68 protein-coding genes and 1 tRNA gene are annotated in these 89,305 nt (G+C 45.4%); 33 read left to right on the top strand and 36 right to left on the bottom strand.

The window, feature by feature from the left end; translation table 11 throughout:
• Positions 1 to 702: 702 nt before the first annotated feature.
• Together MD588_RS21145 and MD588_RS21140 are read left to right on the top strand one after the other, a co-directional pair.
• Positions 703 to 1,176, top strand: a complete 474-nt coding sequence (locus MD588_RS21145; RefSeq protein ID WP_265699689.1) for a cell division inhibitor SulA — start codon at positions 703 to 705, stop codon at positions 1,174 to 1,176.
• A gap of 206 nt (positions 1,177 to 1,382) precedes the next feature.
• Complete coding sequence (locus tag MD588_RS21140; RefSeq protein ID WP_265699688.1) at positions 1,383 to 2,789, top strand: basic amino acid/polyamine antiporter; 1,407 nt, start codon at positions 1,383 to 1,385, stop codon at positions 2,787 to 2,789.
• A gap of 60 nt (positions 2,790 to 2,849) precedes the next feature.
• Here MD588_RS21140 and MD588_RS21135 read toward each other — a convergent pair whose 3' ends face one another.
• The 5 genes from MD588_RS21135 to phnW form a co-directional block, all read right to left on the bottom strand.
• Positions 2,850 to 3,254 (bottom strand): hypothetical protein, encoded by a 405-nt coding sequence (locus MD588_RS21135; RefSeq protein ID WP_265699687.1) that lies wholly within the window; start codon positions 3,252 to 3,254, stop codon positions 2,850 to 2,852.
• Between the two features lie 398 nt (positions 3,255 to 3,652).
• Positions 3,653 to 4,900 (bottom strand): glucose-1-phosphate adenylyltransferase, encoded by a 1,248-nt coding sequence (gene glgC / locus MD588_RS21130; protein ID WP_265699686.1) that lies wholly within the window; start codon positions 4,898 to 4,900, stop codon positions 3,653 to 3,655.
• A 302-nt stretch (positions 4,901 to 5,202) separates the two neighbouring features.
• Positions 5,203 to 6,012 (bottom strand): phosphonoacetaldehyde hydrolase, encoded by an 810-nt coding sequence (gene phnX, locus MD588_RS21125; RefSeq protein WP_265699685.1) that lies wholly within the window; start codon positions 6,010 to 6,012, stop codon positions 5,203 to 5,205.
• A 72-nt stretch (positions 6,013 to 6,084) separates the two neighbouring features.
• The gene (locus MD588_RS21120) at positions 6,085 to 7,470 is read right to left on the bottom strand and encodes an aspartate aminotransferase family protein (protein ID WP_265699684.1); all 1,386 of its coding nucleotides are present in this window, start codon (positions 7,468 to 7,470) and stop codon (positions 6,085 to 6,087) included.
• On the bottom strand, positions 7,467 to 8,621 hold the full coding sequence (phnW, locus tag MD588_RS21115; RefSeq protein ID WP_265699683.1) for a 2-aminoethylphosphonate--pyruvate transaminase: 1,155 nt from the start codon (positions 8,619 to 8,621) through the stop codon (positions 7,467 to 7,469). Before phnW ends, MD588_RS21120 begins: the two co-directional genes overlap by 4 nt.
• A gap of 276 nt (positions 8,622 to 8,897) precedes the next feature.
• Here phnW and MD588_RS21110 point away from each other — a divergent pair, with 276 nt between their 5' ends.
• On the top strand, positions 8,898 to 9,911 hold the full coding sequence (locus MD588_RS21110) for a putative 2-aminoethylphosphonate ABC transporter substrate-binding protein (protein ID WP_265699682.1): 1,014 nt from the start codon (positions 8,898 to 8,900) through the stop codon (positions 9,909 to 9,911).
• A gap of 121 nt (positions 9,912 to 10,032) precedes the next feature.
• Here the strand turns inward: MD588_RS21110 and MD588_RS21105 are convergent, their stop codons facing one another.
• The gene (locus tag MD588_RS21105; protein ID WP_265699681.1) at positions 10,033 to 10,191 is read right to left on the bottom strand and encodes a hypothetical protein; all 159 of its coding nucleotides are present in this window, start codon (positions 10,189 to 10,191) and stop codon (positions 10,033 to 10,035) included.
• Between the two features lie 243 nt (positions 10,192 to 10,434).
• On the opposite strand from MD588_RS21105, the gene MD588_RS21100 reads away from it, so the two are divergent.
• The 3 genes from MD588_RS21100 (at position 10,435) to phnR (ending at position 14,157) form a co-directional block, all read left to right on the top strand.
• Positions 10,435 to 11,511 carry a putative 2-aminoethylphosphonate ABC transporter ATP-binding protein gene (locus MD588_RS21100; protein WP_265699680.1) on the top strand — a complete coding sequence of 359 codons (1,077 nt, stop codon included), beginning with the start codon at positions 10,435 to 10,437 and terminating at the stop codon, positions 11,509 to 11,511.
• A gap of 38 nt (positions 11,512 to 11,549) precedes the next feature.
• Positions 11,550 to 13,262 (top strand): putative 2-aminoethylphosphonate ABC transporter permease subunit, encoded by a 1,713-nt coding sequence (locus MD588_RS21095; protein WP_407676604.1) that lies wholly within the window; start codon positions 11,550 to 11,552, stop codon positions 13,260 to 13,262.
• A 190-nt stretch (positions 13,263 to 13,452) separates the two neighbouring features.
• On the top strand, positions 13,453 to 14,157 hold the full coding sequence (gene phnR, locus MD588_RS21090; protein WP_265699679.1) for a phosphonate utilization transcriptional regulator PhnR: 705 nt from the start codon (positions 13,453 to 13,455) through the stop codon (positions 14,155 to 14,157).
• Positions 14,158 to 14,212: 55 nt separating this feature from the next.
• Here phnR and MD588_RS21085 read toward each other — a convergent pair whose 3' ends face one another.
• Together MD588_RS21085 and MD588_RS21080 are read right to left on the bottom strand one after the other, a co-directional pair.
• A complete protein-coding gene (locus MD588_RS21085; protein ID WP_265699678.1) occupies positions 14,213 to 14,800 on the bottom strand; it encodes a hypothetical protein in 588 nt (195 codons plus the stop codon).
• A 330-nt stretch (positions 14,801 to 15,130) separates the two neighbouring features.
• Complete coding sequence (locus MD588_RS21080) at positions 15,131 to 16,543, bottom strand: FAD-dependent oxidoreductase (protein ID WP_265699676.1); 1,413 nt, start codon at positions 16,541 to 16,543, stop codon at positions 15,131 to 15,133.
• A 412-nt stretch (positions 16,544 to 16,955) separates the two neighbouring features.
• On the opposite strand from MD588_RS21080, the gene MD588_RS21075 reads away from it, so the two are divergent.
• Complete coding sequence (locus MD588_RS21075; protein ID WP_265699675.1) at positions 16,956 to 17,903, top strand: TerC family protein; 948 nt, start codon at positions 16,956 to 16,958, stop codon at positions 17,901 to 17,903.
• Positions 17,904 to 17,984: 81 nt separating this feature from the next.
• Here the strand turns inward: MD588_RS21075 and MD588_RS21070 are convergent, their stop codons facing one another.
• Positions 17,985 to 19,637 (bottom strand): L,D-transpeptidase family protein, encoded by a 1,653-nt coding sequence (locus MD588_RS21070; protein ID WP_265699674.1) that lies wholly within the window; start codon positions 19,635 to 19,637, stop codon positions 17,985 to 17,987.
• A 525-nt stretch (positions 19,638 to 20,162) separates the two neighbouring features.
• Between MD588_RS21070 and MD588_RS21065 the strand changes: the two genes are divergently transcribed.
• Complete coding sequence (locus tag MD588_RS21065; RefSeq protein WP_265699673.1) at positions 20,163 to 21,698, top strand: YjjI family glycine radical enzyme; 1,536 nt, start codon at positions 20,163 to 20,165, stop codon at positions 21,696 to 21,698.
• Positions 21,664 to 22,557, top strand: coding sequence for a YjjW family glycine radical enzyme activase (locus MD588_RS21060; RefSeq protein ID WP_265699672.1), 894 nt, complete (start codon positions 21,664 to 21,666; stop codon positions 22,555 to 22,557). Before MD588_RS21065 ends, MD588_RS21060 begins: the two co-directional genes overlap by 35 nt.
• Here MD588_RS21060 and MD588_RS21055 read toward each other — a convergent pair.
• Positions 22,554 to 23,489 carry a LysR family transcriptional regulator gene (locus MD588_RS21055; protein ID WP_265699671.1) on the bottom strand — a complete coding sequence of 312 codons (936 nt, stop codon included), beginning with the start codon at positions 23,487 to 23,489 and terminating at the stop codon, positions 22,554 to 22,556. The two genes, MD588_RS21060 and MD588_RS21055, sit on opposite strands and share 4 nt — an antisense overlap.
• Before the next feature lie 84 nt (positions 23,490 to 23,573).
• Positions 23,574 to 24,227, bottom strand: coding sequence for a GTP cyclohydrolase I FolE (folE, locus tag MD588_RS21050; RefSeq protein WP_265699670.1), 654 nt, complete (start codon positions 24,225 to 24,227; stop codon positions 23,574 to 23,576).
• Between the two features lie 201 nt (positions 24,228 to 24,428).
• Here folE and moeA point away from each other — a divergent pair, with 201 nt between their 5' ends.
• On the top strand, positions 24,429 to 25,661 hold the full coding sequence (moeA, locus tag MD588_RS21045) for a molybdopterin molybdotransferase MoeA (protein WP_265699669.1): 1,233 nt from the start codon (positions 24,429 to 24,431) through the stop codon (positions 25,659 to 25,661).
• A gap of 105 nt (positions 25,662 to 25,766) precedes the next feature.
• Positions 25,767 to 26,516, top strand: coding sequence for a molybdopterin-synthase adenylyltransferase MoeB (gene moeB / locus MD588_RS21040; RefSeq protein ID WP_265699668.1), 750 nt, complete (start codon positions 25,767 to 25,769; stop codon positions 26,514 to 26,516).
• Positions 26,517 to 26,625: 109 nt separating this feature from the next.
• On the opposite strand, the gene MD588_RS21035 is transcribed toward moeB, so the two are convergent.
• The 3 genes from MD588_RS21035 to MD588_RS21025 form a co-directional block, all read right to left on the bottom strand.
• Positions 26,626 to 27,834, bottom strand: coding sequence for a NupC/NupG family nucleoside CNT transporter (locus MD588_RS21035; protein WP_265699667.1), 1,209 nt, complete (start codon positions 27,832 to 27,834; stop codon positions 26,626 to 26,628).
• Positions 27,835 to 28,190: 356 nt separating this feature from the next.
• A complete protein-coding gene (locus MD588_RS21030; protein WP_265699666.1) occupies positions 28,191 to 29,807 on the bottom strand; it encodes a peptide ABC transporter substrate-binding protein in 1,617 nt (538 codons plus the stop codon).
• Between the two features lie 134 nt (positions 29,808 to 29,941).
• Positions 29,942 to 30,781: a CvfB family protein gene (locus MD588_RS21025; protein WP_265699665.1), complete on the bottom strand. Its 840-nt coding sequence runs from the start codon at positions 30,779 to 30,781 to the stop codon at positions 29,942 to 29,944.
• Positions 30,782 to 31,105: 324 nt separating this feature from the next.
• Between MD588_RS21025 and MD588_RS21020 the strand changes: the two genes are divergently transcribed.
• The 4 genes from MD588_RS21020 (at position 31,106) to MD588_RS21005 (ending at position 36,451) form a co-directional block, all read left to right on the top strand.
• Positions 31,106 to 32,449, top strand: a complete 1,344-nt coding sequence (locus MD588_RS21020; protein ID WP_265699664.1) for a hypothetical protein — start codon at positions 31,106 to 31,108, stop codon at positions 32,447 to 32,449.
• Positions 32,450 to 32,579: 130 nt separating this feature from the next.
• Entirely contained in the window at positions 32,580 to 33,566 is a 987-nt protein-coding gene (cra, locus tag MD588_RS21015) for a catabolite repressor/activator (protein ID WP_265699662.1), read from the top strand.
• Between the two features lie 130 nt (positions 33,567 to 33,696).
• Positions 33,697 to 35,172: a protein adenylyltransferase SelO gene (locus tag MD588_RS21010; RefSeq protein WP_265699661.1), complete on the top strand. Its 1,476-nt coding sequence runs from the start codon at positions 33,697 to 33,699 to the stop codon at positions 35,170 to 35,172.
• A 256-nt stretch (positions 35,173 to 35,428) separates the two neighbouring features.
• Entirely contained in the window at positions 35,429 to 36,451 is a 1,023-nt protein-coding gene (locus MD588_RS21005) for an acyltransferase (RefSeq protein ID WP_265699659.1), read from the top strand.
• An 86-nt stretch (positions 36,452 to 36,537) separates the two neighbouring features.
• On the opposite strand, the gene MD588_RS21000 is transcribed toward MD588_RS21005, so the two are convergent.
• A complete protein-coding gene (locus tag MD588_RS21000; protein ID WP_265699657.1) occupies positions 36,538 to 37,428 on the bottom strand; it encodes a putative PEP-binding protein in 891 nt (296 codons plus the stop codon).
• Positions 37,429 to 37,937: 509 nt separating this feature from the next.
• Between MD588_RS21000 and MD588_RS20995 the strand changes: the two genes are divergently transcribed.
• A complete protein-coding gene (locus MD588_RS20995) occupies positions 37,938 to 38,993 on the top strand; it encodes a 3-deoxy-7-phosphoheptulonate synthase (protein WP_265699656.1) in 1,056 nt (351 codons plus the stop codon).
• 103 nt (positions 38,994 to 39,096) lie between these two features.
• Positions 39,097 to 39,579, top strand: a complete 483-nt coding sequence (locus MD588_RS20990) for a YajQ family cyclic di-GMP-binding protein (protein WP_265699655.1) — start codon at positions 39,097 to 39,099, stop codon at positions 39,577 to 39,579.
• Between the two features lie 161 nt (positions 39,580 to 39,740).
• On the opposite strand, the gene pulA is transcribed toward MD588_RS20990, so the two are convergent.
• Positions 39,741 to 46,646 (bottom strand): pullulanase-type alpha-1,6-glucosidase, encoded by a 6,906-nt coding sequence (gene pulA, locus MD588_RS20985; RefSeq protein ID WP_265699654.1) that lies wholly within the window; start codon positions 46,644 to 46,646, stop codon positions 39,741 to 39,743.
• 1,258 nt (positions 46,647 to 47,904) lie between these two features.
• On the opposite strand from pulA, the gene MD588_RS20980 reads away from it, so the two are divergent.
• From MD588_RS20980 to MD588_RS20970, 3 genes are all read left to right on the top strand, one after another.
• On the top strand, positions 47,905 to 49,197 hold the full coding sequence (locus MD588_RS20980) for an HAAAP family serine/threonine permease (protein WP_322784265.1): 1,293 nt from the start codon (positions 47,905 to 47,907) through the stop codon (positions 49,195 to 49,197).
• 217 nt (positions 49,198 to 49,414) lie between these two features.
• A complete protein-coding gene (locus MD588_RS20975) occupies positions 49,415 to 50,026 on the top strand; it encodes a DNA-J related domain-containing protein (protein ID WP_265699652.1) in 612 nt (203 codons plus the stop codon).
• 130 nt (positions 50,027 to 50,156) lie between these two features.
• Positions 50,157 to 50,999 (top strand): pirin family protein, encoded by an 843-nt coding sequence (locus MD588_RS20970; RefSeq protein ID WP_265699650.1) that lies wholly within the window; start codon positions 50,157 to 50,159, stop codon positions 50,997 to 50,999.
• Between the two features lie 98 nt (positions 51,000 to 51,097).
• Here MD588_RS20970 and lpxL read toward each other — a convergent pair whose 3' ends face one another.
• From lpxL to MD588_RS20935, 7 genes are all read right to left on the bottom strand, one after another.
• Positions 51,098 to 52,024, bottom strand: a complete 927-nt coding sequence (lpxL, locus tag MD588_RS20965) for an LpxL/LpxP family Kdo(2)-lipid IV(A) lauroyl/palmitoleoyl acyltransferase (RefSeq protein WP_265699649.1) — start codon at positions 52,022 to 52,024, stop codon at positions 51,098 to 51,100.
• Between the two features lie 481 nt (positions 52,025 to 52,505).
• Positions 52,506 to 53,468, bottom strand: coding sequence for an LpxL/LpxP family Kdo(2)-lipid IV(A) lauroyl/palmitoleoyl acyltransferase (locus MD588_RS20960; RefSeq protein ID WP_265699648.1), 963 nt, complete (start codon positions 53,466 to 53,468; stop codon positions 52,506 to 52,508).
• Between the two features lie 328 nt (positions 53,469 to 53,796).
• Positions 53,797 to 54,378, bottom strand: coding sequence for a NapC/NirT family cytochrome c (locus MD588_RS20955; RefSeq protein WP_265699647.1), 582 nt, complete (start codon positions 54,376 to 54,378; stop codon positions 53,797 to 53,799).
• Positions 54,379 to 54,391: 13 nt separating this feature from the next.
• Positions 54,392 to 54,862 (bottom strand): nitrate reductase cytochrome c-type subunit, encoded by a 471-nt coding sequence (locus tag MD588_RS20950; protein WP_265699646.1) that lies wholly within the window; start codon positions 54,860 to 54,862, stop codon positions 54,392 to 54,394.
• A gap of 11 nt (positions 54,863 to 54,873) precedes the next feature.
• Positions 54,874 to 57,366 (bottom strand): nitrate reductase catalytic subunit NapA, encoded by a 2,493-nt coding sequence (napA, locus tag MD588_RS20945; protein ID WP_265699644.1) that lies wholly within the window; start codon positions 57,364 to 57,366, stop codon positions 54,874 to 54,876.
• A gap of 63 nt (positions 57,367 to 57,429) precedes the next feature.
• The gene (locus MD588_RS20940; protein ID WP_265699642.1) at positions 57,430 to 57,567 is read right to left on the bottom strand and encodes a periplasmic nitrate reductase, NapE protein; all 138 of its coding nucleotides are present in this window, start codon (positions 57,565 to 57,567) and stop codon (positions 57,430 to 57,432) included.
• A 276-nt stretch (positions 57,568 to 57,843) separates the two neighbouring features.
• Complete coding sequence (locus MD588_RS20935) at positions 57,844 to 58,398, bottom strand: hypothetical protein (RefSeq protein WP_265699641.1); 555 nt, start codon at positions 58,396 to 58,398, stop codon at positions 57,844 to 57,846.
• 313 nt (positions 58,399 to 58,711) lie between these two features.
• On the opposite strand from MD588_RS20935, the gene MD588_RS20930 reads away from it, so the two are divergent.
• Both MD588_RS20930 and MD588_RS20925 read left to right on the top strand, forming a co-directional pair.
• Positions 58,712 to 59,005, top strand: a complete 294-nt coding sequence (locus tag MD588_RS20930) for a winged helix-turn-helix domain-containing protein (protein WP_265699640.1) — start codon at positions 58,712 to 58,714, stop codon at positions 59,003 to 59,005.
• 54 nt (positions 59,006 to 59,059) lie between these two features.
• Positions 59,060 to 60,142 (top strand): site-2 protease family protein, encoded by a 1,083-nt coding sequence (locus tag MD588_RS20925; protein ID WP_265699639.1) that lies wholly within the window; start codon positions 59,060 to 59,062, stop codon positions 60,140 to 60,142.
• A 127-nt stretch (positions 60,143 to 60,269) separates the two neighbouring features.
• Here the strand turns inward: MD588_RS20925 and MD588_RS20920 are convergent, their stop codons facing one another.
• Positions 60,270 to 60,623 carry a YajD family HNH nuclease gene (locus MD588_RS20920; protein WP_265699638.1) on the bottom strand — a complete coding sequence of 118 codons (354 nt, stop codon included), beginning with the start codon at positions 60,621 to 60,623 and terminating at the stop codon, positions 60,270 to 60,272.
• Positions 60,624 to 61,117: 494 nt separating this feature from the next.
• On the opposite strand from MD588_RS20920, the gene MD588_RS20915 reads away from it, so the two are divergent.
• From MD588_RS20915 to MD588_RS20900, 4 genes are all read left to right on the top strand, one after another.
• The gene (locus MD588_RS20915; protein WP_265699690.1) at positions 61,118 to 61,744 is read left to right on the top strand and encodes a DUF2760 domain-containing protein; all 627 of its coding nucleotides are present in this window, start codon (positions 61,118 to 61,120) and stop codon (positions 61,742 to 61,744) included.
• Entirely contained in the window at positions 61,744 to 63,579 is a 1,836-nt protein-coding gene (locus tag MD588_RS20910) for an Hsp70 family protein (protein WP_265699637.1), read from the top strand. Before MD588_RS20915 ends, MD588_RS20910 begins: the two co-directional genes overlap by 1 nt.
• A gap of 123 nt (positions 63,580 to 63,702) precedes the next feature.
• Positions 63,703 to 66,552 carry an Hsp70 family protein gene (locus MD588_RS20905; protein ID WP_265699636.1) on the top strand — a complete coding sequence of 950 codons (2,850 nt, stop codon included), beginning with the start codon at positions 63,703 to 63,705 and terminating at the stop codon, positions 66,550 to 66,552.
• 105 nt (positions 66,553 to 66,657) lie between these two features.
• Positions 66,658 to 66,861 carry a helix-turn-helix domain-containing protein gene (locus tag MD588_RS20900; protein WP_265699635.1) on the top strand — a complete coding sequence of 68 codons (204 nt, stop codon included), beginning with the start codon at positions 66,658 to 66,660 and terminating at the stop codon, positions 66,859 to 66,861.
• A gap of 78 nt (positions 66,862 to 66,939) precedes the next feature.
• Here MD588_RS20900 and MD588_RS20895 read toward each other — a convergent pair whose 3' ends face one another.
• The 3 genes from MD588_RS20895 to MD588_RS20885 form a co-directional block, all read right to left on the bottom strand.
• A complete protein-coding gene (locus MD588_RS20895; RefSeq protein ID WP_265699633.1) occupies positions 66,940 to 67,776 on the bottom strand; it encodes an ABC transporter in 837 nt (278 codons plus the stop codon).
• Complete coding sequence (locus MD588_RS20890) at positions 67,773 to 68,630, bottom strand: ABC transporter ATP-binding protein (RefSeq protein WP_265699632.1); 858 nt, start codon at positions 68,628 to 68,630, stop codon at positions 67,773 to 67,775. Before MD588_RS20890 ends, MD588_RS20895 begins: the two co-directional genes overlap by 4 nt.
• 555 nt (positions 68,631 to 69,185) lie before the next feature.
• Entirely contained in the window at positions 69,186 to 69,491 is a 306-nt protein-coding gene (locus MD588_RS20885) for a hypothetical protein (RefSeq protein ID WP_265699631.1), read from the bottom strand.
• A gap of 946 nt (positions 69,492 to 70,437) precedes the next feature.
• Here MD588_RS20885 and MD588_RS20880 point away from each other — a divergent pair.
• From MD588_RS20880 to MD588_RS20870, 3 genes are all read left to right on the top strand, one after another.
• A tRNA-Pro gene (locus MD588_RS20880) sits at positions 70,438 to 70,514 on the top strand.
• A gap of 253 nt (positions 70,515 to 70,767) precedes the next feature.
• The gene (locus tag MD588_RS20875) at positions 70,768 to 70,944 is read left to right on the top strand and encodes a hypothetical protein (protein WP_265699630.1); all 177 of its coding nucleotides are present in this window, start codon (positions 70,768 to 70,770) and stop codon (positions 70,942 to 70,944) included.
• 640 nt (positions 70,945 to 71,584) lie between these two features.
• Positions 71,585 to 73,075, top strand: coding sequence for an alanine/glycine:cation symporter family protein (locus MD588_RS20870; protein ID WP_265699629.1), 1,491 nt, complete (start codon positions 71,585 to 71,587; stop codon positions 73,073 to 73,075).
• Between the two features lie 93 nt (positions 73,076 to 73,168).
• Here the strand turns inward: MD588_RS20870 and MD588_RS20865 are convergent, their stop codons facing one another.
• From MD588_RS20865 to MD588_RS20850, 4 genes are all read right to left on the bottom strand, one after another.
• Positions 73,169 to 75,817, bottom strand: coding sequence for a glycoside hydrolase family 31 protein (locus tag MD588_RS20865; protein WP_265699628.1), 2,649 nt, complete (start codon positions 75,815 to 75,817; stop codon positions 73,169 to 73,171).
• 381 nt (positions 75,818 to 76,198) lie between these two features.
• Positions 76,199 to 77,440: a peptidase T gene (gene pepT / locus MD588_RS20860; RefSeq protein WP_265699627.1), complete on the bottom strand. Its 1,242-nt coding sequence runs from the start codon at positions 77,438 to 77,440 to the stop codon at positions 76,199 to 76,201.
• A gap of 100 nt (positions 77,441 to 77,540) precedes the next feature.
• The gene (dcuC, locus tag MD588_RS20855) at positions 77,541 to 78,902 is read right to left on the bottom strand and encodes a C4-dicarboxylate transporter DcuC (protein WP_265699626.1); all 1,362 of its coding nucleotides are present in this window, start codon (positions 78,900 to 78,902) and stop codon (positions 77,541 to 77,543) included.
• A 168-nt stretch (positions 78,903 to 79,070) separates the two neighbouring features.
• Positions 79,071 to 79,934, bottom strand: coding sequence for a MurR/RpiR family transcriptional regulator (locus MD588_RS20850; RefSeq protein ID WP_265699625.1), 864 nt, complete (start codon positions 79,932 to 79,934; stop codon positions 79,071 to 79,073).
• Positions 79,935 to 80,799: 865 nt separating this feature from the next.
• Here MD588_RS20850 and MD588_RS20845 point away from each other — a divergent pair.
• Positions 80,800 to 82,785, top strand: a complete 1,986-nt coding sequence (locus tag MD588_RS20845) for a bifunctional metallophosphatase/5'-nucleotidase (protein ID WP_265699624.1) — start codon at positions 80,800 to 80,802, stop codon at positions 82,783 to 82,785.
• A gap of 119 nt (positions 82,786 to 82,904) precedes the next feature.
• On the opposite strand, the gene MD588_RS20840 is transcribed toward MD588_RS20845, so the two are convergent.
• Positions 82,905 to 83,204: a hypothetical protein gene (locus MD588_RS20840; protein ID WP_265699623.1), complete on the bottom strand. Its 300-nt coding sequence runs from the start codon at positions 83,202 to 83,204 to the stop codon at positions 82,905 to 82,907.
• 238 nt (positions 83,205 to 83,442) lie between these two features.
• Positions 83,443 to 84,063 carry a hypothetical protein gene (locus MD588_RS20835; protein ID WP_265699622.1) on the bottom strand — a complete coding sequence of 207 codons (621 nt, stop codon included), beginning with the start codon at positions 84,061 to 84,063 and terminating at the stop codon, positions 83,443 to 83,445.
• Between the two features lie 424 nt (positions 84,064 to 84,487).
• Here MD588_RS20835 and MD588_RS20830 point away from each other — a divergent pair, with 424 nt between their 5' ends.
• A complete protein-coding gene (locus tag MD588_RS20830; RefSeq protein ID WP_265699621.1) occupies positions 84,488 to 84,853 on the top strand; it encodes a hypothetical protein in 366 nt (121 codons plus the stop codon).
• 99 nt (positions 84,854 to 84,952) lie between these two features.
• Here the strand turns inward: MD588_RS20830 and MD588_RS20825 are convergent, their stop codons facing one another.
• Complete coding sequence (locus MD588_RS20825) at positions 84,953 to 86,266, bottom strand: ferredoxin reductase family protein (RefSeq protein ID WP_265699620.1); 1,314 nt, start codon at positions 86,264 to 86,266, stop codon at positions 84,953 to 84,955.
• A 240-nt stretch (positions 86,267 to 86,506) separates the two neighbouring features.
• Positions 86,507 to 87,409, bottom strand: coding sequence for a S1/P1 nuclease (locus MD588_RS20820; protein WP_265699619.1), 903 nt, complete (start codon positions 87,407 to 87,409; stop codon positions 86,507 to 86,509).
• A 307-nt stretch (positions 87,410 to 87,716) separates the two neighbouring features.
• Between MD588_RS20820 and MD588_RS20815 the strand changes: the two genes are divergently transcribed.
• Positions 87,717 to 88,115, top strand: coding sequence for a VF530 family DNA-binding protein (locus MD588_RS20815; RefSeq protein ID WP_265699618.1), 399 nt, complete (start codon positions 87,717 to 87,719; stop codon positions 88,113 to 88,115).
• 312 nt (positions 88,116 to 88,427) lie between these two features.
• Positions 88,428 to 88,619 (top strand): hypothetical protein, encoded by a 192-nt coding sequence (locus MD588_RS20810; protein ID WP_265699617.1) that lies wholly within the window; start codon positions 88,428 to 88,430, stop codon positions 88,617 to 88,619.
• 140 nt (positions 88,620 to 88,759) lie between these two features.
• Here MD588_RS20810 and MD588_RS20805 read toward each other — a convergent pair whose 3' ends face one another.
• On the bottom strand, positions 88,760 to 89,152 hold the full coding sequence (locus tag MD588_RS20805) for a hypothetical protein (RefSeq protein WP_265699616.1): 393 nt from the start codon (positions 89,150 to 89,152) through the stop codon (positions 88,760 to 88,762).
• Positions 89,153 to 89,305 lie beyond the last annotated feature (153 nt).

The following is an 89,305-nucleotide window of genomic DNA, read 5'->3' as shown; positions in this document are numbered from 1 at the left end:
GAACCAAGCCAGGAAGTGGAACCTTCTACAAAGTGGAACCTTCTACCTCCGGCTAGATACAGTTTTTGTCCATTCGGTATCAGACATCCTCTATACAACTGGGCAATGTAGCCACGTCGAGACCATACAAACAAAGCCAGCCATTCAGCCTTCTCACGTAAAATAGTTCAAACTTCAAGGCTCTCATTTTCTGGTTGTATGAAGCGGAAAGTTGGACAACTCATTTCATCCAGAAACTCTCAAACTAAAAAATTCACTTAATCATCAGGCAGATAAGCCAATAACAAGAATCCCATTTAGCCGGACAAAATCCCAAATGGGACTGGAACTGACATCCCAAATGAGACTGGAACTGACAACTGTATAAACCACTGTATAAACCACTGTATAAACCACTGTATAAACCACTGTATAAACCACTGTATAAACCACTGTATAAACCACTGTATACAGTGTGACAACTGTCATAGTTCTATTACAAGAGCAATAGCTAACCTTTTAGATAAAAGGTTATACTCATTTCAAGTAGATCGTAAAACCCATTAAAAACAATAACATAAAGCATTACTTCGCCATTTTTGAATCACTGAACCCGACTTGATGTGAAAATTGTCGATAAAAAATGCTTGCAAGCCTGCCTAAATAAAACTACTGTATAGACATACAGCATGTATATATAACCACTGGTAAGGATGACGAACAATGACAGCACTATTTGACAACCTACAATCGGTATCTGCATCTCACGCATATAAAACAACTTTTGCAGCCAACGCCAGTTCGCCATCTTTCAACCAGTCGGTAAAATGCCCGATTGAAGTGTGCTTTTCAGATGAGAAACAGACCCAACTAGCCTACTTCCTACGTATTCTTAAACAAGCAAGTCAGCAAAGCCGCTGGATTATGTTCATTGGCGATGAAGCAATGATCGACAAAAAACTACTGCAAAGTGCGGGGATTGATTTACACAAAGTGCTGCTATTAAAAAACAAGAAAGGCCTATCCGACTATAGCTTGATGGAAAAAGCACTGAGCACTGGAAACTGCAGCGCTGTTATTGCAACCGGTGACATCGAACAGTTTGAGACAGAGGAAATTCGCCAAGCAGCTTACAATGGCTCTTCTTATGCTTTTGTTATTAATCGCGCAACAAAAAGTAAATTGACTATCCACTGAGACGAACATCATCTAAACCATTCATTAACATGATATTTTGCCACCAAAGTGCAATTTTTGGTGGCTTTTTTGATCCAGTACAATAAATAGCACTATTAGCTATTTCGACTTCAAAATACATCACATAATTTGTGCAAGTTAGCTGCAAACCATCATAAAATACCCCCGCCTTATAAAATAACAGTCATTTAGACCGGATAATTGAAATGGAAAAGAAACTGGGATTAGGTGCGTTGACTGCACTTGTTATCGGTTCAATGATAGGAGCAGGAGTCTTCAGCCTTCCTCAAAATATGGCAGCGGTGGCCAGCCCTGCAGCCGTGATGATTGGATGGACTATCACGGGTATTGGTATGATCTTTCTCGCGCTGGCCTTCCAGCACCTTTCACAGCTGCGGCCTGATATAGAAAGTGGGGTTTTTGGTTATGCTCAGGCTGGTTTTGGTGACTTCATCGGCTTTTGTTCCGCCTGGGGTTACTGGTTAAGTGCCATGCTTGCCAACGTCTCCTACCTTGTCATCGTATTTAGTACCCTCGGGATGTTTTTCGATACACCTGATATGGTGATATTCGGTGCAGGTAACACCTGGTTTGCAGTGGCCGGCTCATCGATACTGCTCTGGCTTGTCCATGCACTGGTATTACGCGGTGTGCAAACTGCAGCTGTGATCAACATGATCACCACCATCGCCAAACTAATCCCTCTTTTCCTGTTTATCTTCTGCTCAATGATTGCCTTCCAGTGGGATACTTTCGTCTTCGACTTCACCGGGCTCCACTTTGGTGAGCAGCACGATTTACTGTCCCAGGTAAAAAGTACCATGCTGATTACGGTATGGGTTTTCATTGGTATTGAAGGTGCCGTGGTTGTATCTAGCCGCGCGAAGAATCGTAAAGATATCGGACGTGCTACTATCCTCGGCCTACTCACTGCACTTTCGATATATGTATTTGTTACCCTACTATCTATGGGGGTCATCAGTACACAAGAACTTGCAACCTATCAGAACCCGTCTATGGCGAGAGTACTGACTGAAATTCTCGGCCCTTGGGGAGCCATTATCATTGGATGTGGTTTGCTAATTTCCGTATGCGGCGCTTTTCTTAGCTGGACAGTTCTTGCCTCTGAAGCACCTTACCTTGGCGCTAAAGACAATATGTTCCCAAAACGATTCGCTGCCCAAAATGATGCCGGAAGTCCAGTGAAAGCCCTTTTCCTGACAAACAGCTGTGTGCAGGTATCTCTGATTTTCGTTGTATTCGCTGGCAGTACCTATGACACATTACTGGCAATCGCTTCTGAAATGATCCTGGTTCCATACTTCCTTGTCGGAGCCTATACACTCAAGCTTGCAATTGAGCGCAAGAATCGCGGTTCACTCTTTATTGTCGGCCTTTGCGCCAGCATTTATGGCCTCTGGTTACTTTATGCTTCAGGGTTAAACTACCTGCTGCTATCGGCTCTATTGTACTTACCGGGCTTGTACTTTTATGTTCAGGCCAAACGGGAGCAAAACGAGAAGGCATTTGTCGGTACTGAAAAAGCCGCAGCCAGCCTACTGACGGTTGCTGCTTGTATGGCAGTAGGAATGCTGTGGAAGGGAATGCTCTAACCGTTACGCAAGAAAAAAGCCAGCTTTTAGCTGGCTTTTTATTTTCTTGTGTTTCATCCGTCAGGATTCAACCATATGCACTCTTAGCTCTTCACCATTGTCGGTCGCTATTGTGATCCTGCATCCAGCTTTGTTTTCAATTTGATCAAGCTGATCACTATCCAATGCATACGGCAAAGAAATCACTAGCTCTTCTATATGCTCAGCACGTGCTAAGCGTAGCAGGCGGATCAAATTGTTCGAATCACTTATGCTGGTCGACAGCACTTTAAGTGCTTGCATCTGTAATTTTTCTGACTCTGTTAACCCGTTCGGCATAGAGGAGGTCCATGATATCTCGAATGCCGGAATTAACGCCTGTAACGCATCAATAAAGGTCAGTCTATGATTACAAGATGCTGATAAGAACGATGTGTAGTCGAACACGACGTTACTATTGTTTGAGATTCCAACTGATGTTTCCATACTCATCCTTAAAAGAAACATAACAACTGTTGTATAAAACTCAATGCACCGATTGGCATATACGTTTAACCGTAATTAACTATACGTCTAACTTGCTAGTGAGGAATTCTTTATTGTAGAAAGTTTGCACTCGATCTTGCTTTTCAAGCCTAAAAACCAAATAAAAAATACATAAAACACAATTGATTAACATCAACAAAACCTTAAAAATACAATGGTTACCTTATTGAAATAATGATACAAATCACCACTCGCTGACAATTAGAAACACAATGAAAACAGATTTGCAAAATAACACCACAAGCCGCAACATGCTCAACCTTGAAGCATTCCTCAATTTAAATAAGGTGAAATTATCGCCAGTCAAACATACCTTTTAGGGATTTCATTAACCCCCTTTAACCAAACTTATAAGACGACGGAATTACAACGACTCCATTTTTAGAAACATCAAACCGCTCCGCGTCTTTTTTCTTGTCTACACCAATTATCGTTCCAGCAGGGATCTGTACATTCTTATCAACAATACAGTTTTCTAGATGCGCATCTTCACCAACCTCCACCCCCTCGAACAAAATACTGTTAATCACTACGGCAGCATTCTCGATAGAGACTTTGGGAAACAACACAGAGTTTTGCGCCGAGCCACCAGCAATAACCACACCATTAGAAATAATCGAGTTGATAAAAATCCCCTCATTGCCCGTAGCCGATGAAACCGTTCGCGCAGGTGGTAACTGCGGTTCATAGGTACGAATTGGCCAGTCTTGCTGATAGATATCCAAAGGTGGCTGCACTTTTAATAAGTCCATGTTGGACTGGTAAAAGGCATCAATCGTACCAACATCTCGCCAGTAGGCATCTTGACTAACCCGCCCTTCCTCACCACCAAACCGGTAAGCATAAACTCCACGTCCATCTATTAGCTTCGGTATAATATCTTTGCCAAAGTCATGGCTAGATAGCGGGTTTTCTGCGTCCAGCTGTAACACCTCAACGAGCTTATCAATCGAAAAAATATAGATACCCATTGATGCCAAACTAGAATCAGGGTTATTCGGCAGTGACGCCGGATTACCTGGCTTTTCAGTAAATGCCTGCACCTGATGCTGGTTATTGACTTCCATTACACCAAAAGCCTTTGCCTCCTCCCTAGGTACTTCCATACAAGCCACTGTCAGATCGGCCTTGGTCTCTTTATGGTGCTTAAGCATAGGGGCATAATCCATGCGGTAGATATGATCACCTGAAAGGACGACTACATATTTTGCATCACTGCGCGAGAGCAAATAGAGGTTTTGGTAAATCGCGTCAGCCGTCCCCTGATACCAGTTGTCGCCGGTTCGCATCTGCGGCGGAACAGCAGTAACATACTCTCCCAATTCGGGATTAAAAATAGACCAGCCATCACGTAGGTGCTTCTGTAAGGAGTGCGATTTATACTGTGTCAAAACCAGAATTTTTCTTAACCCTGAGTGCAAGCAGTTAGCCAGCGTAAAATCGATAATTCGATATTTGCCACCAAACGGCACTGCCGGTTTTGCTCGATTGTCCGTTAACGGCGATAGACGCTTTCCTTCCCCACCCGCTAAGATTACTGTTATGGTTTCTTCTTTCATTGAGCATCCCTCGGCTTGTTGTTCCATTAATGGCGATACGCTTCCTAAGCATCAATACCCAAAGGCAATTACCAAGCCAATTTGACAATAATCAACTCAGGAGCCAGTATTTCTACCTCCCTCTCACTTGTCCAAGGGCTATCACAACCCTTTATCCTATGCCCGAGATACAGAGCCACCATTTGCTCCTCACTAAAACAGGGCAAACAAAACTATCAATGCACCACCAAAGAGCAACTTGATGCACAGCTCGTTAAAACAAAAAAAGCCTTTGGATCATGACGTTGCTTAGGTCGAGATCCAAAGGCTCAAATATCTGCGTGACTCGCTTAAGGGCGATCTCCCTTTGACAGGCGCAGCTCAATATCCGCAAGCACATCAGGGAGATCTGCAATAGTATCAACCTGGTAGTGTGCGCCGGAATGGGCAAAGACGTCTTGTGCTTTAATGCGAGCTGCGGCCAGTGTTGCTTCATCAGCAGCCTCAAACTCTTGCAAGGTTAAACCGGCTTCGTTACCAGACAACAGAAGTGCAACCGTCCACATACCAGCATTCAACCCCTCGGTAATACCTGGCAGAGAGTCATCCACTTTTACACATGCTTTCACATCATCGACTGCCAGCTCTATCATATTTTGCAGCAACATATACGGCGCAGGACGTCCACCAGCCTTCAGATCATCAGTCGCCACTGCGCAGTCCGGGCTATATCCATTGGCTTTGGCTGCTGGCAGCAGGGCATCCAGCACAATTCGCGGATAACCCGTACATGAGCCAATTTTAATATTGTGCTGACGCAAGCCATCAATCACCTCTTTGGCGCCGGGGATGAGATCTGCGTGTTCGGCTACTTTTTTCACCTGTAGTGGCATGAAGGTCTGATAAATCTTATCAATATCTTCTTTTTGCATCGGTTGGCCAAACTTTGCCTGCCAGCGCGCATCAACTTCAGGCAACTCACCAACGGCTTTAATGTGGTCCCATTTTCCCAGTCCCATGGGAACGCGGGCCTCTTCCAATGAAATATCAAAATCATATTCGCGTTTGAAAGCTTCAACAAAGATTGTCGTCGGTGCGAAAGAACCAAAATCAACCACCGTACCTGCCCAGTCAAACATTACCGCCTGAAGGTTCGTCATTCTTTTTGTCCTCGTTATATTCTGTTTGTTCAAATACATGCTTTTACCTAACTTAAGGCATACCTGATTTGCCTAAAACGGTGTGTTGCCAGTGTTGGATGCTTCCTGGATGGCCTGCTCTATCCTGTCCAGTGCCAATGCAAGTTCATTCCGCGAGATGATCAATGGTGGGCTCAATTGCAAAACGTTACCCTGTGACACTTTAAAGCTCACTCCTAGTTCCAGACAGCGATACATCACCTGCTCAGCTTCCTGCAACGCTCTCTGCTTGCTGCTGCGGTCAGTCACAAGCTCAACTCCCCAAAGCAAACCAATACCACGAACATCACCAATTAACGGGAAACGCTGTTTCATGTTCTCTAGCCGATCACGCATATAGGCCTCATCAGCTTTTGTTTTTGCCAGCAGACCTTGTTGCTCAATCACCTCGATGGTTGCCAGCGCGGCAGCACACCCAACCGGGCTTTTCTCATGAGTATAATGACCAAGGGATACATGGGCTGCGGTGTTATATTTGTCTTTGGTGATCATGGCTGCCATCGGCACCACTCCACCACCAAGCCCCTTACCGATACACACAATATCAGGCTCAATACCGAACTCCTGATAGGTAAACCAATTTCCACTGCGCCCCATACCATTTGGAATATCATCAACGATCAGCAAGACATTATGGCGATCGCAGATCTCACGAATTCGCTGCCAATACGCTTTGCTGGGAACCTGCACATCGGTATTGCGTACACCTTCCGCAATAAACGCACCTATCCCGCCCTCTTTCTCGATCACATATTCAAGGTAGTCGGCATAGTGCACATCGCTGCCACTTTCATTTGGAAAATCACCGCGATAGCTCACAGCAGGGGGAATACGTTCTACTCCGGCCATCAGAGGCCCCATTCCTTCACGAAAGCACGCTTCTCCGCCTACCGAGATAGCATCCAATGAAGCGCCATGAAAAGAATCCCAAAGAGAGACAACCTTGTAGTTGTCGGTAATATGACGGGCTAGCTTCAACGCCATGCCGATGACAGATGTTCCGCCCGGTGCAAACAGCACCCGATTCAAATCACCACCAGCGATCTCTGTTAGCTTCCTGGCACAATCAATTGCCGTCTGGTTGGTAAAGCGACGTGGTGAAAATGGCAGTTCGGCGAGCTGCTGCTGCACACGGTTCACCACATGAGGATGGCCGTATCCGAGCTGATGGACGTTATTACCGTGAAAATCCATATACCGCTTTCCAGCAGCATCCTCAATATAAATACCTTCGGCGCCCACCAGGGCATCAAGACAAGGTGTCGACATCGACTGGTGCAGAAAATAACGACTGTCTTGGTCCAGCATTTCTTTGATTTTCATGTCTGAAATCGAACGCGTCCAGCTTTCACGCGCCGGGGTAATGTTGGTATCCCCTTCACTGCGCAACGACTGCTGGGTTAATGCCGATTGACTCATAGGCCAGACTCCTGTTGCAAAGTCGCAGGCTGCTTTTCGTCATCATTAAGCCAGTACATTGAATCTTCAATAGCCTTTATCAGGCGGTACATGTCAGCATTGTGGACATCGCCAATATTACCGATACGAAAACAATCTGCGTTGGAAACCTTGCCAGGATAGATCACGAAACCTTTATCTTTAAGCAAGTTATAGAATTGCTTGAATTCATAATCTGGATGAGTCGGCGAATAGAAAGAGGTAATTATTGGCGAATGAAGGCTCTTGTCCAGCAAGCACTTAAAGCCCAATCGCTCCATCCCTGCAACCAAAATCCTCTGGTTAGTACTGTAGCGTTCGAACCGTTTGGCAACGCCCCCTTCTTCGAGCAATTCCCGTATTGCCTGATGAAAAGCGCGTACAGTGTGGGTTGGTGAAGTGAAGCGCCACTTCCCGTGGTTCTTCTCCATACACCGCCATTGATCATACAGATCCAAGGACAATGAACGGGCTCGACCTGAGCATTTATCTAACTCAGCTTGCTTTGCCAAGATAAAACCAAAACCCGGTACCCCCTGAATGCATTTGTTGGCAGAGCTGATCATAAAGTCGATATCCAACTCGGCCATATCGAGAGGAATACCACCGAAGCTAGACATCGCATCCAAAATCATAACCTTATTATGTAACTTGGCGAGCTTACAAACGGACTCAATAGGATTAAGCATGCCTGTTGTCGTTTCGCAATGCACCATTGCTACATGGGTTATGGTTGTATCCTGCGCCAAGATTGCTGCTAACGCATCAACATCAGGCTGTTCGACCTCGCCTAAATCAACAATGTGGTGCGAAATATTCAAATAATGTGCAATCTGCCCAATACGCTCACCATATGTCCCATTATTGATCACCAGCAATTTACCATCGCGTGGTATAACCGAACCAATAGTCGCCTCAACAGAAGCCGTACCGCTGCCTTGCATCAGCACACAGGTATACCCGTCGGCCTCAGTTGCCAGCTCGACAAGCTGCTTACGAATGACTTCGACAATCCCTTTGTTGTACTCATCATCCCAAGTACACCAGTCTTTCAGCATCGCTTCACGCACTGTTCGACTTGTTGATAGAGGGCCTGGGGTCAATAACAAATATTGGTTACCATCGTTTTCCATCTTTTTATCCCAATTGGACTATACCAGTTAAAATAAACTATAACGATCAGCTTCCTTGGCTGTAAATCCCCGATACGCAGTGTTAATAAAACTTTCATACTTCGCCACTTAATTACACTTTTGACAATTATCTCGGCAAATTTACTGAAATAGTCCTCTCATAAAACTGTTAGCAAACTGCAATATGACAATCATTGAACTGTCATATTGGCTGCCTAGCATCATTCATGTCGAAACATTCTGGTACATACCAAGTTGATTCATGGAGAACAAAAGATGAAAAACCGTTGGATTATTACTTCTTTAACTGCAATTGCAGCCCTGACCGCAACTTCTGCTTTTGCAGCCGAAGAACTAACGGTCTACACCGCGTATGAAACAGACATGCTGGCCAAATTCAAGACTGGCTTTGAACAAGCTAACCCGGATATCAAAATAAGATGGGTTCGTGACTCAACCGGAATCATGACCGCCAAACTATTAGCTGAAAAAAGCAATCCTCGTGCAGATGTCGTCTGGGGACTGGCCGGTTCTTCCATGGCGCTATTAAAAGATGAAGGAATTCTTAAACCTTATAACCCGGCCGGAATTGACCAGATCCGCCCTAACTTAATTGACCCGGAAGAAAACAAAGCCTGGTTTGGTAATGACGCTTTCTTTAACGCGGTATGCTTCAACGAGATGGTGGCAAAAGCACAGGGATTACCAAAACCAGAAAGCTGGGATGATTTACTGAAACCGGTATACAAAGGCCACATTGCCATGCCTAACCCAGCCTCCTCCGGGACAGGTTACATGCAGGTTTCGGCGTGGATACAGTCGATGGGCGATGATGCGGCCTGGGCATATATGAAAAAGCTGGATAGCAATATAGCCCATTACACTCACTCAGGCTCCAAGCCATGTGTTCAGGCAGGAATAGGAGAAGTCGCTATCGGTATATCTATGGCCATACGTGGTGCAAAACTGAAAACACAAGGCGCTCCGATTGACATTATCATGCCAGAAGGTGGTGTCGGCTGGGAGTCTGAGGCTGTTGGACTGGTCAACACGCAGTCAGATGCAGCCAAACGTCTTGTTGACTGGTCACTTTCAAAAGACGCCAACACACTGTACAACGAATTCTACCCTGTTGTTGGCCACAAAGACGTAAATACCCCAGTAAAGAACTACCCCAATGTTGAGGAAGCGATGGTAAAGATGGATTTCTCAAAAATGGCAGTGAGCCGAAAGGACGTACTGAAAACATGGTCTGATAAGTTTGATGCTAAATCAGAGCCGCGCTCGTAATTACACGCTGGTTCTGTATATAGCTAGATTTTACAACAAACTTTAGTGGTTCTAAAAACTATAAAGAGTGATGGCAATAGCCATCACTATTTTTCCAACCAATAACTTTCCAACAAACAACTTAATGACTCTTGCTCATCATAATTTCATCTTCAATACGACGATGATCGTTTTTCTCCTGCTGTTCCCATCTTGCGTCGAGTGTCGCCAGCTCTTTTTTCATTTCGGATAGCTCACGCTCCATATAAGAAATATTTCGTATCAGCATTTTTCTTTCCATAATCTATTCCCTATAGAATTAAACTCATTATGACAATATCAATTTGAATGGATTAAAACACGGCTATCAATTCAAGAAACTTTTTTTGAGGTGATTAAAAATTAAACATTCAGCAACTATTAAGTATTGTTCGCTGGTAAAATTTTGCCAAATTAAAATGTCATTTTTTCGTCAAGCTTCTGTCATTGGAATGTAACTCTACACCACTAGATTTGGTATATACCAAAATAAGTGAGTAGAAACATGGAAACCTATCTGAAGATTGAAAATGTCAGTAAGCAGTATGGACAGTTCACTGCGCTGAAAGATATCTCTCTTGACATTCATAAGGGCGAATTTATCTGCTTTCTCGGGCCATCTGGCTGCGGAAAAACTACATTACTGCGTGCCATTGCCGGTCTTGATCTTGCCTCTTCAGGAAAAATCACTCAAAACGGCATCGATACCACTTTCCTCGCTCCTGAGAAACGCGACTTTGGCATTGTATTCCAGTCCTATGCGCTTTTCCCTAATCTAACGGTGGCTGAAAACATCAGCTTGGGTCTGAGAAACCAGGGCAAAAGCTTGAAAGAGGTTGATGATATCGTCATCAAGTGGCTCGATATTATCGGTCTGCCCGACTCAGGTATAAAGTATCCAAACCAACTCTCCGGAGGCCAGCAACAACGTATAGCACTTGCCCGCGCACTATCATTATCACCAGGGTTATTACTACTTGATGAACCTTTGTCTGCGCTTGATGCAAAAGTCCGCTCTCATCTGCGTGATGAAATTCGCCGGTTGCAGCGTACACTGGGGATCACAACCATTATGGTTACCCATGATCAAGATGAAGCCCTGGCAATGGCTGACCGCATTGTTGTCATGAATCACGGCTGTATTGAGCAAGTCGGGACACCACAAGAAATTTATCAACGACCAGCCTCGCGCTTTGTCGCCGACTTCGTTGGTAATATGAACTTTATCCCAGCTTCCGTTGTAAGTGACAGCCATATCCGCATTGGCGAAACCTTGCTACCCAAGCCAGATAAGGCACTTCTGCGCGGAGACTACTTTGAGCTAGGTCTTCGCCCCGAAGACCTACATTTTAGTGAAACCGCACAGCCGAACAATTCAAGCTTCCCTGTCCAAATTGAGGCGCTTGAGTTTCAGGGCACCTTTGTTCGCGCAGAATGCAGACTGCAAGGCGAACACAAGGCCGATACCATCAAAGTTGATGTGCCGATTCGTGAACTGCGCCGTTTAGCCTTAGAACGCGGTCACTTCCACCACGTCAATATTGCCAAGCAACATACCCATATCTTCCAGGCTGAGCACTAAGTATGGAAACTGAAATGAATTCACTGACCAATGGCCGCATGATGAATACACAGCAGTCCACGACCAAACCGCGTGTAAACATGCTTCGAGACAATTTCAGCCGCGACAATATTATGCTGGTGGTAATACTTGCCATCATTGCGCTGGTTATGAGTCTGTTTGTACTGGCCCCGCTGGTGACGATGTTGCAAAAAAGCGTTCTCGACAGTCAAGGTAAGTATGTTGGCCTTGCCAATTTCGCAGAATATTTTTCGTCGCCAGCACTATGGCTTTCATTACAAAATACCGCATTTATCGGCATGATCGTGACTCTGTGCGTTGGACTGCTTGCTTTTGGTTATGCCTACGCCCTTACACGCAGCTGTATGCCGCTGAAAGGACTGTTCACCGTACTCGGTTCTGCTCCAATTCTTGCACCGTCCTTGCTGCCGGCTATCAGTTTGATCTACCTGTTCGGTAATCAAGGTGTCGGCAAAGAGCTCTTAATGGGGCACTCCATCTATGGGCCAATCGGTATCGCTATCGGTCTTATCTTCTGGACGTTTCCGCATGCCGTGATGATTTTGACAACCTCGTTGAAAACATCAGATGCCCGGCTCTATGAATCTGCCAGAGCGCTCAACACCTCGCCGATCAAAACTTTCTTTATCGTGACATTACCAGCGGCAAAGTACGGCTTGCTCAGTGCCCTTATTGTGGTCTTCACCCTCGTGGTTTGTGACTTTGGAGTACCGAAGGTCATTGGCGGACAATACAATGTGCTGGCAACCGACATCTTTAAGCAGGTGGTCGGGCAGCAAAACTTCTCGATGGGGGCTGTTACCAGTGTCATTCTTTTACTACCTGCACTCCTCGCGTTTGTAGCTGACCGCTGGGTTCAGAAAAAACAGCAAGGGCTGTTTGACTCTCGCTCGGTTGCCTATGTTCCAGAGGCAAGCAAGCTCCGTGATGGTATATGTTTCGCTTTCTGCTCCCTTGTCTCTCTCGCCATTGTCGTCGTGATAGGTATGGCTATTTACGGCTCGCTGGTTACCTTCTGGCCATGGAACCTGACCTTAAGCCTGAACAACTACAACTTTGCCGAATTCAGTGCCTATGGCTGGGCACCTTACTTTAATTCACTACAACTTGCTTCGCTGGTCGCAGTAATTGGTACCGTGGTGATTTTTATCGGTGCATACAGTATCAACAAAGGACGCAGTTTGGGCCCGCTAAGAAGCCTGTTACAAATGCTGGCTATTGTTCCTATGGCGGTACCGGGTATGGTACTTGGTCTTGGTTATATCTTTTTCTTTAACCACCATGCCAACCCGCTCTCTGTGCTGTACGGAACAATGGCGATCTTGGTGATCAATACCATTATTCACTACTATACCGTCGGCCACATGACAGCGTTGACGGCACTGAAACAACTTCCTGCTGAGGTAGAGGCTATCTCAGCATCCATCAAAATACCTCAGTACAAAGTTTTCCTGAAAGTCACCGTCCCGGTCTGTATGCCTGCTATTTTGGAAATCGCGGTATACCTTTTTGTCAATGCGATGACAACCACCTCGGCAATCGTCTTTCTCTACGCAACCGAGACGATGCCCGCTTCGGTTTCTGTCCTAAATATGGATGACGCCGGGCAGACCGGTCCAGCTGCTGCAATGGCGGTAATGATCCTTATAACAGCAGCAGGAGTAAAACTGGCGCATGTCGGTGCCGGCCAGCTTATTGACCGCCATACCCAAGCATGGCGTAGGAGATAGTATTTAACCTGAAACTTATTATTTCATTCGATAGTAATAGAATTCTATACCCAAGTGACTTCAAGGTGCCTGGGTATATTAGCAATGATCTTAGAATCGCTCGTTCACAATAAAATGAAACTGTTATAATGCCAACTTCGATTGATTTCCTGCGATATCATTCGAATTCGTATTCCTTGTAGGGTAAATCGTGCAATATTTAAAAATCATGGAAGCCATCAACGAGCAGATTGATGCAGGCCTACTTGCTGCAGGCAACAAGCTACCGGCTGAGCGTAAACTGGCGGAGTCTTTCAACACCACCCGGGTCACCCTGCGTGAATCTCTTGCGTTGCTGGAAGCAGAAGGAAAACTGTACCGAGAAGATCGCCGGGGCTGGTTTGTCTCGCCTGAACCGCTACGTTACGATCCCACCTTCACCACTGACTTTCCAGCGATGGCTTGCGCCCAGAACAGACAGGCACGCTCTGAATTGCTTTCTGCCAATCTTGTTCCTGCCAGCCGTCGTGCAGCGTCATTATTGCAGGTACCTCCCCTATCGGAGGTCTATCGAATTGATCGTTTACGCTATTTGGACGAGCGCCCTGTGGTGGTGGTCACCAACTTCATTCTGCCGGAATACTTCCCGAACCTACTCGACCATGATGTGACAACATCGCTAACGGCTACCTATCGAAAGCAGTTTGATGTTATTTATACTAGAACTCGCTATCGTGTCAGTACAACATCATTGCTAGGCGATACGGCTCACGCCCTGCGTGCAACCTCAGGTAGTCCGGCAATGCTGGTCGAACGACTTAACTATGACCAGCATAATAACTTGATCGACTGTGATCTCGAATACTGGCGACATGATGCTATCTGTATTGAGTCCATGGCGACTCTGGAAAAATAACACACATCAAAATAAAGCATAAGAGCGTACCAGCAAGGCACGCTCTTCATTTCACTTATAGATCAGGCTTCTGATTATTGGCTAACTTGAAAAGGTTCAAAGCGATTTTCTGATGCATCTGCTTAGGAAACTCATTGAGGAAGTCGCTTCGGGTATAGTCTTCGTAAATTGTCACAAAGCCATTTCTGTCAACCGTCTTTGTTTTGTCCGGAATATTGATCCCAATTTCATATCCACCAATATCATCTATCCCTATGATAGAGGCATAATTCGGCGTACGATCGCCCGAGATCGAACCCAGTGAACCAGTGGCCATGTCCTCTTCAGATAAATAGCCATACACATATGTCACGTTGTTAGCTAGCTCAAAATACCCGGCCACTTTATCGAGTGAGTCCGACATAACAAACGAGAATACGTTCGTTCCTTCTGGGCTACATTTGTTCTCAGGCTCATAGACATAGACGGCAAAACCCGGCATATCCGTATTCACGACTTCCGAATGCTGTTCGGCACAATCTTTAGAAATACCAGAGAGATCGTAAACGGGAGCAAACTTACCAGGGTTATCACCACTATCACTTCCGCCGCCACAGGCTGAAAGAAGTGCAGCCAATGCAATTACAACTATTTGTTTTTTCATTTTAACCTTCACCTACTGCGTTGTTCTTATTAATTCAGGCTTCGTCATAAACATAAACGAAGTTTTTCAAGCACAGAGTAAAAACTCCAACATGCAGAAAATTGCTAGCAGTGTAATCGGCAAAAACATATTGACTGAAAGGTATTTATTGCAGAACTAGAATCACTTCATAAAAGTAATTAAATCTGGATACATTTTGGGTAAGGTTAGCAACGAAACCGGAATTGGAGTTGAAAAGGTATGAAATCTACCAGCAACGACAGCCGGAAAAAAACCGCCACTTATTGGAAAACTGACGGTTTTATTTGTTTTCAATGAAGCTGGTGCCTCTTACGCTTTATCAGCCTTTCCTGCAGCATTGGCAAACTTTGCTAACTGCTTGTCGAACCAGGTAGGCTTTTCGCCTGCATCCTCGGCCGCTTCTTTACGCCGAATAGCATTTCGAACCATCATCGCCCCTGTCCAGCGGAAAGGCTCTGGCGGGAAATAGCCCTTCGGCCCGGAAACGAGCCCACAACGACTCCATTCATTGTCCTGTGCAAGTACCAATGACGATAATATTTTTCCGCCAATCCATGTCTGCCCAACCCCGTTGCCCGAATAGCCTAGCCCATAGAAAATATTGTTACTGTGCTTCAAACTGCCAAAAAATGGCAACCCCGTAACCGAGCGGTCTGAAGCTCCCGTCCAAGTTGTCGCGAATTTCTGATCTTGAAGCTCAGGAAAAAATCGATTGAAGGAATAACGCAAAAGAGATTGATAACGGCTTGGCTGATCAAACGTTTCACCGATACGGTTGGCATAGGCAAAATGATTACCACCTTTACCCAGCATCAGGCGGCCATCTGGCGTTGTACGGTAGTAGTGAACAAAAATACGCGAATCCACTACCGTCTTGCCATCTTTCAGGCCCATCGGCTCAAGTTTATCCGGAATTGGTTCTGTAATCGCCATGTCAGATGACACCAATACAACGCTACGTTTGAACTCCGGAAACTTTTCGACCATCCATGCATTGAGAGCCAGAACAACTTTTCCGGCAAAAATCTCTGCCTGAGGAGTAGTAATCGTTATGGGAATATCGGTATTGATGTCCTCCATTGGTGTATTTTCATACACTTTTACACCTAACTTTTCCGCCACCGACTTTAAGCCTCGCACCAGCATCGCAGGTTGGACACTGGCTGCCGCTGGCGAATAAAAGCCTTCTTGGTGAAGCTCAGATCCAGCCCCCTGCCGAACCTGCTTCTTCTGCCACTGCTGCCAACTATTTATCTCGTGCCGATCAAGGGCGTTCAGAATAGGCTCCATCGTCCCTCGCTGGGCATAGTTTGTCGCCGTATACAGAGTGCCATGCAGACGAAGTTGGGCATCAATTCGATACTCTTTACAAAAAGCATCGATCTCATAAATGGCTTGCTCAGACGCTTTTACCAGCCTTACAGCCTCTTCCTCACCATAGAGCTTTTTCATCGACAAATATTTGGTCGACCATGTCAGCATACAACCGCCATTGCGGCCTGATGCACCGCTGCCACATAAACCTTTATCGATCACAACCACATCCAAATCCGGTTGCTGTTGCTTGAGATTAATCGCCGTCCATAGGCCGGTATATCCACCACCGACAATACAGACATCCGTTTGAATATCGTTTATTAGCACTCTTGGCTGTGACGGAACTTCCATCACCATCGCCTGTGCAAACCAGAACGGCTGAAACCTTTGACTATCCTTATACATATCCTACCATTTGGTGTAGACCAACTAATGTTCAGCAATTTAGGCTCGAACGATGAAAGCTTAATGACAGCACTGGCCGGTACATAAAAAATTCATCATCAACAGATAATTGATAACAGAAAAAAAGTAGCTTTAAACAAAGAACCACCATAAAATGCCGGTGTTTGGGGAGTAGTCACCAATTGTTCGCCTGTCGTCATCTCGAAGTCTCACACTTCCGGCAGCCGAGAATGGATTTGCTGTGCGTTGCAAAACGTTGATTGGCACCATTCTGACGAGACCAACGCCATTATTTATGCACGCTTGTGTAGTTTTTGTAATGTGCGGAAGGTCATGACTAACCTCAATATTCCTGTCCCTTCCGTGCAATACCAAGCTTTTCTGCTTGGTATAAATGTCGAAGGAGAAAACCATGAGCCTTTTTAGTTACGAAGGGTTCGCTGTTCTGACAGTTTTTATGCTGGCGCTGGACTTGTATCAAACCCGTGGCGGAAATGTCACCATCAAAAAAGCAGCCATCTGGAGCCTGTTCTGGGTTGCTCTTGCTCTGGTGTTTAATTTTGTTATTTATCTTTACTGGCCGCAGATGGCACCAGAAAGCAGTTATACCAATAGTGAAGCTGCCACTGCATTTCTAACGGGTTACCTGTTAGAGAAATCACTCAGTGTCGATAATCTTTTTGTCTTTGCACTGATATTTGGCCAGTTTGCGGTTCCGGAAGCATTGCGTCCACGGGTGTTGATGCTCGGTGTTGTCGGCGCATTAATCCTTCGCGGGATCATGATTGCCATCGGTGCAGAATTGCTGACTCAGTTCCATTGGGTGCTGTATATATTTGCTGCATTTCTGCTTTATACCGGTTACAAACTGTGGCGTGAAGATGAAGAGGACCAGGAAGACTTCTCAACCTCCCTCCCGGTTAGACTGGTGAAAAAATGTTTCCGGGTTACTGGCACCTACCAAGGAAACAAGGTATTGGTCAAAGATAGCAAAGGCTGGCTAGCAACGCCGCTGATGATTGTCATTGCAGTGATTGCATTAACCGATGTGATGTTTGCGCTTGATTCTATCCCGGCAATCTTTGCGGTAACAAAAGAGCCGTTTCTGGTCTTCACAGCCAATGTTTTTGCATTGCTCGGACTGCGGTCGCTTTATTTTGTTCTAGAAGGGATGCTAACGCGTTTCTGTTACCTGCGACCAGCACTAGCTTTTATCCTCAGCTTCATCGGTATTAAAATGCTTCTGATGGAAACAGAATGGGCAATACCGACACCGGTTTCTCTGTGTGTCATCGTACTGACCATATCAGCCGCTATTGTTGGCTCCCTATGGAAAACCCGCGCTGCACCAGCCGCTTGATGACTGAATGGTAACGCACTAAATATACAACCTGACTTTAGCGATGAATGTTGCTGAAGTCAGGTGTTGTTTTTAAGCGTGCTAGTAACTGAAATCTTTCAACGAGATAAACTTTGACTCAATACGGTGATTACCAGGTCGGTCATAACCATAAATATCTTCACGTAACTGGAGTCGATTGTTCTCATCAACCCAGGCAGTCATATACATCACATCTACATTCACCCTTCTTCCCAGGCTGACCGTATCTGATTCCATATCACTGACCATTTTCTGGTACGGTGCAATTCCCGAACGACGTTGGTAACCAAGGATAAACTCGGCCAGTTCATCCGCCTTTTCAACCCTTACACAGCCAGAACTCAGGTTACGCTTGCTCTTGCGGAACAAACTACGTGACGGTGTATCATGCAAGTATATGGAGTAATCATTGGGCATCAGAAACTTCACTTTGCCCAAAGCATTACTGGGCCCAGGTCCCTGCTGGAATTCATACGGGAATGTCTTTGGATTCACGTTGCTCCACTCAATTTGCTCGGGCAGAATAATGCTGCGATCCCGCCAGCTTTTTACAATCTTTAAGTTTTTCTCCGCTAAATAATCAAGTGAATTTTTCACATTCGGGATCACATCTTCCTGCTTGATCGTTGTCGGCACATTCCAGCTCGGATTGACTACCATGGTATTGAGCGAGGATGAAAACAAATTAGTTGGCCTGCTTGTCCTACCCACAATCACCTTTGACTCAAAAAGCAACTGATCACGCCGGGTGATCCGCAACATATAATCAGGAATATTTACCCGAATCAGCGGTCTATCAGAAATATCAGACCCAAAGCGACTTCGTTGCAGATTCAACGCAATAACACGCGAGATTTCTGAGTAAGGCAAAGATAACTGTTTGGCGGTTGCCGGGCCTATGATGCCATCGACATCAAGCCCATTGCGATGCTGGAATGCCCTGATAGAGCGATTGACTTTCCCTGAATTGATAACAACAATCTGCTGTTTTAGCTGCATATAATCGGTTCGGCTGAGATCACCGTAGCCATACAAAACATCAAGCAACGCATTACCATTCGGTATGGGTTGATCTTCCCGGATCAATACCTTTCGGTTAACTAACATTAATCGGTGCGGCGGACGCTGGCGAAACTTCTCGGCCACAGCAACCGAGTTCTCTAAACGCTTCCCCCTGGGGCGAAGCTTCTGCAACTCTTCCATCAACGTCAAAGGAGATAGCTGGATATTAATCAGCTCAAGGGGGGATTGTTGAGGAAGTTGCAGGTTATGGTGCTTATACAAGCGGCTAGGCTGTGCTTCAAGTAGATTAACCACGGCTTTATAAATCAGAAATGAATCTGTGGCAATAAGATCAAAACCCCGCTGATCCGGCGCGTGTGACAATTGCTCAAGCTCAAAAAGTCGCTGCTCCAGCCCCGGAACCAGCTCCGCGTAAACCAGAGATTTGAACTGGAGGAAAAACTCTTGCCGAGTTGCTTCATCAGCCCAAAGCGGGACGTAGTCGTTAGCAGCATAGATACTTTCCAGCTTGGTAGGAAAGCACGTTTTATTGGTCGATTGTGAACATAGCAGTGTCTGACTGACCGGCTCATACCCCTGCAAGGCCTGCCAACCTAACTGGGTTTGCGCAACCGAAACGGCCGGAATAAATGCTAATACGGACAATAATCGGCGACAGTGTTTACCTACAACCTGATTAGAATTAAACATTGTAAAACTATCCTGAACTAAGGAAGAATTATATTTATTGCTCTCAATCCATGATTGTTCTTCTGACAGATACAACGCAGCCTAATTACTTAATCCTCAATATTTAAGCTGTACTTAATATGTAGTCAATAAAATGACACTTTGACAAATTAATACAGCAAATAATCAGCCGCATTTTGTTAACAGGCTAATTATTAACAACTTTAATTTCGGTTCTTTTTTTGACCACAAAACATGCAAATTATCAGTAATCCGTCATTATGGATCCGACTCCAGCGAAGCTGGAAGGTTACCAACAATAAGCAACTACGGACATATTTTATTGAGATTAAAAAGTGAAGCCCGACCAGAATTTGATGAAATACCCATGTCGGTTGCCAGTTTCACGGATTGTGGCCCAAACATCAGTGTGATCCCCCATACCGGATTTCCATTTCGCAAAATATATGTTGTAAGACTTTCACTTCCGGAAAGTGCGCTTGCCCGATAAGGTTAAAACCACAAAATATTAATGGGTAATAAGCCATGACCTTGCAGGCAAAGTTTCATCAAATCATCACCGACCCAACACTTTCTCCGAAACAAAAATCCAATTATCTCGCCCTAGAGGCCGATGCCAGTCTGCCCTACGTTAATATTTCTGAGCAGGTGAAAGCAGCGATGAGCGCAGGTATCCTCTGCGACATGTTTGAGGGCAACGCACCATTTAAGCCGCGCTATGTGTTACCTGATTACAGCAAATTTGTTCAGCAAGGCTCTGAATACCTCGAACTGTCAGCACCGCAAGACCTTGATGAAGCACTCAATGCCCTTACAATTCTTTATCACCATGTGCCTTCCGTTACTAATATTCCCGTTTATCTTGGTCAACTGGATGAAGTGCTATTACCTTTTGCTGAAGGGTTAGATGAAGAATCCATTTACCGCAAAATAAAACTATTCTGGATCATGCTTGATCGCACGCTTCCAGATGCCTTTATGCATGTCAATATCGGCCCGACCGACAACGTTATCTGCCGTACAATTTTACGAGTTGACGCCGAGTTAAAACAGGTCGCGCCGAACCTAACCTTCATGTACGATCCAGCGGTCACGCCGGATGATCTCCTGAGAGTTGCTGCGCAAAACATCTGTGAATGCAGCAAACCCCATATTGCGAACTACCCGCTGCATGCCAATGCCTATGACGACAAAGGATTTGGGATCGTAAGCTGCTACAACTCACTACCGCTAGCTGGTGGCGCCAATACCCTGGTTCGGATGAACTTGAAGCAAGTAGCTCTCGAAGCACGAAATCGAGAAGACTTCTTCTCAGATGTGCTTCCCCACTTCTGCTCGCTCATGTATGAGCTTATCGAAGCTCGCTCCGCGTTCCTGCATCAAGAGTCAAACTTCTTCGATAGCTTTTTGGTAAAAGAAAACTTAATCGAAGAATCACGCTTTGCTCCAATGTTCGGTATTTACGGGATGGCGGAAGCCGTTGCTATTTTGCTGGAAAAAGACGGTATTGCAGGCAAGTATGGTCATGACGAGGCAGCCAACCAGCTTGGTCATCAGATCTCTGCGGCATTGGATAAGATCGTAACCTCAACCCCAGTAACCTATGGCTATAATGAACGAGCCCTATTACACGCTCAGGGCGGGATCAGTCTGGATATCGATGTCACCCCAGGAGTTCGTATTCCCTACGGGACTGAACCTGATCCGGTCAGCCATATCCAGGCTCTAGCCGAGCATCACCAATACTATACCTCTGGGATCAGTGACATCTTAACAATTGATGAAACGGTTAAGAGTAACCCAGAAGCCATGTACCAGCTTTGCAAAGGGGCTTTGAGCCTAGGACTGCGCGAGTTTACGGCCAATGTTAGCTCTAATGATCTGGTGCGTGTGACTGGCTATATGATCAAGCTGTCAGATATTGCCAAGTTCAAGGATAACGGCTCACGCACCAATACCACTGGCCTGGGCGCGGAAGCTGCGAACAATACCGGCATTCTTAATCGCAAACCAAGAGTAGCTGCGCATGAGCAATCGCCTTGCTATAGCAACGGTCAGTAAAGTTCTCAACTTCTCTTGCGTCGACGGGCCTGGCAACAGGCTCGTTATCTTTCTGCAAGGCTGTAACTTTCAATGCAAAAACTGCCATAACCCTCATACCATCGGAATATGTGACAATTGCGGTGACTGCGTTAAACACTGCCCAACAGGCGCACTAAGCATGGCCGAAGACGGCAAAGGTAAAGCACAAGTGAGGTGGAACGCTGAAGCCTGCACACATTGTGATACCTGCCTTGCCGTCTGCCCTCGCCAGTCAAACCCGAAGACACGGCAATACTCCATTGACGAAATGCTGGCCATGGTGCGTAAAAATAGCTTGTTTATCAGTGGCGTCACCGTTACCGGCGGTGAAGCCACCTTGCAGCTCAACTTTATTATTCAGTTATTCACGGCAATTAAGTCCGCTGCAGATTTAAAACACTTAAGCTGCATGATTGACAGTAATGGCAGCCTCAGTGAAACAGGCTGGCAAAAAGTATTACCCGTTCTTGACGGCGCGATGATCGATTTGAAAGCCTGGCAGCAGGAAACCCATTTATGGCTGACCGGCCGTGAGCACCATCGGGTTTTCCAATCAATTAGGTTACTTAGACAACATCAGAAACTGCACGAAGTACGCTTGCTGTATATTCCAACTGTTACGGACTTCCAAACTGAAGTGGACGATGTGAGCCGGTACCTTAGCGCCCTGCCAGAGGAAACCCGTATCCGACTCAATGCTTTTCAGCACCATGGGGTTACCGGTGAAGCACTTGATTGGCCTACCTGCAGAAGAGAAGAGCTAGAAGCATTCGCAGCGCAGTTGGAACAACGAGGAGTCAGACATATTGTATTGCCGACGGTGGTAGTGGGAAACTAGGAATTCGCTCCGGCTTCCCTACAACATTCCACTATCTGCTCGTACAACCACCGGTGCGCCGGATCATTCATACTCGGCTGGTGCCATACCAGGCTATACGACACCTCACCGTAGTTAAACGGTAATGGTTTGGTGATCAGCCCCTTGGCCTGCAACGCAACATCAACCCATTGGCGAGAACAGGTAAACAGTAAGTCACTGTGATGACACATCAGCGCCGCGCCGCCAAAATCAGGCACTGTGACTGCAATTCGGCGCTTTTGATGCTGCTGGGCCAACTGCATTTCAAAAAATGGGACATTGAGATCACTGTCCATGATCCCTATATGGCCATAGCTCAGGTAGTCATCAATACTCAACGGCTTGTCAGCCAAGGGATGTGTGGGACTCATCAAACACACCATCTCATCATCCAGCAAGGTTTCCCAAACCAAATTGCTCTGGGTACTTGGTGGCTGACTTTTGTCATGGGGGAGCACAATAAAGTCCAACTGCCCTTTAGACAAACTGTCAAAACCCATACTATCGCGAGACCAAATTTCCAACCGCATGCCTGGAGATTGCTCCAATACCCGGGCGGTCAGTTTTGCAGCCAATAATTCAAACGTACTTTCCCGCATAGCCAGAGAGAAACGCCCTTGATAAGAGGACGGATCAAAGGCTTCCTGCGTCAGCATCTGGTTCATCTCATTGATCATCTGATGAACCGTTGGTCCCAGGCGTCGAGCCAAAGGTGTTGCAACTAACTGGTTACCATGGCGGTAAAACAGCTCATCATTCAGGTTTTCTCGGAGCTGAGTCAGCGTTTTGCTCACCGATGACGGACTCAGGCACAAACGCTCTGCACTGCCGGTCACGCTCAGGGTATCGAGCATCACATGCAAAGTGACCAGGTGCTTCATGCTGACTCGGGAGAGTTTTATCAAATCCATAGTTCTACAAGACTCAGAGACAAAAATGCCAGCCGATAAAATCCAGCTGGCATTTGAAATTTAAACAGCGCTCATCAACAACGACTAGCGCAAACCGTGTAGGAATTCAGCACGCGTCGCAGGATTGCGTTTGAAGATCCCTCCCAACGCAGTCGTGGTTGTTGCACTGGTAGCATCCAGCACACCACGAGCCTTGACGCAGTAATGGGTGGCATCAATTCGAACCGCAACGTCCTCACTCTCAAGCAATGTCTGCAGAGCGAGTAAAATCTGATGGGTCATACGCTCCTGCACCTGCGGGCGCTGGGCAAAGAAGCGAACAATGCGGTTGATCTTCGACAGGCCGATGATCTTGCCACGTGGAATATAGGCAACTGTCGCCATTCCATCGATGGTCACCAAATGGTGTTCACAGGTACTGGTCAGTGTAATGTCTTTAACTCGAACCATCTCATCACAATTCATCTTATTTTCAATGACTGTGATCTTGGGGAAATTGGCATAATCAAGACCAGAAAAAACCTCATCCACATACATCTTTGCAATACGATGCGGAGTTTCCATCAGGCTATCATCAGATAGATCCAACGAAAGAAGCTCTAAGATCTCACGCATGTGATACTCAATCTTCTCTTTCTTCTCTTCGCGGCCTACCACCCTGTCAGTCATAGGTGTTTCAAGTCCACGATCTTCCAGTGCCTGGCGCACCTTCAATGCAGATTCGCTTAATGCTGTCATTCTTTCCCTCCAACCGGCTTGGGCGTAATGCGATAAGTGCCCTATACATACTGCCAGCGATAATTCAGCCAGCAGGATACCTGTAATCGGGAAAAAATACACTACGTATTTACTAAGGTATTAGTGATGAACTGTTTTTTTTGTCATAATAATTCCCTATGCAAATCATAATAAGCTAATGACTTATAACGGATACCGATTATGGGATGTTGTGACGCTCCAGGCCTGATGCCTGTTGAAACGGCTCTGACCAAGATTTTGGCAGAAATTAAGCCTCTTGAAGCAGTTCAAACTGTTTCTTTATCTGATGCGATGGGACAGGTTATCGCTGAAGACATTTTATCTCCAATTAACGTACCTCCTTTTGCTAACTCTGCGATGGACGGCTATGCCATGCGCAGTGCTGACCTTCAAAAGACAGATACGTTAGTCTTGGCCGGCAAATCTTTTGCTGGTATCCCATTTGAGGGAACATGTACTGAAGGCCAGTGTATCCGCATAATGACGGGTGCTCAGATGCCAGAAGGTGCTGATACTGTCATCATGCAGGAAGAGACTGAAGTCGATGGTGACAACGTCCGCTTCTTGATCAAGCCACCAGCCAATGACAACGTCCGCCCTATTGGTGACGATGTTCGCCTGGGTGATGTGGTTGTCGCCAAAGGGTGCCGCATTACAGCACGTGAGATGCCATTACTGGCTTCACTCGGTATTGCTACTGTTAATGTTCACCGCCGCCCAAGCGTTGCCTTCTTCTCAACAGGTGACGAATTGCGCTCTGTCGGCGAGTCGCTGGAAGCCGGTCAGATTTACGACAGTAACCGTTATGGTATTCGCGCCCTGCTAGAAAAGTTCGGCTGTGATGTCGTTGACCTGGGTATTATCCCTGATTGCCCAGAAAAACTGCGAGAAGCTTTCGATGAAGCAACCAAAGCAGATGTCCTAGTAACATCCGGTGGCGTGAGCGTCGGTGAAGCCGACTACACAAAAGACATTCTCGATGAACAAGGTGAAATTGGCTTCTGGAAAATCGCCATGAAACCGGGTAAACCTTTTGCCTTCGGCACCATTAAAAACACATGGTTCTGCGGCCTTCCGGGTAACCCAGTATCTGCCATGCTGACTCTGTACCAACTGGTTCAGCCGATGATTGCAAAACTAGCCGGCCACACTCAATATCAGCCACCACAACGCCTGAAAGCGAAAGCATCTACCGTATTCAAGAAGCGTCCAGGCCGTACCGACTTCCAACGCGGTATCTATCAGATCAATGCTGAAGGACAGGTTGAAGTGGCAACGACGGGGAATCAAGGCTCCGGTGCCTTTAGCTCAATGCATCAGGCTAACTGCTTTGTTGTTCTCGAGCAAGAGCGTGGCCGTGTCATGCCGGGCGAAGATGTAACAATCGAGCTATTCAATCATACGATGTATTGATTTTCGAAAAGGGCTGGCTCTCAGCGTCTTGCAACTTACTGAGCTGTGCCCGTTTTCCCCCTAGTTTAGAAGCTTTATGATCTACAAAGTAAACAGGAACACACCGTGGTAGAACTTACTGATGCAGAAATGCTGCGTTATAACCGCCAAATCATTCTAAGACAGTTTGATTTTGAAGGTCAGGAAGCGTTAAAAGCCTCCTCGATGTTAATACTCGGTGCTGGCGGTTTAGGCTGTGCATCAACACAATATCTCGCTGCAGCTGGAGTAGGAAAACTCACGCTAATCGATGATGATAATGTTGAAGTGTCAAACCTTCAGCGCCAAGTCCTGCATAATGATACAACTGTGGGGATGTTAAAGGTTGAGTCTGCCAAGCAGGCACTGATCACCATCAACCCCAATACACAGATTGAAACAGTTGCCAGGCGCCTCAATGATGAGGAGTTAATCTCGCTTATCGAGCAACATACTATCGTGCTCGACTGCAGTGATAACGTTGATACCCGTAACCAACTCAACCGCTTGTGTCATCAGACCAAAACACCACTGATCTCCGGTGCAGCCATCCGTATGGAAGGCCAAATCAGCGTTTACACCTACCAAAGTGACGAGCCATGTTACCAGTGTTTAAGCGCCCTCTTCGGCCAGCAAACATTAAGTTGTGTTGAAGCCGGGATCATGTCGCCAGTCGTCGGTATCGTCGGAGCAGTACAAGCAATGGAAGCAATTAAAGTGGTAGCTCATATGGGCCAACCACTAAGCGGTAAGATTTTGATGCTAGATGCGATGAGCATGAACTGGCGTGAAATGAAACTGAACAAGCAACCAGGCTGCCCTGTTTGTGGTAAATAGTTTGCGGTAAGTCAATGATACAAAAACAGTTTCGATAAGGTTACAGTTCCAAAAAGGCCGAGATTTTATCTCGGCCTTTTCATTATGGATTGCAGGTTAGTGCTTTCTGCTACAGCAACAAGATAATACTCACGATTGCTGCGCTCATCAGGTTTGCCAGTACACCGGCCATTACAGCACGCAAGCCGAACTTCGCAATGAAAGGACGACGTTCAGGGATCAGGCTCCCCATTCCGCCAATCAGGATAGCGAGTGTTGTTACGTTCGCAAAACCACACAGCGCGAAAGTAACTACCGCAACACTGTGCGCCGACATCGTGTCTTGTACCCGCATCAAATCGATGAAGGCTACAAACTCATTCATCACGACCTTCTGGCCGATTAGCGAGCCCGCAGTAATTGCATCGGCCCAAGGCACGCCGATAAGCAGTGCAACGGGTGCAAACAGATAACCGATAATCAACTCAAAGCTTAAGTTTTCGATACCCACAAAATTGCCAGCATCATTGAGTAGACCGTTCAATAAGGCAATAACGCTAATAAAGGCCAGTAGTGTCGCTCCTATCGTCACCGCCATGCGCAGCCCAGACATCGCACCGTCAGCCAGGGCCTCAACCACGTTGGTCGCCCGGGGGATTTCTACCGAAGTAATTTCATCGGCTTGGGGCTTATCATTTGATGGCGGAACAATCATCTTGGCCATCAACAAACCAGCCGGTGCCGACATAAATGAAGCGGCAATCAAGTAGCTTAGATCCACACCAACCGCGGCATAGCCAACCATAGTGCTACCCGCAACAGAAGCCAGTCCGCACACCATGACAGCAAATAGCTGGGAGTCATCCATTCTCTTCAGGTACGGCTTAATCACAAGCGGCACTTCTGACATACCGACAAAGATATTTGCAGTCGCCGACAATGACTCAGCACGCCCAGTGCCAAGCACACGCTGTAGTGCACCACCGAAAATGTTAACCACTTTCTGCATCACACCAATGTGGTAAAGCATAGAAATTAGTGCCGAGAAGAAAATGATAATGCCAAGCACGTTAACGGCAAAAACAAAACCAATACTCCCCGTTGCCAATCCTCCGAATAAGAAAGAAAGGCCTTCTTTACCGTAGTCAGTGACGTAAGTAACCCCATTGGAAATGGCTTCTAGCGCCGCCTTGCCAGCAGGTACATAAAGAACCAGCAGGGCAAATAGCACCTGCAGCAAAAATGCAGTGGCGACCATTTTGACAGGAATACGTTTTTTATCGACCGAAAGCAGCCACGCAAGAACAAGAAGAGCGAAAATACCCAGTACAGCAATCATGTGAATTTTAAATCTGATTCAAAAGGGACGCGCATTGTATAAATCAGGCTAACGTGATCAAGGTCACTTTGATAATAAGTTGTTAACACAGAAAGGAAAAATGGAAATTCGTTGCTTTCTGTCTATTAGAAAACAGTGAGTTACAAAAACAACCAGACAAAACCTTTTCTATATAGAAAAGATCATTTATTCCGAGGAAATAAGGTGCAGTCAGAATTGGGCAAACGTCAAACACTTAAGTGACTAAGAATGAATCAGTTTATCGGGATTCAGAGGCACAACAATAAAAAAGCCGAGCATACATAATGCTCAGCTTTTTGTTTCAATAAGATTATTTCAAGTAAAGTCGCTTAACCTTACTGCATAATATACAAGTCACGGGTGTAACGACTTTGCGAGGCATTCACCTTCGAATAACCCCCAACCTTGGTACTCTTCAATACCGAACGGGTATAGTGGTATAGCGGAATGGCAGGCATTTCTTCAGAGAAAATCTTCTCGGCCTGCTGATAGTATTGATTACGCTTGGCATCGGTCGGCGACTGAATTGCCTTCGCCATTGCCTCGTCATAACCTTTATTAGACCAGCGGGCATAGTTCATACCGCTACTTTCAAAGTAGGATAAGAATGTTGACGCCTCGTTGTAGTCACCATTCCACGCATAGCGCGCAACCGTAAAGTCTTTCTGGCTTAGTTTCTGTAGGAACGTTTTCCATTCTTGGTTTGCCAGCTCAACCTCGGCCCCTAGGGTTTTCTTCCACATAGAAGACATAACGATGGCAAGCTTTTTATGCGACTCCAGAGTGTTATAGACCAATTCAAACTTCAGAGGATTTGATTTGTCATAACCAGCACTGGACAACAACTCCTGCGCCTTTTTATTACGCTCTTTCTGCGAGAGTTCTCCCCACGCTAATTCTGGTGGTGTGAAGCCATCGACCGATGGTGGCGTGACGCCATAAGCCGGTAACTGCCCCTGCCCTAAAATAACTTTGGTCACAACATCTCGGTCAATCGCATATGCCAGGGCTTTACGAACTCGAGGATCATCAAACGGTGCTTTATCAATATTAAACAGATAATAGTAGGTGCCTAACGATGGCATGGTTAGCAACTCATCAGGCCGCTGTTTTTTAATCGCATTATATTGTTCGAGCGGGAATGATGAGGTGATTTGTACTTCACCAGTACGGAAGCGGTTATACTCCGATGTCATATCAGAAATTGGCAAGTAGGTAACTTGATTGATAACCGTTTTACTGTCATTCCAGTAAACGGGGTTACGCTCTAGCACAATACGTTCGTTAAGCACCCACTTCGATAGCTTATAAGCACTACTGGTAACAATATTCTCTGGCTTAGTCCACGCATCACCATGGGCATCTATCGCAGGTTTATAGACAGGGAAAGTTGATTCATGAACCAGCATTTTCACAAAATAAGGAACGGGTTTATCAAGCGTGATCTGAACTGTTTTTGCATCTAATGCCTTAACACCCAGCTCGCCTGCAGATAATGCCCCATCACTGATCTTATCGGCATTTAAGATATGTGCTGTAGAGTAATACCACGCATAAGGAGCACCAGTTTTAGGATCGATGACCCGTTTGAAGCTGTATTCAAAGTCACTGGCAGTTATCGGTTGTCCGTTAGACCACTTGATATTGCCGCGGAGGTGGAACGTATAAACTTGACCGTTATCAGATACTTCCCAGTGCGTTGCCAAAGCAGGAATAATTTCACCGTCCGGGCTCTGGCTTACCAGCCCCTCGAACATATCTTGAATGACTTGTGAGCTAGAAGTATCGGAGGAAAACGAGGGATCTAACGTTGGGACTTCATCGCCGTTACCACGAACAATGACCTGATCGTTAGCCAACGTCACATTTGCTGGAACATCAGCTGCCATCACAGGAGCCGCTACCATTAATGCGATCAAAGCCGCTAGCTTTGATATTTTACTTCCTTGCATATTATGTCCTTGTTTATAGGGAGAAATCATACCCAGTTGGATACAAACTCTGTAAACATACACTTATATGCGTTAGTACGATATGCTAGCGGTCACAAAAAAGCCGGTGAAAATCACCGGCTTATTATTTCTTCTTAGTTATCGTTGAGCCTGATACCTTCTCGCTCAATAACAATCAAACCTTTTTTATACAGTCCGCCGATTGTCTTCTTGAATGTTGCTTTACTGGTACGGAATTCTTTAAAAATTGCTTCCGGTGAAGACTTGTCGCTTAACGGAACGAAACCGCCTTTGCGCTCTAGCGTGGTCAGGATTTTATCAGCCAAATCATCAACCTTGCCACGACCCGCTTTTTGTAGCGACAGGTTGATCTTACCATCAGGGCGGATCTCTTTGATGTAAGCCTTCAGCTTCTTACCCGGGAACAGCTTACCGAATGATTCTGTTTTGAAAATCAGGCCCCAATGCTCTTCTTCAATCACCGCCTTGTAGCCAAGATCGGTCACTTCAGCAATCATCACCTGCACTTCCTGGCCAACTTTATAGTTCGCCGGGGTTTTATCCAGAAAGCGGTTAAATTTCGTTGAACCCACGATACGGCCAGAGGCTTTATCTGTATATACGCGTACCATGATGTCTTGACCAACTTCCAGGCGACGGCGTTGCTCGCTAAACGGTACCAGCAGGTCTTTACTTAGCCCCCAGTCAACGAATGCACCAATGCCACAGATGCCCACAACACGCAGCAAAGCAAAATCGCCCACTTGCGCGAGTGGCTGTTCTGTTGTCGCAATCACATCATCTTCTGAATCGAAGTAAATGAAGACTTTAATTTTATCTCCCAGTTCAGTGCCTGCCGGAACAGAGGATTTCGGCAACAGGATATTGCCAAAGTCTTCACCACCATCAAGGAAAACGCCAAAATCTACCTGCTTGACGACCTCTAATGTGTTGTATTGTCCTACTTTAATCATTTATTCGACACTCTCTGGGTAAATAAAAACGATCATTACGCCGCTTGCCTGCTGTCACAACAACAGAAAACGCGGTAACCGCTATCATCTTATACTTTAGGTCGCGCATTATACGTGATGTTGATGCAACTCGCCTGACCTATCTTGATTAATTTGGCTGCTTTTTCGCCTATCAAAGCAATTATTCTCGATTAACGCTGCTAATAAATTGTTAATTCATCTAAAATTAGTTCTAACATCAGCATTTTTCTCATAAGAGCTTGATAAGCACCGCGAGCATATCGGTTATCTTCAGACTATTTAGGCCAGAGGTATAGAAACATAGTGATCACTGTTGACAAAAAAGACGGACATAAAGTCAAAATTTCTCATGTCATTCAAGAAACAACCAATCGACAGCTTGATCTCTACATTTTTGTCCCCGGTGAATTAGGGCTCAATGCCAATATCATCTCTGAAGACGATTTTTACCATAACGCTATTTTAGGTAAGCGAACCTATTACAGTGACGTTAACCACCTTCCTCTTGTCCATAGTCGCCTGGCCAGCCGAGGCAAGCTCTCTATCGAACAATACCGTCTAAGTCTAAGTTTATATGCTTATCAATATTCCCTGGCGTTGGAGAAAACAACCCAGCAGTTACTTGAAGACAAACAAGAACGGACACTGGAAGAGGTTGAGGAAGTTGCCCAACTTGCAGTACGTATTTTAAAAAGGTTACGACGTAACGTTCCGAGTGATAAAAAACTACATAAATACTACGAGAATATTGATAACTATCTTTCGTGGTTTACCGAGCAACGCTGCCTTTCTCTGATTGCTCACCTGCCCCGCGGAAATGATTACAGTGAGATTAAGGCACTGCTGCTCACAATTTGTGAAAAAGAGTCTCAGCACCGGTTAGAGAATAAGTACAACTCCCCCAAAGCAACACAGGATCAAACCCGCATGTCCAATAAGATGCGACTGTTGCGGCGCTTGATCGAATACCCGGTCACAATGAAAGAAAAAACTATCGAGCTTGGTAAAAATACTCGCAAAATAGTGACTGGCTTTGCAGCAGGCTTTGTGATGATCTTTGTAACATTAATGCTCATCAAGGCCCGTGGTGTCCTGGGGGATATTACCGCCTCCTTTATTCTAGTGCTGTCATTCATCTATGCTGCCCGTGAAGTGTTCAAAGATGATCTTAAAACGATGCTTTGGCGCTGGGTGCGTAAAGGCAAGCCGAAATGGCGCAAACAATTTTCTGATGCCAACTCTAACCGCCTCATTGGCCGCCAACTCGAGTGGTTAGAGTATGTTAGCTACAGCAAGCTGGACGATGAGATTAAGCAGGTAAGAAAACACAAAGTCTCACAGCGTGAAGAGACGATTCTGCATTATAAAAGCACCACTCGAATGTCGACCACCAAGTTTTTGACGGGCTATGAGCAAACCCGCGAATCTATCATGCTTGACCTGCGTATGATCACCAAGTTGATGGAAAAAGGCTCGCAAAAAATCTACCAGTTGAAAGACGGACAGGTATCGAAAGAATCGGTCGAAAAACGCCATCTGATTAACCTGATCACCCGAGAAACGGACGAAGATAAAACAGTGCGCATCCGCCGCTGGAAGATCATTATGAACCGCTCCAAAATCGTTGATATCGAACCGATCACCTGAGTGTTTTCATCGTCCCCTTACGTAATGCTTGAGGTTTACCAAACACCTTCGAGCTGACAAGCTGAAAGGTTTCAGCTAGAATGGCAATGACTCCTAGCGAGATCTTCTGTGATGAGGTAAAAATACTGACATGAAGTTAGATGAAGTAGCAAAACTTGCCGGCGTATCCCGAACCACTGCCAGCTATGTTATCAACGGCAAAGCAAGCAAATACCGAATCAGCGAGAAAACGCAGCAAAAAGTCATGGCTGTGGTGAACGAGTACAATTTTCGTCCAGACCATGCCGCTACTTCACTACGCGCAGGCAGCAGCCGCTCATTTGGCTTAATTATTCCCGATCTTGAAAATACCAGTTACGCCAAGCTGGCAAAACTACTTGAGCGAGATGCTCGCAAAGCCGGCTATCAGCTCATCATTTCCTGTTCGGATGATGATATCGAAACAGAAATGAAAGTCGCGGATAACCTTCTCAGCCGCCGCATCGATGCTTTATTGGTTGCCAGCGCCCTAACCGCTGACAATGATTTCTATAAAAAAATTCAAAACAGTGGCGTCCCTGTTATCGCTATTGACCGAGCTTTGGACGATGAAACATTCGCTTGTGTGATCAGTGAAAATCTCGAGGGTGCTTATGAGTTAACCAAGGCACTCTTTACCAAGCATATAAACAGCATTGGATTGATCGGTGCGGTCCCCGAGCTTGGCGTCTCCAAAGAGCGTGAGCAGGGCTTCCGCTCTGCGATTAAAAACGAAGGTAAGGATATAGAAGTACTAACCAGCTATGGTGACCACTTTAGCCAGCAGCAAGGCCAACAACTGATGCAGCAATGGATCGACGAAGACAATATTCCCGATGCGATTATTGCCACCTCATACACCTTATTTGAGGGGATCCTAGACTGCCTGCTCGCCCATCCTGAGCTGATGTCCAAGATAAACCTTGCCACTTTTGGTGATAACCGACTACTCGACTTCCTACCAATAAAAATTCAGTCTCTGCCGCAGCAATTTGAGCTTATCGCAGAGAATGCACTGGAATTGGCGTTAAATGCCGCAGCGGGGCGCTACCGTACGGGAGTTGAAGTGATTCCACGCCAACTTCATCAAAGAGGGTAAGGCGGACTATTCTTAATATATAGCCAAGTGACTCCACTCACTTGGCTATAACCCTACTTTCTGTGTCTTGTTACTGACTGATAACTTGTTACCCTGACAGTATTATTCAGCGTGTATAACAGGCTAACTCATGCGTACTCTCTCGGAACTGATTTTCAATAATACCTATAGTGAACTCCCTGCCACTTTCGGTACCCGGGTGACCCCGCAGCCCCTTGCCGATCCCTTTCTTGTGAGCGTCAATCCACAGATCTGCGACCTGCTTGAGCTAAACCCAATCGAAGCATGTTCTGAATATTTTATTAACCTGTTTACAGGAAACGAAGAGTTAGTCGGCTTCTCTCCAATTGCCATGAAATACACCGGCCATCAGTTCGGACAATACAATCCAGATCTCGGTGACGGACGTGGCTTACTAATGGGTGAAGTGCTGACATCAGAAGGCAAAAAGTGGGATATTCACTTGAAAGGTTCTGGGTTAACCCCCTACTCTCGCCAAGGCGACGGACGTGCCGTGCTCCGATCCAGTATTCGCGAATACCTTGCCAGTGCGGCGATGCACGGTCTTGGGATTAAAACGACCCACGCCCTTGCCGTGCTAAGCAGTTCAACGCCAGTTTACCGCGAACGCATTGAGCGCGGTGCTACCCTTATTCGCGTCGCTGAAAGCCACCTAAGGTTTGGTAATTTTGAATATTTATTTTATACCAACCAGCACAGTGAACTAAAACTGCTGGCCGATTATCTGATCAAGCACCATTTCCCGGATCTTCTGAGCACTCCAGAATCAAACCGCTATGGTGCAATGCTTTCTCGTATCGTTAGCCTTACCGCAACAATGATTGCCGACTGGCAAGCCATCGGTTTTGCCCATGGGGTAATGAATACTGATAATATGTCTGTACTCGGACTGACATTCGATTATGGCCCCTACGGTTTTATTGATGACTACAACCCTGGGTTTATTTGTAACCATTCCGATTATTCCGGTCGGTATGCGTTCAATCAACAACCATCAATCGGGTTATGGAACCTCTATGCACTGGCTTATGCCTTATCCCCGTTAATTAATAAACCACAAATTGATGAGGCACTAAACAGCTACCAACCTTTGCTACAACAGCAGTACAGCATCAACATGCGCAATAAGCTTGGCTTAGCCGAAAAGCTCGAACAAGACTCGCAACTGTTTACAGACATGTTTGAACTGCTGAAGAGTCAGGCTGTCGATTACACCCTTTTCTTCCGGACGCTCTCTTCCGTTCCCAAAGAGCAATTAGCGACCAGCACCGATCAGTTTAAGCCGTTATTTAGCTGCACTAAGGGGCTAACCTTGTGGCTACAAGGCTATGCCAAGCGACTCGATGCGGAAAAGGTTGCTGATGAGGAACGACTCGAGCTAATGAAGAAGTCTAACCCGAAATACATCCTTAGGAACTATCTTGCCCAACAAGCCATAGAATCAGCGGAACAGGGGGATTTCATTGTCGTTGATCAACTGCTATGCGTACTGGCAACCCCTTATGACGAACATCCTGAATATGAACATTTCGCCGACTTACCTCCACAATGGGGCAAAGAGCTCGAAGTCAGTTGCTCTTCGTAAGCGCTAGCGAAACAGTTACACAGCTTTATGCATCGAGCACTACTAACTAGCAAATACATCCTCCACGCCTCATAAGCGGCAAAAATATCCTGTTCTTTTGTGCTTTCAAACGAATGGGATATTGTTCACGCTTCAAAAAATATCAATTTTCATTGGCCTATTTCTTGATTCAAACCAGTTAATAAAACCAACTCTACTGATAGATTCTGACTCAGTCAGACGTAGTGTCTCTTTCCTCAGGCTGAAATTTAACTATATGAACAACAACCGTATTGCCAGTTTTGAATGGGGTCGCCTGCTAGCCCTGTTCGCCGTTATCATCATTCATGCCAAACCTTTTGCCAACACTCCCCTCTTCGATGAACAACCCTGGCTGGGGATGTTGCTAAATCAACTCGGCCGCTTTGGCGTACCGCTGTTTTTTATACTCGCAGGCTACTTCATTATGCCGCGCCTAACTTCAGCAACTAATGACACCATCACACGCTATAGCCTGCCGTTAATCAAAGTCTGGGCCGCCTGGAGCGTAGTGTACTTACTGGTGCCATTTAACCTCCGTATTGTGATGGAAAAAGGCTACCTTGCTGAACGCACAGGCTATTGGGATTTCCTGCTAACGAACCCACTCAACACTCTCTTTGAAGGTGGCCTCGTTCACCTTTGGTACATCCCGGGTTTGTTGTGCGGAATAGTAGTGATTGGTCTGCTTTGTGCCTTAAAACAACAGAAGCTGATTGTTCCAGTCGCTGTCGCTTTGTATCTCTATGGTTTAATGGCGGGTAGCTATCAGCCAATATTTGGTTTGGAATCACCGATTTTCACCCGAAACGGTCCGTTCTTCAGCACACTAATGATTGCAATTGGTTTTGAAGCGCGCAGACGCAACCTACAAGTAGCGACGAACAAAGCCACAGCCGTCATGCTATTCGGAATGGTACTTCACTTATTTGAAGCTAAGAGCCTAATGGCCTCTGATGTTCCGTTTATGAATCATGACTTCCTAATCGGTACACCATTTTGGGCCGCAGGCCTGTTCTTCCTTCTTGCAGCAAAACCAGAGTTTGGCAATCGACCACTAACGTTCATGTGGAGCCAAAAGATACTTGGCCTCTATCTTTGCCATCTACTTGTCATCATATACCTTATGAACCTTGCAGGTATGTTCGGCTTTGAAGGCGTATTAAAAGATCTGACAATGGTGCCACTGAGTTTCTTTATCTCACTCGGCTTGGTATCTCTCATCGAAAGAACACCACTGAAAAGCGTGTTATTACGCTAAGGATAATCTTAGTCGCCAGATAATGTGCAAAAAAAACCGGCAACGATAGCGCCGGTTTTTTATTGCAGTTCCACTACAGATAAGTCTTATTGGCTGATCACTGTTTTAACGTCATGCTCAAGCAACCATTTTTGCAACTTAGGTGCCTGCTGAATATAGTGGCTGACGATCTCGCAAATCTTGCCTGTGCTTTCAGCAGCTTTAAGAGCTTGTCGCACGAGAAGTAAAACCGATTCATTCTGATCATCATGCAGATAGTTGAGAGACGGATGCTCTTGATCCAAACCCAATGCAAACTGGCCTAGCTGATCGACATCGACCACCAGCCCATCAAAGTACGGTAGGAATTTTTCTGCCATCAATGCATTCGCTGGCAGCTCACACATTAAATGCACTTTTAGCCCTTGCGCGCCTCGACAAAGCCCTTGCTCAGCTAACAAGTCAATCACTGTCGCCGCTTCGCTAAATGTCCTTACAAACGGTATAACCAGTTCAATGTTGGTCATACCTTCAGCATTACGCGCCCGCTTGATGATCTCGCACTCCAGATCGAAACTTTTGCGATGCGCTTTATCCGCAAAGCGAGAAACGCCGCGAAGCCCAATCAACGGATTCACTTCTGCCGCTTCCAATTCACTACCCAGCAAATCATTTCGGCGATGTGAATCCCCCCCAGAAAGCCTCACTCGCAGTGGCTTACCTTGAGCTTTCTGCGCTGCACTGACTAAGATCTTCGTCAGTGTCGTTACATACCATTCTGCAGGAATTTCATTATCGCCCACACGAGCAAGAACAGCTTGTTGCTGCGACTCTGTTAGCTTGTCCGGCTCTGCAACCGCATACGGGTGAACTCCAACGGCAGTCCTAACCAAATCATCCATAGAAACCAAGCCGATAGCCAACTCCTGCTTTTCAAGTAATGAGGGATCTTTCAAAATTTCTGAGAACTGTAAACCAGATTGAGATTTGTCTGTCATAAGGCACCACTACAACAAAATTACGGTAAAAAACGGGAAGTTATCACGACCAACGGCAAGTCACCGACTCAAACACCAAATATTGAATGAAAATACACACAAATAACTAACGCACCATTCAAATCGGCAATAAAAACTCAGCAGACAACCAGACCTAAGTGGTTGTTACCAAACTCCCGGCATTGATAATGACATTACTGACTCATTGTTATAGAGGCAAGAGAAAAAATCGCAGAATGAAAAATTACTTAAAATTAATGCATACAATCGACAAATCATCACATTCATTATGATACCAAGCTGAATCCCGCTCGATGAGTCAGCCATTACGCTATTTTGCAATCAACAACGTATAACGATTGTTTATCTTTGCATCATCTATGCTTAACAAAGCGTAGGAATCTTAAGAAAAACCCAAGACATATCACAAGTTTGGTTTATTCCTGCGGTCTTTTGGGCTATCTTTACGCGTCGTTATTTTTTGATATACCGAGATAGGCAAACGTATTATGCCAATGAAAACAGATGAACTCCGCACCGTTAGCCTTGGGTTAATGCCAACCCCCGCAGACGTTGAAGCCGCTTACCCGCTCACCGACGAAATCGCTGAGCATGTTGCGAACTCTCGCCGTCAGGTTGAAGCGATATTAACGGGAGAAGATTCCCGACTTCTTGTTATTGTTGGCCCTTGCTCGGTACACGATCCTGAAGCAGCTCTTGACTATGCCCAGCGCCTAGTCAGCATCAAAGACAAATACAAAGACGAACTTTGTATTGTTATGCGTACCTACTTTGAAAAACCTCGTACTGTTGTTGGCTGGAAAGGGCTCGTCTCTGATCCTCACCTCGATGGTAGCCTTGATCTGGTAACAGGCCTTCACACCGCGCGCAAGCTGCTGGTTGATATCAATAAGCTGGGTATGCCAACTGCCACTGAGTTTCTTGACATGATCACGGGCCAGTATTTGGCTGATCTTATTTCTTGGGGTGCTATCGGCGCACGTACCACAGAATCACAGATCCACCGTGAAATGGCTTCTGCCCTTTCCTGCCCTGTCGGTTTCAAAAATGGTACTGATGGCAACATAAAGATTGCTGTCGATGCAATCCGAGCCACGCGTGAGTCCCATGTATTCTGCTCGCCGGCGAAAACAGGCGAAATGACTATCTACCGTACTTCCGGTAACCCATATGGCCACGTCATTTTACGCGGCGGAAAAATGCCGAACTACCATCAGGAAGATATTTCAGCATCTTGTGAAACACTCGCCTCTTTCGACCTGCCGCCACGCCTCGTTGTCGACTTCAGCCATGGTAACTGCCAGAAAGAACACAAACGCCAACTTGATGTTGCTGCTGATATTTGCGACCAGATTAAAGGTGGCAGCACCCATATTGCTGGTATTATGGCCGAGAGCTTTATTGAAGAAGGCAACCAATCCGTAATTCCAGGAAAAGAGAATGAACTCGTTTACGGTCAGTCCATTACTGATCCTTGTGTGAACTGGGATGACACAGTAACAATGCTTGATATGCTGGCCGAAGCGATTAAAAATCGTAAATAACACCGTTATCAATAGATACAGCGTAGGAAACGCTGTATCTAATATTTTTGCTACTATGTATGCAAACAGCTAAACCAATAGATTAATAACTAAGGTCGATGACATGCCATCTTTTGATATTATTTCTGAAGTTGATTTCGTTGAAGTAAGAAACGCCGTAGATAACGCTTCACGTGAACTTGAGACTCGTTTTGATTTCCGTGGCGTTGAAGCAAGCTTTAAGCTTGAAAAAGAAATAGTAAAAGTAACCACTGAATCTGATTTTCAGCTAGCACAGCTTATTACAATCCTACGTAGTAACCTTGCCAAGCGTTTTGTTGATGCAGATTCAATGGAACAAAAAGAAATCACTCGCTCAGGAAAGCTATTTGCTTGTAACGTTGAGTTTAAGCAAGGTATTGAACAAGCAATGGCGAAGAAAATCGTTAAGCTAGTTAAAGACTCAAAGCTTAAAGTTCAGGTTGCGATTCAGGGCGATAAAGTACGCGTTACAGGTAAGAAACGTGACGATCTACAAGCTACCATGGCGCTAGTACGCGGCGCAGAGCTTGGCCAGCCATTCCAGTTTGAAAACTTCCGCGACTAATTATCACCTCGCCGAGAAGTACGCATTATTAGATAAAAAGAAGGCTCCTGTAATGAGCCTTCTTTTTTGTTTCAGCAATATATAGCCAAACTATTTCAAGATACTTCGCTATATAAAAAAGGGCGCGAATATCGCGCCCTTTTAATTGGTGATTGTTGATATTATTTAACCAACAGGAAGCGCCCTGTCAGTGCGGGAACATCAATACTGAAAGTATCGCCGCCGTTTGCAATCACTTCCCCTGTCATCAAATCGACAAGCTGGTTAGCAGTTTCCAGGCGATTAGCATCCAGAGCGTAGTGTTTGCCCTCTTCTGAAACATTCAGCAGGTAAACAATTTGCTCATCGGCTGTTTGTTTAAGATCGACATACAGTTCACTGGTCATTGCCAAGTTAGTGCGTTTGCCGCTGTACAATGCCGGGTGTGTTTCACGGACATCAAACAGTTTAGTCACCCAGTCTTTAAGATCAGCCTGCTCCGTCGACAATGAATCAACGCTCACACCCAGAACCTTACCACTTGAGCGCGCAACGTGATCTTCACACAAGCCCTGATCAACACAGTTGTCCTCATAGCTTACTTTCGCTGCAAAGCCCTCCACCTGATCGCCAATCTCATCACCGTAATACAGGGTAATAGGACCAGACCAGGCACCAAGGAAGCTGATAGCGGCTTTATGGCGCTGCCAGTAGTTGCCCTTGTTACCACGTTCAATCAAATCACCGAAACGAACCAAGTCATGGTTACCCAGCATCAGGTTCGGCATCGCATGATAAGGATAGTTGGCAAGGCTGTTCCAGAACGCGTCTAACTGGGTTGCATCAGCCGAGTATCCGCTTTCTTCAACCGCTAGCGCCTGTACAATTCCGTAGCGACGGTTAAAGTCAAAGGCTGACAATAGTGCTGGGTTATCGTCGGTACCATATGCATACTTCGCGATATCTTCCGCACTTCTCCACACTTCGCCGACCATATAGCCCAGTGTGCCCCATTCTTCACCGTTAGCCTGACGAGCCGCCGACTCACTTTCTACTGCCGCACGCAGTTCACGCCATGCATCCAGCGGTACCTGATAGGCTTGATCAAGACGCCAGCCGTCTATCCCGTACTCACGCACCCAGTAGGTAGCGACTTCTTTGAAGAACGCTAAGCTATCTGCATCAGGATATACCACCAGCTGCCCCGGATAATTCGCATCACCGGCTTTCAGCGTTGGCAACTTACCCGTTGGCGATGCCTTCACACCCGTTTTGTTAACATGGCCAAATACACCGTCCAGGAAGACGTATAAGCCCTTGCTATGGGCAGTATCAATAAGCTCCTTCAGCTTTTCGTTGCTTCCGAAATTAGGATCAACATTAAAGAAGTCACAGGCAAAATAACCCGTCGCATCCAATCTGTCGTCACCAGATGCACCGACACATGAATCAAACACTGGCGTCAGCCAAATCGCATTAACATTCAAGCCTTTGATGTAGTCCAGGCTATCAATGACACCCTGTAGATCACCACGGTGATGTGATGAACCATAACCGACACCGTAGTCGTGGCTGCTGTCACCGTCGACGAAAGACTCGACCATGATTTGGTACATACGCACATCACAAGCTGCATCGTCGCTGTTGTTACAGGCGTAAAGCGGCTGTGGCTTCGGCTTGGTAACTACCAGTTTAGGGTTATCCTTATCGCTGGCATCAATCACGAACGTCCAGTCACCCAGCTCAGAAACAGTGAGATGAAGGTTGTTATCGGCTCCAGCATCTTGCCATTCAACCGAATCGCCTCCGGCAACCAAGTCACTAAAGCCAAGGTTAATGGTGTTCCAATCTTCACTGGCCAGCTTGAAGTTATAGTCACCCGGCTGAAGGTAAATGCTTACCTGATACATGCCGTCACCAAGATAGGTCAACGCTGTCCCGCTATTCCAGCCATTGAAATCGCCGCGTAATAGAAGTTCCGTCTCGCCGTATGGTGCAGGCTCCGAATCACATTTTTCAAACAGCAAGGAGCCTTGGTCATAGTCATTGCCATCCAACGTCAGTTTCACGCTATAGGTGGCCGCACTCAAGTCGATGCTATTGTTCGATGAACCTGCATCATGCTTGACCGCTGTGTAGTCCATCCCGTCAAGTAACTTAATATAGCTACCGTCCTGGTTCACCGAATACTGAACACCCCAGTTGTCGGTATCATCGGCAATCTTGAACTGAGTTTGCACGGCAGTATCAAGCGTAAAGTACGCCTGATAGACATTGTCACCCTTATAGGTCAGCTGATACATCGGATCAGCGGCCCAACCGGACAGTGCCCCACGCACAAACAACTTAGTTTCAGCCAGCGGTGCCGGCTCGCTGCTATCAGCCAATTGACTACAGCTACTGTCACTAATCGCTTTTAATAACGTTACCGCGACGGTTGGTTGTCCAGCATTATCAGACGCATCCAGCACAAAACGGTAGACGCCCTTGGTTGCAGCATCAAGCTGGATATTGCCGCCAGCGTCTGTCAGCGCCAGTGAACCTTCAGCAACTGTGATCTGACCCATACCGAAGTTGGTACCATCCGACCAATCAGCATCTGCAATCTTAAACTCCTGGGTACCTGCATCCAGCACAACCTCAAGGGTGTAAACCCCATTGGCAAACGCCATTGCATTAACATTGCCCCAGCCATTCATCGAGCCTTTAAGGTAAAGCTCTTTGCTGCCATAGGTAGGTACATTTGAAGTATCCTTTTCAGAAACCGGAAGCCCTTCCCCCTGGGCTCCATCTTGCTTTTTAACGAAGACGGCGGTTGTCAGAGCCGGTACTGTGAACTCGCCATGAGCAAACGAGGCTGACTTCACAACACCATCGGCAGACTGCTGCTGGACATCATGTAAAACAAACCCTTCAGAACCATCCACTTGCATGGTTTTTGGTCCTACTGTTGAGTTCACGACAATTACAGCGGCATCAAGGTTAGCATCCAGATCATCAAGCCCAGTGCCATCGTCGATTGACATTACGATTACACCCGGGATCTGATCTGTACCTGTATTATGAAAATCAACCCGTGCACTCACCTGCTCTGTCGTATCCAGATGGAACAACTTACTGCTGGTACGGATCTTAAGTAGCTCTTTGAACTGCTCATCGGCCAGCAAAATTTGCTCACGACTAGGCTGGGTCTGACTGTTGGCAATAACCTCTTTGATGATCGGATAATTAGCACCGTCTTTATCTTTGCGTGGCAGGCCGACATTCCAGTTATTGCTCAATTCAGGGTTATCCAGATTGAAATCAACCTTGTTATACCAATCGCCGGAGTTGTAACTATCACGCTGCATCGATTTAGAGCGCAGCAATGAAACGCCTAGCTGGAAGAAAGGAACCCCCTGACTTAGCACAACGGTACTGTTGGCAACATTCTGCATCCGTACACGTTCGTCTGAACTGGCAGTTTCATCGATCTTGTACTGATTAATGTCCCACAACGTCTGGTTATCATGCTTGGAGATATAGTTGATGGTCTCTTGAGGACTTTCTGCATAACCAGCATGCTGGCCACCGTATTCAAAATCCTGACCGCGCTTGGTAATGCCGTTTTGATCCTGGAGCAGATAACTTTTCAGGTTACCGGCCATGCCTAAGCGTACAAGGTCAGTTTGGCGATTTAGCTCAGTTTGCTGGCTAGGATAATCGAACTCGACACCGGCATTACCAAAACCTTTACGGGTTCTCATGGTATCGCCACTGTCACTATATACAGTACCACGCACAGCATCGCGCAAACGATCACTGAATGTTCCGTAGCCTGTTCCCCCCATATTCCACTGTGAACCATTCACACCACGACGGTTATTAACCGTTTCACCGTAGTCCCAGCCTTCCATGTAGAAATAGGTTCCCTTGTTGCTTTCACGAACCTTCTCTCGCGCCTTGATCAGGTTGGATTTCATGTGGAAGCCGGCAAGATCAAAACGGTAGGAATCAATCTTGTAGTCTTTGGTCCACATATCCAGTGAATCAATCATGACTTTTTCCATCATGACCTGTTCGGTGGCAGTGTTATCACAGCAAGTCGAGCGTTCTACAGCACCGGTGATTTCATTAAGACGGTGATAGTATCCCGGCACGAGCTTATCAAGTACCGACTGCTCACCTAAACCGGATGCATTGGTATGGTTGTAGACCATATCCATAACCACTTTAAAGCCCATGTCATGCAGAGCCTGCACCATTTCACGAAACTCTTTAATCCGAGTTGTGCCTTCGGCATTGGTCGATGTGCTGCCCTCTGGTGCATTGTAATGGTAAGGGTCATAACCCCAGTTGAAGCTGTCTAAGTCGCGAATATCATTCATTAGCGACTGGGCATCTTCAGATTTAGGATCATAGCCTTCCAGCAACGATTTCAACGTCTGACTCGGATCGGCACTCTTACACAAGCCTGCACTTGCATTAAGCTCGCACAGCTCAGCAACCGTATTATTTAAATCAATACGCTTAGCTGGATCTTCGTTCACTGTCCCGATATCAAAGGTCGGCATCAGGTGAACATAACTCACGCCTGCTTCCTGCATCGATTTTAGGTGTTTGACGCTGTCACGGCTCTCTTCGGTAAATGCCATGTATTTACCGTCATAGGCCGGGTTTCGATTATCTGCCGTATCATTGACACTGAAATCACGAATATGGAGCTCATACAGTACTGCATCCATCGGTTTCGCGTCTTGGTCAAACTCATAGGTATCCCAGCCAGCCGGCTTAAGCGCCGCATCCGTCATATCGACGACCTGGGAGAAGCGACTGTTAGTCGAAAAGCTCTGACCATAAGGGTCTGTGGTCTCAAACAGCTCAATTTTGTTGCTCAGCGGGTGGTAAACCTTAACTCGGTAACGGTAATAGTCGCCAACGGCCACACCATCTGGTGTCAGCTTATAGACGCCATCGCCGTCATCATCGGTCATCACGTAGGTATTTTTGAGCTTGGTATCATCAGACTCGCTGTACACCAGCAGTTCAACACTTTGCGCAGTCGGCGCCCAGACTCCAAAGGTTACGCTGCTGCCTTCGAGAACTGCACCTAACTTTTCCTTGTCCGCATTGCGATCTTCTTCATCACCACCGGTATAAAGCGTATCCAATACGCCAGGGATCTGAACCTTGGTGGCCTGAATAATATTGTTGTCAGCATCACGGGCAACCGCAATTAGCTGGCTTTTCAAAATGTCGCGTTTTAAGTCTGTATCACCATCGATGGTAAATGCAGCCCAATCACTCAAGTGTGGGAACCTGGCCTTAACCGACTCGCTGGCTGCACCACCACTTAGTGCAATTACTTCACCGCCAGTGATCGTCTGGCTGACAGCATCATAAATAATGCCAGCCGTTTTAGAGTGATACAGTTCAACTTTGGCTGCACCATCAGCTTTGCTCCAAAGCAACGTACTGTCATCAACCCAATGAGCAGACGCGCCGGCCAACTCAACCGGTAGCACATCATCTTCATTATCAAGAATTGCTGAATTATCGGCTGGTACAAAACCCTGACGGTCTTTGATTGTGGCAAATTCCAGCTTCATGTCTGATGACTGTCCGTCAGCCGTGCGGACGATAAAGTTGACGCAATCCGTCTCTTTCTGACTCTTGAGCGGCAATACCCAGTAAGTCCCGATCTCATCTTGGCCCGTTGGTTTTACGCCCCCGGCTCCCCAGTCATTAAAGTCTGTAATATTGTCGGCATCATAAGCACCGCAAGTCTCATTATTCCAGACATGCAAGGTTTTCTCTGCTTGAGCATCAGCACCGTTCATCGAATAAATGACCACTTCCAGATCATTCGCTTTTACCGCTTTGGACTGATCGGCAGGTACATTTGGCTCTGGATCATCTTCATTTGCGATGCCGTCACCATCTTTATCCGGGTCTTCATCATCGGTGATAAAGTCACCATCTAGATCGGCGGGTTTCTTCGTGTTGTTCAGCGGGTCAGTACCTAAACGCACTTCATCAAGGTCTAGCCATCCGTCACCGTCATCATCGGTGTCGGCTCGGTCGCCTATTCCATCTAGGTCAAAGTCAGCACTTTCATCTGGATTGGACGGGAACAAGTCATCATCATTATTGACCCCATCACCGTCTTTGTCGGTATCGGCATTGTCGCCAATACCGTCTAAATCCAAATCGGAACTTTCTTTCGCATCAGACGGGAAAGCATCTTTTGTATTCTCGACCCCGTCACCATCTTTATCGGTATCGGCATTATCACCGATGCCGTCACCGTCTAAATCACGACTCTCTGTCTTATCATCAGGGAAAGCGTCGATACTATCGGCAACACCGTCACCATCACCATCATCAGCAACCTTAAGCTGGCCTTTTTCATCAACAACTAAGGTTTTTTTGCTCAGATCAGGTTCTTGACCGTTATTGAGCTGCTCAGTAATTTCTTCGCCCAACAAACCAGCTGCGGCTTCCAGCTCAGACAATTGCGTCGATTGCTCACTATTACCAAGTTGCTGAGGAAGGATTTGAACTAGAGCTTTGGCACTGCTGGCCACGAGCTCTTTCTCGGCAGCGATATAGTCGATGGCCGGATCCAGATCAGGCTGAGACAGTACTTGCTGAACCTCTGCAATCGCCTGTTCCTCACTCTTTCCATCGGCCATCTTCAGGGCAACTAAAGTTGTCACCGGCGTTACCCTGGTGTACCCCTTAGGTGCAGCCATCATATAGCTCTTAGCTACCTTGATTGTTGGGTTATCTTCATCAATGGATACCCCCTCAATCACTTGCGTCACCAATGGATACAGAGCCGGGTCATCACTGAACTTGCTTAAATCGAGTACAGCTTTACCCTCTTTTGCCGTTGTAGCAAAAGGCTCATTGGGATCAAGTTTGTAGTTTTTGTTCACATCGAGCCAGATCTTGGCATTTCTAAGATAGCCATCAATCGCCTGAACATTTATGTTCGTTGGTCTCTGAGCGTGAGAGTCTGCTATTGCCGTACTATCATCATTACAACCATACAACAAGGATATTGACATTGTTGCCAATGCCAGTTTGGTGAGTTTGGTCTTCATTCTCGTTCCTGTTTTTGTCAATCACCTGCTTACCTGCAGGTTTAGCGAGTTGTCAGCACGGACAACTTGCTATCCTTGCTGACTAATTTTTTGACACTTACGGAATGAGCCATTTAAGAAGGGACGTCGCATGATAATATTACGTAGCCACAACGTATTTTTACCAACGAATAAAGCTCATTCCATTAAGCGCCTTAGAACGGTTTATTTTTATTCAGTACGATTATATTTTGACGACGAAATGTTAAATCAGCCTGATATGTCACTCAGGGGGGAGGAGGAAGTAGGATGAGAAATTTTCAGCGTTGATGTAAATCACAGTTATGAGGATGAGCATTGAAAGATAGCAACATATGTATATTGCAGAATACAGCTTTGATCACTCATCGTAAGAGCAGGCGAAAAAAAAGCGTAAATTAATAACGAATAAACTACAAAGCTATCAATATACCAAATACAAATTAAATTCAGCAAACCAATATGGCGAGTACTAATAATAAATAGTCACAAGGTTATTAGCCTGGTATCCAACACCCTATTCAATGGTTTATTTCACTCCCCCCATTGCGACTAAGCCACACAAGTCGCTTAAGCTTTGTCTTTCAAAGCGTATCTCACTAATTTTCTTCGCAAACCACGTTCAAGTAAGATGCTTTTCATCAATAACACAGGTAAATCGGGTCTTAAGTAATATATTGATTTATTAACATAATTACTCCAACACTATGTCTGGCTCCAACCTTTCAAGCTGAGCTTTAACATTTTTTAATCTTTGCTCGTAACCTTTCATAACTATCCTTTTGAGGTATTTATACAAGTGGATGTTATTTGTCCAAACAACCCTGTAAAAGTCCGAAATCAATAGTTGTAATACGAATAATCCCCTATACTCTCGCCCGTCGTCTAGGGTTCCATTAGTATTTATAAGGTTTTATTTAATTTAGCGATATACAGCAGACATTGACATCAGCAGCTTGATGCCCGCATGGATAAGCGTTTTTGACCGAGGAACCGTCACTTGAATAACCAGAGCTAACAATTTAAGCCTGCTGTTATTCAACCTACCATTCAGCTTCTTTTCTTTTGTTCATAGGAACACAAATACGTAACTTAATTTGAAAACTCATTTCGAGCGCTCAAATTAAGAACTCGTATAGAGATCTGCTTATATTCCTTTGCCAACTGGTAAAGCATGGAAGATATGCGACTAGAACCCTTTGAAGGCTATAACAATATACCTATAAAGGAGATGTCCATAATGGGCACTGTGAAAAACAATACTGTTAATTCTTCATCAAACAGCGCAACCAAAATGGGTTGGAGCAAAAGTGATACCGTTTGGGTTCTAGGCCTATACGGTACTGCTGTAGGTGCTGGCACCTTGTTCCTACCTATTAATGCCGGTGTGGGTGGTCTTATTCCCCTATTGGTAATGGCAATTCTTGCTCTACCAATGACATTCTTCGCTCACCGCGGTATGACACGTTTTGTACTATCAAGCTCAAATCCGGGTGCTGATATTACCGAAGTAGTAGAAGAGCACTTCGGTGCCGGTATGGGTAAAGTAATCACCCTACTTTACTTCTTTGCTATCTACCCAATCCTACTGGTTTACAGTGTGGCTCTGACTAACACTGTAGAAAGCTTCATGCAGCACCAGCTAGGTATTGAACCACCAGCACGTGCAATCTTGGCACTAGTTCTGATCATTGCTCTAATGGCTATCGTTCGTCTTGGCGAACAACTGATCATTAAAGCAATGAGTGTTCTGGTATTCCCATTTGTTGCGGTACTTCTGATGTTGGCTATGTACCTTGTTCCTTACTGGAACGGTGCGATTTTCGATCAAGTAATGCCAACAGAAGGTGGCGCAACAGCTATTATGATGGCGGTATGGCTGATCCTGCCAGTTATGGTTTTCTCTTTTAACCATTCTCCGGTTATCTCATCGTTCGCGGTTGCTAAACAGAAAGAGTACGGCGCAGCCGCTGAAAAACAATGTTCTCGCATTCTTGCTCGTAGCCACATTATGATGGTTGCGACCGTAATGTTCTTTGTATTCAGCTGTGTATTGAGCTTATCTCCAGCAAACTTGGCTGAAGCTAAAGCCCAAAACGTATCGATTCTGACTTACCTGGCAAACCACTTTGATACACCGACTATCGCATATGCAGCACCTGTTGTTGCGATTATCGCAATCACTAAGTCTTTCCTTGGCCACTACCTAGGTGCCAGTGAAGGTCTGAACGGTCTGGTTGTTAAAATGGCCCGTAGCCGTGGTAAAGAGATCGGCCCTAAGGCACTGAACACTTTCACTGCTCTTTTCATGCTAGTAACAACTTGGGCGGTTGCTACTATCAACCCAAGTATCCTGGGTATGATCGAGAGCCTAGGCGGCCCAATCATCGCGATGTTACTGTTCATTATGCCAATGTACGCAATTAAGAAAGTACCATCAATGCGTCAGTACTCTGGTGCCCTAAGCAACGTATTTGTTGTGGTTATCGGTCTGATTTCTATTTCTGCGATCTTCTACTCGCTAGCGCAGTAACACCGCATCAATCTTTACTAAGGCCATCATTTGATGGCCTTTTTTATATCTGCAACTTTCTATTTTTGTTTGATGGGACAGCAGAACTTGCCTCAAGGAGAAGGTTCGCATCAGAATGGGGGCGTACAATGCTAGGTTTACGACCAATATGTTAACTTCAGCCTTTCACGCTTTTCTGCTAGGCTGTCGTTAATCCACAACAAAAATCTAAGGGCTTATGGATCTAGACACGTACTCAGAGCACGATAATCCGCTTATCTGGCCCATCATTTCGATTCTACAAAAGAAGCCTTCAGGCTGGATGATCCACACCTTAGCGCAAGAATTAAGACAGCAAGAGATTATTTCGGCCTTAGATGACGATCCAGAAAAAGACCTGTTTAAACGTAATTTTCTCTTGATGAATGCACTTTATCAACTTCAGGAGATGTTGTTGCCCCAACAGTGGCTACAAGCCCAGGCAATGGATATTCGCCTGTGCCACAACCAACCATCAGCACATCATCAAATTGATGTGGATGATCCGCTAAGAAGCTACTACCTGGACTGGCACAACTACCATACCGATACAGATGTCATTAAAGCTTTGCTATCTTCCTTTTGGCGACGCTATCAAAGCCATATTGGCTCATCTAGCAACGCTTCAATTGCCCTTTCACAATCGGAAGACTACGCAATTCTTGAGTTACCCGAGGATGCCACTGCCAGTCAGATCCGCCGCCAATGGCGTAAACTTGCCCTCCGCTGGCACCCAGACCGCCCCAATGGCGACGCTGAACAATTTCGCAATATTTGCGAAGCATGGCAAAGACTAGGCTCTAAAATATAGGTCCTAATCACCTTCAACTCATTCAACTTTTTCAAACAAGCTGTTCATTTTTATCCTCTGTTAACCTCTCCTCCCCCCTCCTAAACTAATACCATTCCCCGCTAGTTCGGGCTTGATATTCGGAGGGCTTATGGCTATCAGACGTATTAAACAACTGGTTCAATCTCACACCTCATCAGACGGTGACGGCGTTAAAATTCAGCGTGCTCATGGCTTTGATAATCGCCTGTTTTCGCCATTTCTTATGATTGATGAACTGAAATCAGAAAGCCCTGATGACTACATTGGTGGATTTCCGGCTCACCCCCATCGCGGCATAGAAACTCTGACGTATATGATCAATGGCCATTTCCAACATAAAGACCATATGGGCAACGTAGGTGAATTACGGGATGGTGGCGCACAATGGATGTCTGCGGGTAAAGGTGTCATCCACAGTGAAATGCCGATGATGACTGACGGCGCGCTACACGGCTTCCAAATCTGGATTAACTTACCAGCTGCCAAGAAAATGCAGCCAGCCCAATACACTGACTTTCAGCCTGAGATGATCACTGAAAAAGCGCTGACATCAGATAGCCTTATTCGTGTTATTGCCGGCGATCTGACAATCAAGGGCGAAACCTTAACAGGTCCACTCCAGAAAACTGGTGTGCCTACCACTATCGCTGACTGGCAAGCGCGACAAGGTGAGCATTTCACCAGCTGCCTAAACCCTGACTTTCAGGCTTTGCTTTATGTCTACAAAGGGGAGATTAGCATCGAGGGCATTACTGCAACCGCCGGACAGCTGGCAATTCTCGATAAAGGTGAAGGGTTATCCATCGAGGCGGCACAAGATACGGGCGTATTGCTGCTATCGGGACTGCCGATAGATGAACCTGTTGTTCATTATGGCCCGTTTGTTATGAACAGCATGGAAGAGATCGAGCAGGCGATAGCTGACTATCAACAAGGACGATTAGTTGGGTAGCAAGCCTGTGTATAAAAAAGATAAGAATTGGCTTGCTCAGGAAGTATAAGGGAGGCAGTTAAGCGACGCTTCTTTGCCTCCCCACTCTTTTTTACATATTAGTACAGGGATTCTTCGCCTTCAGGACGGGTTTTAAAACGTCTATGTAACCACATATACTGCTCTGGGGCTTCCATAATAGAGCGCTCGATTGCCTTATTAACGTAAGCTGCCGCAGCGTCAGGATCATTATGCGGGAATGCATCCAATGGTGGAAAGACCTTCAATGTATAACGGCCAGAGTCTGTATTTCTCACCATCGCAAAGGGGACAACCGCGCAATCGGAGGCATCAACCAACAGACTTGTTCCGGTTGTTGTACATGCTTTCTCGACAGCAAATAACGGTGCGAAAGTAGAGCGTCGACGACCATAATCATGATCCGGTGCATACCAGACTCGCTCACCTTTACGCAGTGCTCGCAGCATGCCTTTAACGTCTTTTCTGTCGATCATATATTTATTCGAACGCACGCGACCATGAAATTGGAAGTAATCAAAGCACGGATTCTTATTCGGACGATAAACACCGACACCCGGAGTTTTCATCCCGAAGGCTCTAGCGCCCAGCTCAAGGTTCAGTGAATGGATGGCAACCAGAAGCACACCTTTACCCTGCTCTTCCAGCTTATGAATGTGCTCTAGCCCTTCGACGTGAACATGGCGCTCCACGCGTAAATCAGGCCAGAACCACGCCATACCGGTTTCGAACATTGCTAATCCCGTATTATCAATGTTCTTTTTAATCAGTTCTTCACGCTCATCTTCTGGCATATCCGGAAAACACAATTCAAGGTTACGCGCTATTGTCTCGCGACGTTTTTTAATGACACGCATAGCCAAGCGGCCAAGGCCTTGCCCCAAACGAAATTGGATAAAATATGGCAACCAGCTGATCAGGTACATAACACCGACCATAATCAAGGTAAGCCAGTAACGAGGATGCAGAAACGCTTTCTTAAAAGTAGGTACCGTGAATTTACTCATACCGAGAACCATTCCCATTGTTTTTATTTTTATCACCTATAAACATCAAAAGATGCCACAAGCGCATAATAATTTTAAATGAACACTGCATTTTATTGTTAGGAATTAACCTATGCAAGCCTTACGGGCGCTGGTCTTACCTATATACAGCTTAGATTAAGCTAATAAGGCAATATCAATCTTGTTATAAACATCTTTTTAATTAATAGCTTACAATTACTAATCATACACAACAAGGCTGTATTCCTAGTAATGCATATTGGTATTTAGCTCAATTTGCGCATATTAAGCTGAGAGGGTTAAAGGCAGCCCGGAATGTCTGGCAGGTCAGTGAGAAAGGTATATCGTTGACTATCTTCTAACAGCCTCGATAACTGAATTAGGAGCGAGGTAATTGGGTATAAAAAAACGCGGAAGAGGAGATCCGAATATCACCTCTTCCACGTTTCTCAATATTGTTCAATGGCGTAACGTTCTAACTTTATGAAGTCTGACTTTCCAAAGTGAGGGAAACATCCTCGTATAGCGAGGCCTCCCCCTCCGGACGTGTTTTAAATCGACGGTGCAGCCACATATACTGTTCTGGTGCCGCTAAAATTGAACGCTCGACCACTTTATTAATATATGCAGCAGCCGCTTCTGGATCATTTCGAGGAAAATCGTCCAAAGGTGGATGAATTTTAATCGTATACTGGCCGGAGTTTGTGTTCCTTACCATCGTAAATGGCACAACTTCACACTCAGAGGAATCAACCAATAGGCTGGTTCCCGTCGTCGTACACGCTTTGTTAACAGCAAACAAAGGCGCAAATGTTGAACGGCGGCGACCGTAGTCATGATCAGGGGCATACCATACCCGTGCACCGCTTTTTAAGGCATGAAGCATGCCTTTAACATCTTTACGATCGAGCAAAGTACGGTTAGATCGGGAGCGTCCCTTATATTGAAAATAATCAAAACAAGGGTTGTTATTTGGGCGGTACACTCCCATGCCTGATTTTCTTACTCCAAATGCTCTTGCGCCAAGTTCCAAGTTTAGGGAGTGTACTGCAACAAACAGTGCCCCCTTCCCCTCTTGTTCTAGCTTATGAATATGTTCCATACCTTCGATATCAACATGTCGTCTAACACGAGCGTCAGGCCAAAACCATGCCATCCCCGTTTCAAATAAGGCCAGTCCTGAGTTATCAATATTCTGTTTTACAATTCGGTCTTTCTCATCTTCACTCATATCAGGAAAGCAAAGCTCTAGGTTACGGCGGATAGTAAAACGACGCTTTTTCATCAGGCTTAGCACAAGCCGTCCCATTCCCTGGCCTAAACGGAACTGGATACAATATGGGAGCCAACTAAGAAGGAACATAATCAAAATCATCGCCAATGTTGGCCAATAGCGAGGATGTAGGAACTTTATTGAAAATGAAGGTGCTATAGATTTGCTCATCGAGACATATTCACAATGCTAGTAATCTTGATGTATCCACATTACTAACGGTGAATACCCATACTTATAAAAGCAAAGCATAGTATTACGTCTAATTTACCATTAATAGACTTAATGTTAACTTGGCAGGTATTTTTGCAAAAAATCCCGATATATCTAGCAAAAGTGCTATATCCATACAATTTTACGCTGTTTTTAAATTCAAGCTTAAAAATTTTCACATCTGAAAAGGCCAATTTGAGCCAAAAAAATTGGGTCAAAAGTTACCTTTTGACCCAATTTATATTTTGAACCCTGTTCATTTGAACTTTAGCTATATTTGAAAACCCTAAAAGCCTTCCACACCATGCATATCAGGCAGTTTATGTGCGATACCTTTATGGCAATCAATACACGTTTTTGTGCCATCAGCTAACGCCGTCGAATGCTGAGTCGATGCCCGTTTAGATTGACGGGTAAAATCCATATACACGAACTCATGGCAATTACGGCACTCCAATGAATCATTTTTTTTCATCCTTGCCCATTCTCGATCTGCCATATGCCGCCGCCTTTCATTAAATTTTTCCAGCGTTGAAATAGCGCCGGTGAGCCATGCATACACCTCTTTGGATGCTTGCATCTTACGCGCCATTTTATCTGTCCAATCATGCGGAACGTGGCAATCAGAGCAAATAGCCCTTACCCCGGTACGGTTAGTGAAATGTATCGTGTCTTGGATTTCCTGATAGACATTGTCTCTATGACAGCTCACACAGAACGGCTCACTATTGGTAAATTCCATACCTGTATTGAAGGCCCCCCAGAAAATGATCCCGGCAATGAATCCTCCTAAGGTTAAAAAACCCAGGCTAAAGTGTTTCGGTGGTGAACTAACCAGCTGCCACCATTTCTTAATCCAGTTCCACATACTGGCTACCCCCTCACTGCTCTTGATCAATTAATGTGTCAAGGTCTGTGAAATCAGTACCTACCAATTGTTTCGCATCAGTTTGTGCCACATGACACTGCTGACAGAAATAACGGCGAGGTGACAGCTCAGCCAGGAAATTACCGTCGCGATCCATGTAGTGGGTAACACTGATCATTCGTGCCTGCGTCTCTTCAACACGACCTCTTGCATGGCAAGACATGCATTTATTCACCTTAAGATCTACTTGATAATTGTCGATCTTATGGGGAATGATTGGTGGTTGCATCGGATAGCTTCGCGCCGGAATACGATCGGTATTGAGTGTTTTGCTCATCACCGGGGGCTCTGGTTGCTCATTTAGAGCAAATTTTCGTAAGGTAGCCAAATCCTCATCCACCACAGCAGTCGCAGCCACCACAACTGTTACTGATAGAAATACGGGAGTGAATAGCAATAGAAGCGCTGAAATTAATCGTTTCATCTTTCGAACTCCTATGCTTTCATTATTTTAATTGCACATTTTTTGAAATCTGTCTGCTTAGACAGTGGATCGGTGGCATCCAGAGTGACTTTATTGATTAGCTGACTGGCATCAAACCAAGGAACAAACACCAACCCCATCGGTGGCTTGTTTCGGCCACGCGTTTCAACCCGCGTAACGATTTCGCCGCGGCGTGATATCACCTTCACGGCATCGCCGCGCCTTAATCCCCGTGATTTTGCATCTTCTGGGTGCATAAACACTTGAGCATTCGGGTAGGACTTAAACAGCTCGGGTACACGCTGGGTCATAGAGCCTGAATGCCAATGTTCCAGTACCCGACCAGTCACAAGCCACATGTCATATTCTTTATCCGGACTTTCCGCTGGCGCTTCATAGGGCAAGGCGAAAATAATGGCTCTGCCATCAGGTTTACCGTAAAACTCAAACCCCGCACCTTCTTTTACATATGGATCAGAGCCCTCACGGTATCGCCACAAGGTTTCTTTTCCGTCGACCACAGGCCAGCGCAACCCACGGCTTTGGTGGTACATATCAAACGGAGCTAAGTCATGGCCATGCCCCCGACCAAACTCAGCATATTCTTCAAACAAGCCTTTCTGTACGTAAAAACCGTACTCAGTAGCTTCATCATTCATCTGACCTTCCGGTAGATCTGATAGCGGGAACTTGTTGACATTGCCATTGACAAACAACACATCAAACAAAGTTTTTCCCTTGTAACTTGGATTGGCGTCGAGCAGCTCTTTCGGCCACACTTCCTCGGTTTTGAAGCGTTTAGAAAATTCCATCAACTGCCACAAATCAGATTTAGATTCACCGGGAGCTTTTACCATTTGATACCAAAGCTGAGTGCGACGCTCTGCATTGCCGTAAGCCCCTTCCTTCTCCACCCACATTGCGGTCGGCAAAATCAAGTCAGCTGATTGAGCGGTGACTGTCGGATAGGCTTCTGACACCACGATGAAATTGTCGGGGTTTCGGTAGCCCGGCAATGTCTCTTCATTCATGTTTGCCGCGGCTTGCAAGTTGTTGTTCACCTGGATCCAGTAGACATTAATCTTACTGTCTTTCAATAACCGGCTCTGCAGCACGGCATGGGCACCAACTTTACCCGGAATTATGCCGTCTGGGAGCTTCCAAATTTTCTCAGCTGTTTTACGGTGCTCGGGGTTCGCCACCACTAAATCAGCGGGTAAGCGGTGGGCAAAGGTTCCGACCTCTCGGGCTGTACCGCAGGCTGAAGGCTGGCCGGTTAAGGAGAAAGGACTGTTTCCTGGAGTGGAGATTTTTCCGGTCAATAAGTGAATGTTATAAACCAAATTATTGCACCACACACCACGGGTATGCTGGTTAAAGCCCATCGTCCAGAACGAAACCACTTTAATGTCAGGGTTGGCGTATAACTCGGCTAACTCAATCAACTTATCAGGCTTGACCCCTGATAATTCACTGGCCTTTTCAACTGTATACTCTGATACGAACGCTTTAAACTCATCAAAAGTCATCGGATCGGATGCGCCGCTGTCAGGGTTCTTGGCCTTTTTCTGCTGCGGGTGTTCTGGCCTTAATCCATAACCGATATCAGTCGCACCACGTCGGAAATTAACATGCTTGCTAACAAAATCCTGATTTACTTTGTTATTGGTAATAATGTAGTTGGCGATAAAGTTTAGAATTGCCAGATCAGACTGAGGAGTAAAAACAATGGGGATATCTGCCAATTCAAAACTTCGGTGTTCAAAGGTAGAGAGTACCGATACTTTCACATCGGGTTTAGACAAGCGACGGTCAGTCACCCGAGTCCACAGGATTGGGTGCATCTCGGCCATATTCGAGCCCCAAAGTACAAATGCATCGGCAGCCTCAATATCGTCATAGCATCCCATCGGTTCATCGATACCGAAGGTTCTGATAAACCCTACAACCGCAGAGGCCATACAGTGCCTTGCATTAGGCTCGATATTGTTTGAACGAAAGCCGCCTTTCATTAACTTAGACGCGGCATAACCTTCGTAAACAGTCCACTGACCCGAACCAAACATGCCAATGGCTTCAGGCCCTTTTTCTTTAAGGGTTGCCTTCCACTTCTCGGCCATAATATCGAATGCCTGATCCCAGCTTACCGGGGTAAACTCGCCGTTTTTATCATACTTACCGCCTTTCATTCTTAACAGCGGCTGTGTCAAACGATCTTCACCATACATTATCTTAGAGAGGAAATAGCCTTTCACACAATTCAAACCACGGTTAACTGGTGACTTGATATCGCCATGTGTCGCAACGATCTTGTCATCTTTCACTCCAACATTCACCGAGCACCCGGTACCACAGAAACGGCACGGGGCTTTCTCCCATTTCAATCGGGTCTGGGACGCATCAGTTACAACATTGCTGGCTTTCACTGGAATGGTTATACCAACAGCCGCAGCTGCTGTGGCGGCTGCCTGCGCCTTAATAAACTTACGCCGTGAACATTTCATTACGACCTCTCTACTTACTTTCAATATATGGTCAGCTTCTAACAAACAGCTCTGATATCATTCCTAGCCAGAAAGTACCTGTACAAACCACACCAAAAATCCATAGCCGCCGACAACGGCTACGGCAAGGATCGGAAACAGAATGACCGTAATGAATAGAAATGCCTTGAGCTCTGCTCGACGTCGTGTTTCTGCGTCCATCCTTCTCCTCCAAGACTATTGAGTTAATGTTAACTCTAGTCAGCTTCTGAGAATTTGATAACTTATAGAGACAATCTAATGCAGCTCGCGACGAACGTATGGATATAATGACCTCAGCTCAAAGGCATGGATCAATTAGTTGGAGCTAATCGCAGCTAAAGGGAGGAAAAAGTAGAAGAAGAAATGAGTAAAACTTAAGAGTCCGCCTAGTTCAAACAGACTCTTAGCTTAGGTTAGGTAAAAAGGCCACCTGCAGTGACCTTCCAACAACTGTGCTTAGATTCCTTTGTCCATTCGTACCTGGTTGAGTGCATCTTGGACAATATCCAGTTCTTCACCGGTTAACTCATTGAATGCCGCGAGGTATGCCATTCTTGTGATTTCAGCCTTACGATTATCAATCACTTCAGGCCTCGCTCGGTATGCCCTGTTCTGCGAGAAGTGTTGAGCAAACCTCTCGATATCTTCAATAACGAGTTTTGAATCAGGCCTAATATAATCCAACATCGTATCAACGAAATTATCTGGCAGGTGCAGGTTATATAAAGGATCCATCGCATAGATAAAATAAAACATCTTTGCCTGCAACTCATCCGGCCTACATCGCCAGAACTGGGCAGTGCAACCCAGAGTTACCTGTACATCACCAATTTTGTGAATTGACTGGAGCGCCTTCCCCACGTTGGTTGAGCTACCTACCAACAAGCATTCAAACCCCTTTGAAATAGCATACACACCACATTCATTCGGGATGCTTGCTCTATCTTCCAATGAGCATTGATGGCTAGGCATTGGAATTCTAGGCTTGTATGCCTTTCTTAACGCGCTCATTATCAGCCCTAGTAATAATTCATTTGATTAAGTATCTACATGTAGAGGGTGAAAACAAGTGTAAGTACACATTTTGGAAAGGTTTTTTTCTACCTGCGTATTAAGCGCTCAAACTATGAGCGAAATGCTAACTACCTTGTACATCTAACTTACACATGTGGCAATTCACGAGAAATGAAAGCCTCAACAACCGTAACCCCAGTGATTTAGCCATACACCATACAAGCTTTAGTGATACTCTCAATACAAGGATACTTATAGCCAAGTACGTCGGAGACTTGGAAAATGGATTAAAGGATTACAACTTACCACTATGCCTATCAGTAAAACGAAAAGCAGCTTCTATCGCCGTTTATATATTGCCCACTTAATTGACAGCGGCATTACAACTGTGCCTGGTATTCTTGAATACACAGGAATGCCTCGGCGCACAGCCCAAGACACCATCAAAAGCCTTGCCGATCTGGATATCACCTGTACGTTTATCCAAACCAAAGGCGAACGGAACCGCAGCGGTCACTACGAGATATCTGATTGGGGAGCAATCAACAAACAGTGGATTGTCGATAACCTAACCGAAATAAAATCAGTTCTCGACTACCCATAATACCAAAAGGCATAATCTCGCTTTCACTATTACCCCAGTAAAACGGAATACTCCTTGGAACTATTATCAACTGATTTTCTTGGCCAACCTCTTCGACTGGAAGGATCAATGGCTGGCTGGCAACAGCTATTTTGGAACAACACCCTAGTTTCGCAAATCAGTGCCAATGCCGATCATAACGATCAGCATGTTCATGAGTTTGAACTCAGTAATGGCGAAGACATCATCAAATGTCGTGTTGAGGTTTCGCTAAGCTGGCAGCCTTTCTTAATCGAATACCGCCTAAGCGCCAACGAGCAGCTCATCGTGGATGGCTCCCGAAACAGCAAAGATATCGAGAAACAGATCCCGACCGCCAAGCCAGAGCCTAAACGCAAATTCAGCTTAATCGGCCTCGCATCGCTTGGAATGAAGCTATTAAAAAGCGCTAAGGTTATCAAAGGCGTATTGGCAGCAGCCAGTCTTGCCGCCTATTCATGGCTATTCTCGGTTCAATTTGCCCTAGCCCTTGTCGCCTGTTTGGTTTTTCACGAATACGGCCATATCCGGGCAATGAAATACTTTGGCATGAAAACCAAGGGGATCTACCTGGTTCCGTTTCTTGGTGGTCTAGCCCTTAGTGATGAGAAGATTAATACCCGCTGGCAGGATGTAGTCATTTCTATCATGGGCCCTTTGTTCGGCCTTATCATGTCGATAATCTGTACGCTCATCTACTGGGTTACCGGAGAAATGTTCTTCGCCGGCCTCGCGGTGTTCAACGCGCTACTGAACTTATTCAACCTGTTACCAATCCTGCCGCTTGATGGCGGCCATGTACTCAAGAGCATCAGTTTCTCGATGAACAGCAAAGTCGGGATCACCCTCTGTGCATTGGCTGCAGTAGGCGGCGTGATACTGAGCTATTCGCTTGGCTTGGCCCTATTTGGCTTCTTATTAGTAATGGGTTCAATTGAAATCTTGATGGAATGGAAATACCGCCATCACAGCCATCTCCTGCCATTAGATCGCTACGGGCAAGTTGTCTCGTTTGTATGGTATGTCGGGTTGGTCAGTGCTTTGGTGGGAATTATCGTCTATTTCGCCGGTACAGGCGATGCAATGCTGGGATTGCCGTTACAGGTTTTAGGTTCCTAGAGATAAGGTCATGGGTCCTGGGTCCTGGGTCCTGGGTCCTGGGTCAGGATATAAAGCCCCAACAAAGAGTCAAGCTATTGCTCTTTCCTAGGGCCTGTTCTTCCTAAAACCTAGATCCCGCTATTTCTTACTTCTTCTTTTCCATCATCGCTTTCAAATCAGCAAATGGATTAAAAGTTGCCGCTTCGTGATCATTCTCACCCGCTTTGATCACACTGCCGGTTTGCTGATCATGCTCAGTGTATTTCTCGTGCTCGTGATCGTGGCAGAAAAGACACAATAGTTCCCAGTTACTACCGTCTTCTGGGTTATTGGTATGATCGTGATCAACGTGGTGAACGGTCAATTCACGAAGGTTGGAATAAACAAACTCCCTCGAACAGCGGCCACACACCCATGGGTAAAGCTTCAGTGCTTTCTCACGGTAACCTTGTTCTTTACGGGCGTAAGCGGCACTAGTGCCGTAATAATCTGATGACATAATTCAACCTGATGGACAGTAAAAGCAATTTGCTAAATTTACCGCAAGTCTACCCAAAAAACATCGTTATAACCGGACAAATCACACATTGTTATCATTTTACTCTACCGTGCTGGAATAAAAGCCCATTTCCTAGCGAATACTTACCCAGACTTCTCCTCAATACGCATCAAGCCCCGCTTAATAACAATGAAATACTGACAAAGTCGTGAAAAATTGACTAAAAATGAAAGGAAGCAATCAAAGTTTTCATAAAGTTTATTATGAGCATAGTGGAATATAATTCTGACTCATTTAGAATGACAGAGTTGTGTCAAACCCTTGATTGGTTGTAAATTAATCTAAGTCAACATTTCTAGCTTGATTTAGGGCAAAAATATGTTGAGCCTAGATGTAATGCAGCATGAGTATGTTAGTATTCAGCCCAAATTGTTCATAGTGAATCTATTTTTCACTGTAAAGAGAAGACGGATATGGCTTTTGATTTTTCTAAAATGACTGTGGATTTATCGGCAGTGCCGACAACGATTGATATGGGGCACGCTTGGTTAGGCGGCTTGGTATTGGTATTACTGGTTTTATATATTGCTAAAAAAGGCAAGCCAGTAGAAGTTGAAAAGATTGTCGAGAAAGAAGTCGAAGTAGAGAAAATCGTAGAGGTTGAAAAACCTGTCGAGAAGATCGTTGAAGTTGAAAAAATCATCGAAAAAATTGTTGAAGTAGAACCAAAACTGAAAACGGCAACACCTGAAGCAGCGCTGCAGCTACTGTCTCTACTACAGCAAGAAGCCCGTTTTATCGATTTCATGCAAGAAGACCTAAAAGGTTTTGCCGATGCTGAAATTGGTGCTGCTGCTCGTGTGATTCACGAAGGCGGCCAGAAAGTCCTTAACGAATACTTCAGCTTTGCCCCAATTCGTTCTGAAGACGAAGAAACTCGCATTACCCTGCCACAAGGCTTTAATGCCTCTGAAGTGCGCTTGACGGGTAATGTTGTAGGCGAAGCTCCTTTCACCGGAACCCTTATCCATCGCGGCTGGAAAGTGACTGAAGTTAAACTGCCTAAACTGGCAGAAGGTCACGATGCACACATTGTTGCCGCCGCTGAGGTAGAACTGTAATGCAAGAAACACAAGAACATCGTTATAGCGTTGGTATCGACCTAGGTACCACTCACTGCGTACTGTCTTATGTCGATCTGCAAGATGAAGAATCGCAAGTAAACGTCATGCCGATCGCTCAACTTACCACACCAGGTAATGTTGAAGAAAAAGATCAACTACCATCATTCATGTATCAGGCTCACGAGTCTGAATTGGCCGAAGGCGATACTGCCCTGCCATGGAATGCACAGCCTAATGCGATTGTTGGTGCAATGGCACGTACGCTAGGTAGCAAAACCCCAATTCGCCTGATCACCAGCGCGAAAAGCTGGTTATGCCATGGTGGTGTTAACCGCCGAGACGCATTCCTGCCACTAAACAGCCCGGAAGAAGTTGCCAAGGTTTCTCCTGTTGATGCTACCCGCAACTACCTTGAGCACCTTGCTGAGGCATGGAACAACCAGCACCCTGACACGCCACTGTTTGATCAGGATGTGACGATTACTGTACCGGCCTCATTCGACCCGGCTGCACGTGATCTGACAGCAGAAGCTGCTCGTAACGTTGGTTTCAAGCACATGACATTGCTAGAAGAGCCGCAGGCAGCAGTATACAGCTGGCTGAAAAACAACGATGACACCTGGCGCGATCAAGTCTCTGTTGGTGACGTGATCCTAGTGGTCGATATCGGTGGCGGTACGACTGACCTTTCATTAGTTGCGGTAACCGAAGAAGACGGTAATCTGACACTTAACCGCGTTGCGGTTGGTGATCACATCCTGCTGGGTGGTGACAACATGGATCTGGCGCTAGCTTATCGTTTGAAGATGAAGCTGGCTCAAGAAGGCAAGCAACTTCAGCCTTGGCAGATCCAAGCCATTACTCATGCTTGCCGTGATGCGAAAGAAGCGCTGCTAAGTGATGCCGAACTTCAGGCCGTACCAATTGTGGTTCCTAGCCGAGGTTCCAAGCTACTGGGTGGCACCCTTCAGACTGAACTGACCCAAGAAGAAGTTCAGCAAACGCTGGTTGAAGGTTTCTTCCCTCGCAATAACATTGAGGAACACCCTGTTGAAATGCAGCGTGGTGCTCTAACCCAGATGGGTCTGCCATATGCACAAGATGCTGCAGTATCTCGCCATGTTGCTGGCTTCCTAAGCCGTCAGTCTTCAGCCGTCGATGAACTGTTCGAAAAATACGACCAGCTACACGAAGGCTTTATTCGTCCAACCGCTATCCTGTTCAACGGTGGTGTGCTGAAGTCAGATCTACTGTCTGAGCGTCTGCTTTCGATCATCAACAACTGGCTGACAACGGCTGGCAGTGATGAAGCGAAACTGCTGGAAGGTCTGGATCTTGATCTGGCAGTTGCAAGCGGTGCCTCTTACTACGGTTCGGTTCGTAAAGGTAAAGGCGTACGTATCCGTGGCGGTATCGCAAGCAGCTACTACGTGGGTATCGAGAGTTCAATGCCAGCCATTCCTGGTATGGAGCCACCACTAGAGGCCTTGTGCGTAGCACCATTTGGTATGGAAGAAGGCACTCATGCCGACGTACCTAGCCGCGAGTTCGGCCTGGTTATTGGCCAGCCCGTACAATTCAAGTTCTTCGGTTCGACAGTACGTCGCGACGACCCGGCAGGTACCCACCTAGATTGGTGGCAGCCAGAAGAGCTAGAAGAGCTACCAGCTATTCAGGTAACACTACCGGTATCGGAAGGCCGTACAGCAGGTGAAGTTGTTCCGGTTCGTCTGGCCTCTCGTGTTACTGAATTGGGCACACTTTGCCTTGAGGCCATCCCAAGCGATGGCGGTCAGAAATGGCAGGTTGAATTCGACGTTCGCGAAAAATAACCCCTACCCTATTACGGCGCATCCATGATGCGCCGTAATTTTTGATGCGACCTAAGTTTCCTTCACACATATCATGAAATTATAGATCTGACACCTACACCACAATCAGCTCTGGAGTAATCAATGTCTTCCCCTCGTTATCTTGTCGGTATCGATTTAGGTACTACTCATACTGTTGTTGCCTACACGCCTATCACCGATGATCTCGAATCTAGCCCTATCAACATATTTGAAATTGATCAGCTTATTGCACCGGGTGAAGTTGCACGTAAACCTCTGCTGCCTTCATTTCGCTATCACCCTGCAGAAGGTGAAATAAGCCCATCTGAATTGGTATTGCCTTGGGACATTCATCCGGTACAAGGTGATATCGACAACGCCATCATTGGCGAATTTGCCCGTGAGTTGGGTGCCAAGGTCGAAGGACGCCAAGTTGTCAGTGCTAAGAGTTGGCTATCTCATACCGGCGTTGACCGCAGTGAAGCGATCTTGCCATGGACTTCAAATCAGGGGAGCTCTAACAGCAGCGTAACCAAAGTATCTCCTGTTGTTGCCAGTGCCAGTTACCTAAATCACGTACGTCAGGCGTGGGACTACCATCACCAAGATGCCAAACTGGCTGAGCAAGATGTTGTCATTACAGTGCCAGCTTCATTTGATGAAGGTGCACGAGCGCTTACCTTGGAAGCTGCCGCCATGGCAGGGTTACCAAAAGTACTTTTGCTAGAAGAACCGCAGGCCGTTTGCTACGACTGGTACGCTAAAAACAAAGCGGATGCTGAAGAACAGCTAAAAGATATCCCACTACTGATGGTATGCGATGTGGGTGGCGGCACCACCGATCTCAGCCTAATCAAAGTCAGCAGTAAAGACGACAAACTCACCCTCGACCGTATCGGGGTTGGTGATCACTTAATGTTAGGCGGTGATAACCTGGACTTGGCGCTTGCCCATACCGCTGAACAACGTCTACACGGCGGCGCGAAAAAACTCAGTGCTGCAGGTCTGTCTAAGCTGATCCAGCAAACTCGAAAAGTAAAAGAACAGCTCCTTTCGGGCAATGCACCAGAAACGGCCAAAGTTACACTACTGGGTAGCGGCTCTCGTCTGATTGGCGGCTCAAAAAGTATCGAACTAACACGAGAAGAAGTCCACAGTATCGCTCTTGATGGCTTCTTCCCACAAACTGAGTACAACGATCAGCCAAGCCAACGTCAGGCAGCAGTGGTGGAATTTGGCCTGCCCTACGCCGCTGATCCGGCAATCACCAAACACCTTGCCCAATTCATTGATTTGCATGACACAGTTTGCCGCGAGGCAATGCTGAACAGTTGTACTCAGGTTGAAGAAAGCCAACCCGCAATCCCTGCTGCTGTTTTGTTAAATGGGGGGGTATTTAACAGCCCGTTATTATCAGAGCGAGTCCTGAGTACCTTCTCACAATGGCGAGGTGACAGTGTCACAGAGCTGAAAAACCCACACCCAGATCTCGCGGTTGCTTACGGTGCTGTAGCCTATGCCAAAGCCCGTCACGGTGCACAGCTAAAAATCGGCGGTGGTTCAGCCCGTTCATTCTTCCTGGCTCTCGAAGACAAGAAGAAAGGCAAACAAGGGGTTTGTATCTTGCCAAAAGGCATTGAGGAGGGAACAGAAGTTCGCCTTATGCAACGCAAGTTTGCCTTAACATTAGGTGAGCCCGTCCGTTTTAACCTTGTGTCTTCAACCGATGATACTCACACCGATGCTGGTGAGCTGGTAACCATCGACGATGATAGTTTCGTCACCCTCCCCCCTTTCATTGCGACACTAGACAGTGAGCGAGACCGTACCGAGCTTGCTGCCAATCAGAAAGACCGAGAAGAAGTCACACTGGCCTGTCAGCTTACCGAAGTAGGCACACTGCAAATTGAATGTGTCAGCGTAAGTGATGACAACAAACGCTGGAAAGTTGAGTTTGCAATTCGAAAAGACTTGGCAAAACTCAATCAGCGCAAGGGGGATTCTACCTTGGCTGAATCAATCTTACCGGCACGCATGGATGAGGCCATTAGCGCCATCAAACAAGTCTATGGTGGCAGCACCAAGAATGCAGACAGCAAGGCAATCAAAACGCTGCGAAATAATCTCGAAAAAATGCTGGGCAAACGCGATAGCTGGGAAACACCTTGCCTGCGCGAGCTTGCCAATGCGTTACTCGAAAGCAAGAAGCGCCGCCGCCGTTCTGATATCCACGAACGTAACTGGCTAAAACTAACAGGTTTTGCGATGCGTCCGGGTTTTGGTTACCCCTCTGATGATTGGCGTATGGAGCAAGTTTGGGCACTTTACCGGCAAGGTATCCAGTTTGATAGTAACACTCAAACCTGGAGCGACTGGTGGACATTCTGGCGTCGTATCGCCGGCGGCCTGACTCAGGAGCAGCAACTGGTGATTTTTAAAGATATCGCCAAATACATCAGCCCAAGTGCAACGCGAGACAGTAAGCTAAGCAAAGAATTGCAAGAGCGCAGTTATGAAGACATGGTCCGCCTTGCCGCTTCTCTGGAGCACCTACCATTCGATAAAAAGCTGCAGTTAATCGAGTGGATATTTGGACGCTTACAAAAGACCCAGTATTCACAGGCACATTGGTGGGCAATTGGTCGTATCGCAACCCGAAGCCCATTCTACGGCAGTGCACACAACCTGCTATCACCACAGCATGTCGCTTACTGTTTACCAGAGCTTATGGAATTCGACTGGCGTAAAGATCCAAATATTGCCTTTGCAGCTGTGATGATGTGCCGAATGACGGGTGATCGTGCGTTAGATATCGACGAATCCAACCGAAATACGGTTATCTCTAAGCTGAAATCCAGCAAGGCACCAGACAGTTGGGTACAAATGGTATCAGAGGTTAAAGTCTTAACCGAATCAGAAACCAAACGTGTATTCGGAGATGCTTTACCGACAGGATTACGGCTAATCGATTAAGGTTCTGTTAGGGTTCAGGCTGGTAATCTAAAAGCATAAAATTGTTCGACATTACCGGCTTGGCTAATAACGCAGGTAATGTAAATCTGCTTAGTGAGTATTACCATGAACCGCACCCAATATAAAATAATCGCTCAGCGAATTTTCAAATCAAACAATCAACGTGTCGCAGTCGAGGCCGTGGTTTTTGATGGTTTATCCAGTTATGAAGCTGAAAAGCGTTTTGACGTACCGAAAGGCACACTTTCTCGTAATGTAAGAAAGTACAAAAACGAAGTCGATTACCTTAAAAACGTGGTAGCAGCCTAATAGCTACCGTGTTATTCCAATTAAAAACGGAGAGCAATGCTCTCCGTTTTTTCATTCTTTACGCATCAAAAGTGGAACTCAAGAGAAGTCATCTGTACTTCTGAGTTTGCTACATAAGAAAAATAATCCACCACTTATCAGCAGCAGCACGACATGTGCTAGCACACCTAAACTCAGGTAAGCCTCAACAGGCTGTGCATTGGTCAAGATCGTCAAAGGCAACGAATAGACGTCGCTAATGAAATCACCGACGGCACTAGTTCCTAATAATAAGTAAGCCATCAGTTTTGTAACGATAACCGCAACTATCACTGACACCATCGGGTGATTAGTCAGTTGCGAGACAGCCAGCAATACACAAGCTAAAGGTAATAGAGACAAGCTAATAACAGCCATTCGGCCAATAAAGCTACACCAATGCCATAGCATCGCCGGTATAGTCACAGAAAAAGAGCTTATCACTTCCTCTGTCATCAACCATTTCGCCAATAGCCACACAATAGCGTCTGAAAAAACCAGCAGTAACGAGGCAACAAAAGGGATCACCACCAAACCGAATAATAACTTAATGCCAATAGCAAGATGATCAGAAACGGGGACTGAGCGCCAGAACATCAAACTACCTTCTTGACGCTCCTTGCGTAAGGTTTTCGGAAAATAGACCAGAAATAATATTAGGTATACTACACCGGCAACCCACTCATTGAGCTTACCGATAAACCCTGCGTAACCTGTCGTTCCCGAATCCAGCGCCCAGCCACCAATGCCCGACGTTTGAACTGAAAAGCTGACATTATCCCCACTCATCACCAAAGCAAAGTTAAGCACTGCAAACAACGCTAGAAATAACGGAAGTTTAAGAACGATACGGTATTCAATCAGCTCTTTTTCAAGCAAATGCATCACGGTCTTCACAGCACAACCTCCTGCTGTTTCGCCAGAAATATATCCGCCAACTTGGCACTTTCCACCTGCCCTAATGGTTCTAGCATTTTTCTTTTTTCATCTTCATAGACGACAACATGATCGGTACCACGCTGTTTAGACATAATCGGATTTAAAGCAAGGGCGTCATCCAACTTGTCATTAGAAACAGTCACTGAAGAAAAACGCGCGGCGATATCGCTAGAGCTCGCGTTCAGTACCGCTTTGCCTTGTTTAAGTATCAGGACATCTGTCAGAAGGTGTTCTATTTCTGCTACCTCATGGCTAGCAATGATAAGAGCTCGTTCCCCGCTTTTAAACCATGCCATTAAGCTATTATAAAACTTATCACGATACATCAAATCTAACCCAAGTGTGGGTTCATCAAGGATAAGAACTTTGGCATCCGTTGCCATTACGATCGCCAGATGAAGCTGTACTTTCATCCCCTTTGATAAGCTAGCAATCTTACTGGTAGGTTTAATATCGGTATCTTGTAGGTAAGATTCAGCTTTGTTTCTGTCAAAAGCAGGATGGACGCCAGCCATATACTTTATTATCTGTCCAACTTTCATCCACTCTGGTAATACCGCTACATCTGAAATGTATGCCAGCTCACTGACTATTTTCACCCGATCTTTTTGGGGGTTGAGTCCAAATACCTCTAATTTGCCATCAAAAGCCTGCACGCCAAGAATAGATTTAATTAATGTCGATTTACCGGCACCATTGTGACCTAGCAACGCAAGAACTTGCCCTGCTCGTAACTCAAAGCTCACATCAGATAATGCCTGATGCTGTTGATACGACTTTCCAAGCCGTTCAGCTTTAATCAAGATATCCACGTCGTTGTACCTGTCCGTAGAATGAATTTATTGTGGGAATAATACCAATGATTACGGCATTTAATAAGCGTCAGCTAATCAGCTGACGCATGAATCTTTGGTATTTCAATGAAATGATTTTAGAGGAGAGCAAAACGCATAGTGGCGTCTACTTCAGGCGCAATCAGATGGCACCTAAACTCATCATATAACCCAATATTGAATAAAGGATTAACATTGCTTTCTCATCAGAGCTGAAAGTTTAGAAAACAAACTTTGGCGTTATAACACCTCTTATTATTCAGGTACCATTGATGCCGATGTTGAAGACATGTTTATTAGGCGAATAGATGCCTTTATCTGAAAACAGCTAAAGTCTATATACCTAGACAACCTTTCACGGCTGCCTTTCAGTTACGTAATGATTTTAAACAGCAAAAAAGTCCTATCACCCAACTGAGCATTAAATGACTCCATTCGATTGAAGCACGGTATACTCTTTTTAAGGTTAAAATAAACCCCTCACCGGTAAAAAGGTGATTATGTGTTTAGTTGGATAATGCTAAATACTATTTATCAGTCTTCGTCTTTTGCAACGAGGTCATCAGGATGTACACCGTCTTTTTCCATCAGAGCAAGGATTTCAGTCATACGCACTTGACGCGCTTCTTCCTTAAACTCATGGAGAACAGCAATAAGATTATTAATCTTTTGCAGGGGAATACGCTTAATGACAGCCTTCTGACGCCCAGGGACTTCATCAGCGAAATCGATTAGCATCTGACGATAGTCAGCGCGCTCTTCTTTAACTGTACCAGTCGTCGCATCAACATTCTTTAACATTGCGGTCAGTGCTTTTTCAGCAGCTGCAAAACTATCCATGAAATATACCTCTAAAATCATATACCAGCATGTTATTACTCTGGCTATAGTCCGGTAGACCGAAACTTTTAATTAAACCACAAGGCAATAATAGCTGTACGATTGAAACTTTCAGCTCAGTAAATGAAATACAGCCTCAAAGGAATTGTCGAGGCTGATTGCTGTCCGTCAATTAACATCAATAACGATTACTACTTCAATTCACAATCTAATTATAATGGAAATTCGTGGCAATGGAGCCATACAGACAGTCTGACAGGCAGATAATACCTCCAGATACCAATCTTGTGAACTCAATTTTAATCAAATTCATCAATTACTTTAGAATTCGCTCGTCATTAGTAGTTCGAGCCAGGGCCTTACAGACAAAAACACTACAAAAACAACAAGTTAATAACACCACTCATACTAACAGTTACACATTGATACAAACAGCATTCCTACGCTTATTTCTTGAAATGATCACGCTTAAGTCACTTGGGTATAATATCTATGACTTGCTCTCTTTCTTCTTAGCTTAGGCTCCTTATGGTTTCAATCTTCCGTTTCAGTTTGTCATATCGGATACCTGTCCGGCTTACCAGCCGTTTAGAAAAAACCAAATCTGATTCAGTTACGGTTCAGGCTGGAAAAAATTATAAAGCCCATTCTATAAACAAAACAAATTGGCAATGGGTTCAGCTTGTAGCCAAGGACGCTACCTGCAGGAAGTTCGATTAAACCTGGTGAAGAATTTGATCAATAAAGCAGCTTTTCAGAAATGCTGAAAACTGGCCCCAGCCCTAAATCATTCCAAGGGAGTTGCCAGCGCCATATATAGAAGGGGCTAGCCCTCCGACTCTTTCCCATTTCTGTTAGTCTGATCATACTTTTGATTTTGCGTTAAAAGCCCTTTGTTGTTAACCTTAACTTATTCATTAAGTTAATGAATACAATGGCCTTTTGGCGGACATTAGCGCAGTTTGGTAGCGCACTACTCTGGGGGAGTAGGGGTCGCTGGTTCAAATCCAGTATGTCCGACCAAAAGGCCATTTTGTTTTCATACTCAAGCAAACTTCTAAAAGTTAAGTGAGTATGGGGGTATATATCCAAGTCATCTCGCACATCCACCTCAGAAATCGCCTTATCCTACTAACAAGATCTCTCGCAAATTAGCAATTCAACGTTCTGTGCTCATTATCAAAACCTTGCGACGTATCCAAATTTTTTTTGCGTACTATATGAAACTTGTAGGCCTCACAGTACTATGCCTTAGCATGACATAAAGGAGGTACCAATGAAGAACACCCCAACCTGTGATAAATGTGGACAGTCTGATGAGTTTTTTGTCTCGGAAGATAATATCTATATCTGTATTTGCGGCCACCAATGCACAGGCCCTGACCAACGAGATGCTCTTCGCCCTGTCACCCAGTATTATCTCAATCAGAAAAAGTCCGCACGCATTCACTAGCTAAATAATAATAAACCCTGCTATATAATAAGCGCACGTCTTACTGTTTTTTATTGCTGCTGAACTAACTCTCTGTTGCTCCCTTCTTGGGAGCACATTCCTTCATTAAAAACAGGAATTATCGTTCCATCACAGTTCTATCAATTCTCTTCTCGCCGCTCATTTCGCTCAAATAACAAACACTTGTTAATTTTACATGACAAACCCGCCATACCAGAGCAGTTATTTTTTCTACAAATCAGGTTAAATAAAGGTTAAATTACTGTTTAATCACAATCGAACACCGTCCAAATGGTGCATTTATTATTTTGCTTCATACAAAATTAAATGATTGAAAAACAAGACAAAAACATACAGAATCTCATACTGCAAGCTTGAGTTGCACTATTTCCATTTAAAAATTGTGAGCAATATCACGCTGCATCAACAAGATTTCATGCTAACTTGCAGCGCCTTCTTTAGGCAAAACATCCGATTCTATGTTTCACATTTGTAACTGCAACTAGTTACAGACGCCAGTTCACTTGTGAATAATAAAAAAAATAAATCCAGAATCGTATTCATGAACTGTCACTTAAATGGACGTTCCGGTTCGCTCAGTCGCTCCTAATCGGCTGAGCAAAATATACAGGAAAATTGTATGAGTGTTACGAACGAAACTTGGTTAACATCGCTGAATGATGGCCTAATGACGGCTATCGGCGCAGTTAATGGTATTTTATGGGGCCAGCTACTTATTTACTTACTGGTTGCAGTAGGTGTGTACTTCACTTTACGTCTAGGCTTCATTCAGATCCGCCAATTCAAACATGCTGTCGCTGTACTTAAAAGCGGCAAAGATGTTGATAACGGCATCAGTTCATACCAAGTATTTTGTACATCAATGGCTGCCCGCGTAGGTACGGGTAACATGGCTGGTGTTGCAGTTGCTCTGACCGTTGGTGGTCCGGGTGCTATCTTCTGGATGTGGGTGATTGCCCTATTCGGTATGTCAACTGCTTTCATCGAATCAACGCTGGCTCAAATCTACAAAACTAAAGATGTTGACGGTCAGTACCGTGGTGGCCCAGCTTACTACATGGAAAAAGGCCTGGGTATGCGCTGGATGGGATCACTGTTCTCAGTATGCCTAATCATTGCATTCGGTCTAGTATTCAACGCCGTACAGGCAAATACCATTACAGACGCTCTAAACCACTCTTTCGGTTTCGATGAAACCATCATGGGTGTACTGATTGTTGCGGCTTCTGCTTTCTTCATCATGGGCGGATTACGTAAAGTTGCTTCAGCTTCTGCACGTATTGTACCGGTAATGGCTATCGGCTACCTTGCTATCGCACTAATCATTGTTGTAATGAATATTACAGAGCTTCCAGCTGCATTAGCTCTGATTGTTAAGAGTGCATTCGGCTGGCAGGAAGCAGCTGCTGGTGGCGTTGCGTACACTATCGCACAAGCAATGCAGAGCGGTATCGCACGTGGTCTGTTCTCGAACGAAGCCGGTATGGGTTCAGCTGCCAACGTAGCAGCAAGTGCAACACCAAACCCTAACCACCCAGCTTCACAGGGCTTTGTTCAGATGCTAGGTGTATTTGCAGATACACTGGTTATCTGTACCGCTTCTGCTGCAATGATTATGCTTTCTGGCGTTATGGATCAGCCAGATGCAGCATCAGGTATCGGCCTGCTGCAACAAGCTCTGACTAACGAGCTAGGTAGCTGGACAACTTACTTCATGGCTGCAGCGATTCTACTGTTCTGCTTCTCGTCTATTATTGCGAACTACACGTATGCAGAAACCAACATCATGTTCCTTAACGGCAACACCAAAAAGGGCCTATTCGCATTCCGTTTAGTGGTTCTTGCAATGGTTATGTTCGGCTCTGTCGCTTCTCTGCCAGTAGTATGGAACCTAGCTGATGCGTCAATGGGTTTGATGGCACTTATCAACATCATTGCGCTGGTACTGCTGTCTAAGCTGGCAATCAAAGTTATCAAAGACTACGAAGTGCAACTTAAAGCTGGTAAAACACCAGAATTCGACCGCTCTAAGTTCCCTGAGCTAGACGAACTCGATGGTGCATGGCACCCAGAAGGTACCGACCCAGTTGCTGCGACAGTAAACAAATAATCGAACTGATAAGACACAATTAATCTTATTCAGATAAATAAAAAGCCAGCATAATTGCTGGCTTTTTTTCTCTGAATTCAAAGACCAAAACGGTTAGCTAAAAGTCACCGATAAGGTTAACTGCTGTTTCACCGGCAAGGCTGAATGCTCAATCACAACACGGTTACCCTGCTGCTTCCAACCTGATATCGCTTTGCCATTCAACTTAACGGCTTCCACCTTCTCTTGTAAGCCAAACCACTCAATATGGACTGGTCGACTCTGTGGCGCATTGGCATAGTCACCACTGGTGCTAACCTTCAACTGAACACCATTAGCTGTCTCTTGTACTGCCAATGTGGTTTTACGCACTTCTCCTTTTAAATAGGCATTCGTCGCGCCATCATCTTCGTATAGGGTAAACGCCCCGTTTTGACCGTAGATACGAGCCGCCATTGTTAGCGGCACGTCACTGCTAAGTGGCATCTCTTGCTGTGGATTCACCGGAATAATGGCACCATCACGGGCAAACAGCGGTAAAGTTAGCACGCCATCTTTATAAACAGGTAGCTGCTTCAACCATTCTCCCTTGCCCGTAATCATCTCGCCGGTACGGTAATCAAACCACTGCCCGCTCGGCAGATAAACATCAACGGCAGTCTGATCCATTTTTGCAATTGCCGCCCCCATCAGATCTTTACCCATCATTTTCTGGGCAGCTAAATTATGCGCCTTGGCATCATCACCAAAGTAATAATCCATTGATGGATAAACCGGCTCGGCAGCAATATTGGCGCGGTGGGCCAACGAGTAGAGGTATGGGATTAATTGGTAACGTAGCTTAATATTAGCCTTGTTACTGGCCAGATCACCAATACGATCCGGTGCTGTTTCTTTGCAGTTGCACAGGTTCTCGGTATGAGGGCGCACCGGCACCTCAAACAATGAGCTGTAGGCAAACCACTGAGTATAAGTTTCGTTTAATGCTGCCTCACGCTTGTCTGGGACAACACTCAAGGCTTTACGGTGGAAACCACCAATATCAGAACTGTAGTAATCAATACCCGACAACATCATATTTGGCTGCATACTATATTGCGTTGCCAGACTCTCAAGATTAGTACCAATATCCGCCGACCACATTGTCGCACCAAAGCGTTGAATACCCGGTGCACCAGAGCGAGTCATCATAAATGGACGAACCGACGTTTCATTACGCTGGTAACCGTTGTAGATGCTTTCAAGCCACTTGTAGTTATAAATATTTTGAACAGCATTTTGTGATTCACCATTGGTGTATACACCCAATGGGTTATACATTTCAGGCTCACCTAGATCGGTCCAATGGCCAATCACACCCATCTCTATAAGTGGCTTACGCTTCCAGTCATGCCATTCATTACCCGCGGCAACATTGGTCCAGTCAAGCATACCGCCCTTGCCCCACCAATAGCCATAACCGTTAGGATCTGTATCGATCGGCTCACCGGTTTTAGGATCCTTGACCATGTAGCCTTTCTCGGCCAAAGGCCCATACTCTTCCAGCCCATCGCTGACATAGGATTCTTCAATCAACATCATGCCAACGCCCTGCTCTTTTAGCGCTTTAATCTTTTGCTGCGGAGCCGGGAAATTCTCTCGGTCCCAAGTCAATGTTCCCATCTGACTGGTTGAGCTAAACGGTTCGACATTACCGAACCACTGTAAGTCCATAACTACCCCGTCTATCGGGAAATCAACCTGCTTTAATGTGCTTAGCTTATCATCCAGCTCTTGCCAGTTATCAAAACCATATTCCGATAGCCACATACCAAACAATTTACGCGGCGGCACCAGTGGATTACCCACCATCGCCATATATTTCTGCCTCAACTCAGGCAGATCGCCACCAGCCATAAACAACAAGCTCGGCTCACCTTCAAGCTGCGATATTTTCCACGGCGATTTGGTAAAGTCCCAAGTTGCGGAGTACACCGTATCAAGATAGAGCGCATAGTTTTTCTGCTGCGAATTCATCGCATACAAAATCGGGAACTGAGTATTACCAGTACCACCGCCTTGGTAACCTTCCATCTTATTGCCACCCTGGCGCTTAAAACCGTTCCAGTTAGTGTTTAGCTCGCCAGGATCATGGAACTCTTGCCCGAGGCCATTTAGTTGATAGTCACCCTCAGAGTTCAAAGTGAAGCTATTACTTCTGTCTGGGCAAATTTCACTAAGCTTTCCATTTTTCTTCGAAGCCAATGACACACATAAGCTCTGCGGATTGACAGTTACTTTCAACTGGCTAGTTTCAAAGCCATTTTTATGCTCATCGAGCCTTGATGGACCTTTTAGCTGTGTAATATCGATCAATTCGGTCGTTGGCAACGGTTGGTTAGTTGGTTGTGCCTTGAAAGCAACTTGTACGATATCGTCGCTGAGTACATCAATAGATAGGTTTCGGTGTGGCTTTACCGCTTTATCGAGAAAGATCGCCTGATGCTGAGAGACTAGCTCATCACCAAGCAGCTGCTCTAAAGAAGAAAGGTAGTCTTGCTGACTATAAAAGGTTTTGCCGACCACCGGCTTTAGTACTTTGCGCAAGTTTACGTCAGGAATCGTTTTGCGCATCCGAAAGACCTGCGCAGCCTCTAGGCGATAGCTATCTTCATTCTGATAACGAAAGAGGTTAACCTCCGCCACAGCTGAACAACTTACCGCTAGTAAGCTAGGCACAGCGATCCCCAACAACAAGTGCTGTAATGGTTTCTTTCCCGTCATGATATTCCCTTAAATGTTCTACCAATCAACATATATTTGCTCCGTCGTACTCACCGAGAAACATTTACACAGTTATGATTGGTGCAGCTCAATATAATTGACAGGAATATACGCTGTGAAAAATCGAGTTAAAAGTACTTATTATCAATAGTTTATTTGTATTGACCTCGTCACTAATTGTGCAATGAAAAGTAAACCGCAGTCACAGAATGTGATGGTAGCTATGGTTTACCATGAGCGGCCATCGGTCTATTTGTTGCGCGACCTATCAATGACTAAAGAGGGCTATTACCCTCTTCAGCATTAGCCAATAAATAACAAAGCCAGCATCAAAGCAGGCTTTATAAAGCATTGCTCATATAAAGCTACTCGCTCCACTTTTTATTTCGTTAGCTTTTCCGCAGTAATACGGATCACATCGACGACTACATCACTGGCGGCTTGCAGGGAATTAACCGGCAGATATTCATATATAGAGTGGAAATTATGTGCCCCAGTGAAAATGTTCGGGCATGGCAAGCCTTTCTGAGACAGTACCGCGCCATCATAACCACCACGCATCGGAATAGCTTTCATTGCAATATTATTGCGGGCATACGCTTCTTTCGCGATATCAATCGGGAAGCTGGCTTCTCCCTGAAGGCTGTTTGCCACATTCTCATAGCGATCTGACAGCTCAATATCAATTGCCTCTTCTCCCCATAGAGCGCTACAGCTATCAGCAAGTTGCTGCAAAAAGTGCATACGGTTGCGATAACCTTGCTTACTAAAATCCCTGATATCCATTTTCAGGACAGTTTTGGCACTATTACCTGCCAACTCTTTTACCCAATAGTATCCTTCTCGTCCTTCGGTATACTCGGGGGCTTCTCCCGGAGGCAGCATAGCAATAAACTTGTGTGCCATTAACAATGAGTTCTTTAGCTTTCCTTTTGCCGACATAGGATGAGCCGACTGGCCGGTAAAAGTGATCACCGCATTGCCTGCATTCCAGTTTTCATGAACAAACTCACCAATGCCGCAACAATCGAGCGTATAACCAAAATCGGCACCAAAGCTATCTACATCAAACGCTTTAGCACCGCGCAGGCCCTGCTCCTCATCTGGTACAAACGCCACTTTAACAGGGCCGTGTTCAATCTCCGGGTTCATTTTCAGCACTTGAAGCGCATGCATAATCGCCGCAATCGCAGCCTTATCATCAGCGCCAAGCAAGCTCGTCCCGTCGGTAACAATAATGTCCTGATGCTTATAGGCGCTAATTTCTGGAAATTCGGCTTCTTTCAGAACAATATCAAGGGCTGGGTTCAGTGAAATATCTCCGCCCAAATAGGTGATCACCTGAGCGTTGGTATCATTTGTCTGCTCGGCACTGGTATCAAGGTGAGCAAAGAAGGAAACCGTCGGGATGGCTTTATCGGTATTCGCTGGTAGCGTCGCCGTTAGAATAGCCGTATCGCGCAGCACAATATCTTCCATTCCTAGCGACTCCAGTTCCGCAGCCAGCAACTGAGCCAGTTCCATCTGGCCAGGTGAAGACGGCATGATCCCGGCCGCGCCTTTTTCTCGATTGGTTGTCGTATTAATGCGAGTGTAATTTAAGAAACGATCAACAATATTCATTCGATACTCCCGATAGTGAATATTCTTACATACGATAAACAGATCAAGGCGAGATCCAAAGATCTCGCCTCGTTGTAACTTACCCAGAGTGTGTCCTAGGCTATACCAAGATTTGTGAACAAATAACCACAGTCAACAAGCCGCCTAGCATTGGAATAGCCGTTCGCTTGGCCAACTCGATAGGCGAAACGTTGGCGACTGCCGCGCAGGCAATAACCACACCCGCGACAGGCGACGCCGAGCGCATAAGGCCAGCCGCCAGCTGCATAGGCAAGGCAACATGTGCTGCAGCCGTACCAACCTGTGACGCCACATCTGGTGCTAGGTTTGAAAAGCTGAAGAATGCCGCATTACCCGAACCTGAAAGCATGGTAATTGTTACGATAATACCGACCAGCACAATCATCATCGCCAAATAGCCCAGTCCCATGCTTGATGCAGAGTTAAGCAGCAAATCAATGAACCCAATCGCCGTCAGGCCCGTGACAAACACCTGAGCAGCAATGATCAGTGTGACTACCCCTGCAAATACATTACCCATACCTTCCAAATAAACTTTCAGTGACGCTGCAACCTCTTTGCCATTACGGCTATAAATGAAATCACACACCATAGATACAAACAGGGCAATAAACATTGCCGTTACAACATCCATCTTGATGCTGGTGATCGCAAACTTACTGAAAGTCAGCAGAAGCATTAACGGCAGTACAGGTAAGATTGCGAACCACTTTGGCGCCTTACGCTGATCTTTGCTATCCAGGTTAAACTCATGCGTTACACCTTTCTCCTGGTCTTTCTTATCGAAATAACGCTGGCAAACAAAATGCAGTGCCGCGACGACAACCATTGCTGCCATTGCAACCGGTAACTGGTAGCTAGCAAAATAGGTCGCTACATCAATATTTGACACTTCCGCCGCCTTGTTTGCTGCAGAGGAAGCCGGCCCGAGATCCAAGCAGCCCGTTGTCGCCACCACAGCAGCGGCAGCCGCAGGATTACAGCCAACACCGACGAGTACCGGATACATTGCAACCAACAGCAACAACGCCAGACCTGTCGCACTCGGAATGAAGATATTGATCAACTGGCCTGTAATATACGCCATCGCCAGCACCAAATACGGATTTTTGATCAACGATAGCGGTTTAGTGGCAATCTGCACCATGGCGTTAGCCGCACCAATATGGCCCATGTATTTAGAAAAACCACCTACCGCCATAATGATCAAACCCAGCTTGGCTAACGTGGTGGATGAGATAACCTTAATAACCTCAAAGAAGTCGACAACAATAGAGCCAGTGTGTGAACCACCTTTAGGTAAAAAGTCCGGATTGCCGTTCACCACACCCAAGGCAATCATCAATAGGCCCGCAAGAAACAACACAGCCTGAGTATTATATTTTTTGACAATAAAATACCCGACTCCGAATATCGATGGTAAAGCTAAATACGTGATCATCAGCGACCTCTTCAATGATGAATAATAGATAAAATAGTTTGAAATACGAAAAATTAAATATGTACGACTCTTACTCCGTCATTTTCAAGATGCAAGAGTCCAGCCCTTTATACAAAGGGATAGCCACAAACAATAAATTGGCTAGATATTAATTACCTGACTAATAATTTACGACGCTTTAAATATACTGAATTCGTCAAATAGCCCTTCTATCCTTTTGAACCTGTAATCCTTTTCCTGATGTTGAGATAAGCCTTTAATAAAGGCTTCAATTAAAGTGAAACCTGCTGCACGATTATTGAAAAAGCCCTTTCCTGCGCTTTCTACATTAAACTGAACATCACTATAGGCAACAAACGGGTTTACCGGCTGGTCGGTGACAATAATAATCCGCCCTCCACACTCGTGGAACCAGCGCACCAGGCGTACGGTTATATTTGAATAGCGGTGGTATGAAATTGCCAGTAAAGTATCGTTTTCTGTCACATCCACCAATTGATGTGGCAAAGTCGAGATATCGGCTTTCAGTAACACCACTTCACGACGAAGATAACGAGCAAGCAGATAGAAATAGTTGGCCAACGCTTCTGATGAGGCGCTGCCCATGACATAGAGCTTTCCTTTTGGCTGGCGCAGGTAAGTTACTGCCCGCTCAAAATCGGCTTCAGATATGGACTCAAATGTCTTCTCCATATTATCCATAACTTCATCGTAATGCGCTGCGAGAACACTTTTATTACTTGACCTGGCTGGATCTAAAGTATGGTGTTCATAACGTTCAATAGGTGTTGTCAGAGCTTGAGTCAGATCTTCAGTCACTCGCTTCTTAAACTCTAAGAAGCCACTAAAACCCAAACGCTGCAAGAAACGTCCTAGTGTTGCCTTGCCAACCCCTATTTGCTTACAGAGTTCATCTATCTTGGCGAAAGGCAAAACAGTATAGTGCTCCATAAAATACTGGGCGATTCTTCGCTCCGCATCCGTTAGCGTTTCGAAGCTATTCACTGTATTTATGAAGTCTTGCTTTTTCATGGGGGTTATTTCCCGAATATCTATCAACACGGGAAATTTTTCCATTAAAGGGGTTATTCAAGCAAGGGAATATAAATTTCCCACATTGAAATTGTGATCATTCCCTTACATGAAACAGGGTTAAATATATTCTTAATCAAACTGCGTAGTGATGTTTACACATAATTAACAGCATATTCGTATAGCGAATTAGTTAGTGGGAATATATAGATTAGTTCTTAATTTAACGCCCTTCTCAAAAATAATTTCGAGGATCGCAAAAATAATAGTGGGTGTGCGGTCACATTTAACAATTCAGAGGGTTCTAACACTCGGGATATTTTTCCCACCCACGGGAATTCAATGCTAATCGCAAAATAACTATCCTGATGAAGAACGAGCTTCCACTCATAACTGGTTATCAATTTCCCCCAAACTAGCCAGCCTAATTTTGTTATTGAGCTCTCCAGATACATAGAAAGAGAAAATGAGTCCAACAGCTCTTATTCACCTAAGCATTGGTAACTCTATTAATAAATTGAATGACAAACAGCCTACAACTATTTAGATCCCCCTCTCTGACAATCTGTACAATTAACAGACACCCCTATGCTTAAATTATATTCAACCTGTTTTTCTGTACAATGTAATTGTCCCTCAAAAAGTATGGTGAAGTTATCGCCTGCCGATAATATTTCGTCTATTTATCAGCTATCTATGGTTCAAACAGGAGAACGTTTGCGTTAATCGTTTAAATATCCACACTGACTTTTCATTTTTCTCGATTGCTCATACATTTAATCTTGGATATAGTGCGACCGCCTCGCTACTGCGAGGCATTTTTTTATCTGAGCTTCACTCATTAGAATGATAAATAGGTAGCTAAATGACCTTTTCAAAGCCACTAGTCGCATTATCTGTCACGCTAGCTCTTGCTGGCTGCGCCCAAACTACTTCTCAACCGGAAAAAGCCTTCACGCTGACCGTTGCTCATATCAACGACACGCATTCCAATTTTGACCCGGTAAAATCCAGCTTCAAAACCGACGATACGCTGGTTTATAACGAGTTTGGTGGCTTCCCTCGCCTACAAACTATGGCTGAAGAATACAAACAAGCCGCCAAAGCACAAAACAACAGCTTCCTATTCCTGCATGGTGGTGACGCATGGCAAGGCAGCGCCTACTTCAAACTTAATGAAGGTGCAATGAATGCCGAGCTACTGAGCAAAATGGGCCTAGATGCCATGGCACTGGGCAACCACGAGTTCGATTTGAACAACACCAAGCTGAATCAGTTCATTGGTGACATCAACTTCCCGGTTGTTGCTGCCAATATTGACACCAGCAAAGATGCCGACCTAAAAGATCAGACCAATCTGAAGCCGTTTGTGGTCTTCGCATTCGACGGAAACCAAAAAACCGTTGTAGAAGATATTAACAACCTGCCTCAGGATAAAGATATCGTTGCAGTATTCGGTATTGCGCTAGACGACATGCCAAACCTTGCACCGAACACCGGCAAAGTTGAATTCCACGACATGGTGGAATCGGCTCAGGCCACTGTCGATATGCTAAAAGATAAAGGCATCAACAACATTGTTGCCCTGACCCATATCGGTAACGCTGTCGATGTCGATGTGGCATCTAAAGTGAACGGTATCGACCTTATTGTTGGCGGCCACTCGCATACCCTGCTAGGTGATTTCACCAATATCGGTCACGACCATAACGGCATTTACGCTCAAATGGTACAAAACCCGAATGACCTAAGCCAAACATGTGTCGTACAGGCTGGCCAATACGCACAGGCGATCGGCCAGCTTGAAGTAAGCTTCGATACCAACGGTGACGTAACCGCTTGTAATGGCTTAAATACCCTGCTGAGCAACGATGAGTACTACCACTCGCCGACGCGTGAAACAGAAAGCAAATTCAACGCGGCAGACACAGCCAAAGTCGTTGAGTTTATCGATGGCGAAAACAACATCACCATCACCGAAGAAGAAGCAGCAATGCGTGGCCTGATCGACAGCAAGTACAAGCCAGCAGTAGACCAAGCCTACGGCAACGTAATTGCTCAGGTTGCAGAAGAGATCAATCACGAGCGCCGCCCGGGCGACCGAGGAACTGACAAGCATGGTTCAGACGTTGCCGCAATTATCGCAGCTGGCCAGTACTACTGGGCAAATACCGATGAAGTGCAACACGTAACCGGAATGAAAGTCGACTTCTCACTGATCGGTGCCGGTGGTATTCGCACCAATATCGAAGCGGGTGAATACCGTGAAGGTAACGTCTCTCTGGAGATGCTGCCATTCTCTAACTTCATGTCTGTATTGCCAGTGAAAGGTGCCGATATCAAGGCACTACTTGAAGGTGCTGTTACAGCAACCCTTCCGGAAGGATCACACGCAGGCAAATTCCCTTATGGTGGCCATATCCGTTACCAGTACACTGAAACCGTTGCTAACCAAAACGGTAATCTGGACTATGTTGAAGTAATGACTGGTACTGATGAAAATCCAGTATGGACAAAACTGGAAGACAATAAAATCTATAACGTTGCTATTAACAATTACAACGCAACCGGTAACGATGGCTGGACACCGCTATTCAAAGCGCAGAAGAACAGCTCTGGTCGTGTTGACCTAGCCTACGTCGATGGCAAGTTGACGGGCTTTAAGGTGAAGAACATTGATGAAGTTGGTGGTAAATACAAGGTTCGTTACGAGTCTGCTGGACCGAACTGTAAAGCGGCCAATACCCGCTGTAATACCGATGCTCAGTCTGTTATCGACTACATCGCCAATGAGCGACCTGCATTAACGCCGCTTGATTACCAAGTGGTTACTTTCAAGCGTGCGCAGTAAGTCTTTAATTCACCCAAAGACATAACAATATCCACCGGGCTTTCTTTTGAAAGCCCTTTTTAATCGAATAAGGGCAATGTGCTAAGCATTACTTACAAGCACAGCTAATTAGTCTCGAACTAACTGTCAACAAGCTCCTTTTCATACCCATGCTCACGTTTCCAGCTATCGCTCATTTGCTCCAAGACACACGCAGGAAGTGGACGGTGGGCCCGCGCGGGACGAGTAGCAATAGTACGATAACCTGCTGCGATTAAGCGGAGGTCAAACACTTTATCAATTGGCATTCCAGCACGGCTTAAATCCCAACGAAATACCCTAAGTGCCATATACTCATGCTGCTCTATTTCCCCGCCGTACGGATACTTCAGCACTTTTGCATAGGCTTGCTTTGCCAGGTCGAAGTTAACTTGAATCATAAGCACCCCCTAACACACTGGTTATAATAACAGTAGTCCGTTACAGGGTAGCTTGCAAAATTGTTTTATAAAAAACGCTATTCAGATCAATAAATTCCAACAAAATAAAGGACTAATAGCCATTTATACCAATCTGGATAAGTAGGTGGTCTACTTTTTCATAAGGAAAAATTGCCAACACTGTTGTTGATAATTTTAGCCATGATGAGTGAGCAGATATTTATTTAGATTGGTATTATCATGATTTGGGCGTAGTAAAAGTTCGCTGGTTCATTTGTAGAACTGGGGCATAAACTCGGGATACCTCGTCATCAATCACCATAATTTGCTCTTCGAGATGTGTCAGCCTGCCATCGACATAGGAGCTAATGACTACCTTGCCGTCACTTTTTTTAATAGTCAGAAAGAAGTCTGAATATTCATATTCCGAAAAGAGATTGTCGCCATCAATTTCATAACCGAGCCCTTTGCAGTTAAGTTGAATAGTTTGAGTGGTCGCCAGTGAAACCTTACGCGGCGTACAATTGCTATTACCTAATGACGAGTCGACAATTTCTCGCCCCATCACGTAATACCGATCTTTGCTGATATTGCTGTGGATATGCTTGATATGGCGGACTCTAGTCAGTGCCGCATTCACTTTCCCCATTTGCTCAACGGACAGAAACGCTATTTTATTACTCTTAATCGCCTCTAACCGCGCTTCAAACGCCAACACTTGATTTAACTGCTTAGAATACGACTCCCCTATCGCTTCATAGTCGTACATTTTCCCCACCAGCGGATTAGCGCTCACTGAAGATGAAAGTACGGCAATACCAAATACGATCCCTTTGGTTAATCGAACAACCTTATCCATACATACCTTCCTGGCCTGCGGTCTAAAAAACGGCGGCTACGTCTTTCTTATATTTAATATATCGACCAAGTATGCAATTTGTTTAATAGTATTTTGTGTGATGTTTGTTTTTTTGATTAGGAACAAGTAAAGGGTGATTTTGAACCAAGATCTCATAATGGATTTTCAATTATGGCATTGTCAGTCTGGAGTATACGGCTTAAAACCACGCCAACCACCTCCCCATTTCTATCAACCAAATATTTGAAAACATTCCACCAGATCCGATCTATCTGCCTTAACGGCATCAACCGTTAATAGGTCCTCAAGATGTAAGGCGCTTATTTTTCAACCAATCAACGGAGTGAGAAATGATTATGTCTTTAAACCGCTTCCCCGCTACTTTACTATGCCCCTTCCAGACAATCCCAAGGACAAACACGCAATGCAGCAAGTTAACATCGCCCCAAATCCACAGATCGCCGTTATTTTCAAAGGCTGGGCTACTGACTGGGCAAGGGAGAGCCAAGCAGACAAAAAAGACATGGCAACCAAGTTCCACACGGTTTATAGCATTGCGGCTAAGTTGTTTGCTGAGGGCGGTGAAGTAGACATGCAGTTCCTTTCTGCACTGTTTCATGACTGCAAGCAGAAATTGGAAATGGCCGAAGCCATGAACGAAAAAGTGAAGGCAAGCCTGCAAGGTGATGACGAACGTGCTCAGAAAATCATTGCCAAAGTAAACAGTGCCGCCCAAGATGCCGCGCATGTTGTTCGCTACCTAGGACAACTGCTAATGCCTTCGGCGTAAATCGCTTTAAGTATACTAAAACGCACAGACACTCACTAAGGTGAATGTCTGTGCTCTGATTATATCCCGCCGTTAAAATCCATTGAACTCGAAGTGCCGCTAGCGCATTTTGAAAATCTCTCTATGAAAATGCTCATTTCCTAAGCCCGCAGCGGCTAAATGTTTACTCAGTAAATTGCCAAACTCTTCTGGTCCACAAAAGCTAACATCAAGTTCTTGGCCCTTGGTTGTACTTAATATTTGCTCCGCACTCAAAAACTCTCCTTTTTCAGCATCAAGTACTTCAAGATCAATAAATTCCAAACGTTGCAAAATAGCCATGATTTCTTTTTCAAAGAAAGCTTCACTTCTAGAACTGACACAGTAGAAAAGATGGATCTTTTTTAACTCAATATTTTCCTTACGAGCTTTACGTTCAAGCCAGTACAAGCGGGAGATAAACGGGACAATACCTATTCCAGCCCCAACCCAAACTTGTATTGCTTGCTGTGGTACTTGGAAGTATCCGTATCCACCTTCAACAGTCACACTTTGGCCTAACGATAAATAGTTGACCATTTTATGGGTATAGTCGCCTAAATCCTTGATACCAAATTCAATGAGGTTCGTCTCATCATCGTAATTAAGAATTGAAAAAGGATGCGGAGCTTCGCCATCATGAAAATTCAAATAGGCAAATTGACCTTCTTTATATTGGAGAACTGAATCTAATTTAATTCCAACGCGAATTGCTACATTACTTTCAGCATCGGCTTTAAATCGCTCAACCGATACGACCTTTCCCGTTGATTTATTACTCGCGCCGATCTTGCCGATTAGCGACAAGTAACTACACCAGATACCAACAATAGAAATAACAAAAATGGAAATATTCATCGGTATCGATTGGACAGTCCAGTCAAGCAGTAAGACCGTATGAATAATACCGGCAATCACCAACAAGCCACCAATTTTATGGGTGAACTTAAACTTCTTATAGCTAATCGCTTGTACCAAGCTAAAAAGACTAAAGAGGACAAATACATAAAAGGTGATCTCGCCGATTTCATTGGCAACAAAATGCCAGTTGATCCCTTCAATTGCAGGCCGGTTTATAGAGGGTTTTTCTAGCAACCCTGCCTGCACGAGCCACTTGGCACTTTGAACACAAAGCCAGTGCAAAACTAAAGATATCGTCGCACCAATTCCAAGTTTTTTATGAAGCGCATAGCCTTTGTCCAATCCCTTTAGCCTAGACTCAAGCCAGCTAAACCTTGCGGCAATTAGCACAGCAAAGCTCATATATCCAAGGCCAATAATTCCGGACAACATCGTAAGTTGATGACGCCAGAAGAAAAAGTCACCCATTTCATCATAGCCTATCAATAAGGCTGGGGACCAAAGCAATACAAGTATTAGTGTAAATTTCAACATCGCTCTTGCTTCTCGTTAGAATATTTATATCAGTCATAAAACCTATGAGAGATATAATATTCCCTTCCGCAAGGGATAGAAGCGACTTTACTTAGCTTCAAATTAATTTACGGAGCTTTACATATCAGCACTCAATCATTCTTTTGGCCAATACATTTAAATAAAAAAGCCTGGGTCCAACCGACTCAGGCTTTTCTGTTTCTTTCAGGCTTAACTTCACCCGAAATCGCTGACTAGCGATTATTTGGCTGGGAATACATGGTTGATTTCATCAGCCAAACGGTAACCCGCTTGTGACATACGCTGTTTAACGTACTGAGTGCCTTGGCGGAAGTGCTCTTCAGACGGTGTTGTATCTTTTTCTACGCTATAGCCGAAGTCTGCCAGCTGGTAGCTCTCTTTCAGCCACTGGTTGATATCTGCCGTCTCACCTAGTTCCATTGACGCTTTAGGATAAGCTTGTTGAAGCTGCGCCGCGACATCATGAACATTATAAGGGGTATCAAGAAAGCCCATACCACTGTCCCACAGGTGGTGAAGATCTTTTTGTGGAATATTAAGCGTGTGCTTATTGGCACCAAGATCTGTCACACACTTATCGGCACTTAGGCTCTGAGAAATAGAATGCATCGGCTGGTGCGAATCACCGGCAACGTGGCTCATGAACATCATGCTGGCAGCTTGAGGGTTTTGTTTAAAATCTTCAAAAAGGCGGTTAGCCACTAGCTTGATGTTAGGAACATGGACGAAGTTACAAGCACTGCTCGCAGGGTATGCCTGGTTGATGTAATGCCAGGCCCCTGTTGTTTTCTCATCCCACTGGTTCAGTGAAGCCGGGATCTCTTCCCCCATTGATTGCCATACATCTTGAGCCGGAACCTTGCGGATCAGATCCGGCACCATCGCCAACTTGGCAAACTGGCTCGCGCCCTCGAAGCTATCCATTTTCTTTTGAATATCGGCAGGCATAGAAAGGTAGGCTTTCTGTGCCAACGCATCAACTTCAGAGCGAGCTGTTATATTTAAATTCTGATAAGCAATTTCAGCAACAGTGACATGGCCTTGGTAATTCCAAGCATTAGCAACACTTGGCACCAAAGCAAGCGCAGCAACGACTGAAGCGATTAGATTCTTTTTGTTCACGATTGTCTCATTAACATTTACTTACAGGTTGAAGGGCAATTAGGCACCTCCAAATTCATAACGTCAAACGCTATATCCCTTTTAAGCATTTAGTTGCTCAAGCAATCGATTAAGTGGCGGTGTTTCACCCAAAAGGCAAGCGTTAAATTACTTCTGTGATTTCTCTCATTCACCCACTCTAAGCGGATTAAAATGTATTCATTACATCTGTAAGCAGTATAATGTGGGCTGATCCCGCCACTATACTCAGGGGACACACCCTAGTAACTTCAAGCTACTTAGGTAGATACCCACTTTAGGAATAGCAATGCTAGAAGAACAGCAAAACAACCCACTCCACGGCCTTAAATTAGAAACGCTACTTACCGAGCTGGTCGATTTTTATGGCTGGGAGATCCTCGACACAGCAATGCGTTTCAATTGTTTTCATACCAACCCGACAATTGCAGGCAGCCTTAAGTTTCTTCGCAAAACAGAGTGGGCCCGTGAGAAGTTAGAAGCGTTTTACTTATCGCGCTTCAAGCGTATGCCAAAACCTACCGAAGAAGAGCGTGAATTACCCCCTCGCAAGCGTACGTTCCCAGTCGGTATTGTGCCACGAGAACCGATGGAGCTAACGGTTGAGTCCATTCTGCTTTCTCAGGCTAAAGCCGCATCTGCCTACAAAGCAAGATCATCACGTAAACACCCGGCTAGACGTCGATAAGCGTTTAAATCGCGCCGATACCAAAGTCGGTATCTAAAACAACGGACATGGATTGTCTGTTGGCATCCACAAATGAATTAAATCTGTTTAGCTCATTTTTGTCCCGCAGTATTAGTTTCAGCTATATCTCCCAGCGCAAACATTACCACGCCTTGATAGATGCATCTTTATGCTACTGGCATATTGCATTTTTTCATTGAAATCGGCCAGTTTTGACATTTCCCTGAAATTCCCCGCCTAAAAAAATGATTAACTATATTCATAATCAGCTATCACTATTCATCTTTATCAACGTTAATCAGCGAGGTTACTATGGCTCAAGTACTAGTGGATCAAGCAAGTGGTCTCAGAAATGTATTTTCGCGTCAGCAATGCATCAGCCAGGTTAGAAGCTACCAGACCAGAATCCGTGAGGCCATCGCCAACAACAGAATCAGCGATGCTTCGCAACTGTTGACACAACTGGAAGTCGCACAGCAGCAGCTCGAAGCGACGTTTAAGTAAGATGATGACTCTCAATACGTCATTTCATTGAATGGCCCGATTACAGGGCCATTCGAGTTGCTTAGCAAACTCTACTCTGCTAACGCCTTAAATAAATAGAACATCATGTTATGTATGATGAACATGTTTAAGTTTAATGATTACGCTTGGTTTGACTCTTCACCAATGTCGCAATCAGTACAACTTTGTAGTGCGATTTCGTGTTCAAAGACTGCTGCATCGTTACCTTCTACCAGTAGCTCTGCTATTTCATCCGCAACTTCTTGCTCATCTTCCGCTTCGACTTGATTCGCTAGTTCTTCTTCTGAGTAACCGTAGAAATTCAGCAATAAGTAATCACGCGCTTCGTCTTTAGTACAAGTCACGTTCACCGAAAGATCTGGCTCAACGTTGCCTTGCGCGATAATCGCAGCCACTTGCGCTAGGACATCATCTTTCATCGCAGCCGTTAACCAACCAAGATCAGTACTTACTTTGGTTTTTTTACAGTTAAAACAAGGAAGTTGATGAAAGTAATATTGAAAATCAGTCATAAGTAATTTCTTCTTTGAGTGTTGTATCGCAAGATTATGCGCGTTTTCTAGCAAAATACTATCTCAATCGACATTGAAGACTGGATTGGCGTGGATGATTTAGGGCGGGGCGCAGAGCACGGTAACGCTGATCACAAAGCTAATCTGTAGTGG

The sequence above is a fragment of the Photobacterium obscurum genome, assembly GCF_026191635.1.
GTDB lineage: Bacteria > Pseudomonadota > Gammaproteobacteria > Enterobacterales > Vibrionaceae > Photobacterium > Photobacterium obscurum.
This window is presented reverse-complemented; position numbering and strand designations above follow the sequence as displayed.

Bases quoted from the DNA above. Each gene is read 5' to 3' on its own strand.
- MD588_RS21145 (WP_265699689.1), top strand. From the start codon at position 703: ATGACAGCACTATTTGACAACCTACAATCGGTATCTGCATCTCACGCA.
- MD588_RS21140 (WP_265699688.1), top strand. From the start codon at position 1,383: ATGGAAAAGAAACTGGGATTAGGTGCGTTGACTGCACTTGTTATCGGT.
- MD588_RS21135 (WP_265699687.1), bottom strand. From the start codon at position 3,254: ATGGAAACATCAGTTGGAATCTCAAACAATAGTAACGTCGTGTTCGAC.
- glgC (WP_265699686.1), bottom strand. From the start codon at position 4,900: ATGGAACAACAAGCCGAGGGATGCTCAATGAAAGAAGAAACCATAACA.
- phnX (WP_265699685.1), bottom strand. From the start codon at position 6,012: ATGACGAACCTTCAGGCGGTAATGTTTGACTGGGCAGGTACGGTGGTT.
- MD588_RS21120 (WP_265699684.1), bottom strand. From the start codon at position 7,470: ATGAGTCAATCGGCATTAACCCAGCAGTCGTTGCGCAGTGAAGGGGAT.
- phnW (WP_265699683.1), bottom strand. From the start codon at position 8,621: ATGGAAAACGATGGTAACCAATATTTGTTATTGACCCCAGGCCCTCTA.
- MD588_RS21110 (WP_265699682.1), top strand. From the start codon at position 8,898: ATGAAAAACCGTTGGATTATTACTTCTTTAACTGCAATTGCAGCCCTG.
- MD588_RS21105 (WP_265699681.1), bottom strand. From the start codon at position 10,191: ATGGAAAGAAAAATGCTGATACGAAATATTTCTTATATGGAGCGTGAG.
- MD588_RS21100 (WP_265699680.1), top strand. From the start codon at position 10,435: ATGGAAACCTATCTGAAGATTGAAAATGTCAGTAAGCAGTATGGACAG.
- MD588_RS21095 (WP_407676604.1), top strand. From the start codon at position 11,550: ATGATGAATACACAGCAGTCCACGACCAAACCGCGTGTAAACATGCTT.
- MD588_RS21085 (WP_265699678.1), bottom strand. From the start codon at position 14,800: ATGAAAAAACAAATAGTTGTAATTGCATTGGCTGCACTTCTTTCAGCC.
- MD588_RS21080 (WP_265699676.1), bottom strand. From the start codon at position 16,543: ATGTATAAGGATAGTCAAAGGTTTCAGCCGTTCTGGTTTGCACAGGCG.
- MD588_RS21075 (WP_265699675.1), top strand. From the start codon at position 16,956: ATGAGCCTTTTTAGTTACGAAGGGTTCGCTGTTCTGACAGTTTTTATG.
- MD588_RS21070 (WP_265699674.1), bottom strand. From the start codon at position 19,637: ATGTTTAATTCTAATCAGGTTGTAGGTAAACACTGTCGCCGATTATTG.
- MD588_RS21065 (WP_265699673.1), top strand. From the start codon at position 20,163: ATGACCTTGCAGGCAAAGTTTCATCAAATCATCACCGACCCAACACTT.
- MD588_RS21060 (WP_265699672.1), top strand. From the start codon at position 21,664: ATGAGCAATCGCCTTGCTATAGCAACGGTCAGTAAAGTTCTCAACTTC.
- MD588_RS21055 (WP_265699671.1), bottom strand. From the start codon at position 23,489: ATGGATTTGATAAAACTCTCCCGAGTCAGCATGAAGCACCTGGTCACT.
- folE (WP_265699670.1), bottom strand. From the start codon at position 24,227: ATGACAGCATTAAGCGAATCTGCATTGAAGGTGCGCCAGGCACTGGAA.
- moeA (WP_265699669.1), top strand. From the start codon at position 24,429: ATGGGATGTTGTGACGCTCCAGGCCTGATGCCTGTTGAAACGGCTCTG.
- MD588_RS21035 (WP_265699667.1), bottom strand. From the start codon at position 27,834: ATGATTGCTGTACTGGGTATTTTCGCTCTTCTTGTTCTTGCGTGGCTG.
- MD588_RS21030 (WP_265699666.1), bottom strand. From the start codon at position 29,807: ATGCAAGGAAGTAAAATATCAAAGCTAGCGGCTTTGATCGCATTAATG.
- MD588_RS21025 (WP_265699665.1), bottom strand. From the start codon at position 30,781: ATGATTAAAGTAGGACAATACAACACATTAGAGGTCGTCAAGCAGGTA.
- cra (WP_265699662.1), top strand. From the start codon at position 32,580: ATGAAGTTAGATGAAGTAGCAAAACTTGCCGGCGTATCCCGAACCACT.
- MD588_RS21010 (WP_265699661.1), top strand. From the start codon at position 33,697: ATGCGTACTCTCTCGGAACTGATTTTCAATAATACCTATAGTGAACTC.
- MD588_RS21005 (WP_265699659.1), top strand. From the start codon at position 35,429: ATGAACAACAACCGTATTGCCAGTTTTGAATGGGGTCGCCTGCTAGCC.
- MD588_RS21000 (WP_265699657.1), bottom strand. From the start codon at position 37,428: ATGACAGACAAATCTCAATCTGGTTTACAGTTCTCAGAAATTTTGAAA.
- MD588_RS20995 (WP_265699656.1), top strand. From the start codon at position 37,938: ATGCCAATGAAAACAGATGAACTCCGCACCGTTAGCCTTGGGTTAATG.
- MD588_RS20990 (WP_265699655.1), top strand. From the start codon at position 39,097: ATGCCATCTTTTGATATTATTTCTGAAGTTGATTTCGTTGAAGTAAGA.
- pulA (WP_265699654.1), bottom strand. From the start codon at position 46,646: ATGAAGACCAAACTCACCAAACTGGCATTGGCAACAATGTCAATATCC.
- MD588_RS20980 (WP_322784265.1), top strand. From the start codon at position 47,905: ATGGGCACTGTGAAAAACAATACTGTTAATTCTTCATCAAACAGCGCA.
- MD588_RS20975 (WP_265699652.1), top strand. From the start codon at position 49,415: ATGGATCTAGACACGTACTCAGAGCACGATAATCCGCTTATCTGGCCC.
- MD588_RS20970 (WP_265699650.1), top strand. From the start codon at position 50,157: ATGGCTATCAGACGTATTAAACAACTGGTTCAATCTCACACCTCATCA.
- lpxL (WP_265699649.1), bottom strand. From the start codon at position 52,024: ATGAGTAAATTCACGGTACCTACTTTTAAGAAAGCGTTTCTGCATCCT.
- MD588_RS20960 (WP_265699648.1), bottom strand. From the start codon at position 53,468: ATGAGCAAATCTATAGCACCTTCATTTTCAATAAAGTTCCTACATCCT.
- MD588_RS20955 (WP_265699647.1), bottom strand. From the start codon at position 54,378: ATGTGGAACTGGATTAAGAAATGGTGGCAGCTGGTTAGTTCACCACCG.
- MD588_RS20950 (WP_265699646.1), bottom strand. From the start codon at position 54,862: ATGAAACGATTAATTTCAGCGCTTCTATTGCTATTCACTCCCGTATTT.
- napA (WP_265699644.1), bottom strand. From the start codon at position 57,366: ATGAAATGTTCACGGCGTAAGTTTATTAAGGCGCAGGCAGCCGCCACA.
- MD588_RS20940 (WP_265699642.1), bottom strand. From the start codon at position 57,567: ATGGACGCAGAAACACGACGTCGAGCAGAGCTCAAGGCATTTCTATTC.
- MD588_RS20935 (WP_265699641.1), bottom strand. From the start codon at position 58,398: ATGAGCGCGTTAAGAAAGGCATACAAGCCTAGAATTCCAATGCCTAGC.
- MD588_RS20930 (WP_265699640.1), top strand. From the start codon at position 58,712: ATGCCTATCAGTAAAACGAAAAGCAGCTTCTATCGCCGTTTATATATT.
- MD588_RS20920 (WP_265699638.1), bottom strand. From the start codon at position 60,623: ATGTCATCAGATTATTACGGCACTAGTGCCGCTTACGCCCGTAAAGAA.
- MD588_RS20915 (WP_265699690.1), top strand. From the start codon at position 61,118: ATGACTGTGGATTTATCGGCAGTGCCGACAACGATTGATATGGGGCAC.
- MD588_RS20910 (WP_265699637.1), top strand. From the start codon at position 61,744: ATGCAAGAAACACAAGAACATCGTTATAGCGTTGGTATCGACCTAGGT.
- MD588_RS20905 (WP_265699636.1), top strand. From the start codon at position 63,703: ATGTCTTCCCCTCGTTATCTTGTCGGTATCGATTTAGGTACTACTCAT.
- MD588_RS20900 (WP_265699635.1), top strand. From the start codon at position 66,658: ATGAACCGCACCCAATATAAAATAATCGCTCAGCGAATTTTCAAATCA.
- MD588_RS20885 (WP_265699631.1), bottom strand. From the start codon at position 69,491: ATGGATAGTTTTGCAGCTGCTGAAAAAGCACTGACCGCAATGTTAAAG.
- MD588_RS20875 (WP_265699630.1), top strand. From the start codon at position 70,768: ATGAAGAACACCCCAACCTGTGATAAATGTGGACAGTCTGATGAGTTT.
- MD588_RS20870 (WP_265699629.1), top strand. From the start codon at position 71,585: ATGAGTGTTACGAACGAAACTTGGTTAACATCGCTGAATGATGGCCTA.
- MD588_RS20865 (WP_265699628.1), bottom strand. From the start codon at position 75,817: ATGACGGGAAAGAAACCATTACAGCACTTGTTGTTGGGGATCGCTGTG.
- pepT (WP_265699627.1), bottom strand. From the start codon at position 77,440: ATGAATATTGTTGATCGTTTCTTAAATTACACTCGCATTAATACGACA.
- dcuC (WP_265699626.1), bottom strand. From the start codon at position 78,902: ATGATCACGTATTTAGCTTTACCATCGATATTCGGAGTCGGGTATTTT.
- MD588_RS20850 (WP_265699625.1), bottom strand. From the start codon at position 79,934: ATGAAAAAGCAAGACTTCATAAATACAGTGAATAGCTTCGAAACGCTA.
- MD588_RS20845 (WP_265699624.1), top strand. From the start codon at position 80,800: ATGACCTTTTCAAAGCCACTAGTCGCATTATCTGTCACGCTAGCTCTT.
- MD588_RS20840 (WP_265699623.1), bottom strand. From the start codon at position 83,204: ATGATTCAAGTTAACTTCGACCTGGCAAAGCAAGCCTATGCAAAAGTG.
- MD588_RS20835 (WP_265699622.1), bottom strand. From the start codon at position 84,063: ATGGATAAGGTTGTTCGATTAACCAAAGGGATCGTATTTGGTATTGCC.
- MD588_RS20830 (WP_265699621.1), top strand. From the start codon at position 84,488: ATGCAGCAAGTTAACATCGCCCCAAATCCACAGATCGCCGTTATTTTC.
- MD588_RS20825 (WP_265699620.1), bottom strand. From the start codon at position 86,266: ATGTTGAAATTTACACTAATACTTGTATTGCTTTGGTCCCCAGCCTTA.
- MD588_RS20815 (WP_265699618.1), top strand. From the start codon at position 87,717: ATGCTAGAAGAACAGCAAAACAACCCACTCCACGGCCTTAAATTAGAA.
- MD588_RS20810 (WP_265699617.1), top strand. From the start codon at position 88,428: ATGGCTCAAGTACTAGTGGATCAAGCAAGTGGTCTCAGAAATGTATTT.
- MD588_RS20805 (WP_265699616.1), bottom strand. From the start codon at position 89,152: ATGACTGATTTTCAATATTACTTTCATCAACTTCCTTGTTTTAACTGT.